Source organism: Curtobacterium sp. MCBD17_003, from assembly GCF_003234885.2.
GTDB lineage: Bacteria > Actinomycetota > Actinomycetes > Actinomycetales > Microbacteriaceae > Curtobacterium.
In genome coordinates this window covers 2335011-2446648 of the sequence record NZ_CP126275.1, presented here as the reverse complement: position 1 = coordinate 2446648, position 111638 = coordinate 2335011, and the positions used below count along the sequence as shown (strand labels likewise).

Here is a 111638-nt window from a genome sequence, read left to right as displayed (position 1 = left end):
CCGCGCGGCGCGCGCGTCGTGTTCGTCGCATCAGGCCATCCTGGACCGGTCGGCTGTGCTGCATCGGAATCCGAATCGGCCCGTGCGAGCGGGGCGGCCCGAGCGAGCGGGGCGGCCCGAGCGACCGGGGCGGCCCGAGCGACCGGGGCGGCCGGAGCCGCCGCGGCGCCCGGAAGGCACGGATTCCGCTGCGCAGGTCACGTCAGCGCTGTCGCCACGAGGTCGAGCACCACATGGGCGATCTCGGCCTTCGATCCCGACGCCTCGCGCACCACGTCGCCTCCGGCAGCCAGGACCTCGACGGCGTTGTGGCCACGCTCGAACCCGTGGTCCCAGCCGACCCGGTTCACCACGAGCAGATCGGCGGGCTTGCGGGCCAGCTTGTCGCGGGCCAGGTCCAGGCGAGCGGCGCGGTCGGGCTCGGTCTCGGCCGCGAACCCGACGACGAGCTGGCCCGCACGGCGCGCCGCCACGAGGTCGGCGAGGACGTCGGGGTTCCGGACGAGTTCGAGCGTCAGGTGGTCGCCCGCGTCCTCTTTCTTGAGCTTCGATGGTCGGACCTCGGCCGGACGGAAGTCTGCGACGGCCGCCGTCATCACGACGACGTCAGCGGCCACCGCGGCGGCGTGGACGGCATCGGCGAGCTCGAGGGCGGTGCCCACCCGGATGACCTCGACCGGGAGTGCATCGGGCGCGTCGTCCATGGCCGCGAGCACCGCGTCCTCGATGTTCGCCGCCACGAGGGTCACGACGGCTCCCCGGCGCGCTGCCTCGGCCGCGATCGCGACTCCCTGCCGCCCGCTCGAGCGGTTGCCGATGTACCGCACGGGGTCAACCGGCTCACGGGTGCCGCCCGCACTCACCACGACGTGGTTGCCCGACAGGTCCCCGCGTCGGGCGTCGGGGTGCACCGCGGTCTCGGGCGCGGTGGGCGACTCGTCGACATGGGGGACGGGAGCGGTCGGTGTCCACCCGTGGCGGGCCTCCCGGCTGTCGGCCGCGGTGGTGACCGTCGTCGCAGCGGACGGCTCGTCGCGTCCACGCGTTCCGCTCGCGGGCAGGACGGCGAGCGCTGCCGCGACGATGTCGTCGGGCTCGCTCATGCGCCCGATCCCCGAGTCCTCGCCGGTGAGCGGCCCGTCCTCCGGACCGACGACGTGGACGCCCCGCTCCCGCAGGGTGGCGACGGACGCGCGGGTTGCGGGGTGGTCCCACATCTGCGGGTGCATCGCTGGCGCCACGACGACCGGTGCTGTCGTCGCGAGCAGGGTCGTTCCGAGCAGGTCTCCGGCCAGTCCCGCCGCGGTCCGTGCCAGGAAGTTGGCCGTGGCCGGTGCGACGACGACGAGGTCCGCGCGGCGGCCGAGCGCGACGTGGCGGACCTCCGCGACCTCCTCGAACACGCTCGTCGACACGGGGTTACGGCTGATGGCCTCGAGTGTGGGCAGTCCGACGAAGCGCAGTGCTCCTTCGGTCGGGACCACGTGGACGTCGTGTCCGAGCCGTACGAACGCCCGCACGACTCCGACGGCCTTGTACGCCGCGATGCCGCCGGTGATGCCCACGACGATCGTCCGGCGCTGCTCGGACTGTGACACGGTCGACCTCCGCTCTGGCGGGGCCGATCCCCGCCCGGCCGACGGTACCAGCGGGCAGGGAGCGGCAGGCCGTCCTCCACAACGCATCGCTCTCTCCACAGTGGGCGCTGCGTCACGCGTCCGCTGAGCCTGGGCAGGGGCGTTCGGGCGCCATCGCGTCCACATGCTGTTCGACGTCGAGGCGAGTCCACAGGTGGCCAGGCGAGCCCGGGACGTCGTGGGGCGGGTGCGATGATCGACGCGTGTGCACCGTCGTCGTCCGGGTCGAACCCGACACCGCGTGGCCGGTCACCCTGCTCGCACTGCGGGACGAGGACCCGTCCCGTCCCTGGGACCCCCCACGCGCCTGGTGGCAGGACCGCGGCGACGACGTGGTCGGTGTCCGGGATCGGACGGCAGGGGGCGCGTGGCTCGCAGCGTCCGCTCCTCGCCGAGCCCTCGCGGTCGTCCTCAACCGCGCCGAGCCCGTGCCCGCGACGGACGGCGGTTGGGCGACGCGGGGGTGGCTTCCGCTCGACGCCGTCACGGGGGCCACCCGGGCGGGCGAGCGGCCGACCGAGCGCTCCTACAACCTGGTCCACGCCACGCCGCAGGGGGTGCGCGTGACGTCGTGGGATGGTGCACGCGTCCTCACGCGAGGACTCGGACCGGGCGTCCACGTCGTGACGGAAGGCGCTCCGGACGACGTCGCGCTCCCACGGATCGCTCGGTGGCTCGATCCCTTCCGCGACGCATCGGCTCCGGTCGGCCCGCCACCGTCGATCGAGCCACTCCTCGCGGCGGAGGCGCCGACGACGGGGCTCGGGGCCGATTGGGAGGACTGGTTCGCAGTGCTCCGTTCGGGTGCCGACGTCGCGCCGGACCGACCGGACGCGATCCTCCGTGACGATCTCCGCGCCGACGGCCGATTCGCGACCCTGTCGGTCGTCGCCGCGGCCGTCGGACCGTCCGGCGTGGTCCTCGAGCACGCGCGGTTGGCGACGCCCGGGAGGCTCGGCACGCGTTCCTGATGCTCCCGCGCCTTCCCGTCGCATCGCGGAATTCTGGCGTACCGAACCGGTTGTAGGATCATGCAAACGCATTGATCCGTCTGGAGGACTTCATGGGTGGCAGCGCATTCGGCAACATCAGCGGTGGTGGCGCGGGACCCGGGCGTCCGGTCGACGTCCCGCCCGCGGCGCCGGACCGGGTCGGAGCGGTCCAGCTCGGGCTCGACACGTTCGGAGACGTGACCGAGACGACCGCGGGTGTCCGTCTGACCCAGGCCCAGAGCATCCGCAACGTGGTTGAGCAGGCGGTCCTCGCCGACCAGGTGGGCGTCGACTTCATCGGGGTCGGTGAACACCACCGCGTCGACTTCGCCGTCAGCGCACCCGAGGTCGTCCTGGCGGCCATCGCCGCGCGCACCGAACGGATCCACATGGGCTCCGCGGTCACGGTGCTGAGCTCCGACGACCCGGTGCGGGTCTACGAGCGGTTCGCGACCGTCGACGCGCTGTCCAACGGGCGCGCCGAGGTCGTGCTCGGCCGCGGGTCCTTCACCGAGTCGTTCCCGCTCTTCGGATTCGACCTCGCAGACTACGAGACCCTCTTCGAGGAGAAGCTCGAGCTCTTCGCCGAGGTCCTCAAAGAGGGACCGGTCAGCTGGTCCGGCACGAAGCGCGCCCCGCTCCACGAGCAAGAGGTCTGGCCGAAGACCGAACACGGCCGCATCCCGACGTGGATCGGAGTCGGGGGTTCGCCGCAGTCCGTGATCCGGGCGGCGAGCTACGGGTTCCCGCTGTTCCTCGCGATCATCGGCGGTCAGCCCGCTCAGTTCGCACCGTTCTCGCGCCTCTACCGACAGGCGCTCGACCAGTTCGAGCTCCCGCAGCAGCCGATCGCCATGCACTCGCCAGGGTTCGTCGCAGCGACGGACGACGAGGCGGCCGAGCTGTTCTACCCGTACCACAAGGACGTCACGGATCGGCTCGGACGTGAGCGCGGGTGGCCGCCCTTCGACGAGTCGCAGTACCGCGCTGGCCTGTCGGCGGGCGGTTCCCTCTACGTGGGATCGCCCGAGACGGTCGCGAAGAAGATCGCGCGAAACATGCGCATCCTCGGGGTCTCGCGCTTCGATCTCCGTTACAGCACCGGTCGACTCCCGCACGAACACATGATGCGGTCGATCGAGCTGTACGGCACGAAGGTCAAGCCGCTCGTCGAGGAGATGCTCGCTGAGGAGGTCCCCGCGGTCTGACCGAGGCGCCACGGGCCTCCCTGGAATGGTGATCAGTGACCAAACCCGGAGGCGGAGGGCACCGAACACAAACCAGGGGCGAGCCGCGTCGAGCTGTGTCATGCAGACGGCCGTCCGCTCGTGCCCGCGTGCACCGGATCCGATGACCCGAACTCGGGTCCGGTGCGCCTCCTCCCGTACGGCGGATGTGACAACGCGGCGGCGGTGACCCTCGTGCGTCCGTCCGGCCGCGCCCCGCGGCGCCCCGGTAGCATCCAGCGATGGCCCGCACGTCCAGCCGACGAGACCGCTCAGCGCGCGAGGAGCGGTTCCGCGGACGGATCCTCGGCGTCGGGACCACGTCCGGGCACCGCATCGTCGTCGGGATGTGGCAGGACTCCCCGTTCCGGCACTTCACCGACGTGTTCGTCGAGTTGCCCGACGGCAGCAGCCTGCTCCTGGCGCCGGACGAACTCGTCGAGCGGTACGTGTCGAGCACCTACCGGTTCGACGCGACCCGGGTCGTCGATGTGCACCTCGTTCGAACCACACGTGGCCTGGAGCTCGACGCCGGACCGCTCCACCTCGAGGTCACCGTCGGCGCGATCACACTCCTCGGCCGGTTGCTCCGGCTCGTTCCGCGGAGGATCGCCACCGATCCCCGATGGCTGGCGATCGTCGATCCGGTCGCGCGCCTGCTGGTGCGCGGGGCGGGGACCGCGGGTTCTGCCGGGGGAGGCCGGCGTGAGTACTACGGCGTGACCGGCGCTCATGCGGTGACCGCGGTGACGGGCACGTGGGACGGCGCTGACCTCGGCACCCTGACGCCGCTCGACCCGCCGGTCCGGTTCGGCTTCGCCTCCATGCCCGCCACGCCCCAGGTCGTCGACGTCGAGACCGTGATCCGCGGGCCGGGCGTGGGGACCGACTGACTCGCCGCACGCCCGGGAGGTCCGGGGGAACTCCGCCGGTGACACCCCCGACCGAGCAGACCGGATTCAGGAGGATCGGTGCCGGGCTGGTGTCGAGCCTCCCGGCTGACGCGGTTTTCCTGAGTTGTCGGCGCTGCCGAGGAGGCGGGGCGACGGGGTCAGGCGCGGCCCTGCCGGCCGTTCCGTGGCGTCACGTGGGTTGGTCTCGACGCGCCGCCTCGGCTGATCTGCCGCCTGTGGTCGACGGTTCAGGAGGATCGGTGCTGGGCGGGTGCTGGGCCTCCCGGCTGGCGTGGTTTTCCTGAGTTGTTGGTTGATCTGCCGCCTGCGGTCGAGGGTTCAGGAGGATCGGTGCTGGGCGGGTGCTGGGCCTCCCGGCTGGCGTGGTTTTCCTGAGTTGTTGGTTGATCTGCCGCCTGCGGTCGACGGTTCAGGAGGATCGGTGCCGGGCGGGTGCCGAGCCTCCCGGCTGGCGCGGTTTTCCTGAGTTGTCGGCGCTGCCGAGGGAGGGGGCCCAGATCAGCACAGACGACAGCCGCGCCTCCAGGAACCGCGGTCCCCGGCGCCGCACCCCGCGAGCCGCACCCCGCGAGCCGCGAGCCGCGGAGCCGCGCCGGCGGGGATCCGGGCAGCCACCCCGTCAACCGACCGCGCGCGCCTGCCCGACGAGCACGACCAACACCACCACGAGGCCGACGAGGACCATCGCGCCCTCGAGAGCCGCGAGCGTCGCGAGCCGGTGCCGCACGTGCCGGACGGCGAACCGCACGACGAGCATGGCGACGAACAGCGCGAGCACGAGCACGAGGCCGGTCCATCCCACGGCGGGCACGAGCAGCCCCATGAGCCACATCACGAGCCCGACGACGATCGCGGTGATGGCGCCGACCACGACCCAGATCGTGCCGTCCGAGGTCGTCAGGGCCGGCTGGTTCCGGACCAGGGTCGGGTCGTCATCGTGCGGACCGGTCATGGCCGGGACCGTACTCCCGACGCCGTCGACCGGGCACAGATCCCCGAGTCGGTGGACCACCGCCAGCGGGCCGGTCCGCGTCCGCCTCGGCCTACGGCGGCCCCATCAGCCACAGCACCGCGATGAGCACCGGCTGCCCGACGAGCGCCCCGCTGACCATGATCCATCGTGCCCACGGCCGCGCGACGAGTTCGGGCGACCCCGTCAGCGGCGCGAGCGGCATGAGGAGCCGCGGGGTCGAGGCCATGGGGATCGACACGGCGAACACGTACAGCGCGTACGCGGCCGCGAACACGACGGTGACGAGCCCGAGCTCGCGCGTGGACCGCCGGGACAACCACACGCCGTACGCGACGGCCATGGCGATGACGAGCAGCACCCCGCCGACACCGACCCAGCGGGCCGCGGTGAGGAACCAGGGCGAGAGCGGCACGAAGTGCACCCGACCGATGAAGTTGACCCACCACGACATCTCGGTGTCGAGGTACGCGTTCGGCCGGCCGGTGGCATGCGACGCGATGACCGGCCACGCCACACCTGCGGCGGCGGTGACGAGTCCGGTCCCGATGACGGTCAGTCGCTCGCGCACGGGGAACGACCCGCGGTCGCGGACGTACCGGACGAGGGCGACCACCCCGAGTGTGAGGGGGATCGCCAGCTCGCCGGGACGGGTGAACGCCGCCACCACCGAGAGCAGGGTGAGTGGCAGGTACCGCCGCCGCTGCATGGCGAGGAGGGCACCGAACACGAGCGCCAGGAACATGCTCTCGGCGTACCCGACCTCGAGCAGGAACGAGAGCGGCCCGAGGCAGAAGAAGAACACGGCCCACAACGCGGCGGTGCCGCCGGCGCGCTCGCGGACGAGCGCGTGCAGCAGGTATGCGGCGACGAGGCCGGCGATGGTGGCGATGAGCGGCGCGCCGATCCGGAACGGGAGGCCCGTGGAGGCCGTCAACATCCGGATCGTGAACGGGAACGCCGGCAGGAACGCCCAGTTGTTCTGCATGACGTGCCCGAGGGCGTCCGTCGGGAGCACGGACGGGTACCCGTGCAGGGAGATGTCTTCGTAGTACTGGCCGTCCCAGCTCGTCAGGAACGTCAGGAACCCGTGGTCGTTCCCGCGGATGGCGTTCGCTGGCTGCGCCCGCACGATGAGCGGGTACACCAGGGCGAGCCACGTGGTCGACAGCATCCGCGACGCCGCGAACAGGACGAGGATCGCCGCCCATCCGGGTGTGCTGACGGCGAGGTCGGCGAGGCGGTTCCGGGAGGGACGGGCGACGACCGAGACGGCGGCGGGCCGAGCGGGGCGCTCGAGTTCGTCGGGGCCCCTCATGCAGCCACCTCACCGCGGGCGGGTGGCACCCTCCGAGCAGACCTCACGCCGCCACGATAGACGGCGTTCCTGGGGGGACCGCCGGGGCACGCGCGTCGGACTACGCTCGGACGGAGATGAGCGAGGCGACGACGCAGGCGCAGACCGGACGACGGCGACGGAGCGCGACGGCCCTGGCCGTCCTCGTCGCGGGCACGTACTTCATGGAGCTGCTCGACGGCACGATCGTCAGCACGGCGGCGCCGGCGATCGGGCGGGACCTCGGCGTCGACTCGGCGGCGGTCGGCATCGCGATCACGGCGTACCTCGTGACCCTGGCGGTCCTCATCCCCGTGAGCGGATGGGTGACGGACCGGGTGGGGTCGCGCACGGTGTTCCTCGGCGCGATCGTCGTATTCACCGCCGCGTCGGGGTTGTGCGCCGCGGCGGACTCGCTCGCGACCCTGACGGCATGGCGGGTCGTGCAGGGTCTCGGTGGCGCGCTCATGGTGCCGGTCGGGAGGCTCGTGGTGCTCCGGAGCGCGGGCCGCGACCGCCTCGTGACCGCCATCGCGATCCTGACGTGGCCGGCGTTGGCCGCACCGATCGTCGCGCCGTTCCTCGGCGGGGTGCTCGTGGACGCGCTGTCCTGGCACTGGATCTTCCTCGTGAACCTGCCGATCGGCGCGGTCGCACTCGTCGCCGCGGCCGTCCTCGTGCCGCAGGAGCGTGGCGCCGAGCGGGTGCCCTTCGACTGGGTGGGCGCGGTGCTCGCGTGTCTCGGGCTGGGCGGCCTCGTGGTGATGGCGTCGCTGCTGTCCCTCACACACGTGCCGGTGGTCGCCGCGACGGTCGCGGGCGTCGTCGGGGCGGTCTGCTGCTGGCTCGCGGTGCGACACCTCCGCCGAGCGGACCACCCGATCCTCGGGCTCGACGCACTGCGGCTCGAGACCTTCCGGGTGTCGCATGCCGGGGGCTCGCTGTTCCGGCTCGGTGTGTCGGCGGTGCCGTTCGTCCTGCCGCTGTTGTTCCAGGACGCCTGGGGCTGGTCCGCGGTCGCGGCGGGTTCCGCGGTGTTGTTCGTGTTCGTCGGCAACCTCGGGATCAAGCCGACGACGACGCCGCTCCTCCGCGCGTTCGGGTACCGGCCGGTCGTCATCGGCTCGACGGCGACGGCCGCGGTGTCCGTCGTGCTCATGACGTTCCTGACGCCGACGACGCCGTTCTGGGTGCTCGCGGTCCTGCTCGTGGTGAGCGGTGCCGCACGTTCTGTGGGGTTCACGGCGTACAACACGATCGCGTTCGCGGACGTCGAGCCCACGGCGATGACCCCGGCGAACACCCTCTCGTCGACGTTGCAGCAGGTGGCCGCCGGGTTCGGCGTGGCCGTGGCCGCGGTGGTGCTCCGCGCTGCGGCACCGCTCGGCGGCCCGGGGTCCTCCGTGCCCTACGACGCGGCGTTCGTCGTCATCACGGTGCTGCTCGCGGCAGCGTGCCTCGAGGGCGTGCTCATGAGCCGCGACGCCGGGTCAGCGGTGCGTCCGGCTCGCCGCGCGGCCGCCCGCTGAGCGGAGGCACGACGAGTGGCGCGCCGCCGAGTGGTGCGCGCCGCGGGAGGATCCGCACCACCGGGCGATGCGCGGAGGACCCGCCACGCGAGCCGGTCCTCCACGGTCTCACTGCTCGGGGCTGCCCGACTCGACGTCGTCGCCGAGGTCGGCGTGGTCGTTCGTCCCGTGCAGGCCGTCGGGCAGGTCCTCGGCGGACTGCTGGCGCTCGTCGGGGGCGTCGGTGTCCGGCTGCTCGGGCGCCTCGGGCGTGGTGGACTCTTCGGCAGGGTCAGGCTGGCTGTAGCTCATGACCCGAACGGTAGGGCCGGGCCGCTCCGCCGTCCGTCATTCACGGCCGGGGTCCAGGTGCCCCGTACCCTCGGGCGCCTCGCGGCGATACAGTCACAGCGAGCGCTTGCGTACCGGGGGTACGGTCCGAAGGCGGCGCCGGGCCCTGCCCTGGCGCGCGACCACCAGGTCGGACGAACGACGAACGGCAGGATGCGAGGCGACATGCAGGGCGGAGAGCAGCGAGCCATCCGAGTGGTGAGCTACAACCTGCGCGAGCACACCGCGAACGGGGAGCTGGCCGCACTGGCGGAGGCGTCCCAGGCCGACGTGCTCTGCGTGCAGGAGTGCGACAGCAACGATCTGGCGCCCGAGGTCGGGGGGCTCACCCTCGCGGCGTCGACGAGCGCGAATCGGCTCGGGCTCGCGATCTACAAGCGCGACGACCGGTTCGACGTGCGCGACTTCACGATCCACTCGCTGCAGAAGTCCCTGCACGACCGCGTCCTGGCGCCCGCGCACGAGCGGCTCATCGCGATGCACCTCGAGGACCACGAGGCGGACGCGGAGGTCATCGTGGCGTCCTTCCACGCCTCGCCCCTGACGGCGACCAACAGCCTGCGGCGCAAGCAGATCGAGGCCGCGCACCAGTTCGTCCGTGACCTGTCGAGCGAGGCACCGGCGATCATGGTGGGGGACTTCAACTACCCCTGGTTCCAGACGAACCTCCGCAAGAAGATCGAGGAGCACGGCTTCGCCCTCTCGTTGAGCGACCAGCCGACCTACCTGCGGTACCGCCGGTTCACGGGCCACTTCGACTTCGCGACGAGCGTCGGTCTGCACATCGCGGGCGTCGAGACGCTCCCCGCGGGCATCTCGGACCACCGTCCGATCCTCGTCACCGCCCACTACGAGGCCCCTGCGATCAGCGGCGCTCCGTCGTCGGTCGCCGAGCCGGCGGCCTGACCCGCGCCACCCGCCGGGCCGGGAGGCGCGGTGCGGGCCGCTCCCGGCCCTCCCGTCCGTCGCGCCGGACGGGAGGCGTGGTGCGGGCCGGTCCCGGACCTCCCGTCCGTCGACGCCGGGTCGGGAGGCGTGGTGCGGGCCGGTCCCGGCCCTCCCGTCCGGCGTCAGCGCCGGAGCGTCGCCCGCGCCAACCGGTTCCCGACGAACTGGCCGAGCTGCACGATGACGACGATCGTCGCGACCGAGATGTACACGATCCACCAGTCGTAGCGCTGCGACCCGTAGGTGATCGCGTACTCGCCGAGGCCGCCCCCGCCGACCAGGGCGCCCTGCGCGGTCATGTCGACGATGCCGACGAAGATGAAGGTGTAGCCGAGCACGAGCGGCCCGAGTCCCTCGGGGATGAGCACCGTCAGCACGATCGCCAGCGGGTGCGCGCCGGCCGACCGCGCGGCCTCGACGACGCCCGGGTCGAGGGACACGAGGCTCTGCTCGACGATCCGGGCCACGGCGAACGCCGCCGCGAGGGAGATCGCGAACGTCACCGCGGGCACCCCGATCGTGGTGTCGACGACGCCTCGGGACAACGGTGCGACGGCGGCCAGGAAGATCACGAACGGGATCGGCCGGACGATGTTCACGACGACGTTGAGGACCGTGAAGACGCCGCGGTGTCCGAGCAGGTTGCCCGGTCGAGTGGCGTACAGGGCCAGGCCGAGCGCGAGCCCGATGACGCCCGCGACGACCAACGAGACGAGCGACATGACCAGGGTGTCCCGGATCGAGGACAGGTACACGTCGATCGTCGTCAGGAACCCCTGCAGTCCGGTGGTCATGAGCGGGCCTCCTCCGTTGTCGGGCCGTCGGCGATGTCCGGTGTCGGGGCGGTCGGTCGTTCCTCGTCCGCGGTGACCCCTGCCTGCCGGAGTGCCGCGAGTGCGCGGTCGACCGCGGCGTCCGCGCCGGAGAGCTCGTAGGTGAGCGCGCCGATGCGGCGCTCGCGGATCTCGCTGACACCGCCGTACACGAGCTCCGCTCCGACGCCGGCCGCGGCGAACACCGCGTCGATCCGCGCCTGGAGGCCGTGCTCGTCCGTGATCCGCACGGTCACGAGCCGGCCGGGGTGGCGGTCGCGGAGCCGGGTGAGGGTCGCCGCGGAGGGCCGGTCGTGCAGCGCCGATCGGACGAATCGACGCGCGGCCTCGGTGCGCGGCGCCGAGAAGACGTCGTACACGTCGCCGACCTCGACGACGCGGCCGCGCTCCATGACGGCGACGCGATCGGCGATCTGCCGGACTGCGTCCATCTCGTGGGTGATGACCATGATCGTCACCCCGAGCTCGCGGTTCACGCGGCGGAGCAACGACAGGACCTCGGTGGTGGTCTCGGGGTCGAGCGCGCTCGTGGCCTCGTCGGCGAGGAGCAGCGGTGGGTTCGTGGCGAGGGCCCGGGCGATGCCGACCCGCTGCTTCTGCCCGCCCGACAGCTGTTCGGGGTAGGCGTGCGCGCGGTCGAGCAGACCGACGAAGTCGAGGAGCTCCGCCACCCGGCGGTCCCGTTCCTCGCGGGGGACCCCGGCGACGCGCAGGGGGTAGGCGACGTTGCCCGCGACCGTGCGCGAGCGGAACAGGTTGAACTGCTGGAAGATCATGCCGATGCGGCGTCGGGCCTGACGCCGGTCGCGTTCCGGCAGGCTCGTGAGCTCCTGACCGGCGACGGTGACCCGTCCCGACGTCGGTAGCTCGAGCGCGTTGACGAGCCGCACGAGCGTGGACTTGCCCGCACCGGAGTAGCCGATGATGCCGAGGACCTCGCCCTCCTCCACGTCGAGGGTGACGTCGTCGACCGCGACCACGGGGTCGTCGTGGTCGCGGCGGGCGTAGCGTTTCGAGACGGCCTCGAGGCGGACGAGCGCGGGCATGGGTCCTTCCGGTGGGGACGGGCGGACGCGCACGGCTCGTGACCGTGCGCGTCCGGGGTGGGTCGGGCCTCCCGGCTGGTGGGCCGGAGGGGCGACGGGTCAGCCCTGTGCGGCCTTCGCGTCCTGCTCGACGGACCGCAGCTCGTGCTGCAGGTCGGCCGCCGACGTGGAGCGCACGACCGCGTCCGGGTAGTCCTTCAGGAACACCTTCTGCACGGCGCTGTCGTGGAACAGCTTGGCCAACGCGAGGTACGTCGCGTCGTGGACGTCCGCCTTGCGCGCCGCGAACACGTTCACGTACGGGGCCGCCGAGGTGCTCGACGGGTCGTCCTGGTAGATCGCGTCGTGCTTCGACAGGCCAGCAGCGGTCGCGTAGTTGTTGTTCACGACGGCACCGTCCACCGAGCCGTTCTGCAGCGCGTTCGCCGTCTGCGAGGCGTCGACCGTCGTGACGTCGACCTTGTGCGACGTGATGTCGGCCGTCGTCGAGAACGCGCTCCCGCCGTCCCGGAGCTCCAACAGGTGGGCGGACTGCAGCACGAGCAGCGCCCGGGCCTCGTTGATGGCGTCGTTCGGGATCGCGATCTTCGCGCCGTCACGGAACCCGGACGGCTTGCTGACCGTCGTCGAGTAGAGCGGCAGCGGGTACACGGCGGTCGCGCCGATCGGCTGCAGCGTGTCGTGCGCCGTCACGTCGTAGTTCGCCAGGTACTGGATGTGCTGGAACTGGTTGAGGTCGACCTGCCCCTGCTTGAGCGCCGGGTTCGGGAGGCTGTAGTCCGAGAAGTTGACGAGCTTGACCGTCACGTCGAGTCGCGACTTCGCGAGCTTCGTGTACGTCGCCCAGTAGGGCAGGAACTTGTCGGCCACGCCGATCGTGACGGTCCTCGGCGCCGCGGAGGACGAGCCCGACGACGCGGTCTCGTCCCCGCCCCGGGTGGCGGCGACGACGATCGCGACGATGATCGCGACGACGACGACGATCGCGGCGATGATCCAGCCGAGGGGGCGTCGGCGGCGGGGGCGGTCGGGAAGGGTCGGTGCGGCGGACATCGGTGCTCCTGGTGCTCGGTGTGCGGTGGTGCGTCGTGCTGCTGCGTTCCGGCCGGTGCTGCGGCAGAACGTGGCTCCACTGTGCAGGCGCCCGTGGGGAGGGTCCACTCGCGTTCCGTCGTGTTACGGCGGAGTCCCTCGGGCGAGCGCGGGTTGGGTGGTGTCCCTCGGGCGAGCGCGGGGTGGGCGGTGTCCCTCGGGTGAGCGCTCCACGAACGGGGGACTTGGCCGGCCCGCGAGGGCGGTGCACGATGATCCAGCCCACCGCCCCGCCCGTCCCTCGGGCCCACACCGGAGAAGACCGATGCCGTTCGTCCCCACCCTCACGGAACCGTTCCGCACCCAGCTCGTCGCTGCCGCTTCCGCGCGCGCCGCTGACCCGACGACCACCACCGCCTTCGTCGACTTCGTGCGACGCGAGTACCACGCGACGCAGGACTTCGAGCGCACCGCCGACGTCGCTGCGATCTGGGCGGCGTTCACGCACGTCCGCCCCGCGCGGTCCGTCCCGTCCGTGGCCACCGCGTCCGCCGCCTGACCGCAGCGGGCCGCCTGACCGCAGCGGGCAGCTGCGGTGCCGCGGGCCGCGGCGTGTTCCGTCCGCGCCCGCCGGCATCGGTCGGCAACTCAGGACCGGGCCTCCCGGTCGGGAGGCGCGGCGCGGGTTCCGCACGATCCTCCTGATTCGTCGACCGAGGAGGGCCGGGCCGGGGTCGGCGCGGGCCGGTGCCGTCGCGGCGAGGGCCCTCCAGCGCCGGTCCGAGCGGCTGCGCACGAATGCGCGCCTGCACGCCGGTGCCTGTCGACGATTCAGGACCGGGCCTCCGGTCGGGAGGCCCGGTGCCGGTTCCGCACGATCCTCCTGATTCGTCGACGGAGGAGGCGCGGGCCGGGGTCGGCGCGGGCCGGTGCCGCCGCGGCGAGCACCGGCCAGCGCCGGTCCGGGGTGGGTGCGCGCTGGTGCGCGCCTGCACACCGGTGCCTGTCGACGATTCAGGACCGCGCCTCCGGGCCGGGAGGCGCGGCGCGGGTTCCGCACGATCCTCCTGATTCGTCGACCAGCGACGGGGGCTGGCCACGCTTCGCCCGCCCACGCCGCGGGCGCGCGCCCCGCGCGCCCCGCGCGCCCACGCCGCGCGCGGCCGCACCACGGGCGGGCCCGCATCCCGGGTAACGAGCATGTGAACGGACCCAGGGAGACGACCCCAGAACGGGGCACGCGGCGGGGAGGCCCGGGCCGGCTCGAGCGCGTCCCCCGGCTCCCGGAGAACGCACGTCCTCCGGACGCTGCCGAGGGGTGCAGGACGAGCTCGGAAGCGCCCCGAACGGGGTACAAAGCCGAAGGGGTCGGAGGTCAGGGTCCGTCGATCGCGACCACGATGACGCCCGTGCCACGGAACCGGCCACAGGTCGCCGCGCCGCACAGCGCGCAGTCGGTCCCGCGCCGGTAGTGCTCGTGGGCCTGCCGCTCGTGTCCGCAGACGCACCGCTCGCGGGGGTCGACGTCGCGACGTGCCATCGGGTCCTCCGGGCGTGGATGGAACTGGGCGGGGCGGATGGTTCGACCAGGTCGGCCGTTGTCGATCCTATCCGCCGGACTCGCCCCTCATCGGGGGGCGATCGGGGGACAACTCGGGTGCTCATGGGGGTTCCCGGAGAACGGTCGCTCCCCGTCCGTGAGGAGCCCGGACCGCGCCCGTCCTCCAGGAGTCCGGCCCGGTGCCGCAGACGCCGACCCGCGTGTACCCCGACCGCGCAGGGTGGACAGAGGGCTCTTGTCCCTCGGGGGCGGGGAGCGTATGTTCCTGCTCACCACCACCCTTACCCGAGGGTGGCGAGGATCAGCTCCGGCCGGTCGGTTGCTCACCCGAGAACCCGAACCCGAACCCGAACCGCCGACCGTGTCGACGTTGATCCACGCTGCACCACGAGGGCAGAAGGCTGCCCTCGCCGACCCTTCCCTGGCCGGCCGTACCGACCCGTCGGTGCGGGTCGATCGCGGAGGGGTCCAGACCGGCTCCCGAGGCCGGTCGTCACCCGAACCCGAAAAGTGGACACAGCATGAACCCGAACTTGCCTGCGCCCCTCAACGCCCCGATCCCGGCGGAACCGACGATCAGCATCGTCATCCCGGCACGGAACGAGGCGAAGAACCTGGCGCTCGTCCTGCCCACCCTGCCGCCGGTGCACGAGGTCATCCTCGTGGACGGCGACTCGATCGACGGCACCGCCGCGACCGCGAAGGCCGTCATGCCCGACATCCGCGTCGTGTCCCAGACCCGGCGCGGCAAGGGCAACGCCCTCGCCTGTGGTTTCGCCGTGGCGACGGGTGACGTCATCGTCATGTTCGACGCCGACGGTTCCGCCGACCCCACCGAGATCCCGCGCTTCGTCGAGGCGCTGGTGGCCGGGGCCGACGTCGCCAAGGGCTCGCGCTTCCGCCTCGGCGGTGGCAGCGAGGACATCACCGGCGTCCGTCGCGTGGGGAACGCCGGGCTCAACGTCCTGACGAACCTGCTGCTCGGCACCGACTACACCGACCTGTGCTACGGCTTCAACGCGTTCCGGCGGTCCGTGCTCCCGCACCTCGACCTGCCCGCCGTCGACGCCGCGCCCGCGGCCGACGGTCGGATGCTCTGGGGTGACGGGTTCGAGATCGAGACGATCATCAACTGCCGGATCGCGTTCGCCGACCTGGCCGTCGTCGAGGTCCCGAGCGTCGAACGACTGCGGATCCACGGCGAGAGCAACCTCAACGCCGTGTCGGACGGCTTCCGCGTGCTCAAGACGATCCTCGACGAGCGCACGCGCGGCCTGGCCGCTCGCCGCGTCGCCCGGACCGCCGCGAGGACCAGATCGGTGCACCCCGCCGGGGGCGCGATCGCGGTGCCGGCGCGTCAGCGTCGGGACGTCGCGTGACGGTGTGGAACCCCGCCGTCAGCGTCGTCGTCTGCGCGTACACGCAGCGACGGTGGGGTGACCTCCAGGACGCCGTCGACTCCGCGCTCCTCCAGCCGGAGGCCACCGAGGTCGTCGTCGTCATCGACCACGAGCCGGAGCTCCTCCGGATGGCGCAGACGCGCTGGCCGCACCTCACGGTCGTGGCGAACCGTGGTCCCCAGGGTCTGTCCGGTGCTCGGAACACCGGCATGCACGTCGCGTACGGAGACGTCGTCGCGTTCCTCGACGACGATGCCACCGCGGCCGAGGACTGGCTCCGTCATCTCGTCGCCCCGTTCACCGACCCGAAGGTGATCGCGGTCGGCGGGCGGGCGGAGCCGGTCTGGCCCGCGGGTGCCCGTTCGGCGATGTACCCCGACGAACTCCTCTGGATCGTCGGCTGCAGCCACCGCGGCCTCCCCGAGGAGCTCGCCGAGGTCCGCAACGTCCTCGGCTGCTCGATGGCGTTCCGGCGTCGTCCGGCGTTGGCCGCGGGCGGCTTCGACACCGACACCGGTCGCGTCGGCGCGGTCCCGCTCGGCGGCGAGGAGACGGAGCTCTGCATCCGCCTCCGGCAGCAGGACCCGGAGGCGCGCATCCTGCTCGACCCCCGAGCCGTCGTGCACCACCGGGTGAGCGCCGACCGCGCCACGTGGTCGTACGTCCGCAGTCGGAGCTACCACGAGGGCATCTCGAAGGCGATCCTGGGCCGCAAGCTCGGCCGCGAGGACGCCCTGTCCAGCGAGACCGCCTACGCCGCGCACGTGCTGCCCGCCGCCCTCGTCCGCGAACTCGGCCAGGTGGGGCGCGGTGGTGCCCGCCGCATCGTTGCGATCGCCCTCATGGCGGCGGCGACGATCGCGGGGTACCTGCGCGCGGCACGGGCGACGCCGACGCTCGGTGCCGCCACGGTCCTCCCGTCCGTCCCCATGGGAACCGGACCCGCGTCATCCGTTCCGGCCCTCCCGTCCGTCGGTCTGGAGGCGCGACACCCGTCCGCCCCGCAGCTCCGCGGCGAGGTGGTGTCCGGGTGAGCGACCAGGTCCTCACCCCCGCCGTGTCGACGCCGGCACGCACGACCATCGGTCGTCGCGTGACGCTCGACTCGATCTGGATCCTCGCCGGCTACGCCGTGACGAGCGCCTCCGGGTTCGTGTTCTGGGTGGTCGCGGCGCGGATCATCCCGCCGGGGAGGCTCGGCGTCGACACCGCGATCTTCTCGATCTTCACGGCCGCGGCGCAGGTCGCGGCGTCCGGGATCGGTGACGCCCTGCTCGTCATGTTGCCGGGGCTGCGTCGCTGGCGCCGACCGCTCTACCGCGTCGGCGTCCTGACCGCGGTGCTCGTCGCGACGGCCGCCGGGGTCGTCGCGGGCGTGCTCGTCGTCCGGTTCGTCGACCCCGCCGCCCCCGCGTGGTCGGTCGTGCTCGGCGTCACGCTCTCGAGCGTCGTGTGGACGCTGTTCGTCCTCAAGGACCCGGTGCTCACCTCGCTCGGTGGGGCCCGGCTCAACCTGACGATGAACGGTCCGGTCAACCTCGCCAAGCTCGCGCTCATCCCGGTGCTCGTCGCACTGGTCGGCGCGGTCGGCAACCCCGTGCTCGTCGCCGCGGTCCTCCCGGCGGCCGGGGCGCTCGTCGTCGCCTACGGGATCCTGATCCCCCGGAGGATGCGCACGTTCGTCCCGGTCGTCGGGAACGCCGCGGAACCGGGCCCGGAGGTCGCTCCCGCGTCCACCGACGAGGAGCGGCCGTTCCGCCGGTTCGCGGCCTTCGCGGGCCGGGTCGGCGTCGCGAACGGCCTGTACCTCGGTGGGGTGCTCATCATGCCGTTCCTCGTGACGACCGTCGCGGGCAGCGCGCAGGGCGCCCTGTTCGCGCTGTGCTTCCAGATCGGGCAGGTGCTCGACCTCGTCGTCATCGCGATCGGCACCTCCATGGCGACCCACGCGTCCACGAACCGCAGCGAGGCGGGCGCGCTCGCGTTCCGCACCTGGCTCGCCGTGGTGACCATCGTCGGGCTCGGGGTGGTCGCCCTCGTCGCGCTCGCGCCGTTCGTCCTCGGCCTCCTCGGGCACTACTACGTCGCCGCCGGTGGCGTGGCGGTGCTCAGCACGCTCGCGATCGGCTCCGTGCTGCGGACGGCGTACGAGGTGTGGGGGTCCATGCAGCGATCGCTGCACCGCACCACCGCGGTCCTCGTCGTGAGCGCGTCGTCGACCGTCGTCCTCGTGCCCGTCGCGATCCTGTGCATCGGCGCCTGGGGTGCGCTCGGCGGGGCCATCGCGATGGTCGTCACCACGGTCGGCCTCGCCGCGGTGGGGTTCGTCGGGCTCCTCCGCGCCCGACGCGCGCCGGGCACGGGCCGACACAGCGCCGTCGCCTCGCCCGCCCCGATCGCGGGAGGCGCCGCGTGACCATCGGAACCGACCGCGTGCTGCACCGTCCCATGACGAGCCCCGTTCCTCCCGTGTGGGCCGGCGCACTCTGGGTCGGCGACCTCGACGTCCGCGAGCTCGACGACGCCGTCGCCCGGGACACCGAGGTGCTGCGGCTCGACGGCGCCGAGGGCTACCGGGGTGCCCGGCTCCTCGTCCGTCGCGGCGACACGGTGCTCGGCTTCGTCGAGGTCCCGGTCGTGGCCGGGGGCCTCGCGATCCCGGTGCTCGTCGACGCGGCCGCGCGGTTCGACCGGGGTGCCGCGGAACGCGCCGAGTCCTCGGCGCCGGACACCACCGCGGCGACCGTGACCGTCGTGATCTGCACCCGCGACCGGGCCGACCAGCTCCGGGACGCCCTGCGGAGCGTGCTCGCGGTCGACCATCCGGCGTTCGACGTCGTCGTGGTGGACAACGCGAGCGCGACGACGGCCACCGCGGACCTCATCGCGAACGAGTTCACGGACCCGCGTGTGCGCCTCGTGCACGAGGCGGTCCCGGGGCTGTCGAGCGCACGGAACACGGGCCTCCGACACGCGACGGGCGACGTCGTCGCGTTCACGGACGACGACGTCGTGGTCGATGCGGGTTGGTTGACGGCGATCACCCGCGCCTTCGCGAGCGCGCCGGACGTCGAGTGCGTGTCGGGACTCGTGCCGAGCGGCGAACTCAGGACGCCGGTGCAGCGGTACTTCGACGACCGCGTGTCCTGGTCCCGGAACCTGCGTCGCCGCGAGTTCCGGCTCGCCGAGCAGCCCGCCGACCTGCCGATGTTCCCGTTCTCGGTCGGCGAGTTCGGCACGGGCGCGAACTTCGCCCTCCGTCGGCGCACCGCTCTGGAGCTCGGCGGGTTCGACACGGCGTTCGGCGCCGGGACCCGCACGGGCGGCGGCGAGGACCTCGACGTGTTCACCCGGGTGCTGTTCGCCGGCGGGGCGCTCGTCGTCGACCCGTCCGCGCTCGTGTGGCACCGCCACCGCTCCGACCTGGCGGCGCTCCGATCGCAGGCGAAGGGCTACGGCGTCGGGCTCGGCGCGTGGCTCACGAAGGTGGCCCTCGAGCCCCGCATGGCGGTCCGCGCTGCCCGTCGTGCGCCCCAGGCCTTCGTCCGGCTCGTCGGCAAAGGCGCCGGCGGGCTGGCGGAGGGACCCGAACACGCCGTCGGCGGCACGGACGCGAGTCCGCCGCCGACGGTGGGGTCCGCTCCCGCCGGCAGTGTGACCGCGATGTTGATGGGCTCGACCGCCGCGACCGTTCCGACCACCGCCGGTTCGGCCGCCGCGACGGCCCTGACCGAGCCCACGGCGCTCGCCGCGACCCCGACGCACGAGGAGCTCGCCCGCGAGGTCCGCCGCGTCGGCCGGCTCGAACTGGCGAGCGTCCTGCTCGGTCCCGCCCGGTTCCTCCGGCAGCGGTGGGACGGAGCGACCGTCCTCGACCCCGCGTCGCGCACCGCGGTGACCGACGCTGGCGCGCCGGCCACGGCCTCCACCATGCCGATCCGACGCCCCACCCCCTGGGGCATCGTCGCGGCGCTCGTCGCCCTCGTCGGGCTGACCGCACTCGTGCCCGACACCGCGGAATGGTGGCGCGGCATCGCCGTCGGCGCCCTCGTGCTCGTCGGACCGGGCGCGGCCCTGCGGACCTGGATCGACATGCGACCCTCGACGACCGTCGTGGTGGTGCCCGCGACGGGCATCGCGGTCACGATCCTCCTCACCGCTGCCATGGCGGTCACGGGCATCTGGGGCGTGGACGGGGCGCTCGTCGTGATCGCACTCCTGACCGCCGCCGGCGGCCTCGACCGGTGGGTCCTCGCGGGACGGCGACCCGAACGCCGCACCGCCCATCGGTCGAGGGTCCCGCGGTTCGAACGCTGGCTCACCGAACGGGCCACCGTCGTCCGTGGCCGCCTGCGTCCCGTGCGCCGCCGCGGACGCGCCGAGGAGGGAGCCTCGTCGTGACGACACCGACCCTCCTCCTCGCGGGCCTGCGGGCCACCGGGTTCCGGTCCGCCAGCGTCACCGTTCCGCGGTCGCGCGCGCACGTCGTCGTGGCGACCCGGCTCGTCGTCGTGGCGGCAATCGTGGTGGCGGTGGTGTCGATCCCCGCGATCCCGTCCGCGACGCACACCACCCTCGGGCTGCTGTTCGCCGGCGTGCCCGGCGTGCCGATCGCGATCGGCCTGTCCGGCCTCGGGTTCGTGCTCGCGGTCCGGTCGGGCTCCGTCGTGGACGCGTGGGTGGCGACCGTCGTGTCGGTGCTGTGCATGCGCCTCCCGATCGCCCTCGGGGCCGGTGCGCCGATCTACAGCTGGACCTACAAGCACCTCGGGGTCGTCGACTGGATCCAGCACCACGGGCACGTCGCCACAGGGGTCGACATCTACGCGGGGTGGCCCGGTGTGTTCGCGGCGATCGCGTGGTTCTCGACCGCCACGGGGATCTCGCCGGTGTCGATCGCGCAGTGGTTCGAGGTCGGCGCGGACATCGCCCTCGTCGGCGCCGTCGGCGCCCTCGCACGGTCCCTCGGGACGTCGCGACTGAGCGCCGTCACCGCCGCGTTCATCGTCGGCGTCGCGAACTGGGTCGGCCAGGACTACCTGTCTCCGCAGGCCGTGTCGTTCCTCCTCGGGATCGTCATCGTCACACTCCTGGTCCGCAGCCGCACGCGTCCGGTGCTCGGGTGGCTGACCCTGCCCCTGTTCGCCGCGATCGCGGTGTCCCACCAGTTGACGCCGTACTGGCTGCTCGTCGTCGCGGCCGCGTTCGGCGTGCTCGGCACGGTCCGGCCGCGGACGATCGTCGTCCCGTTCGGGATCCTCGCCGGCCTCATGGTGCTGCTCAACTGGCACCTCGTGCAGGAGTACACGACGGGGCAGGCGTTCGACCCGCTCGCGAACGCGCAGACCGTGTCGACCGGTGCCGGCAGCATCGGCATGACGGTGACGGCACTCGCGGCGCGGGCGGTGTCCCTCGGCGTCTGGGGATCGGCCGGGTTGCTGGTCCTGGCCGGGCTCCGTCCCGACCGCTTCGGCGGCACACGGCTCCGCCGCTGGAGCACCCTCCGGCTGGCGGTGGTCGCCTTCGCGCCGTTCGCGCTCCTCGCCGGGCAGAGCTACGGCGGCGAGGCCATCTACCGCGTGTTCCTGTACTCCGTCCCCGGCTGCGCCGTCCTCATCGCGCCGGTGCTCGTCCGGTGCATCCGCGCGGGCGTCCGGGGCCGCGTCGACATCCGGACGGGAGGCGCGGTCCACGCCCGTCGATCGAGGAGCGTCGTGCTCGCCGGTCGCCTCGCCCTGACGGGGACGGCGGTCGTCGTCGTCGTGGCGTCGCTCGCATCCGGGCAGGCGGTCTACGGTGCCTGGTTCTCCAACCTCGTGACGCCGGCCGAACTCAGCGTCAGTACGCAGCTGCTCGAGACCGCGCCCGTGCCGTCCCAGCTCCTCGCGCCGGCCGCCGCCGGACCCGGGCGGATGACGGAGCAGTACGTCGACCAGGCGCGCGTGGACCCGCAGTTCGACGCGAGCATGACGACCTGGGCGGGGTGGGCCGGACAGTCCTTCCGGGACCCGGCCGTCGAGCAGAAGCTCACCACGGCCCTCCGGGGCGGCGGGCGCCCGGTCTACATGCTCATCACGGACCAGATGGTCGACTGGGCCGAGTACAACGGCACGTACCCCCACGGCGCGCTGCAGCGGCTCAGCGGACAGATCGCTGCGGACCCGCGCTGGACCACGGTCGTGTCGGCGCCCGGCGTGGTGCTGTACCGGCTGACGGGGACGACCTCGTGACCGCGATCGCGCGTCGTCCGGACCCCGCGCTGCCGACACCGACGGCCGTCCGCGTGGGAGCTCCCGCCGCCGAGCGGCGGTGGGAGGACACTCGTGCCGACCCCGACACCTGACGCGTTCCCCGTCGCCCGGGTCGTCGAGCACGGCGGCGTGCCCCTCCACGACCGCACCACGCGACACGGCGGGACGGCTCGGCACGGGGGTTCGGCGCTCGCGCGTGCCTCGGACGGCGGGCGCACGATCCCGGTCCCACGGCGGCGTCGCCCCCTGCTGTGGATCGTCGTGCTCGCCGGGGTGGTCGTCGTGGCGCTCGTCGTCGCCTGGGCCGTCCGGCCGCGAGGAGGAGACCCGGTGACCCAGCCCGCGCCGACCCCGAACGGGACACCGTCCTCGACCCCGAGCCCGTCCGGCGTCGTGCGCGACGACTTCGACGGCACCGCGGGGTCTCCGCCCGACCCGTCCGTCTGGACCGCACAGACCGGGGCCGGTGGCTGGGGCAACGGCGAACTGCAGACCTACCAGGCGGCGAACGGCGTGCTCGACGGCAGCGGGCACCTCGTGCTCACCGCGCACGTCGGGGGCACCCCCGCCACGCCGACCTACACCTCGGCCCGGCTGACCACCGCGGGCAAGTTCTCGTTCACGACCGGCACGCTGTCCGCCCGGATCGAGCTGCCCGACGGCCAGGGGCTCCTGCCCGCGTTCTGGTTGCTCGGCTCGGACGTCGACCACGTCGGATGGCCCGCGGCCGGTGAGGTGGACATCGTCGAGACGCCGAACACCACCGCGGACTCGGTGCACACGGTCCACGCGCCGAGCACCACCTCGGACACCCAGGACGTCGCGTCGAGCACGACCGTCCACCACAGCACACCGCTGAGCGACGGCTTCCACGTGTACTCGGTGTCGCGCACCGCCGACAGCATCACGACCGCCATCGACGGTCACACTGCGATGCGCATCACCCGCTCCACCGCGCCGCCGACCATGCGCTGGGTGTTCGACCAGCCGATGGACGTCCTGTTCAGCCTCGCCGTCGGCGGGAACTGGCCCGGTCCGCCGGACGCGTCCACCCCCACGACGTCACGGATGGTCATCGACTGGATCCAGGTGGATCCCCGAGCCTGACGATCGTGGTTGGCTCGGGGCATGCCCATCGTGTCGACCCCCGTCGCCGACCTCGAGTACCACGACGACGGACCGGCCGACGGCACCCCGGTCCTGCTGCTCCACGGGTTCCCCGACACGCCCGCGACCTGGGACGGTGTGCTCGCGCTCCTGCCCGACGACGTCCGGGCGATCCGGCCGATGCTCCGCGGGGTGGGTGCGAGCCGGGTCCGTGACGACGCCGCCGACGCCCGGTCCGGTCAGGTCGCCGCGCTCGCCGCCGACGTCCTCGACCTGGCCGACGCGCTCCGACTCGATCGGTTCCTGCTCGCCGGGCACGACTGGGGCGCCAGGGCCGCGCACGCCGTCGCCGTGCTCGCTCCCGAGCGACTCACCGGACTCGTCACGATCGCGACGCCGTACGGGGACCGGGGACACCTGAGCGCCGCGGAACGACTCGACGACGCCGCGGTCGCCTGGTACCGGTACTGGCTCTGCACCGAGGCCGGCGCGCGGGCCTTCCGCACCGACCCCACCGCGCTCGTCCGATGGGCCTGGGCCAACTGGTCCCCCTCGCTCCGGCTCGACCCCACCGAGGAGCAGGCCATGCTCGGGGCGTTCGACACGGACGAGTTCGCCGCCGACGTCGTGCACTACTACCGACACGGTGCGGGCGAGGCGCCCGGCTCGCCCCGGTACGCCTCGACCCAGGCGCTCCTCGACACGTGGCCGGCGATCACGGTGCCGACGACCTTCCTCATCGGCACGGCCGACGGGTGCGAGACCCTGCCCGCAGCCCGGGGCAACGAGGCGTCCTTCGCGAGCGGACGCGACCTCGTCGAGCTCCCCGGCGTGGGCCACTTCGTCCAGCGTGAGGACCCCGTCGCCGTCGCCGCCGCCGTCCGCGCACACCTCGACCGCGTGCGCCTCGCCACCGACGCCTGAGGGGCCCCCGCACCGTGCGCAGCATCGAGCTCGTCTTCGACGACGCCACCGACGGCGCCCTCCGTGCCGGATGGCGGGCACTGGTCGACGCGGGGCTCCCGAGCCTCGCGCTCCACGACAGCCCGTCGAACCGGCCGCACGTGACCCTGGTTGCCGGGCCGACGCTGGAACCGGTGCCGTCCCTCCCGGCCGTCGCCGCCACCCACCCTGCCGAGGTGCGGTTCGGCGGCCTCACCCTGTTCCCGGCCGCCCGCGGGCGGTTCGTGCTCGTGCGCGCCGTCGTCGTGTCCGAGGCACTCGGCGCGTTCCACCGCCGCGTCCACGAGGTCGTACCCGGGGGTCTCCCGACGAGCCTGCCGGACGCCTGGTCGCCACACGTCACCATCGCGCGACGCCTGCCGCCCGAGGCGCTCCCCGCCGCGGTCTCCGCGCTCGCGGCGGCCCCCGTGCCCGAGTTCGGCGCGGTCGCCGGCGTCCGGTTCTGGGACGGGGACGAGCGGGTGGTGACGCCCCTCACCGGTGTGTGAGGCGCGGCCACGTGACCGCGCTGCCGCGTGACCGTGCGACCGCGTGACCGCGTGACCGCGTGACCGCGTGACCGCGTGACCGAGTGACCGAGTGACCGCGTGACCGCGTGGACTCCCGGCCGTGTGACCGCGTGTGTCGACAACGCAGGAAGAGGCCGTCTCCGGCGGCGCCGGGCCTCCGCTCCGGACCTGCGTTCCTGCGTTGTCGACGGGGCGCTGGGATTCGAGGCAGCTGCTGTTGCTCCGGTCCGTTCCGTCCGCCCACCCCGTCCGTTGGCTTCTCCCGTTCGCTCCTCCCGTTCGCTCCGCTGCCACGTGGACAACGCAGGAAGACCGCGTTCACTCGGGGGTCGGGTCCCGGCAGCGGCACCATTTTCCTGCGTTGTCGACGGGTCGCTGCCGCCCCGAGGCGGGTGCCGTTCCTCCGGGTCGTTTCCACCGTTCGCTGTGACCGCTCGCTGCGATCGTGCGCTGCGCACGGTTCGCTCCGCTGTCGTGTCGAGAACGCAGGAAGACGGCGTCGCTGGTGGGGCGAGGGCTCTGCTCCGGGCTTGGGTTCCTGCGTTGTCGACGGGTCGCTGCGGCCCTCAGGCGGGTGCCGTTCCTCCCGGGCGCTTCCATCGTCCGCTGCGACCGTGCGCTGCGCACGGTTCGCTCCGCTGTCGTGTCGAGAACGCAGGAAGACGGCGTCGCCGTTGAGGGGGCGCTTCGCCATTCGCGCCGATTTCCTGATTCATCGACGGTCGGGATGTGACGGGATGGGACGGGACGGGACTGGGCAGGGCGGGAGGCGCGGCGCCTCCGGACGGGAGGCGCGGTGCCGGCAGGGCGGGAGGCGCGACCGGACGGGAGGCGCGGCGCGACCGGACCGGAGGCGCGGCGCGACCGGACCGGAGGCGCGGCGGGACGGGACAGGAGGCGCGGCGCGACCGGACCGGAGGCGCGGTGCCGACGAGCGGCACGTGACGCCGGGACAACGGGTGCGGCCCGGCCACCGAGGCCGGGCCGGGAGGCGCGTCAGACCCCGAGGACGCGCTCGCCGAACGCGGACGCGAACCGCCGTTCCGGGTCGATCCGGGCGACGAGGGACCGGAACGCGGGGAGCCGTGGGTAGATCGCCGCGATGGCATCCGGCCCGAGGGACGACATCTTGCCCCAGTGGGGCCGTGCGTCGAACGGGACGAGCGCGGCCTCGATGTCCGGCAGCAGCGCGGCGACCTCGTCGACGTGACGACGCCAGGTGAACGCGATGCACAGCGTCGCGGACCCCTGACCGGGGCTGAGCCACAGGTCGTCAGGAGCGGTGGTCCGGAGCTCCGCGACGTGGAGGTGCGGGCGGATGCGGTCGCCGAGCGCGTGGACGGCGTCGAGTGCCTCGGCGGCCCGGTCGAGCGGCACGAAGTGCTCGCTCTGGATCTCGGACCCGACCGACGGCACCGTGCCCACGGTGAAGTGGGGGAGGCGGTCCCACCATGGTCCGGGCGTGCCGTCGCGGGCCGTGCGGTGGTCGTCACCCGGTAGCGGCGGCAGGCGATGTGCGCCGACGATGGCCTCGGGCACGGCGACGTCGTCGGCGCCGTCGGGGATCCGCGTCTTCACGAGGACCTCGCGCACCGTGCCGTCCCAGTTCGTGAAGCAGCACACGCTCGTCCCGGCGGCGAAGACCTCGCGCACGGACCCGAGGAACGCCGTCCAGGGGATCGCGCCGTATGCGTCCTGGCGCATCCGGTAGGTGGGCTCGACGTCCAGTGTGATCCGGGTGACCACCCCGAGGAGGCCCAGGTGGAGCACCGCGCCCGCGTGCTCCGGGTCGCCTCGGACGATCCGGTGCAGCGTGCCGTCCCCGCCGACGAACTCGAGACCGGCGACCGCTGACGACAACGACCCCAGGCGGGTGCCGGAGCCGTGCGTTCCGGTGGCGGTGGCGCCTCCGACCGAGATGTGCGGCAGCGAGCCCATGTTGTGGAGCGCGAGACCCGCGGCGTCGAGCGCGGGAGCGACGTCGCCGTACCGCGTGCCGGCGCCGAGCGTCACCGTCCGGCGGTCCGGCGCGATCTCCAGGTCGGCGGGGATCGCTGTGACGTCCACGAGCACGCCCGGTCCGTCGGCGACGTCGTTGAACGAGTGGCGGGTGCCGATGCCGCGCACCCGTTCGGCTCCCGACACGAGTTCCTGCACGGCCTCGATCGAGGTGGGGCGTTCGATGCGCTCGGCGGTGTACGTGTAGGTGCCCGCCCAGTTCAGCTCGCTCGTCATCGCGCCCATGGGGGTCACCCTCTCATGCGACGGGAGGCGTCGGTCCGTCCGACCCGTCGCACCCGTCGGTCAGACGGACAGACGGGTCGTGTCGGTCGCGTGTCGGTCGCAGCGCAGCGCGTCGGTCGGTCGGTCGGTCGGTCGGTCGCGCCGAGGGTCAGTGCGTGGGCGACGGCACGAGGCCCGGCGCGAGCTCCGGCTTGCGGACCATCGCGGAGGCGGCGATGCCGAACAGCGAGATGATCGCGCCGACGAGGAACGCCGTCCGGACGCCGGCTGCGGTCGCATCGACCGAGACCGCCGAGCTCGCGCCCCCACCCGCGGCAGCGGTGCCGATCGCCATGAGGGTGACGAAGAGGGCGGTCCCCGCAGCTCCTGCCAGCTGCTGAGCCGTTCCGAGCAGCGCCGACCCGTGCGAGTACAGGTCGGGCGTGAGTCCACCGAGTCCCGCGGTGAACAACGGCGTGAAGGTGAGCGCGAGCCCGATGCTGAGGAGCACGTGCGCCGCGAGCACGAACCACACGCTCGTGGTCGGACTGAGCATCGTGAACATCCACAGCACGACGCTCACGAGGACTGCGCCCGGCACCGCGAGCACCTGCGCGCCGTGCTGGTCGTACAGCCGCCCGACCACCGGCGAGAGCAGACCCATGACGAGCCCGCCGGGCAGGAGCAGCAGACCGACCTGCAGGACGGGCAGCCCGAGCACGGTCTCGAGGTAGATCGGCAGCAGGATCAGCGTGCCGAACATGGCGATCATCGCGATGCACATGGCGATGATCGCGATGGTGAACGTCCGCACCCGGAACGTCCGCAGGTCGAGCAGCGCGCGGTCCCGTCGCTGCAGGGACCGTTGCCGCGCGATGAACCCCACGAGCGCGACGAGTCCGACCGTGAGCGCGACGACGGGAGCCCAGATGCCCCCGCTGCCGATCGTCGCGATGCTGGACAGGCCGTACACGATCCCGCCGAAGGCGAACGCGGACACGATGACGGACCCGACGTCGAGTGGGACGCGTCGTGGCGTGGAGACGTTCCGCACCTTGAGGAGCCCGATGACCAGGGCCGCGAGCGCGATCGGGAGGACGAAACCGAACATGGACCGCCATGTGAACGACTGCAGGATGAGCCCCGAGATCGTGGGCCCGATCGCCGGCGCCACCGAGATCACGATCGAGATGTTGCCCATCACGCGGCCACGGCGCTGCGGCTCGACGAGAGTCAGCACGGTCGTCATGAGCAGGGGCATCATGATCGCCGTTCCGCTCGCCTGCACGACCCGGCCGACGAGCAACACCGGGAACCCCGGCGCGAGCAGGGCGATCACGGTGCCCGCCGAGAACAGGCTCATCGCCCATGTGAACACGGGCCGCGTCGGGAACCGCTCGAGCAGGAACCCGGTGATCGGGATCACGACCGCCATGGTCAACATGAACCCGGTGGTGAGCCATTGCCCCGTCGTCGCGCTGATGTCCAGGTCCGTCATGAGCCGCGGGAGGGCCACGCCCATGATCGTCTCGTTCAGGATGACGACGAACGCGGAGACGAGCAGGAGTCCGATGACCAGGCGCGCGGTCGCCGGGGACGTCGACGACGGCCCGGCTGGCTCGGAACGAGCGCTGGTGATCAGGGTGGCGGCGTCGGGATCGGCCATGGACCGAGGCTAGCGGCCTCCTGTGACATCGGACAGGGTCAGCTGGACGTCCAGGGAGCCCGGGGCCAGCGTGGCGACGCTCAGCGCGCGACCGCGTCGAACGACCGCAGCCGGAACAGCCCGAGCAGCGTCCCGACGACGACCGCGGCGGCGAACACCACGCCCGTCGCGGTCAGTCCGACGGCATGGCTGAGCAGCCCCGCCGCGACGGCGGGGACGGAGATCGCCAGGTACGCCACCACGAAGTACGTGGTCGTCGTCGCGGTGCGGTCCGCTGCCGCCGTGGCGCCCGTGACGGTCCGGAGGCCCGCCATGAACAGGAGGCCCTGCCCGGCCCCGGCGAGCACTGCGGACGCGATGAGGGTGGGCAGCGACGCGGCGAGCAGAGCGACGACGAGCACCGCCATGCCGACGACGAGGCCGACGGTCCCGACGAGGACGAGTGCCCGGTTCGAGAGGGGACGGAGCGACACCTGCGCCGCCGCGGAGGCGCCGAACAGCAGGAACGTCACGGTCCCGACGACCGCGGGCGAGTGCACCCCGATGACCGTGCCGACGAAGTTCGGCGCGATCGACGAGAACAGCCCGCACACCGCGAACCCCGTGACCGCCCCGATGGCGGCCGCGCCGAAGACCGACCGGGTCTCCGACGGGACGCGCGGCGGTTGCAGCCGGAATGGCGTCCGCTCGCCGGCGGTCTCGCGCATCGCGAGCAGGGCGAACCCCGCGATGACGAGCAGTCCGGCGTGCACCACGTACGGCGCGCGGAGGGGCCACGGGGTGACGGTCGCGACCACGCCGGCCATGAGCATGCCGAGTCCGAGCCCGCCGATGTTCCCCGCGGTGGCGAGCGCCCCGGCGAGCTTCTCGCGGCCCCGGGGGGCGGCCTCGAGCACCGCGACCGTGGCGGTGGACGTGAAGATGCCCGCGGAGAACCCCGAGAGCACGCGCCCCGCGTACAGGAGCCACTCGGGGGTGCCGACCGTGAACAGCCCCGCCGAGAGCAGGGACAGCACGATGCCGACGAGGAGCGCCGGTCGTCGGCCGATCGTGTCCGACAGGCGGCCGACGAGCACGAGCGCGAGGATCACGCCACCGGCGTAGACCGCGAACAGCACGGTCGTCGCGGCGCTGCCGAACCCGAAGTGCGCCTCGTAGGTCGGGTACAGCGGCGTCGGGATGGTCGTCCCCATCATGACGGCGGTGAAGACGTAGACGGCGGCGACGAGTCCGGGCACCCGTCCGACCGTACTCGGCGGCGTCAGTGCAGGATGTCGAACGACCCGCCGTCGGCGTGGGGCGCGACCGAGCGCACCGCGACGTCGGTGACGGTGGCCGACGGCGGCCCGACGTGGAGGAGCTCCATGAGCGTGTCGACCGCGGCCTCCGGTCCCTCGGCCTCCACCTCGACCGTCCCGTCGAACAGGTTGCGTGCGTACCCGGCGAGCTCGAGCCCGTCCGCCTTCCGTGCGGTCCAGTAGCGGAATCCGACCCCCTGGACCGATCCGGACACGACGGCGTGCATCCTCGTGATCGGTGTCATGCCGCCCACTGTAGGAGCGGCGCGTTTCATGGCCGTCACGGCTCGTTTTCGTCGCGGTGACGATCCGGCCGCACCTCTGCCGATTCGCGTCGGCGGAGGGATCAGGTCATACTGACCTCATCAGTTCGGGTCACTCCGACCAGAACCCGATGGACCAGGATCGTGATGACCACACCGGACCACGGCATCCGCGTCGCCGTGTCGACGGTCATCGTGGCGCTCCGACGGCACCCCGAGACGGGCGAACTCGCGCTGGCGATGCCCCTGGTCCGCCGGGTGACCGAGCCGTTCGAGGGGTCCTGGGCGCTGCCCGGTGGATGGGTCGGCGTCGACGAGGGCCTCGAGGAGTCCGCGGCCACCCGGCTGTTCGAGACCACCCGCGTGCAGCCCCGGTACCTCGAGCAGCTGTACGCCTTCGGCGACGTCGACCGATCGCCGGACCGGGTGGTCTCGATCGTCTACTGGGCGCTCGTCCGCGGCGACGAGACGCCCGGTGTGCCCGACGACTGGAACGTCCGCTGGTTCTTCGCCGAGCACCTGCCACGACTCGCCTTCGACCACGACCGCATCGTCGACTACGCGCTGTGGCGCCTCCGGAACAAGGTCGGCTACTCGCGGATCGCCCAGGCGTTCCTCGGCGACCGGTTCACGCTCGCCGAGCTCCGCAGCGTCCACGAGGCGATCCTCGGCCGCCGCCTGGACCCGGCGAACTTCCGCCGGCAGGTGGCCCAGTCGGACGCGATCGTCGCGACCGACGAGCTGTCCTCGGGAGGCCGTCACCGGCCGGCGCGCCTGTACCGCTCCAACCCCCTCCTCGCCTTCGCCGACAACGGGCCCCTCGGATCCGACCGGCCCCCAGCACCACCGACGGGAACCTGATGTCCATCGCAACCACCATCGACCTCATCTCGAACGGTCGCGCGGCCGGCAGCACCTGCACGCCCGACCTCGCCGCTCCCACCTGGACCTTCGATGCCCGGCCCGGCTACGGTCCCGGGTCCTCGATGTCCGACCTCATCCCCACTTCGGCGCCGCGCCAGGGCGTGATCCCGGAGGAGTACCGGACCGCGTCGGAGGCCGAGCTGCACGCCCGGATCGAGGCCGCCAAGGCCACCCTCGGCGATCGGGTCGTCGTGCTCGGGCACTTCTACCAGCGCGACGAGGTCGTGCGGCACGCGGACTTCCTCGGCGACTCCTTCCAGCTCGCGAACGCCGCGCTCACCCGTCCCGACGCCGAGGCGATCGTGTTCTGCGGCGTGCACTTCATGGCCGAGACCGCGGACGTCCTCGCCCGCCCCGAGCAGCACGTCATCCTGCCGAACCTCGCCGCCGGGTGCTCGATGGCGGACATGGCCGACATCGACAGCGTCGAGGCGGCCTGGGAGCAGCTCGAACTCCTGTACGGCACCGAGCCCGACGCCGACGGCCGCGTGCCGGTGATCCCGGTCACCTACATGAACTCGGCGGCGGACCTCAAGGCGTTCTGCGGTCGTCACGGCGGCATCGTCTGCACGTCCTCGAACGCCGCGACCGTCCTCGAGTGGGCGTTCGAGCGCGGCCAGCGCGTCCTGTTCTTCCCGGACCAGCACCTCGGGCGGAACACCGCGAAGGCGATGGGGGTCACCACCGACCGCATGCCGATGTGGAACCCCCGGAAGCCGCTCGGCGGCAACGACGCCGCGACGCTCCAGGCGGCCCAGGTCGTCCTGTGGCACGGGTTCTGTTCCGTGCACCGCCGGTTCACCGTCGAGCAGATCGAGCAGGCGCGCGCCGCCGATCCCGACGTCGTCGTGGTCGTGCACCCCGAGTGCCCGATGGAGGTCGTCGACGCCGCGGACGTCGCCGGCAGCACCGACCTCATCCGCAAGGTCGTCGCCGCGGCCGAGGAGCCCACGACCTTCGCGATCGGCACCGAGATCAACATGGTGAACCGGCTGGCGGCCGAGTTCCCGCAGCACGACATCTCCTGCCTCGACCCCGTGGTTTGCCCGTGCTCGACGATGTACCGGATCCACCCGGGCTACCTCGCATGGGTGCTCGAGGCGCTGGTCCGCGGCGAGGTCCTCAACGAGGTCCGGGTCCCGGACGACATCGCGGCCGACGCGCGGGTCGCGCTCGAGCGCATGCTCGCCGCACGCCCCCGCCCCCTCGCGCCCAGTCGTCCCCTCGCCCCCGCCCGTCCCCTCGACGCAGGCCGGGAGGCCTGATGCACGTCGTCGTCGTCGGCTCCGGCATCGCGGGCCTCACCACCGCCGTCCGTGCCAGCGGACGACACGACGTCACCCTCGTGACGAAGGGCGCCCTCACCGACGCGGCGACCACGTACGCACAGGGCGGCATCGCGGTCGCGCTCGGCGCGGACGACTCGGTCGGCGCCCACGTCGCGGACACCGTCGCCGCCGGTGCGGGAGCCGGGGACCAGCACGCGATCGAGGTCCTCTGCGCCGACGGACCGGCTCGCGTCCGGGACCTCCTCGCGATCGGCATCGCGTTCGACCGGACCCGCGACCCGGCGAGCCAGGAGGTGCACGGCGACGACCTGACGCGCGGTGTCGAGGCCGCCCACGGCCGCCGTCGCATCCTGCACGCGGACGGCGACGCGACCGGTGCGGCGATCGAACGAGGGCTCGTCCGTGCGTTGCTCGACCGCCACGTCACGATCCTCGAGCGGACGTTCCTCGTCGACCTGGTCGTGCACGAGGGCGCCGTCCGCGGCGTGGACGTCCTCGACCTCCTCGGCGAACCGCTGCGCATCGCCGCCGACGCGGTCGTCCTCGCGACGGGTGGGGCCGGGCACCTCTACCGACACACCACGAACCCGCTCGTGGCGACGGGGGACGGCGTGGCGGCCGCGTGGCGTGCCGGTGCCGTCCTCGCGGACCTCGAGTTCGTGCAGTTCCACCCGACCCGGCTCGCAGTCCCCGGCGGCGGCCTGGTCTCCGAGGCAGTGCGCGGGGAGGGCGCGGTCCTCCGCGACCAGGCGGGGCGCCGCTTCATGACGGCCGTGCACCCCGACGCGGAGCTCGCACCCCGTGACGTCGTCGCTCGCGGCATCGCGGCCGCGATGCGCGCGCAGGGCGGGGATCCCGTGATGCTCGACGCCACCGCGCTCGGTGCCACGCTCCCGATCCGGTTCCCGGGGCTCACCCGGGCCACGCGCGCGGCGGGGTTCGACTGGACGCGCGAACCCGTGCCCGTGGCGCCGGCGGCGCACTACGCGATGGGCGGGATCGCGACCGACGTCGAGGGCCGTGCGAGCCTCCCGGGCCTGTCCGCGGTCGGCGAGGCGGCCTGCACCGGCGTCCACGGCGCGAACCGCCTGGCGTCGAACTCCCTGCTCGAGGGGCTCGTCTTCGGCGTGCGCGCCGCCGACGCCCTCGACGTCCCGCGGCCGGCACGGCCGCGCCTTCGGGGTCCGCACGCACTCGCGGTCACGTCCGTGGCGGACCCGGACCGGGCCTCCCGGCCGGGAGGCCCGGCACCGGTCGACGAGGCCCGCGTGCGTCCGGCGCTCCAAGCCGTCATGGAGGACCGGGTCGGGTTGCTCCGCGACGCCGACGGACTGGCCGGCGCCGCGCGGGACCTCGCGGCGCTCGAGGTCGCGGCCCAGACGCCGAGCGTCGGCGCCCTCGAGGACCGCAACCTCCTGACCCTCGCCCGCCTCGTCACCCACGCGGCGGCGGCCCGCACCGAGTCCCGCGGCGCCCACGCTCGCACCGACCACCCCGGCACCGACCCCGCGCAGGCGCGGCCCCTCGCCTGGGTGTCGACGACGCAGGGGACCGTGTCCCGCACGGTCCCCGCCACCGCACCACGACAGGGAGTTCCTGCATGACCGACATCACGACCGGTGCCACTGCCGCCGCGCCCACGACCTCCACCGCCGTCGGGGCGATCCCGCCGCATGCGCTGCGTCGCGTCATCGAGACCGCCCTCGAGGAGGACGCCCCCTGGGGCGACGTGACGAGCGAGGCGTTCGTGCCCGCCGACGCCACGGCCACCGCCACCCTGGCCGCGCGCGAGCCGGGCGTGCTCAGCGGCGGTGCCGTGTTCGCCGCCGTCATGGCCGCGGTCGACCCCGGCATCGTCGTCACACTCGAGCGTGCGGACGGCGCCACGTTCGCGGCCGGCGACACGCTCGCGATCGTTTCCGGTGCCGCGCGGTCGGTGCTCCGCGCGGAACGCGTCGCCCTCAACCTCGTGCAGCGGATGTCCGGCATCGCCACGGTCACCGCGCGCTACGTCGCGGCGGTGGCCGGCACCCGTGCTCGCATCGTCGACACCCGCAAGACGACGCCCGGCCTCCGCGCGCTGGAGCGACACGCGGTCCGCTGCGGGGGCGGACACAACCACCGGACGTCGCTGTCCGACGCGGTGCTCGCCAAGGACAACCACCTGGCGGTGCTCGCAGCCCGGGGCGTCCCGATCGAGGAGGCCATCCGCGCAGCGCGAGAGCGGCTCGGACACACCGTCCACCTCGAGGTCGAGGTCGACCGCATCGACCAGATCGAACCCGTGGTCGGCGCCGGCGTCGACACGATCATGCTCGACAACTTCACGCCGGACATGCTCCGTGCGGGCGTGGCGCTCGTCGGCGGTCGCGCCCTCGTCGAGGCGTCGGGTGGCGTGACGCTCGAGTCCGTCGCGGCCATCGCGGCGACCGGCGTGGACATCGTGTCCGTCGGAGCGCTCACGCACTCGGCCCGGGCGCTCGACCTCGGGCTCGACGTCGTCGTCGAGCCCGACGTCGCCACGGCCCCGCGCGATCGGTAGGACGGCCGTGTACCTCGACCACGCCGCGACCGCGCCCGTCCGCCGCGAGGTCCTCGAGGCGATGTGGCCCTGGCTCACGGGCGACTTCGGCAACCCCTCGTCCACCCACGAGGTCGGTGCCCGGGCCGCGCAGGGCCTCGCCGCGGCGCGGGCGGTGGTCGCCGGCGCGCTCGGCTGCCGACCGGCCGAGGTCGTGTTCACGAGCGGCGGTACCGAGTCCGACAACACCGCGGTCAAGGGCATCGCGCTCGCCGCGCCGCGCGGTCGCCGGGTGCTCACCCTCCCGACCGAGCACGACGCCGTCCTCGCGAGCTGCGACCACCTGGTACGGCACCACGGCTTCACCGTCGACCTCCTGCCGGTGGGGTCGGACGGGAGGCTCGACCCGACCGACCTGGCCGCCGCGCTCACGCCGGACACCACGCTGGTCAGCGTTGCGCACGCGAACAACGAGATCGGCACGGTGCAGGACATCCCGGCGCTGGCCGCGGTCGCCCACGCCGTCGGCGTACCCCTGCACAGCGATGCCGTGCAGTCCGCCCCGTGGCTGCCCGTCGGGCTCGACGTGCTCGGCGCGGACGCGGTCAGCGTGTCCGGACACAAGCTCGGCACCCCGAAGGGGATCGGCGCGCTCGCGGTGCGTCGGGGCGTCCCGATCGAGCCGCTCCTGCACGGCGGTGGGCAGGAACGTGGCGTCCGCTCGGGCACCGAGGACGTCGCCGGTGCCGTCGGTCTGGCCCGGGCGTTCGAACTCGCGCTCGAGCGACGTGCGCACGCTGCCGCGGTCGCCGAGTCGGCGCGGGACGTCCTCGTCGCGGATGTCCTGGACCGCGTACCGGATGCGGTGCTGACCGGGTCGCGCGAGCACCGCCTCCCGGGCCACGCGTCGTTCTGCCTGCCAGGCACGAACGGCGAGACGGTCCTGCTCGAGCTGGAGCAGCAGGGGATCCTGGCGTCGGCGGGCAGCGCGTGCGCGGCCGGCAGCACGGAGACGTCGCACGTGCTCGCGGCGCTCGGGCTGCCGGAGGAGGTCGCTCGCACCGCCGTGCGGTTCACGTTCGACGAGCACCTCGGGCCGGACGGCGGCGCCGCCGTGGTGGACGCCATCGCGGCAGCCGTCCACACGGTCCGCGCCCTCGCCGTCCGACCCGGAGGGGTGTACTAGACGGTCTACTCCATCTCGGGGGGCGTGTCCCCCCTTCCGCGGACAGCCCGGGGTCCGCACAATGGAGGACATGACGGACACGAGCGAGCAGCGACTGGCGAGTCCGGCGCTGCGCCCCGCGACCCGGACCTCCCGGTTCCACGCGGTGCAGCTCCTGCCGGCCCCCGCGACGATCCTCGCGCTCGGCTTCGGTGCGGCGCACGGGCTGACACTCGTGCCGCTCGCGGTCGTCGCGGTCGCCGGGATCCTGGCGACGGTCGGCAGCGCCGTCCTCCCGATGTCCGCCGAACCGGCCCGCCACCCCCTCGGAGGCGATCGCCGCACTTCCTGACACCTCGGACCCGCGCCGGTGACCACCCCCTGATCGGTCATCGACGCGTTCCGCCGGACGCACCCTGAGCGCCCGGCGGGGAGCACGGCCCTCGTGGTCGCGCTCAGGCAGCCGGCTCCGCCACGGCGTCGTCGTACGAACCCCTGACCCTACGACGACACCCCCCCTGAACCGTGGCGGGGCCGGCTCTGCCGTTCCCGGGCGTCGGACCGCGCGTACTCCGCCCGCGGAGCGGCGTCAGTCGAGGTCGGCCTCGGGCGTGTGCGCCGCCTCCGCGCGGACCGTCTCGCCCGGCCACGTGTACGGCAGGTCGTCCGGCACGTCCGGGAACCGCTCCCGGTAGAACTCCGGCGCCTTCTGCACGAGCTTCGAGCGGTGCGATCGGTGGACGGCCTCGTCCCCGAACCACGGCGGCATGGTCACGTCCCCGTGCTCGTACGCCTCGAGGTCCTCCTCGACCCGGCCGAGGTCGATCAGCGTCTTGCCGAGGCACGTGTCGGCGTAGCCCCGTTCGAGCCAGACCGTGCACGTCGCGTCCTGGTAGGCCATGAGCGCTGGTCGGAAGCCCCGCCACATCGCGACCACCGGGTGGTGCTGCCAGCCGTACCCGGGCAACGTCAACGCCCGCATCACCTGCAGGGTCTCCACGCGCTGCTTCCCGAGGCGCTTGTCGTCGAGCGACTCCGCCGAGGCACGGAAGTCCGGATAGGGCAGGAAGGTCTGCATGCCGCGGTCGTGCCTCCCGGTCGTCGGTGCGGTCCGGGGCGCGCCGAACCGCGACCGACGCTACGCGCGAGCGGTCGGTGGGGACCGGGAGTGGGGCCGGACCGCCTGTCGCGATCGGGCTGGCGGCGGTCCGATCCGGCGCTGTGCCGGTCACCGTTCCTCGACACATGTCGTCACATCGCGGCTCGTCCATGGCCGAGCGTGTGAGCATCGGCGCATGACGAGCAGCAGCCCCCGGATCGTCGGCGTGAGCGGGAGTCCCTCGGACCCGTCCCGCACGTCGACGCTCGTGCGCGCGACGGTGGACCGGTTCGCCGCCGAGTTCGAGGACGCCCGCACCACGGTCGTCGAGATCGGACCCGTGCTCGCCGACCTCGGCGCCGCGCCCACCCGCGACAGCATGGCAGCGGCGACACGAGCTGCGTTGGAGGCGGTCGAGACCGCCGACGTCCTCGTCGTCGGGAGCCCGGCCTTCCGAGCGGCGTACTCGGGCGCGTTCAAACTGTTCTTCGACTGGGTCGGGCAGTACGAGCTCGTCGACACCCCGGTGCTGCTCACGGCCACCGGCGGCAGCGATCGGCACGCGCTGCTCGTGGAGCACCAGATGCGGCCGTTGTTCGGGTTCTTCCAGTCGACGACGCTGCCGATCGGGGTGTTCGGGAACGAGCGGGACTTCGTCAAGCACGAGGGGTCGTACGAGCTGCGCAGCGTCGAGCTCGAGTTGCGCATCGACCAGGCTGTGCAGCGGGCGCTCCCGATCGTCCGCAGCGGGCGCCTCGGTGCGCTCGCCGGAGCGGATGTGCGGCGGCCCACCGAGTTCTGACGCGCCGCGTTCCGCTGGGCGGCGTTCTGCTGCGCAGCCTTCCGACGCGTCGCGTCGACCCAGCCCGCCGGGCCCGCTGGCGGCGGCGCGGTCCCTGCCGGCCGCGGCCACCGGGCCCGGTGTGTCGGTGATTCAGGAACGGGAGGTGCGGTGCGGGCGGGCGCGGTCCCTCCCGGCGGCGGTTTCCTGCGTTGTCGACGTGGGCCGGTCCTGCGGCTGGTGTGTCGGTGATTCAGGACGGGAGGTGCGGTGCGGGCGGGTGCGGTCCCTCCCGGCGGCGGTTTCCTGCGTTGTCGACGTGGGCCGGTCCTGCGGCTGGTGCGTCGGTGATTCAGGACGGGAGGTGCGGTGCGGGCCGGGGCGGTCCCTCCCGGCGGCGGTTTCCTGCGTTGTCGACGTGGGCCGGTCCTGCGGCCGGTGTCGGTGATTCAGGAACAGGAGGCGCGGTGCGGGCGGGTGCGGTCCCTCCCGGCGGCGGTTCCCTGCGTTGTCGACGTGGGCCGGTCCTGCGGCTGGTGCGGTCGGTGATTCAGGACGGGAGGCGCGGTGCGGGCCGGTGCGGTCCCTCCCGGCGGCGGTTTCCTGCGTTGTCGACGCGGGTCGGTCCTGTGGCCGGTGCGGTCGGTGATTCAGGAACGGGAGGTGCGGTGCGGGCCGGTGCGGTGCCTCCCGGCGGCGGTTTCCTGCGTTGTCGACGTGGGCCGTTCCTGCGGCCGGTGCGTGTCGGTAGTTCAGGACGGGAGGTGCGGTGCGGGCGGGTGCGGTGCCGCCCGGCGGCGGTTTCCTGCGTTGTCGACGCGGGTCGGTCCTGTGGCCGGTGCGGTCGGTGATTCAGGACGGGAGGTGCGGTGCGGGCCGGTGCGGTCCCTCCCGGCGGCGGGTTCCTGCGTTGTCGACGCGCCTGCGGGTGACCTCCCTCGAGGCATGGGGTGACGTCGGTGGTGGAACGGGGGTCCCGAAGTGCCGCCAGGATGGTTGGCGAGCCTATGGTCCGGTCGTCGGGTCGGTCGCGGCCCGCAGGAGGGACGCCACGGTGGGACAGGGCAGCACGGACGATGACGGCACCGGACGGGAGGCGGTGGTTCCGCCGTCCTCGTTACCGCGGCGGGCGGTGGTCGCGGCGGCTGCATGGAGCGTCCCTGCACTCGGCGTGGTGGTGTCGACCCCGGCGGCTGCCGCGAGTGCGGAAGCGACTGCGACCCTCGCCTTCACCGGCGCATCGGTGCGCCCCGCGGGCGGCGCGCTGTCCGACGCGACGTTGACGGTGCTCTCCGGGAGCGGAACCCCGTCGCCAGGGGAGACCGTCGTCTTCAGCGTGTCCGGACCGGCGTTCTTCGGCACGCCGGGGACCACCACGGCGACGGCGGTGACGGACGCGGCGGGACAGGCCACCGCGACCGGCCTCGTCGCATCGCTCGATCCCGGGGTCATCGTGCTCACCGCGTCGGTCGCGGGACTGCCGCCCGCGGTGGCGCAGGTGACGACCACGCCGGTCCTGGACCTCGCGGTGACCGACGTGGGGAACGCTGCCGGGAGCGGCTGGCAGCCGTTCGTCGAGCGGCCGCTCGAGTACCTGGACGAGCACCAGCAGTGGCTCTGGCAGAGCGGGAGGACGTACTCCGTGACGACGGCCTTCAGCAACACGGGACCGGACGCGCCCGCCGGCGCGGTCGTCCGGGTGGTCGTGCCGGACGTGCTGCCCGCCGGTGGCGCCTTGGTCTCCGCGGCTCGCATCGTCGCCTTCAGCGTGACGGCCACCGCGCTGGGGATGAGCGCCGCGACCGTCACCCCACGTCCCGCGGCCCCGGAGGAGGGACTCGCGGAGGACTTCGTCGTGGCCGTCCCGATCCCCGCCGGGGCCGCGTTCGGGTTCACCGTCGCCCTCGACGTCCGGCCGGTCGGTGTCGAGCGGTTCGCGTACAACAGCGTCGTGGTGTCGATCGCGACCGGCGTCTCCGACGACGCCGACCGCGACACGGCCGACGACACGATGACGAGCGCCCCCTTCGCCATGGACCCCGCGACGTAGGTCGGCGGCCGACCGCGGGGAGGCGCGGTACGGGCGTGCCCCGCCCCTCCTGGCTGCGGGTTCCTGCGGTGTCGACGCGATTGGGTCCGGCCTGCTGCTGGAGCGGACAACTCAGGACGGGAGGCGCGGTGCGGCCGCGCCCCGCCCCTCCTGGCTGCGGGTTCCTGCGGTGTCGACGCGAGTCGGTCCTGCCGCCTGCCGCCTGCCGCCTGCCGGGGCTGGGCTGAGAACGCAGGACGGGAGGCGCGGTGCGGGCTCGCGCCGTCCCTCCCGGCGGCGGTTTCCTGCGTTGTCGACCGGCAGCGCGCGCGGTCCCGACGTGATCAGCCGAGCAGCGTCGCCAGGTGGAGCACCGCCAGCCGGTAGCCGTCGGCCCCGGCGCCCTCGATGACGGCGGTGGCCGCGGTCGCGACGTGGTCGACGTGGCGGAACGGCTCGCGCTTGAAGACGTTCGACAGGTGGACCTCGACGACGGGCACCGTCAGGGCCTCGACCGCGTCGTGCAACGCGACCGACGTGTGGGCGTAGGCAGCGGGGTTGATGACGACGCCGGCGTGGTCGTCGAGCGCCTCGTGGAGCCACGTGACGAGCTCGCCCTCGTGGTTGCTCTGTCGGAAGGCGACCTCGAGTCCGAGCGGCTCCGCGGTCGTCCGCACCAGGTCCTCGAGCTCCTGCAGCGTGACCGTGCCGTACTGCGCGGGATCACGGCGTCCCAGGATGTCGAGGTTCGGACCGTTGAGGACCAGGATGCGGGGCGCGGGCATCCTCCGAGGATAACGACCGAGCCCACCCTGTGCGCCTCACCGGATGTGAACGGTCACACGCGACGAAACCGAGAATCGGCGCAGAGGTTCCACCTGGTTCCCTGAGGTGTAACGTTCCGGGTCGGATCGGCTCCGAGCCGCTCCCGCCCCCACACGGAGGCGCGCCGACACGATCGAGTGCGTCTCCGGAGCCCGTCCCCGGGCCCCGCCCCGCAAGCACTTCGACGTGGAGTTGACATGGTTCTCGCTGCAGGACAGAACGGGATCCAACTCGATCTGAGTTGGGTCGACTACGTGATGATCATCGTGTACTTCGCGGTGGTCATCGGCATCGGTTTCACGGCCCGTCGCCGGGTCCGGACGAGCATGGACTTCTTCCTGTCGGGCCGGTCGATGCCCGCCTGGATCACCGGTCTGGCGTTCGTCTCCGCGAACCTCGGTGCCACCGAGATCCTCGGCATGGCCGCGAACGGCGCGCAGATCGGCATGGCGACCCTGCACTACTACCTCATCGGCGCGGTGCCGGCGATGGTGTTCCTCGGCCTCGTGATGATGCCCTTCTACTACGGCTCGAAGGTGCGATCGGTGCCGGAGTTCATGCTCCGCCGGTTCGGCAAGGCCCCGCACCTCGTCAACGCCCTGGCGTTCGCGGTGTCGAACGTCCTCATCGCGGGCATCAACCTCTACGCGATGGCGATCGTCATCGAGGCGATGCTCGGCTGGCCCGAGTGGCTCGCGATCATCGTCAGCGCGGGCTTCGTGCTCGTGTACATCACCCTCGGCGGGCTCTCGAGCGCGATCTACAACGAGGTCATGCAGTTCTTCGTGATCATCGCCGGGCTCATCCCGCTGACGATCGTGGGCCTGCACCGTGTCGGTGGCTGGTCCGGGCTCACCAAGGCGGTCGAGCACACCGACGGTGCGCGGCACCTGTCCACCTGGGCGGGCACGGCGATCGGGCACACGACGAACCCGATCGGGGCGAACTGGCTCGCCATCGTGCTCGGCCTCGGCTTCGTGCTGAGCTTCGGGTACTGGACCACGAACTTCACCGAGGTGCAGCGCGCGTTCTCGGCGAAGAACATGTCGGCCGCCCGTCGGACCCCGCTCATCGCGGCGTTCCCGAAGCTGTTCATCCCGTTCATCGTCGTCATCCCGGGTCTGATCGCCGCGGCGACGCTCGGGAACCAGCTCGCCGGTGCGCACCACTCCGGGCTGAGCTACAACGACGCGATCCCGAAGCTCATCCAGATGTACCTGCCGACGGGCGTGCTCGGCGTCGCGGTGACCGGGCTGCTCGCGAGCTTCATGGCCGGCATGGCGGCGAACGTGTCGAGCTTCAACACGGTCTTCACCTACGACATCTGGCAGCGCTACATCAAGCCGAACATGCCGGACGTGCACTACCTCAAGACCGGGCGCTGGGTGACGATCGTCGGTGTGCTCATCGGCATCGCGACGGCGTTCCTGGCCGCGCAGGCGCAGAACATCATGACGTACATGCAGACGCTGTTCTCGTTCTTCAACGCGCCGCTGTTCGCCGTGTTCATCCTCGGCCTGCTGTGGAAGCGCATGACGACCTCGGCGGCGCTGTGGTCGTACATCGCGGGCATCATCGCGCCGACCGTCACGTGGATCGCCTACCTCGTCAACCCGAAGCTCTTCGCGACGGGCACCGCCGAGACCCTCTACGGCGCGATCATCTCGTTCGTCACGGTGCTCGTGTTCGGGTTCCTCATCAGCATGTTCACGAAGCCGCGGGACGAGCGTGAGCTCGGTGGGCTGGTGTACGGCATCGGCAAGATCGACCTGCACGGCGACTCGGTCGCGACGGACACCGCCTGGTACCGGTCTCCGGCACTGCTCGGGACGGCTGCGCTCGTCCTGTGCGTGCTCCTGTACCTGCCGTTCCTGTAGACCGTCCTGATTCGACAAGGAGATCACCATGAGTGAGACCAACAAGCCGGGCACCGCTCCCGGTGGCGAGGGCGCTCCGATGACGGACGCCGAGAAGCGCGAGTACGTCACGTCCACCCGTCGGTTCGACCTGCGCCGCATCCTCGGGGGCCTGTTCGTCCTGTACGGGATCATCGTCACGCTGACGGGCATCGCGCACCACGCGACCGACGGTCAGAAGACCGGCGGCATCCAGATCAACCTGTGGACGGGCATCTCGATGCTCGTCCTCGGGCTGCTCTTCTTCCTGTGGGACCGGCTGGCGCCGGTGCCCGAGGAGGACATCGTCGGCAACCTCGAGCGCGAGGACGTCGAGAAGGCCGCGGGCGAGGGCCACGAGCTGGCCTGACGCGCGCACACGCCCGACGGGAGGGTCGTACCGGCACCGGTACGGCCCTCCCGGCCGTACCGGCACCGGTACGGCCCTCCCGTCCGTCGTGTCCCGGCCGGGAGGCGCGGCGCGGAACCGCCACGCGCCGCACCCGACCCGCTCCTCGCGTCCTCCGCTGCCCAGGGCCAGCCCCGGCCGGCGCCGGGCACCTGTCGGTGGGGGCCGGGAGGATCGGCACATGACCGACCCGACGCCCGCCGTGCCCGTGCCCGTGCCCGTGCCCGCCGATCCGACGCCCGCCGATCCGGTGCCTGCTCATCCGGCGCCCGATGCGCGGAGCGCCGTTCTCGACCTCGTCCGCGGCCAGGACGGCCTGGCACGCCCCCGATGGGCGGCGACCGATCCGCTGCTCCGCGAGTACTACGACACCGAGTGGGGGATGCCCGTCCGGGACGAGCGCGGCCTCTACGAACGGTTGAGCCTCGAGGCGTTCCAGTCCGGCCTGAGCTGGCGCACGGTCCTGGCGAAGCGACCGGCGTTCCGACGTGCATTCGCGGATTTCGACCCGGACGTGGTGGCGTCCTTCGGCGAGGCCGATGTCGCCCGGTGCATGGCCGACGTGGGCATCGTCCGGAACCGCGCGAAGGTGCTCGCGACGATCACGAACGCGAACGCGACGATCGCCCTCCGCGACGAGGGTGGTCTGGCCGAGTTCGTGTGGTCCTTCCGGCCCGAGACGACACCCGCGCCCCGGAGCGTCGCCGAGGTCCCGACCACGAGCCCGGAGTCGGTCGCGCTCGCGAAGGCCCTGCGGAAGCGGGGCTTCGCGTTCGTCGGTCCCACGACGATGTTCGCGCTCATGGAGGCCGTCGGGATCGTCGACACCCACCTCGTGGGCAGCCACCGTCGCGGCAGCTCCGGTGTCTGGCCGGCCTGACCGTTCAGCGCCCTCGTCTCGGACGTCCGCGTGTCGGGCGGGCGGTCCGACCGCGGCCGCCGGCCGTGCCGGGGCGGCCGTTGGACTCGTTGCCGGAGCCGCGCCGCGCCTCCCGGCCGTCGGCACCGGGGCGACCGCGGGCCTCCCGGCCGTCGCTGCTGACGCGACCGCGGGTCTGCCGGCCGTCCGTGCCGTCCGCGTCACGCACGTCCGCGGCGTCCCGCCCGCGGGAGCTGTTCGCGGTGCGCCCTCGGACTATGCCGATGAACTCGTCCGTCACCGGGGAGGCGTCCGCGTCGCGCCAGACGAGCGCGACGCGCGTGCCCTCGACGTCGACGAGCGGACGGGCGACGAGGTCGCGGCGGCTCGCCGCACGGAACAGGGACTGGGGCAGCACAGCGAGTCCGACGCCGGCGGCGACGAGATCGAGCGTGCCGTCGAGGTCGTCGGGAACCGGACCGCCGCCGAGCAGGGTCATCCCGACGAGGTCGCGCTCGGTGACGCTGTCGACCTCGGCGAACTCGGAGTCCTTCGGAGCGGCGACGACCGGCGTCTCCGTCCACAGCGGGATCGCGCGCAGACCCTCGGTCACGGGGAGCCGGGCGAAGCACATGTCGGCGTCGCCGTCGAGCGCCCGGTCGACCTCGTCGGCGCCGACCGCGCGGAGCACGAGTTCGACGTCCGGCATCCGCTCCCGCCACACCCGTGCCCACCGTGCGGGGGAGACGCCCGGGACGAACGCGACGGTGAGGGTTCCGGGCATGCGTCGAGCATAGGACCGGGGCGGGTCCCGTACCCTGGTGGGCATGGCGCAGGAACAGACGATGAAGCCGGAGACGGCCGCGAAGAAGCTCGGCATCCTGGTGTCCGCGGCGCCCGAGTCGTTCCGCTCGGCGCCGGTGTCGCGCTCCACGTTCGAGGCGCTGCAGGCCGAGCCGCCGGAGTGGCTCGCGGAGCTCCGGCGCGAGGGTCCGCACCCCCGGCCGGTCGTCGCCGCGAAGCTCGGCGTGTCGGTCTCGGGACTCGCGCGCGCCGGTGTCGACGACGCGCTGACGACGGCCGAGATCAAGGCGCTCCTGCAGGAGATGCCCGAGTGGCTCGTCCGCGAGCGTGCGACGCAGGCCGCGGTGCGTGCCGAGAACACCCGCGTCAAGGAGCAGCGAGCCGCACGGGCCGCGACGCGCTGACCCCGCACCCCCGACTGCCGAGCCGCTGAGGCCTCCCGGTGCACGACCCGATCGCGACCGCCATGCTCGTGGTGCCGCAGTTCGCGTCGGTCTGCTGCGTCGTCGGCGACCGGTACCGGCCCCGGCCAGCGGTGGTCGTACCGGCGTTGGTGATGCTCGTGGCCATGCTGCTCCCGGCGTTCGGCGTGGGGACCGGCTGGTCCCTCGTGGCCGGGGCGGCGTTGTTGCTCGTGGCGCCCCTCCCGGTCATCGGGTCGCGCGCTTGGGCGGCCGGCGCACCAGGACGGGCCGAGGACGGCCGGGAGGCCCGGCGCGCGGACCCGATGGACGTGCACCGGGCGCTCTCCGCGGTCGTCATGGCGGGGATGCTGCTGCTCGGTGCGATGAGTGGAGCGATGGGCGGTGCGATGAGCGGTGCCGGATCGAGCGGCGCGAGCGGCGTCACGACGAGCGGGGCCGGGCACGGCTCGACCGCGTCGGCGGTGCTGGGTGCCGCGTCGGCCGATCCGATGGCGCACACGCTCGTCCTCACGGCGGTGCTCGGTGCGGGGGTCGTGGGGTACTGCGCGTTCAGCGGGTGGCTGCTGCGGTACGAGTGGGGCCGGGAGGACCGCCGTGCGGTGCGGAGCGGCGAGGTCTTCGCGATGACGGTCGCGGTCGTCGGCATGACGCTCATGATGTGACGGGTGGTGCCGGCTGCCCCGTCGTGCGACGATCAAGGACACCATCGACGGATGGTTCGACCAGGAGGCCCGCCCGTGCTCGATCGTTCGACTCCGGCCACCCGCGCCGACAGCTGGTCCGTCCGCCTCGACGAGGTCGACGAGCGCATCCTGTGGGTCCTGGCATCCGACGCTCGGATCCCCAACAACCGGTTGGCGGCCGAGGTCGGCGTCGCTCCGTCCACCTGCCTGACCCGGGTCCGGGCCCTGGAGCAGGCGGGCATCATCCGCGGGTACCGCGCCGACGTCGACATCGCACGCCTCGGGTTCGCGATCGAGGCGATGGTCTCCGTGCGGGTCCACGCCGCGGCACGTCGAGAACTCCGGGAGTTCGCCAAACGACTGCTCGCGATCCCGGTCGTGCTCGACGTGTCGTTCCTCGCCGGCGACAAGGACTTCCTCGTGCACATCGCGTGCACCTCGACCGAGCAGCTGCGGGACTTCGTGGCCGACGAGCTGAGCGGCGACCCGTCCGTCGCGACGACGCAGACGAACATCGTGTTCGAGCGGCTCGTCGCCGAGCGACCCCGGCAGGCGCGCTCGTTCGGGGAACTCCGGCGCTGGCAGGCGTAGCGACGCGTCAGCGCGTCAGCGTCATCGGGACGTGCGGGATGCCGTCCTCGATGAACTCGTCACCGGTCTGCACGAAGCCGAACCGGGCGTACCAGTCGCGCAGGTGGGACTGGGCGTCGATGGCGATGCTGCCGCTGCGGCACGAGTCGATCGCGGCGCGGATGAGCTCCGACGCGAGCCCCGTGCCCCGCGCCCCGCGGGCGGTGGCGACCCGGCCGATGCGCTCGGTGCCGTCCGGCTGGTGGAGCACCCGGAGCGTGGCGTCGACGGATCCGTTGCCGCTCCACCACTGCACGGTCCCCGGCTCGAGGTCCCGGCCGTCGATGTCCGGGTAGGCGCACTCCTGCTCGACGACGAACACGTCCTGCCGTAGCCGCAGGATCTCGTGGAGCGTGACGACGTCGAGGTTGCGGGTCGGGGCGCTGAAGATCGAGGCCACGGTGTCCTTCCTGCCGCCCGTCGTGGGGCGATGCGAACCGGCCGCTCCGGGTGGCGGCCGTCGTCCACTCTACGGGCGGGGCCGGTGCGGTAATGTTCCGTCCACGTACAGCGCTCCGGGGTCGGTGCAATTCCGAACCGGTGGTGACAGTCCACGAGCTGCGGGCGGACCGATGTCCGACCGTGGTCGACCCGGTGGAACTCCGGGACCGACGGTGAGAGTCCGGACGGGAGGAAGCGCTGGGCGGTCCACCGTCGTGGGCCGTCCGTGGCGTCCTCCCGTGGAACCCTCCGGAGTCCCGACAGACAGGACACCAGTGTTCACGGGCATCATCGAGGAACTCGGCCACGTCGACCGCGTGGAGGACCGCGGGGACTCCATCGCGCTCACCGTCACCGGGCCCGTCGCGGTCGAGGGCGTCCGGCACGGCGACTCGATCGCGGTGAGCGGCGTCTGCCTGACCGTCGTGGAACACGACGCGTCGTCGTTCACGGCGTTCGTCATGCGGCAGACGCTCGACATGAGCGTGCACGGCGGCCTGCGGGCCGGTGACCGCGTGAACCTGGAGCGGGCGGCGCGCGTCGGCGACCGACTCGGCGGTCACATCGTGCAGGGGCACGTCGACGGGACGGCCACCGTGCTCGCCACCGAGGACGGCGACGGCTGGCGACGGGTCCGCTTCGCCCTGACCCCGGGACTGGCGCCCCTCGTCGTCGACAAGGGGTCCGTCGCCCTCGACGGCGTCAGCCTGACCGTCAGCGCCGTTTCGGACGAGGCCGTCGCCCCGGACGCAGCGTGGTTCGAGGTCTCGCTCATCCCGGAGACCCTCGCCGCCACGACGCTCGGCGCCCTGCGCACCGGCGACCGTGTGAACGTCGAGACGGACGTGCTCGCCCGGCACGTCCGCCGCATGCTCCGCCTGGAGGCACGATGACCGCCACCGGCGCCGACGCACCGCCGGCGGGGCTCGCGTCGGTCGAGGAGGCCCTCCGGTCGCTCATCGCCGGCCGCCCGGTCATCGTGGCGGACGACGAGCAGCGTGAGAACGAGGGCGACGTCGTCCTCGCCGCGGAACTCGCGACACCGGAGTGGATCGCGTGGACGGTGCGGCACTCGTCCGGGTTCATCTGCGCGCCAGTGAGCGCCGCGATCGCCGACGCCCTCGACCTGCCGCCGATGGTCGAGCGGAGCGAGGACGTCCGCGGCACCGCCTACACGGTGACGGTCGACGCCGCCGCGGGGATCACGACCGGCATCTCGGCGTCCGACCGTGCACGGACCCTCCGCGTGCTCGCCGATCCGCGATCGCAGCGCGGGGACCTCCACCGACCGGGTCACGTCGTCCCGCTCCGGGCACGTCCCGGCGGCGTCCGCGAGCGCCCGGGGCACACCGAGGCGGCGATCGACCTCGTGACGGCGGCCGGCCTCCGCGCTGCCGCAGCGATCTGCGAGATCGTCGGCGACGACGGCGCGATGATGCGCCTGCCGGCGCTGCTGGAACTCGGGGCGCGCGAAGGCGTCCCGGTCATCACGATCGCCGAGCTCAGCGCGTGGCTGACGGCGCGGGACGGGGCCGGACGGTCCCGGAGAGGACAGGACGGATGAGCGGAGCAGGAGCGGCCGAGCGTGACGAGGTCGACGGAACGGGTGTCCACGTGGCGATCGTCGCCGGGCGCTGGCACGAGACGATCGCCGGGGGGCTCCTCCAGGGCGCCCTGCGTGAGGCCGAGCGGCTCGGGGCGAGCACCGAGGTGATCCACGTCCCCGGCAGTTTCGAGCTGCCGGTCGTGGCGAAGGCCGCGCTCGTGGCCGGGGCGGACGCGGCGGTCGCCCTCGGCGTCGTGATCCGCGGCGGCACACCGCACTTCGAGTACGTGTCGGACGCCGCGACGAGCGGCCTGGTCCGGGTCGCGCTCGACACGGGCAAGCCCGTCGGCTTCGGGGTGCTCACCCTCGACGACGAGCAGCAGGGGCTGGACCGTGCCGGGCTGCCCGGCTCGAAGGAGGACAAGGGTGCCGAGGCGCTGCACGCGGCGGTCTCGACGGCCGTGGCGCTGCGCGGTCTCCACCGTCGCGCCTGACCGACCCACGACCGGCCGCTGTCGCCGGGACGGCGAACGGCCCTGCACGCGCTCGACACTGCCGCCGGGACGGCGAACGGCCCCGCACGCGCTCGACACTGCCGCCGGGACGGCGAACGGCCCCGCATCCGATGGGATGCGGGGCCGTTCCGTTCCGTCGAGGAACGCTAGCGCTTGGAGAAGGCGTGGATCGGCAGTCCGAACGACAGGCACATCAGGAGGATGCCGCCGAAGAAGATGAAGCCCTGCCCACTGGAGACCTGGAACGCGACACCGAACAGGTAGATCGCGACGACCAACAGTGCGATCGAGAACAGGGCGAGGAAGACGCGGCCCACGAGGTACCTCCGGTGACGAGCGGTTGAACGACGCCCAGTCTAGTCCCCGGTGGCGGCCGCGGTCGTTCAGGCGTCGGGGCGGGTGGCGACGAGTCGGTCGACGACGCCGAGGATGTCCTCCATCACGACGCCCTCGGCACGGGAGCGCCCGCCCGCGACCGCGCCGAGCGCCGCGGCGTGGTACAGGCCGTCGCCCATGAGCTTGATCGCCTGCGCCGTGGGGACGTCGCCGAGGTGGTCGACGAGCGCCGCGAGCCAGGCACCTTCGACCTCGTCGAGGGTGCGACCGGCCTCCTCGTAGCCGGCCTGCTGCAGCCGTGACGCGGCGAGGAGTGCGAGGTCGAGCTCGCTGCCGACGAACTCGCAGTTGCGGACGAAGTACCGCGCCGGGCCGTCCGTCGCCGCCCGCATCCGCTCGACGTCGGCGACCCCGAGGTCCGAGAGCCGCTCGCACAGGCCCGCGACGAGCGCCGCCTTGGACCCGAAGTGGTAGAGCAATCCGCCCTTCGACACCCCAGCGCGGGCCGCGACGGCATCGAGCGTGGCGACGCGCTCGCCGTCGTCGCACACGATGCCGACGAAGCTGTCGAGGATGCGGTCCCGCGCGCTGGTCATCTCCTCAGTCTAGGGAGCGCGGTGCGGGAGCCAGCGTTTGCAGCATGTACCGTCCGGTCGGTACAGTAGATCGGTCAACCTCGCCGCGACGCGTGCCGTCGCCTGCGCAGCACCACCGCCGTCCCGGAAGCACCACCGATGTCCCTGCTCCTCGCCCCCGTCCGCCGTCCGTCCGCGTCGACACGCACCCGACGGTTCGCCGCCCTCGCGGTCCTCATGCTCCCCGTGCTCCTCATCGCGGTCGACAACACCGTGCTGAGCTTCGCGCTCCCGGCGATCTCCGCCGACCTCCACCCCGCCGCCACCACGCTGCTCTGGGTGGTCGACGCGTACCCCCTCGTCCTGGCTGGGCTCCTCGTCGTCATGGGCAGCCTCGGCGATCGGTGGGGGCGCCGCCGCCTGCTCTTCGTCGGCGCGACGGGCTTCGCCGCGTTCTCGGTCGCCGCCGCGTTCGCGACCGATGCCTGGATGCTCGTCGCCGCCCGGGTCGCGATGGGCGTCTTCGGCGCGATGCTCATGCCGTCGACGCTGTCGCTCATCCGCAACGTGTTCGAGGACCGTGCAGAGCGACGCCTCGCGCTGGCGGTGTGGTCCTGCACGTTCTCCGCAGGCGGCGCGCTCGGGCCCCTGGTCGGTGGCGTCCTCCTCGCGCACTTCGCCTGGGGGAGCGTGTTCCTCCTCGCCGTGCCGATCCTCGTCCTGCTGCTCCTCACCGCGCCGTTCCTCGTGCCCGAGTCCCGTGATCCCGCTCCGGGTCCCGTGGACTTCGTGAGCATGGCGTTGTCGCTCGCGGCGCTCGCCCCGACGGCGTGGGCGATCAAGTCGCTGGCCGATCCGGACACCCGGGGTGCCGCGCTCGCCGCACTCGCGGTCGGGGTCGTCTGCGGCGTCGCCTTCGTCCGGCGCCAGCTCACCGCGCGTGTGCCGATGCTCGACGTCCGGCTGTTCCGCAGCGTGCCGTTCACGGGCAGCATCGTCACGAACATGACGGCGATGTTCTCGCTCACGGGGTTCCTGTACTTCATCTCGCAGCACCTGCAGCTCGTCGCCGGGCTCGACCCGTTCACCGCCGGACTCGTCCTGCTGCCGGGCACGGTGTTGTCGGTCGTCGCCGGGCTCGTGGTCGTCCCGGTCGTCGCCCGGATCGCTCCGCGATGGGTGGTCGCGGTGTCGCTGCTGTCCTCGGCCGCCGCGTACGCCCTGGTCGCCGCGCTCGGACACGGTGCGGACATCCGGGCGCTCGCCGTGGCGTACGTGCTCCTGGGCGTCGGGATCGGCGCGTCCGAGACCGTGACCAACGACCTCATCGTGTCGACGGTGCCCGCCGCGAAGTCGGGTGCGGCGTCCGCGCTGTCGGAGACGGCTTACGAGATCGGCGCCGTGCTCGGCACGGCCGTGCTCGGGACCGTGCTCGCCGCCGCGTACCGCGCGCACGTCGTCGTGCCGGCGGGGCTGTCATCGACCGAGCACGTCGCCGCCGGCCAGACGCTCGGCGGGGCGGTCGCCGCCGCGCGGTCCCTCGGCGGCCACGCGGGCGCCGAACTGCTCGCATCGGCGCGCGCCGCGTTCGACTCGGGCGTCACGACGACCGCCGGCGTCGCCGCGGTGCTCATGGTCGCAGCTGCGGTCGGCGCGTGGTTCACGCTCCGGCGCGTCCGCTGACCCTCGCGCCCACCGCGTCGGTCGCGCCCGCCGCGCAGGTGGACGCCTCGGCCGCCCGTGCCACGCCCGACCGCACGCGATTGCTGTGGATCTTGACCTCAACGGCGCTCGAAGTCCTACGTTGGGACGTGGCCCTGACGGGTCGCGCCCGAAGAGGAAGAGAACGAGCCCGACTGATGCCCCAGGTCGACACCCCCCAGTCCGTGCCCGGCACCCCCGGTGACCTGACCGACGCCTACAAGGCGGCGTTCCGCGGACACCCTGCGGGGGTCGCGGTCATCACGGCGGACACACCGGACGGTCCGACCGGGCTCACGGCCTCGTCGGTGGCGTCGGTGGCGGTCGACCCGCCCGTCCTCGTGTTCTCGCTGTCGACGAACTCCGGGTCGGCCGGTGCGGTGCTCGGTGCGCCGCTGTTCGTGGTCCACCTGATGCACGCGGGCGGCGTGGAGCTCGCCCGGCGCTTCGCCTCCACGGGGAGTCCGTCCGTCGACGAGCCGGGCATCTGGGAGCGCCTGCCCTCCGGCGACTGGTACCTGCCCGCGGCGGCATCGGTCCTGCGGTGCCGTCCGCTCTCGACGACGCCGATCGGCAGCTCGACGGTGGTCGTCGCCGAGGTGCTCGACATCGTGCTCGGCCTCGGGCAGGGTGAGCCGCTCGTCTACCACAACCGGGAGTTCCACTCCCTCACCGATCGTTCCCGGCTGGTCCATCCGGCCGCGGGACCCGCACGTCCAACCCAACACGAAAGGACATCCGATGGCTGAGTACACCCTTCCGGAACTGCCGTACGACTACGCCGCGCTCGAGCCGCACATCAGCGGCAAGATCATGCAGCTCCACCACGACAAGCACCACGCGACCTACGTGGCGGGGGCGAACACCGCCCTGCAGCAGCTCGGTGAGGCCCGTGAGTCGGGCAACCTCGCGAACGTCAACAAGCTCGAGAAGGACCTCGCGTTCAACCTCGGTGGCCACGTGAACCACTCGATCTTCTGGACGAACCTCGGCCCGGACACGAAGGTGCCCGAGGGTGAGCTCGCCGCGGCGATCGACGAGTTCTTCGGCTCGTTCGACCAGTTCAAGGCCCAGTTCTCCGCGGTCGCCACGGGCATCCAGGGCTCGGGCTGGTCGGTGCTCGCCTGGGACATCGTGGGGCAGCAGCTCACGACGTTCCAGCTGTTCGACCAGCAGGGCAACATCCCGTTCGGGCTCGTCCCGATCTTCATGCTCGACATGTGGGAGCACGCGTTCTACCTCGACTACCTCAACGTCAAGGCGGACTACGTCAAGGCCGTGTGGAACATCGTCGACTGGGAGAACGTCGCCGCGCGCTTCGCCAACGCCAAGGCGCAGTCGTTCGTCACGCTCTGACCTGACCGTCGCGGTCCGGCACGACGCTGCGATCGCGCGCAGGTTCGACACGGAGGCCGCCCCGTTCGGGGCGGCCTTCGTCGTGCTCGGCGTCCGGCCCCGTGGTGTCGATCGGCCCCACCGCCGCATCGGCACGTCCGGCGGCGAGGGCCAACGTGCGTGCGATCCGGTGCAGCGCCTGGTCCGCCGCCTGCTGGTCGCCGTCGAGCACACCGCCCCACTGCACGCCCCGCGCGTACAGGACGGCCTCGCGCCCCCGTCGCTCGGGATCAGTGACGTCGTGATGCCGGCACCACGCGACGACGGACGCGACCTGGCGGTCGTGCCGCGGGCGGTGCCGACATCCGCCGCGGAGCGGCTCGGTCGCGCCGAGCTCGAACGTCAACCGCGCGGCCAAGTACCGATCGGGATCGCCGAGGTTGCCGAACTGCTCCCGGAACCAGCTGCGGAGGTCCGTCGGCGTCGCGGAGGAATCGAGCTCCACGTGGTCGCACGTCCGCTCGAGGTGCTCCACCACGGCGTCCACCAAGGCGTCCCGGGATCCGAAGTGGTACACGAGCGGGTACGCGCTGGTGCCGAGGGCCCGACCCACGCCGCGCAGCGTGACGGCCTCGATCGGTGTGGCCCGGAGATGCGCGGCGACGCGTTCGACGATCGCGGGCTTGATGCTGGGATCGGGTCTGCGTGGCACGGCGGTCCTGTCCTCCGGTGTCGTCGAGGTCGACTGGCATGTGGAATGCTACCGGAGGTGGTCGTGTGCCCGTGCACGTTCCACAGGCGTCCGCAGCCGGTCAGACCGGAGGTGCGTCCTCCACCCGGACCGTGAGCGTCTGCACGAGTCCGGCCGCGATCGGAGCGAGACGGATCTCGACCCGCAGCAGACCGGTGCTCCCCGGGTGCCACCACACCAGGTGCGTGGGTGACCGCGTCTCCTCGCGCACGGGGCGGGCCGTGAGGTCCGCGCCGGACGCGGACAGGGCCTCCCGGACGGCTGCACGGCGGCGTTCGTAGGGCACGTCCATCGCGACGTTCGGGGTGCACACCGCGTCGGCGAGGTCGTCGGGGAACCCGTCGGCCAGGAGGCGCGTCACGGCGGCCTGCGCGCGCCGCGTCACGTCGAGGACCGGGACCGCAAGGGGTGCGGGTCGTGCGGACAGCAGGAGGTCGTGCGCCTCCGTCGCGGCCACCGGCACCCGAGCCCCGGTCGCGTTCTCGAACGCGACCACGCCGACGCCGTCGGCCGTGCTCCATCGCATGTGTGCGGAGAAGCCCGGGTAGCCGCCCGAGTGCGACACGATCGTCCCGACGACCGGGTCCTGTTCGACGAACAGCCCGAAGCCGTACCCGGCAGGGCGATCCCGCAGACCCGGGAGGCCCGTCCCGCCCGGGATGGTCCGTGACGCCTGCTGCATGGCACGACGGTCGGCTGCCGACAGTGGCGCCGACCCGGACCACGCCGCCGCCGCCCCGGTCGTCCCGACGCCGATGCCGTCGAACGCGGCGGCCAGGAACCGCGCCCACGCCGCGAGGTCCGTGACCGTCGAGAACAGACCGCCGATGCTCGAGAACGCACCCGGGCCGGTGAACGGCAGCCGTTCCCAGCCGTCCGGGCCCGATCGGTACCCGGACGCGAGCGCGGCCCCGTCGGGCGCGGTGAACGCCGTCCGGGTGAGCCCGAGCGGGTCGAGCAGCTCCTCGGTCGCGAAGCGCTGGTACGGCAGACCGCTCACCCGCGCCACGACACGGCCGAGCAGTGCGTAACCGAGGTTCGAGTAGGCGAAGCCCGTTCCCGGCACCCGGTCGAAGAGCAGGCCGCCGCGGAGCACGCCGTCGAACGCGTCGTCGGACAGGGACTCCTGCCGGTCGGCCCAGGGGTCGTCGGTCGGGAACCCGGCGGACATCGTCAGCAGCATCCGCAGCGTCGGGACGGGGGCGTCCGGGCGGGGCAGTGCGACCGACGCGAACGCGGGCACGAACGCGGTCACCGGGTCGTCGAGGTCGAGCAGGCCCCGTTCGGCGAGGAGCAGCAGGGCCGCGGCGGTGACGCTCTTCGTGCACGAGGCGATCCGGTACGCCGTGTCCTGGTCGGGAGCTCGTCCGTCACCGCGGTCCCCGTGCCCGCCACTGGCGACGAGGCCCTGGCGGTCGAACACGCCCCACGCGCTACTCGGAGCGACACCGCGCTCCACACGCTGCCGGAACAGGTCGTCGATGCGGCTCAGGACGTCCGCGGGGATTCGGTCCGCGGGTCGTGGAGCCCTGGCGGAGGCGGCGTTGTCGGGAGCGGCGTCCGACGAGGGTGCGCTGGTCACACGGCCCGCATCTGCTGGTAGGCGTCGAGGGCTCGGGCGCGGCTCGACTTGAGGTCGACCATCGGTTCCGGCCGGACCTCGTCCGCCGGGATCCACTGCCGGATGTAGCTCCGGTGGGGATCGAACTTGTCCGCCTGGAGCTGCGGGTTGAAGACGCGGAAGAAGGGGGCGGCGTCGAACCCGGAACCGGCCACCCACTGCCAGTTGCCGGCGTTGTTCGCGGAGTCGGCGTCGACGAGGGTGTCCCAGAACCACTGCTCGCCGACGCGCCAGTCGACGAGCAGGTTCTTGACGAGGAAACTCCCGACGACCAGGCGGACGCGGTTGTGCATCGCGCCGGTGTGCCAGAGCTCCCGCATGCCGGCGTCCACGAGGTCGATGCCGGTGCGGCCGTACCGCCAGCGGTCGAGCTCGTCCGACGACGCGGAGCGCCACGGGAAGGCGTCGAACTCGGGGCGGACGTTCACGGTCGCCATGTCCGGCTCGTGGTACAGCTCGTGCCAGTTGAACTCGCGCCAGGCCAGCTGTCGGAGGAACGACGGCGCCTGCCGACGCTGCGCGGGCGTGAGCTCGCCGTGCAGACGGTGCCAGAGCTGGTACGGGCTGATCTCGCCCCAGCGGATGTGCGGGCTCAGTCCGCTCGCGGCGTCGGCCGACGGCTGGTCACGCTGGTCGTAGTCCTCGAGACCGTGCTCGAGGAAGTGGCGGAACCGGGCCGCGGCTCCGGCCTCGCCGGGGGTCCAGGTCGCGCGCAGGCCGCCGGCCCAGTCCGGTCGGGTCGGCAGCAGACCCCAGTCGTCGAGGGCTTCGCTCGCCACCGACGGCCCGGCCGGCACCGTCACGGGCCGCGGGAGCGGTTCGCGGGGTGTCGGCATCGCCTGCGCCGCGCGCCAGAACGGCGAGAACACCCGGTAGGGCTGGCCCTGGCCGGTGGCGAGCGTCCACGGCTCCCAGAGCAGCGCCGCCGCCGCGCTGTGCACGACGTGACCGCGGTCGGTGAGCGACTGCTTGATCCCCGTGTCGATCGCGCGTTCCGCGGCGCCGTACCGACGGTTCCAGAGGACCGTGTCCGCCGCGGTGTCGCGCACGAGCTCGTCGATCACGGTGGCCGCGGCACCCCGGCGCAGGACGAGGCGGTTCCCGCGGGCCCGGAGGTCGGCGTCGAGCGCGGCGAGCGACCCGTGCAGCCACCAGCGCGCGGCGCCACCGAACGGACGGAGGCCCTCCGACTGGTCGTCGAGGACGTACGCCACGGTGACCGGGCCGCCGGCCGTGACGGCGGCGTGCAGGGCGGGGTTGTCGTGGAGGCGCAGGTCGTCCCGCAGCCAGACGAGCGCGCCGCTCACACGCTCGGCACGGTGTCGGAGGCCAGATCGGAGGCCGACGAGTCCGGGTTCGCGCGGAGCGCCGGGTGCGCCGTGGTGCCGTCGGTGGCGGCAGCGGCGGCCGTGCGCAGCTTCGTGCACAGGTGTTCGAGCTCGCCCAGCTCGTCGTCGTCGAGTCCGGCGCCGACCTGCTCGGCGATCGTGGCGGCGTGTTGCTTCGCCACGGTGCGGTAGAGGTCGAAGCCGTGTGTCGTCAACGCGACGATCACACCGCGGGCGTCCGTCGGATCGGGGAGTTTCTCGACGACGCCGCGGGCCGCCAGCCGTTCGACGAGGCGGCTGATGCTCGGCTGGGTCAGCAGGAGCTGGCCGGTCAGGTCCCGCATCCGGAGGCGCCGTCCGGGCTGCTTGGACAGGTTGTAGCAGACGTCGTACTCGTTGAACGAGATGTCGGACGACGGGAACGCGGTGTTGAGGTTGCGCATCACGGTGACCTGCGCGCGGAACAGGGCCTCCCACGCGGCGACGGCCTTCGATGTGTCACTCACTGCGGCTCCTTCCGACCTCCGCCAACTGTATCGACGGGGTCGGACGCCCGACCGGCTCGGACACGACGAAGGGCGGCCACCAGAGGCGTGGTGGCCGCCCTCCTCCCTTGCACCCAAGAGTGTCCTGCAATCACATTCCGCAACCGCTGCCACAGCAAACAGCGACTGCTCCGTCAGAATATAACGAGGTGGTAACGAGCGGTAGGTACCGGATCGTTGTTTCACTGCGAGTTCACCCAGAGCGCCCGATGCCGATGCCGGGAGCCCCCGCGGCCGTCAGAAGAGGTCGGGGGACGGCGTGGAGGCGTACCGGACGGCGACGTCCGCGTGCCGGTCGAACCGGTAGCCGACACCCCGGACCGTCCGCACGATCTCCTCGAAGGCACCGAGCTTCGAGCGGAGGCGTCGGACGTGCACGTCGATGGTCCGCTCGTTCGGCGTCTCGTCCTCGCCGTCCGCCCAGAGTCCCTCGATGATCGCCTGGCGGTCGACCGTCCGGCCCTCGCGGAGCACCAGGAACTGGAGGAGCTCGAATTCCTTGTAGGTCAGCGGTGCGGTCTCGCCGTCGAGCACGACCCGCTTGCGCGAGATGTCGATCACGACGCCGGTCTCCTCGGGCTCCGCGGGCGAGGTCTGCTTCCGCGCCGCGACCGCGGATCGGTCCTGCAGCGCGAGGCGCACGACCTCGACGTCGCGGCCCCCGGAGCCCTCGGCCGCCACCGCGACCGCCGCGTAGGTCTCGGCGGCGGGGGCGAGTTGGGCCGTCAGGGCCTTGAGCTGCTCGACGATGGCCGCGAGCGAGGTGCCGGCCGCAGCCGCCTTCGCCTCGTCGATCCCGACGTAGAGGGCGAATCCGCGTGCCTCCGTGCCCTCGGGCAGGGCGCGGCTCCGGGCGGGAGCGACGACGGGACTCGTCGGGACGTCCTCGGCAGCGGGCGCAGGCCGTGCGGCACGGGCGGGCAGGGCGGTGCCGGCAGCGGGGGTACGCACGGGCGCAGCAGTGCGGGGGTGCTGGGCCGCGGGGAGAGCCGGCCCGGCGTGGGTCGGCGAGGCAGCGCCGGCGAGCGCGGTGTCGGCGGTGGTGTGTCGCGGGCGATCGATGGTGAGTGACATGGGAGTCCTCCTGGCTGTGGCGCTCGGAGCGCCGGTGCGTCGAATGCGTCCTCGGTCGCGGCGGCCGCGCTGCCCGGACCCCGGCGAGGGGGTTCGAGGGCGGGACGGACCGAGGGGAGCGGGTGCCTCCGCGTCGACGATCACGATGGTCGTCGGCGCCGGATCCCGGGGACCGCACACAGGACGGGGTCGCCGTCGGGGTGGGTCCGGCTGGAACGGGTGCCGGTCAGGCACACATTCGACAACACATGACCGCCATGCCCGGCATCATCATGCCGGCAGTCCCCTGGACCTCGATGAGGACGCGGGTGGACGAGGAAACAGTCATGGGGCGAGTATCCGCGGTATACCAGGGGGCTGTCAACTGTCCCGGCGGACGTGCGGACGTGCGCCCGCGCGACGCCAGCGCCGACCGAGCCTGCGAGGGCGGTGGAAGGGGCTACTCAGCGAGTCCGCGCGCTGGAGCTGAGGCGGCGCGCCCGCGCCGCGCGACGCCAGCGCCGACCGAGCCTGCGAGGGCGGTGGAAGGGGCTACTCGGCGAGTCCGCGCGCTGGAGCTGAGGCGGCGCGCCAGCGCCGCGCGACGCCAGCGCCGACCGAGCCTGCGAGGGCGGTGGAAGGGGCTACTCAGCGAGTCCGCGCGCTGGAGCTGAGGCGGCGCGCCAGCGCCGCGCGACGCCAGCGCCGACCGAGCCTGCGAGGGCGGTGGAAAGGGCTACTCAGCGAGTCCGTACAACCGGTCGCCCGCGTCGCCGAGTCCGGGCACGATGTACCCGCGGTCGTCGAGTCGCTCGTCGAGGGCACCGAGGACGATCGTGACGTCCTTGCCCGCGGTGGCCTCTTCGACCGCGGCGAGCCCTTCGGGCGCGGCGAGGATGCAGACGGCGGTGACGTCCACGGCGCCCCGGTCGAACAGGAACTCGATCGCGGCCGTCAGGGAGCCACCGGTCGCGAGCATCGGGTCGAGGACGAAGCACTGCCGGTTCGACAGGTCCTCGGGCAAGCGCTCGGCGTACGTCTGGGGCTCGAGGGTCTCCTCGTTGCGCGCCATGCCGAGGAACCCGACCTCGGCCGTCGGCACGAGCTTGACCATGCCCTCGAGCATCCCGAGGCCCGCTCGGAGGATCGGCACGACGAGCGGACGCGGCTTGGCGATGGCGACGCCGACGGTGTTCGCGACGGGGGTCTCGATCGCGGTCGCGGTCACTCGCACGTTGCGCGTCGCCTCGTACGCGAGGAGCGTCACGAGCTCCTCGGTCAGAGCGCGGAACGTCGGTGCGGGCGTCGTGCGGTCGCGGAGCACCGACAACTTGTGCGTGATGAGCGGGTGGTCGGCGACGTGGACTCGCATACGCTCAAGGGTACCGGCCACGGAGGCGCCACCGCGGCGGACGAGGAGGGCGAGTGGAGCACCGGCAGCACGGACCCGGGCCGGTCGGCCCCGGACCCTCGGGCATCGACGGCGGAGCGGACCGAGGCGAGCACCCGGCGGCCCGGCCGTGGGTGGCCGCGATGGAACGGGCGCTCGACGAGGCCCGCGCGTGTCTCGCGACGGGGGACGTCCCGGTCGGCGCGGTCGTGCTCGACGCGACCGGTGCGGTGGTCGCCACGGGGCGCAACGAACGGGAGACCCGACAGGATCCGACCGCGCACGCCGAGGTGCTCGCACTCCGCGCCGCCGCGGCACGCACGGGGGACTGGCACCTCGAGCAGCACACCCTCGTCGTCACGCTCGAGCCGTGCCCGATGTGCGCCGGCGCCGTGCTCGCCGCTCGGGTACCCCGGATCGTGTTCGGCGCGTGGGATCCGAAGGCGGGTGCGTCGGGCAGCGTCTACGACATCGCGCGCGATCGACGACTCCCGCACCGGGCCGAGGTCGTCGGCGGCGTGCTCGAACAGCCCTGTGCCGCGATGCTCGACACGTTCTTCGCCGCGAGACGCTGAGGCCGCTCGGCGACCGGACGCGCCTCAGTGCCAGAACACGGCGATGAGCACGTTGACGATCGCCAGCGCTCCGGTCGTGTGGAAGAACGGCAGCGCCGCCTTCGGTCCGGCCGTCCCCGCGTCGGCCCGGCGCTGCCGCGACCGCGCCACGAACGCCGTCGTGAGGGCGATCAGCGCGATGACGAGCTTGACCCCGAGCTTGACGTGATTCGCCCCGCCGTGGGTGGTCGCGTCGATGATGCCCATGAGTGCCAGACCCGTCACGAGCTGCGTCACGAGGCCGATGACGAGCCACTGGGTCTCGAAGTGCTCCTTGCGCCGGACCTGCGCGAGGAAGGCGCCGATCACGGCGGCGAGACCGATGAAGTGGAGGGCCAGGAACACGTTCTGCAACACGGACATGCTCCGATCGTGGCGGAGGCCCGGCCGGCTCCGCCACGAAGGCGTGCCTTCCCTGTGGACGCTCGCTCGGCCTCCCGACCGGGGGAGGACGCGTCAGTCGGCCGCGCGGATGATGATCGTCTCGGTCGGCGGCCGCGGGGCGTCGTGCCGGACGTCGGGCTCGATGTAGATGACCCGGGCGACGGGCACGACGGACCGGACCCGGGCCTCCAGGGCGTCGATGCCCGCCGCGACGTCCCCCAGGCGACGGTCCCCGTCCACCGCGACCTTCGCCGCCACCATGAGCTCGTCCGGGCCGAGGTACAGGGTCTTCATGTGGATGATCGAGTCGACCTCCGGACCGTCGAGGATCGCCCGCTTGATCGCCTGCAGGTCCGCGGGCGTCGCCCCCTCGCCGAGCAGGAGGCTCTTCGTCTCGACACCGAGCACGACCGCGACGGCGACGAGCAGGAGGGCGATGAGGATCGTGCCGATCGCGTCGAAGACGCCGTTGCCGGTGAGCGCCGTCAGACCGACGCCGAGGAACGCGAACACGAGCCCGGTGAGCGCCGCCGTGTCCTCGAGCATGACGACCGGGAGTTCGGGTGCCTTGGCCCGACGGATGTACTGCACCAGGGACTGGTCCCCGCGGTCGGACCGGGCCTCCCGCAACGCCGTCCGGAGCGAGAAGCCCTCGAGCAGGATGGAGATCGCGAGCACCGCCAGCGGGAGCCACCAGGTCTCCAGGGGGTGCGGGTGCTCGAGCTTCTCGATGCCCTCGTACAGCGAGAACACGCCGCCGATCGAGAACAGGATGATCGACACGACGAAGGCGTACACGTACCGTTCGCGGCCGTAGCCGAACGGGTGTTCCTCGTCCGCCGCCCGCTTCGACCGTCGGCCGCCGATGATGAGCAGGACCTGGTTGACCGAGTCGGCGAGGGAGTGGACGCCCTCGGCGAGCATCGACGCCGATCCGCTGATCGCGGCCGCGATGAACTTGACCACGGCGATGCCGACGTTCGCGCCGAGGGCCGCGACGATCGCCCTGTTGCCTCCGGATGCGCTCATGGTGCCCAGCCCTGCTCTCGTTCCTGTGCGGTCGGTCAGATCCTAGGATGGCCGGATGGTCCTCGATCTGCCACGTACCGCGATGCTCGGCGTCGGATCCATGTCGGGAGCGGTCCTGGACGGCCTGGTCGCCGCAGGCGTCCCCGCGGATCGCTTCGCCGTCACGAACCGGTCGGAGCCGTCCGCCGAGGCGCTCCGCGTCCGGGGCCTCGACGCCGTCGCCGTGGAGACCGACCCGGAGGCGAACCGGCGCGCCGTGCGCGGGGCGGGGCTCGTCGTCGTCGGGGTCAAGCCGTTCCTCGTCGCCGACCTGCTGCGCGAGGTGCGGGCCGACCTCGAGCCGGACGCGGTGGTGGTGAGTGTCGCCGTCGGGGTGACGAGTGTGACGATGGAGTCCCTGGTGCCGGAGGGCGTGCGGGTCGTCCGGGCGCTGCCGAACACCCCCGTGCGCGTCGGCCGCGGTGTCACCGGGGTCAGCGGGGGCAGTCGCGCCGACGCGGCGGCGGTCGCGCTCGCTTCGTCCCTCTTCGCGGTCTCGGGCGATGTGCTCGAGGTCCCCGAGGCCCAGCTCGACGCCCTCAGCGCGGTGTCCGGGTCCGGGCCCGCCTACGTGTTCCTGCTCGTCGAACAGTGGCGGCGTGCGGCCGAGTCGCTCGGGTTCGACCGCGAGCAGGCGCGGGTCATGGTCGAGGGCACGCTCCGCGGCGCGGTCGAGCTCCTCGCCACGTCGGACGACGGCCCCGAGGCCCTCCGGCGCGCGGTGACGAGTCCGAAGGGCACGACCGAGCGGGCGATCGCGGTCCTCGAGGACGCGGACCTCGAGGGGACCCTCCGCCGTGCCGCCGATGCCGCCATCGCCCGAGCCGCGGAGCTCGCCGCGCTCTGACGCACGCGACCTGGGCACCCGAGGGCGTCCGGATGGCCCTCGCCGCGCGCGCCCCGTTACCCTGAGCGCATGCCCGACATCTTCGGCGTGATCGCGGACCCCACGCGGCGCCGACTGCTCGCAACCCTGCTCGAGGAGTACGGCGCGGCCGGGTCCGTCGGCGAACTCAGCGTGGGTGCGCTCGTCACGCGCCTCGGGATCAGCCAACCGACGGTGTCGAAACACCTCCGGGTGCTCCGCGACGCCGGCCTGGTGCGCACGCGCGACGAGGGCCAGCACCGCTACTACCGCCTCGACCCGGAGCCCCTCGTCGGCGTCGAGGAATGGCTCGCACCGTTCACCGGTGTCGTCGCTGCCGAGGAGGTCCCGGCGACCACGGCGTGGACCCCCGACGGTCGCCCCGTGTCGGTGCGCCGCGGCGCCGCGGGACGGTCTCGGGTGGACGTCGGCACCGAACTCGGACGGGTGATGGCCGAGGCGTCCTTCCGCGCCACGACGGCGATCTCGGGGGCGCAGACGGGCTGGGAGCGCGTGGTCGACCCGGTGCGGCGTCGGCTCCAGCGGCGTGCAGGCGAGGACGACGACTGACCCCCGTTCCCGGGGCAGCGGGCGGGCTGGACACCGCGCCACGGCCGCCCCTATGGTTGCCAGAGACCACGCAGGTCACACCATGGTCCGGAGGCGCCGGGCCCCTCCTGAAGGCAGAGCATGGCCGGCAACTTCGACGACGTGCGGTTCCTCACGGTCGCTGAGGTCGCCGAGATGATGCGCGTCTCGAAGATGACGGTCTACCGCATGGTGCACGCGGGGGAGCTCCCCGCCATCCGCTTCGGCCGGTCGTTCCGGGTCCCGGAGTCCGCCGTCGCGGAGATGCTCCGCGGTGGTGTCGCCGACGTCGGTTGAGCGCGCCACGCCCACGCCGTTCGACAACGCCGGTCGGCTCCGGTAATGTCGCACGAGGTATTTTTCCGCGGTCTCCGACCCGGTGTCCACATCAGCCGTAGGAGGGCCGTATGGGTTCTGTCATCAAGAAGCGCCGCAAGCGCATGGCGAAGAAGAAGCACCGCAAGCTGCTGCGCAAGACGCGCCACCAGCGTCGCAACAAGAAGTAGGTCCTACCGGACCTGCTCACCACGAGAGCCCCGACCGATCACCGGCCGGGGCTTCGTCGTCTCCGCACTACGCTGGACGGGTGCCCACCGTGACGCTCCTGACCAAGCCCGGATGCCACCTGTGCGACGACGCCCGTTCGATCGTCCGCTCCGTGCTCGACGCCCACCCCGACGTCGTGTTCGAGGAGCGGGACATCCTCCAGGACGACGCCCTGCGCGAGGAGTACGCGGAGGACATCCCCGTGGTCATCGTCGACGGCCGGGTCCACAGCACCTGGCGCGTCGACGCGGAGCGGTTCGAGCGTGCGCTCGCCGCGGCCGAGGCCCGCGCGTGATCCACCACGTCGTCGCCTGGCGCTTGCGCGACGACGTCGTCCGTCACGAGGCGATCGCCCACATCCGCGCCGTGCTCGAAGCCCTCGACGGCGTCGTGCCGTCGATCCGCTCCATCCGCGTGGTCGACAACGTGGCGTACCCCGGAAGCAACGCGGACGTCGCGGTGGTCGCCACGTTCGACGACCTCGCCGGGCTCGAGGCCTACCAGGTCCACCCCGAGCACCAGGCCGCCGCCGACACCGTCCGCGGAATGGTCACGGGGCGGACCGCCATCGACTGGGAGGCCTGAGCCGCGCCTCCCGGCCGTCGCTGCCGCACACGCGGGAGGCGCTGCCCCGGTGGGGAGCAGCGCCTCCTGTCGTGCGGTCGGGAACCGCTACGGGAGCAGACGGGTGGGACCGCGGAACAGGTACGTGACCTCGCGGATCGACGACTGGCCGAGCATGAGCATGAGCACCCGGGCCAGGCCCATGCCGAAGCCACCGTGCGGGGGGACGCCGTAGCGGAAGAAGTCGAGGTACCACTCGAGCTCGGCGGGGTCCAGGCCCTTCTCGACCGCCTGCTGCGTCAGGACGTCGACGCGGTGCTCGCGCTGGGCGCCCGTGGAGATCTCGGTGCCGTTGTAGATGAGGTCGTAGCTCTTCGTGAGCGTCGGGTCGTCCTCGTGACGCATGTGGTAGTACGGCCGGATCGTGGCGTCGTAGTCGGTGACGAACACGAAGTCCGAGCCGAACTGCTCCTTGGCGTACGCCGAGATCCGGCGCTCGCCCTCGGGGTCGAGGTCGCCGTCGGCGCGGGGGATCTCGTAGCCGCCCTCCGCGACGATCCGGCGGGCCTCGGCGAGCGGGATGCGCGGGAACGGCGCGGTGGGGACCTGGAGCTCGAAGCCGAAGACCTCGCTGATCTCCACGCCGTACTTGGCCTGCACGGCGGTGATGCCGGCGACGAGGAGCTCCTCGTGCATGGCCATGACGTCCTCGTGGGACTCGACCCAACTCATCTCGGCGTCGACGCTGGTGAACTCCGTCGCGTGCCGGGAGGTGAACGACGGGTCGGCCCGGAACGCGTCCGCGATCTCGAACACCGCGCCGAATCCGGCTGGCTGCGCCATCTGCTTGAAGTTCTGCGGGCTCTGCGCCAGGTACGCCGTCGTGTCGAAGTACGGCAGCTCGAACAGCTCGGCGCGGGACTCGGACGCGGACGCCATGAGCTTCGGCGTGTGGATCTCGATGAAGTCGCGCTCGACCCAGTAGGTCCGGAACGCGTGCTCGAGGGTCGTCTGGACCCGGAACACGAGGTTCTGTTTGCGGTTCCGGAGGTCGAGGAACCGCCAGTCGAGGCGCTTGTCGAGCGAGGAGTCATCGGCGATCGGCGTCTCGGGGAGCGCGGCGGTCACGACGTCGAGGCGGTCGATCTTGACCTCGATGCCACCGAGCTTGACGCGCTCGTCGTGCTTGAGCGTGCCCTGGGCCACCAGGAAGGTCCCGTGCGCGAGCCCGGAGATCGTCTCGGTCGTGGTCAGCGCCGCACGTGCGCTGTCGTCGGCGTCGTCGTCGACGGCACGGACGGCGGGGTTGACGAGCTGGACGGCGCCCGTCTCGTCGCGCAGTACGACGAACTGCACCTTCTTCTGGTCACGGACGGTCTCGACCCATCCGCCAACGGTCACGGGACCGTCGGGGAGTGCGGCGAGGTCGGCGATGCGGGTGCGTTCGATCACGGGGGTCGAGTCTAGCGGGCGGCCCCCGTCCCGCGTCGGACGCCGTGGTGAGCGCTCACGCCCGCCCGTAAGGTGGTCGCCGATGACCTCCGCAGCTGTCCAGTCCGGTCCGTCGGCACCCGTCGCCCACTCCGTGCTGCAGGCGCTGCGGTCGCCGCGCTTGCTCACGCGCGAGGTGCTCGCCGGCGTCGTGACGGCGCTCGCCCTGATCCCCGAGGCGATCTCGTTCTCGATCGTCGCCGGGGTCGACCCGGCGGTCGGCCTGTTCTCGTCGTTCGTCATCGCGGTCGTGATCGCGTTCGTCGGCGGTCGTCCTGCCATGGTCTCCGCGGCGGCCGGATCCGTGGCGCTGGTCGTCGCGCCGCTCATCCGGGACCACGGCATCGCGTACCTCGTGCCGACGATCGTCCTCGGCGGTGTGTTCCAGCTCGTGCTCGGCTTCCTCGGCGTCGCTCGTCTCATGCGGTTCATCCCGCGGAGCGTCAACGTCGCGTTCGTCAACGCGCTCGCGATCCTCATCCTCACCGCACAGCTGCCGAACCTGTTCGGTCGTGGCGTGCCGTTCGTCGTCTGGCCGCTCACGGCGCTCGGCATCGCGATCATCATCGCGTTCCCGCTCCTGACGAAGGCGGTGCCCGCCCCGCTCATCGCGGTGATCGTGGTCACCGCGCTCACGTTGCTGTTCCACGTCGACGTCCCGACGGTCGGGGACAAGGGCGCGCTGCCGTCGTCGCTGCCGACCTTCGCCGGGATCCGTGTGCCGCTCGACCTCGAGACGCTGCGGATCATCGCCCCGACGGCCTTCGGCATGGCGGTCGTGGGGCTCATCGAGACCCTGCTCACCGCACAGCTCGTCGACGCGCTCACGGACACCCGGTCGAGCGGGTGGCGCGAGTCGTGGGGGCAGGGCATCGCCAACGTCGTCAGTGCGTTCTTCGGCGGCACGGGCGGCTGCGCGATGATCGGCCAGACGGTCATCAACGTGAAGACGGCCGGGGCCCGGACCCGCGTCTCGACCTTCGTCGCCGGCGTCTCGGTGCTCGTGCTGACGGTGACCCTGCGCGGGGTGGTCGCCGAGATCCCGATGGCGGCGCTCACCGCCGTCATGGTCATGGTGTGCGTCGCGACGTTCGACTGGCACAGCGTCCGTCCGCGGACCCTCCGCCGGATGCCGCTCGGGGAGACGGGCGTCATGGTGATCACGGTCGTGGTCGTCGTGTTCACCGACAACCTCGCCACCGGCGTGCTCATCGGCGTCGTCGTGTCCGCGCTCGTGTTCGCCCGGAGGGTCGCCCACGTCGTGTCCGTCGAGCGGGAGGTCCGTGGCGACCTCGTCCGCTACCGCGTGCACGGCGCGCTCTTCTTCGCCTCGTCGAGCGATCTGCCCACGCGGTTCTCGTACGCCGAGGACCCGGCGCGGGTGGAGATCGACCTCGCCGGCGCCCAGGTGTGGGACGCGTCGACGGTCGCCGCGCTGGACGCCATCGAGCAGCGGTACGCGATGCACGGTGCGACCGTCGAGGTGGTGGGGCTCGACACCCGCTCGCTGCGGATCCACACGCGGTTGTCGGGCCACCTGTCCTGACAGGCCCGCCCGGGCCTCCCGGACGCCGCTGCTGAGCGGTTCCGCATACCCGTGCGGGAACTGGGTGGGAGGTGGACGCGCCGCCCGACCTACACTGGAGGCCATGCCCGCGACCCGCTTGCACCTCGTTCGTCACGGCGAGGTCCACAACCCCGATGGCGTCCTGTACGGACGCCTGCCGGGGTTCCGGCTGAGCGATCTCGGCCGACGCATGGCCGAGGCCGCCGCACGGTCGTTCGTCGACGCCGGTGTGGACGTCCGTGCGGTCGTCGCATCGCCCCTGCAGCGGACGCAGGAGTCAGCCGCGCCGTGGGCGGAGGCGTACGACCTCGACGTCCGGCTCGACGAGCGGCTCATCGAGCCGACGAACCGGTACGAGGGCCAGCCGCCGGGCTTCACACGGCGGTCGGTCGCCCGGCCGACGGAGTGGCCGTGGATCGCGAACCCGTTGCGGCCGAGTTGGGGCGAGGCCTACGCGTCCATCGCGAACCGCATGACGGCCGCGCTCGAGACCGCGTGGGGGAGCATCGACGGGGGTGACGTCGTCCTCGTGAGCCACCAGCTCCCGATCTGGACGGTGCACCGCCGGCTGGCCGGCGAGCACCTCTGGCACGACCCGCGTGCCCGTCGGTGCGCGCTGTCGAGCATCACGAGCGTGGAACGCCGTGGCGGACGCTTCGTCGAGGTCGGCTACGCCGATCCCGCGGGTCCGCTCCGGGCCGGAGCCGTCGACATGGGAGCAGTGTGATCACCACCAGCACGACCGTCCAACCGCGGCGCCGATCGACCCGCGCCCGCCTCGCCGTCGCGATCACCGGTGCCGTCGTCGCGGCCCTCGCGCTCGCCGGCTGCTCGTCGAGCTCGAACGACCAGTTGACGAACCAGTACGGCAAGGGCACCACGCAGAACTACATCTCCGGCGACGGTGCGGTGACCGAGGTCGCCGCCGACAAGCGGAGCGCGCCCGTGACCTTCTCGGCCACCACCGACGACGGCGACCACGTGTCGAGTGCCGCGCTCAAGGGCAAGGTCGTCGTCCTCAACTTCTGGTACGCCGGGTGCCCGCCCTGTCGCGCCGAGGCGAAGTACCTCAACCAGTCGTACGGGACGTTCCAGGGCAAGGACGTCGCGTTCGTCGGGGTCAACGTGCGCGACCGGAAGCCGACCGCCCAGGCGTTCGAGCGCACCTTCCGGACGGCGTACGGCTCGGTCCTCGACGCCGACCACGGCACCATGCAGCTCGCCCTCTCGGGCACGATCGCCCCGAACTCCGTCCCCACCACGATCGTGCTCGACAAGCAGGGACGCGTCGCCGCGCGCGTCCTCGGTGCGGTCGACTCGTCGAGCATCATCGACACCCTCGTGAGCGACGAGCTCAACGGGAACGCCTGACCCGTGACCGGCGGCAACCCCTTCTCCGACGCGATCCTCAGCGGTCAGATGGCCGTCGCACTGCCCGTCGCGGCGCTCGCCGGGTTGGTGTCGTTCCTGTCGCCCTGCGTGCTGCCGCTCGTGCCCGGGTACCTCGGGTACGTCGGCGGCGTCACCGAGGTCGGGCGACGTCGTGGCCGCGTCCTGCTCGGCGTCCTGTTCTTCGTGCTCGGGTTCACGGTCGTCTTCGTCGCGTACACGACCGTGTTCGGCGCGCTCGGCTTCTGGCTCGTGCGCTGGCGCGACCTCATCACCCAGGTGCTCGGGGTCGTCGTCATCGCCATGGGGTTGGTGTTCGTCGGCCGGTTCACGTTCCTGCAGCGCACCGTCAAGCCGTCCTGGTCGCCCGCCACGGGCCTCGTCGGGGCGCCGCTGCTCGGCGTCGTGTTCGGCCTCGGCTGGACCCCGTGCCTCGGCCCGACGCTCGCCGCGATCAACCTGCTCAGCGTGCAGGCCGGCAGCGCGTGGCAGGGCATGTGGCTCGGCGTCGCCTACTGCATCGGACTCGGCATCCCGTTCCTGCTCGTCGCGCTCGGCGCCGGGTGGGCGTCGAGCGCCCTCCGCACGGTCCGGCGCCACATCCGCCTCGTCAACGTCATCGGAGGAGCGATCCTGATCGTCATCGGTCTGCTCATGGTCACCGGACTCTGGTCGGCCATCATGTCGAGCGTCGGGGCGGTGATCCAGAGCTATGTCCCGCTCGTCTGACACCCGGGAGGCCCGGATCGCCGCAGCGGTTCCGGTCACGGACCGCACGTCCACGGCTGCCTCCGCCGGCATGGACGAGGCCGACGGCACGACGATCGTCGGCGATCCGATGCGCCCGTCCGACCACGTCGACGCCGCCCCCACGTCGGGCGGCACCGGTGGTGGCGGTGCCGGCGGCGGTGGCGGTGGGGGCGGCGACGACGGCGGGGTGAACCAGCCCGCGCTGTCGTTCCTCGGCTACGTCCGGTTCTTCTGGCGCCAGCTGACGAGCATGCGCACGGCGCTGTTCCTGCTCATGCTGCTCGCGCTCGCCGCGATCCCCGGGTCGCTCGTGCCGCAGCGCACGGCCGACCCGAACGGCGTGACGCAGTACCAGGTCGACCACCCGACGTTGTACCCGGTCCTCGACAAGCTGCAGGTGTTCGACACCTACACCTCGGTGTGGTTCTCAGCGATCTACCTCCTGCTGTTCGTGTCCCTGATCGGCTGCATCATCCCGCGGACACGCCACCACTGGCAGGCCCTCCGGACCCGCCCGCCCCGCACGCCGGTCCGCCTCGGGCGCCTCGCCGGGTACCAGCGCATCGCGGTCGACCCGACCACGGTCACGGGTGGGGGGTCCGCGACGGGCCCGGCTCCGGCCCTCCCGACCGCCGAGACCGCCGTGACGAGCGCGATGACGCTCCTCAAGCGGTCCGGCTACCGGGTGGAGCGCTTCGGTGACTCGGTGAGCGCCGAGCGCGGCTACCTGCGCGAGACCGGGAACCTCGTGTTCCACACCGCGCTCGTCGGTGTCCTGCTCGCGGTCGGCATCGGTGGTGGGTTCAGCTACACGGGGCAGCGGCTCCTCGTCGAGGGCCAGACGTTCTCGAACGTGCTCGGCTCGTACGACTCGTTCAACCCGGGGCGCTGGTTCAGCCAGTCGCAGCTGCACGGCTACAACCTGACGCTCGACGACTTCACGACGACGTACGAGCAGAAGAACCTCAACGCGCTCGGTCAGGCGACGGACTACAAGGCCGTCGTGACCGCCCGGACCAAGGGCGGTGCGGCGACCAAGCGCACCATCAAGGTGAACGACCCGTTGTCGATCGGCGGGACGAACGTGTACCTGCTCGGCAACGGGTACGCGATGGACGTCACCGTGCGCGACGGCGACGGGCACGTGGCGTTCGAGGACGTGGTCCCGTTCCTGCCGCAGGACACGAACTACACCTCGCTCGGCGTGGTCAAGGTCCCGGACGCGCAGCCGGACCAGCTCGGCATGGTCGGGTTCTTCTACCCCACTGCGGTCAAGCAGGCGACGGGTGCCTACACGTCGAACTACCCGGACACCGAGAACCCGCTGCTGAGCCTGCAGGTCTACACGGGCGACCTCGGCCTCGACGACGGCGTCCCGCGCTCCGTGTACCAGCTCTCGACGAAGGGGCTGCGGCAGATCGCGGGGACGACGGCGGCGCACGGCGCGATCGAGCTCGAGCCGGGCCAGACGAAGCGACTGCCCGACGGCACCGGCTCGATCACCTTCAACGGCGTCAAGCGGTACGTCTCGCTCGACGTCCACCACGACGCCTCGCAGCTGTGGGTCGCCGGGTTCGCGATCCTCGCGGTCGCCGGACTCCTCACCTCGCTGTTCGTGCCGCGTCGGCGGGTGTGGGTCAAGGCCGTCGCCCGCCCCGGCGAGGACGGCTTCGACCTCGAGTACGCCGGTCTGGCGCGCGGCGAGGACCCGAACCTCGAGCGCGCGGTCGACGAGATCGCCGAGCGGCACACGGCCGGGCTCGGGGTGGTGCCGACGGCGGGGGCCTCGCTGACCTGACGCGCGCTGGCGTCCCGATCGGGACGCCGGCGGCGCGGGTCGTGCTCCGCCCGTACCGGCACACGGGCGGGTCCTGGTTGCATCGACCGGGAGGAGGCCCGATGCGTTCGATCGACTACAGCGACGCCCACGTGCTGACGGGGGACGCCATCGCCGATGCCGTCGTGGACTACGCGGCCGAGCTGGCGCACCAGGCCACGGCCGAGCCCGTGCGGATCCCGGCCCGAGCCGCCGACGGGTCGGTGGTGCACGTGTCGCTCCTCGTCGGGCCGGCGAGCGAGATCGTGCTCTCGGACGTCCCGGACGCGGACGGCGAGGAACTCGTCGACGACGAGACGGTGACGGAGATCCGCCGGCGGATCATGCTCCTGCGCGAGCCGCAGCCCATCACGACACGACTCGAGGACATCGTCGCCCCGGGCGACGAGGAGGTCTGAGCGATGGGACATCTGACGTACGGCGCGATGCGCCTCGGGATGGAGATCGAGGACCGCACGCTCGCGCACCTGCAGGTCGTGATCGTGAACCGGCTGCGACGCGGGGACAGCTTCGCGTTCTCGTGGAAGGACGACGTCCGCGTCGGCGACGGCCGCACCACGATCTGGTTGCACCCGTACTGCGAGCTGCACTTCAAGTTCATCGGGGGCCGACCTCCGCGCCTCAACCGGGCGTGGATCGCGGCACTCGACGACGCGGCGGGCAGCGGGACGGGCCTGTACCTGCTCGCGGAACCCCCGGAGGGCGAGGCGCAGACGCGGCGGCCCGAGCTGTCGACCGGAGCGGTGTGAACCGGGGGACGCCCGCGGTGCGGATCCGCTCAGACTGCGGCCGCTCGACCGCCCCGGCCCCGGCAGGGTCAGGGGCGCGCGGTACCATCAGGGCGTGAACGACATGACCTCGGACCTCGCGCAGTACTCGGTCGTCCTCGTGTACTCGGCGATGGCCGTGTACCTCATCGCGTTCATCTCGTTCATCCTCGACGTCGCCAAGCGGTCCGGGGACGTGCAGCTCGAGCGCTCGGCGCGGCAGGAACAGCGGGCCGAGGCGCGGACGGTCGCGACGGTCCAGGGCGGCACGGTCGTGCTCGAGCGGGTCGAGGCGCCGGTCGACCGGCCCCGGTCGGGCAGCCGCTTCGAGCGCGTCGGCATGGCGATGATGGTGCTCGGGCTCGTGATCCACGTCGGGTCGATCGTGCTCCGCGGTGTCGCCGCGCACCGCGTGCCGTGGGCGAACATGTTCGAGTTCTCGCTCACCGGCACCGGGATCATCGTCGCGATCTTCCTCGCCGTGCAGTTCTGGCAGAACCTGAAGTTCCTCGGCGTGTTCGTCAGCGGACTCGTCCTGATCCTGCTCGGCATCGCGACCGTCAACTTCTACGTCGACGTCGTGCCGCTCCCGCCGGCGCTGCAGTCGTACTGGCTCGTCCTCCACGTGTTCGTGGCGATCTGCGGCACCGGCTTCTTCGCCCTCGGCGCCGGGCTCGCGGTGTCGCAGCTCGTGCAGACCTACCGGCAGGGCCGTGGCGGCGACGTCAAGCAGCTCCGCTTCATGGAGACCCTCCCCGACGCCGACCGGCTCGAGGTCATGACCTACCGCGTGCTGCTCGTCGGGTTCGTGCTCTGGACCTTCACCCTCATCGCGGGCGCGATCTGGGCCGAGCGTGCCTGGGGCCGCTACTGGGGGTGGGACACCAAGGAGGTCTGGACCTTCATCATCTGGGTGATCTACGCCGGGTACATCCACGCGCGTGCGACCCGTGGTTGGCGGGGCGCGCGGTCGTCCTGGCTGGCCCTCATCGGCTTCGCGGCCGTGATGTTCAACTTCTCGGTCGTCAACCTGTTCTTCAAGGGGCTGCACAGCTACTCCGGACTGTGAGGCAGCGCGGGACGCCTGCCCGTCCCGTCACGCGGTGAGGACTGCGTGCGTCCGACGCAGCCGCTCGATCCACCAGGAGCGGCGGTCGGGCGCGGCTGCGTGGCGCTCCAGCAGGTCCGGCGCGACGTCGACGCGACGGACCGCGATCCTCCCGTCCTGCGGCAGGATCGGCCGGGCCGTGACGTCGCCCCGGAACATCGCGGCGGTGCCGAGTCCCGAGGCGAACCCGTCAGCCGCCACCGCTGCGGCGAGGTGCGCGCCCATGCTGATCCCGACGGACGTGTCGAGCGCGCTCGAGACGACGCACGGCAGCCCGGCCTCGGCGACGACGCGCCCCGCCGCGGTGATCCCTCCGAGGGGCTGCGCCTTGACGACGAGGACGTCCGCGGCACCCGCGCGCGCGACGGCGAGCGGGTCCTCTGCCTTGCGCACGCTCTCGTCGGCCGCGATCGCGACGCCGAGCCCCTGGAGACGCCGTCGCAGCGCCGCGAGTTCCGGCACGGTCGCGCACGGCTGCTCGGCGTACTGCAGGCCGAACGGCGCGAGGGCCTCGAGCGCCCGCGCGGCGTCGTCGACCGACCACAGTCCGTTCGCGTCGACGCGCACGTCGGCGTCGTCGCCCATCACGGCCCGGACCGCACGGACCCGGGCGACGTCGTCGGCGAGGCCGGTGCCCGGCTCCGCGACCTTGACCTTGGCCGTCCGGCACCCGGGGTAGCGGGCGAGCACGTCGGGGACCGCGTCCGCGGGCACGGCGGGCACGGTCGCGTTGACGGGCACGGTGTCGGCGTCCGCCCGATGCGGTCGCCAGCCGAAGTCGACGGCGGCGCGGAGCCATGCGGCCGCCTCGACGTCGTCGTACTCGACGAACGGCGAGAACTCGGTCCAGCCCTCGGGGCCACGCAGCAGCATGGCCTCGCGCACCGTGATCCCGCGGAACCGGACACGCATGGGCAGCGCCACGACGTGCGCGGCGGCCAGGAGCTCGTCGATCGACGGGATCGGAGCGCTGGGTGGGGGAGTCACGGTCGTCACCGCCCGATCCTCCCAGGCGCGCTCAGGTGCCGCGCCGTGTGCTCGGAGGCGACCGCCAGTTCCGGCCGTTAGCATCCTCAGGTCGAGCGGCCGCCGGGTCGCGCGAACCAGGGACGGGAACGACCGGGAACGGTCGGAGATGACGCGGGGAGAGCCGGTGACGCCGAAGTCGCAGCAGCGCACCGGAGGCCGTCGACCCGCCTCGTCCACGCGTCGTGTCGCTCCCGACGGCGGCCGTGGGGTGCGGGCCGTCGACCGGTCCGACGAGTTCGCGCAGCTGCTGCGGACGAACACGGTCGACGTCGACCGACCGCCCAGTCGTGCCCGCCGGAGCCCGGTCGTCGGCAAGGTCGGGCTGGCCCTGGCCGTGGCGAGTGTGGCGGTGGACGCGAGTGCGTTCGCCGTCTTCATGGGCGGCGAGGTCGACTTCGCGGGCGGGATCTGCTTCGTGGTGGTGTTCCTCACCGTGATCGCCGCGGTGCTCGGGTTCGTCGCCGCGGTGGGCGGTCTCGGCCGCTGGTACGGCGTCGTGGCGGTGTTCATCGCGTTCGCCGCGAACCCCGTCGTCATCGTGGTCGTCCTCGTCGTGGCGGCGCCCGAGGTGCTCACGCAGTTCGGCAGCTGACCGAGGCCGAGGCTGAAGCCGGTCGGGCCGCCGGATAGGCTCGGAGCATGGCTGCACCCGTCTCCGACACCTTCGATCCCGACGTCTGGGACGCGGCGCCGATCGCCGCGTCGTTCACGGACATCACGTACCACAAGCACGTGTCGGGCGGGATCGTCCGCATCGCCTTCGACCGTCCCGAGGTCCGGAACGCGTTCCGACCGCGCACGGTCGACGAGCTGTACCGCGCGCTCGACGACGCCCGGCAGGACCCCCGCGTCGGCTGCGTGCTCCTGACCGGCAACGGACCGAGCCCGAAGGACGGGGGCTGGGCGTTCTGTTCGGGCGGCGATCAGCGCATCCGCGGCCGCAGCGGCTACGAGTACGTCGGCGACGAGGGCGCCCCGCCCGAGGGCGTGGACCCGGCGGCGGCCCAGGCGTCGATGGGCCGCCTGCACATCCTCGAGGTCCAGCGCCTCATCCGGATGATGCCGAAGGTCGTCATCGCGGTCGTGTCCGGTTGGGCGGCCGGCGGCGGGCACTCCCTGCACGCGGTGTGCGACCTGACCATCGCGAGCGCGGAGCACGGCCGGTTCAAGCAGACGGACGCCGACGTCGGCTCGTTCGACGGCGGGTACGGCAGCGCCTACTACGCCCGGCAGATCGGCCAGAAGGCCGCGCGCGAGGTCTTCTTCCTCGCCCGGGAGTACAGCGCCCAGCGTGCCTACGAGATGGGCGCGGTGAACCTCGTGGTCCCGCACGCGGACCTCGAGCGGACCGCGATCGAGTGGGGCGAGACCATCCTCGGCAAGTCACCCACCGCGATCCGGATGCTCAAGTACGCGTTCAACGCGGTCGACGACGGCCTGGTCGGGCAGCAGGTGTTCGCCGGCGAGGCCACGCGGCTCGCGTACGCCTCGGACGAGGCCGTGGAGGGGCGTGACGCGTTCCTCGAGAAGCGCACGCCGGAGTGGACCGCGTACCCGTGGCACTACTGATGCATCGGTGGGGCGTGACGGCGGTGAGCCGACACCGATGACGCGGCCGCTCCTCCCGGTCCCCACCGACGACCCGTTCGACGTGCTGCGGGCGCTCGAGTCCGCGCTGTCGGGCGGGCCGGCGATCCTGCCGCGGACGCCGTCGCCCCGGTCGGTGTCGGTGCCGTCGTCGTCGGACCCGACGTCCTCCACACCGCCCGCCGTCGTGCCGCGTCGGGTCGCCCTCGTGGTCGAGACGAGCGGATCGACCGGCGCCGCGAAGCGGGTCGCGCTGTCGTCCGAGGCGCTGTTGGCCGGCGCCGCGGCGGCGGACGCGGCGCTCGGCGGCCCGGGCGGCTGGGTGCTGGCGCTGCCGACGCACTACATCGCCGGTCTCAACGTCCTCACCCGCTCCGTCGCCGCGGGCACCAGCCCCGTCGTCGTGCCGCCCGGGCATTTCGACCCGACGGCGTTCGCCGACGCGGTCGACCGCCTGCACGCCGACCGCCGGTACACGTCGCTCGTCCCGGCGCAGCTGGCACGCGTGCTCGACGATGCCCGTGCGACCGCCGCGCTGGCCGGGCTCGACGCGGTGCTCGTCGGGGGACAGGCGACCCCGATCGCGCTGCGCGACCGCGCGCGTGCCGCCGGTGCCCGGATCGTCACCACCTACGGCGCGAGCGAGACGAGCGGCGGCTGCGTGTACGACGGTGTCCCGCTCGGCCCGGTCCGCACGCGGCTCGTCGACGGCGGCCTCGAACTGTCCGGTCCGATGCTCGCCGAGGGGTACCTGGACGACCCGGAGCGCACCGCCGCCGCGTTCGTCGAGGGCGACGGGCTCCGCTGGTACCGCACCGCGGACGCCGCCGAGATCGCGGCCGACGGCACGGTGCGTGTGGTCGGCCGCCTCGACGACGTCGTCATCTCCGGCGGCGAGAAGGTCGCGCTCGGCGCGGTCGAACGGGTCGTCCGGGAGGCCCCGGGCCAGTCCGGCGCGGTCGTCACCCGCGGCGCCTCCGACCGCTGGGGCGAGGTGCCCGTCGTCGTGACCGACGTCGCGGTGGAGGTCGCGGTGCTCCGGGAGCGCGTCGGCGCCGTGCTCGGTCGTGCCGCCCGGCCGGCCGCCGTCGTGGTGGTCGACGCCGTGCCCATGCTCCCGACGGGCAAGCCGGACCGACGCGCGGTGCAGCGGCTCGCCGCCGACGCCGCTCCCAGCGGCTCGATGGACACCTGACGATACGATCGGTGGCCGTGGCACAACGAGGCAAGGGACCCCGACCGACGTCGAAGCGCCGATCCGGACGGCCCGGTGGCCGACCGGTCGGGCGCCCCCAGAAGGCGACCGCACGCGACTGGATCGGCGGCGCCCGGCTCCGCACCCTCACGCTCGGCGTCGTCCCGGTCGTGCTCGGGACCGCCGTCGCGTACGTCGACGGTGGGTACGACCTCGGCATCGCGCTGCTGTGCCTCGCGGTCGCCCTGTTCCTGCAGATCGGGGTGAACTACAGCAACGACTACTCCGACGGCGTCCGCGGCACCGACCGCTACCGCGTCGGCCCGGCGCGGCTCACGGGCTCCGGCAGAGCGCGTCCGCGGACGGTGCTCACCGTCGCGCTGACGTTCTTCGGGCTCGCGGCGGTCGCGGGTGTCGTGATCGTCGTGCTCACCGGGCTCTGGTGGCTCCTGGCGGTCGGCGCCGCGGCGATCCTGGCCGCGTGGTTCTACACGGGCGGCAAGCGGCCGTACGGGTACAACGCGCTCGGCGAGGTCTTCGTGTTCGTGTTCTTCGGCCTCGTCGCGGTGCTCGGGACCGAGTTCGTCCAGATCCACCACCTGACCCTGAACGCCTGGGCCGCGGCGGTCGCCGCCGGGCTGTTCGCATGCGCCGTGCTCATGGTCAACAACATCCGGGACATCGACGAGGACCGTCTGGCGGGCAAGCGCACCCTGGCGGTCGTGCTCGGCAGCCGCGCTGCGCGGACCCTGTACGTCCTGTTCCTCGTCCTGCCGTACGTCGTGCTCGTGTGGTTCGTCGTGCTGTACTTCCGCACGGGCTACACGTACTTCACGCTGCTCCTGGCGCTGCCGGCCGCGATCATCGGCGCGACGTCGAGCCGCCCGCGAGAGCTCATCACGGCGCTGCAGCTGTCGTCGTTCTCGGCGCTCGCGTACGGCATCGTGCTCGGCATCACGCTCGCGCTGCAGCCCTAGGGCGGACAGCGATCGCGACGTCGCTGCCAGGGCGGCGGCCTCCGCCAGGAGGTCTGCGGCAGCGGGGGCCGGGCTCCAGCGGGATCAGGCCCCGGCGGGATCAGGGGTCAGCGGGATCAGGCGTCAGCGGGATCAGGCGCCAGCGGATCAAGCGTCGGCGCGGGGCGACGCGGGACGCTCGACGACGCCCGGCTCAGCGCTCCGGGCCGGGTCGACCGACGGAGCAGCGGAGTCCTCGGCGTCGACGAAGTCGTCCTCGAAGTCGGTGTCCTCGTCGTGGTCGGGCCCGCGTCGCCGCTCGGCGAAGCTGGTCGCCACCTGCCACCGCAGCTTCGGCAGCGCGATGTACGAGATGAGCAGCCCGACGAGCGCGGCGCCGATCGTCGCCACGGGCCACGGCAGCCGGATGACGAGGAAGACCGCGAGCAGGACCGCGAAGATCCCGATCCTCGCCAGGGAGTACACCAGCCACGACTTCACCCGATGATTCTACGGTCGGGCGACGACGCGGGAGCTGAGCGTCCGGCGACCGGTGTGCACGTCCCGGCGCGTCCCAGCCGGAGCGACCTACACTCCGTCCATGGTGAAGTTCCTCATCGGCGCCGTCGTCGCCGCCGTTGCGTTCACCGTGTACGCCGTCATCGACTGTGCATGGGTGCCGCGCGATCGGGTCCGTGCCCTCAACAAGCCCCTGTGGATCGTCCTCGTCGTCGTCCTGCCGATCATCGGCGCCGTGCTCTGGTACCTGCTCGGGCGGGCCCCGGCACGGGCGGTGCCCCGGCAGCGGTACCGTGGGCCGGACGACGACCCGGACTTCCTCGGCGCCACCGCGCGCGCCGGGATGACCCGCAGCGAGAAAGAGCAGAGCGACGCAACCCTCCGGCACCTCGAACAACAGCTCGCCGACCTCGACGACGACCCCGGCGCCAGCGGCGGCCCCGGCGGCGACCGCCCTGACCGGTAGTCCCGGCAGCGATTCCCCGATCCGGCCCGCAGGGTCCGGGAGCCCGGCGACCGACTTCGCGGTGGCGTTCCTGCTCGAGCTGGCCCGCGCCGGCGTCACGGACGTCGTCGTGAGCCCGGGGTCGCGGTCGCAGGCCCTCGCCCTGGCCGCGGCCGCCGTCGAGCGCGCCGGTGCCCTCCGGGTCCACGTCCGGCTCGACGAGCGGACCGCCGCGTTCTTCGCGCTCGGACTCGCGGTCGAGACGCAACGGCCGGCCGCGGTCGTCACGACGTCCGGGACGGCCGTGGCGAACCTCCACCCGGCCGTGCTCGAGGCCCACCACTCGGGCGTCCCGATGATCGTGGTGAGCGCCGACCGACCCGACGAGCTCCGTGGCATCGGCAGCAACCAGACCACGCACCAGCCGGGGGTCTTCGGCGCCGCCACGCGGTTCGTCCGGGACGTCGAGGCGCCGACCACCCACGGAGTGGACGACTCCACCCGGGCCACGCTCCGGGCACTCGCCCGCCAGGCCGTCGCGGCGGCGGCCGGCCACGACGGGCCTCCCGGGCCGGTGCAGGTGAACCTCGCCTTCCGCGAGCCGCTCTCGGCCGCGGTCGGGGCCGTGACGGCCCCCGAGCCGCACGAGGTCGACGCCGACTTCGCCACCCGTCGCACCGGACCCGCACCCGAGCGCGACCACGACCTGGTCGTCGACGCCGACCCCGCCACGGTGGTGGTCGCGGGCCACGACGCCGGCGCGGACGCCGAGCGCATCGCGTGGGAGCTCGGCGCGCCCCTCCTGGCCGAGGTCTCGAGCGGCGCCCACTTCGGTCGCAACCTCGTCGTGGCCCACCGTCAGCTGCTCCGGGACCCCGCCTTCGGCGGTCGCGTCCGCCGCGTGGTGGTCCTCGGGCACCCGACGCTCAGTCGTGAGGTCCCGGCGCTCCTCCAGCGCGCGGACGTCGAGGTCGTCGTGGTGCGGGGCGCAGCGGCCGAGGCGTACGACCCCGGCAGCGCCGCCCGTCCTCCGCACCCGGCCGTCGTCGTCCCGGGCATCCGCGTCGACGGGCGCCCGGGGCCGGAGCACCGCGCATGGGTGGGCACCTGGGTGGGTGCGAGCCGTGCCCTCCTCGGCGACGGGGACACCGCCCCCGATCTCGACGCCAAGCGGTCCGCCGACCGTGCGGAACGGGCGCAGTTCTTCCGCGACGAGCTCGCGGTGCGGCGGCGTCCCGTGGACCGGGCGATGCTCGTCGACGCGGTCTGGGGTGCCACCTGGCCGCACGACCGTCTCGTGTTCGGTGCGTCGCTGCTCATCCGGGTGGCGGACGGCCGCGTCCCGGGCAAGAAGGTGCGGGTGCACGCGAACCGCGGGCTGGCGGGCATCGACGGCACGATCTCGACCGCGCTCGGCATCGCCGCCGGAGTCGAGGCCTCGGGCGCGACGGGGGGCACGACCCGCGTCCTCGTCGGCGACCTGACGTTCCTGCACGACCTCGGCGGGCTGGTGACGGGCGTCGAGGAGCGGCGCCAGCGCCTCCAGATCGTGGTCGGCAACGACGGCGGGGGTGCGATCTTCGGCGGGCTCGAGGTCGCCGCGACGACCGACCCGGCGGACATGCGCCGGATGATGGCGACACCGCAGGTGGTCGAGATCGAGCCCGTCGTCCGTGGCCTCGGGTGGGAGTACCGTCGCGCCGCCACCTGGGCCGAGCTCGAGCAGGTCCTCACGGATCCGGCCGACCGACTCGTCATCGAGGTGCCGCTCCAGGTCTGACCGCCTCCTGGGGCGGCCGGGAGGTCCGGCTCAGGCGAGCGCGTCGGTGACGGGCCGGAGCTTCAACGCCGTCTCCGCGACCTCGCGGTCCGGTACGGACCCGGCGACGATCCCGGCACCGGCCCACGCGGTCACGGTGCCGTCGTCGTCGATCTGCGCGCTCCGCAGCGCGAGCATCCACTCGCCGTCGCCGGAGGCACCCATCCATCCCACGGGCCCGGCGTACCGGCCGCGGTCGGTGCCCTCCAGTCGGGCGATGAGGTCGAGCGCAGCTGCTCGCGGCGTCCCGGCCACCGCCGCGGTGGGGTGGAGGACGTCGGCGACGTCGAGGGCGGTCGTGCCCTCGGGCAGCGTGGCCGACACGTCGCTGGCGAGGTGCCAGAGGTTCGGGAGCTGCAGGCGGAACGGTGCGGGATCGGCCCGCACGTCCGTGGCGACCGTGCCGAGCGCCTCGACGAGGCTCGCCCGCGCGAAGGCGTGTTCCTCGAGGTCCTTCGGGTCGGCGGCCAGGGACTCCGCGGCGAGGCGGTCCGATTCGGCGTCCGCACCGCGCGCGGCACTGCCCGCGAGCACCCGCGCGGTGAGCGTCCGCCCGTCGGTACGGGCGAGTGTCTCCGGCGTCGCGCCGACGAGGCCGTCGACCGCGAACGTCACGCAGTCCGGGTACGCCGCGGCGAGGTCGACGAGGACCCCCCGGCGGTCGGCGTCGGCCGGGAGGCGCGCCACGCGGTCACGGGCGAGCACCACCTTCTCGACCCCGCCGGCGCGGATCACGCGGACGGCCTCGGCGACCGCGGCCGCGTAGGCGTCCTCGTCGATGCGACCGGGACCGAACGCGGCCGAGAGGTGGGCGGGCGCCGGGGTGGGCAGGGTGATCGACGCGGTCGCGGTGGTCGGGACGACGTCCGCCACGACCGCGGGGAACGCGTCGCCGTCGAGAGGCTCGGGGTCGATCGTCGTCATCCACGCCCGCCCGTGACGGCGACCGATGACGATCCGCGGCACGACGAGCACGCTCGGGGCGGCGGACTCGTCGGCGAAGGCGAAGGCCCCGAACGCGACGAGTCCGGTCCCGCGGACCCGGAGGCCGTCCTCGACGGTGGCGCGCTCCACGAGGCGGCGCCAGGTGGCGGAGGCGTCGCGCATCCGGGCCGGGCCGGTGAACACGAACCGCACGGCCTCGCCGATGCCGACGATGCCGTCACCGCGCCGGACGAAGGCGAGGGGACGGTCGGGGAGCGTCGCGGCCAGCACGTCCCCCGGGTCGTCCAGCATGCGGGTCGCGACGGTCAGACGGGGGGTCTCGACGGCGGTCAGGGGCACCCCACGATGGTACGCGTCCGGCCTCCGCGGGCCCGCCGTCGTACGGCTGCCGTCCGGCGTCGACCAACTAGGATGGCTCCTCGTGAGCAGGGCGGACATGGAGAAGCGGCCGGACGAGGTGGCGGCGATGTTCGACGACGTCGCGGCACGGTACGACCTGACGAACGACATCCTCTCGGCGGGCAACGCGGCGCTCTGGCGCGTGGCGACGACCCGCGCGGTGGACCCCCGGCCCGGCGAACGTGTGCTCGACCTCGCCGCCGGCACCGGGACGAGCTCGGTCGCGTTCGCCAAGCGCGGCGCCGAGGTCACGGCGCTCGACCTGTCCGCGGGCATGATCGAGGTCGGCCGACAGCGTCACCCCGAGATCACCTTCGTCCACGGTGACGCCGAGCAGCTCCCCTTCGAGGACGATTCGTTCGACGCCGTCAGCATCTCCTTCGGGCTCCGCAACGTCAACGAGCCGTCCGTGGCGCTCGCCGAGATGTACCGGGTGCTCAAGCCCGGGGGCCGCGTCGTCATCTGCGAGTTCTCGACCCCGCCGCTCGCCGTCCTGCGCCTGTCGTACACGGCCTACCTCAAGCGGGTCCTGCCGGGCATCGCGCGGCTGTCGAGCAGCAACCCGGCGGCGTACCGGTACCTCGCCGAGTCGATCTCCGCGTGGCCCGACCAGCAGGTGCTGAGCCAGTGGCTGCGCGGTGTGGGGTTCACGATGGTGGCGTACCGGAACCTCACCGCCGGTATCGTGGCACTCCACCGCGGTCGCAAGCCGGTCGCGGGTGCCGTGCGCGAGTCCGCCGCACGCCGGGCGAAGGCACGGCGTGCCCACCAGCCGACGGGGGAGCAGCCCCGCGTCGGGACGGAGCCGGACGCGCCCGCAACGGAACGACCGGGAGCGTGACCGCCGGGGCCAGCCCCGCGGCCGAGCCCACCGATCCGGTCCACGACGAACGGTCGGCGTCGGACCCAGTCCCCAGTACGGAGCAGCAGTGAACCCGAGTGTCCCCGTCGCCCGACGCGCGCCCAGCCTGCGTGCGTCGCTCGGCGTCGGTGAGCGGATGTTCGCGACCCCCGCGGAGCGCCGGTTCGTCGGCCGGATCGACGACGGGCTCGAACTCGTCGAACAGCAGCTCGACGAGGCCATGCGGTCGGCCGACACCCTCGCCGACACGACGAGCCGCTACCTGCTGTCGGCTGGTGGCAAGCGCATCCGCCCCACCCTGACCCTGCTCATCGCGCAGCTCGGCGAGGGCGTGACCGACGCCGTGGTCCGTGCCGCCGTGAGCGTCGAGATGACCCACCTCGCCTCGCTGTACCACGACGATGTCATGGACGAGGCGCCGGTCCGACGGGGTGTGCCGAGCGCCCACGTGACCTACGGCAACAACGTCGCGATCCTGACGGGTGACCTGCTCTTCGCCCGCGCGAGCCTCATCACGGCCGAGCTCGGCGTCGAGGGCATCCGCATGCAGGCCGAGACCTTCGCCCGCCTGTGCCTCGGGCAGCTCCACGAGACGACCGGCCCCGGCCCGGACGACGACCCGGTCGCGCACTACATCCAGGTGCTGAGCGACAAGACGGGGTCCCTCATCGCCACCGCTGCCCGCGCCGGGATCATGTTCTCCGGAGCCGACCGGACGTACCTGCCGGCCGTCGCGGAGTTCGGCGAGAAGGTCGGGGTCGCCTTCCAGCTCGTCGACGACGTCATCGACCTCGCCCCCGCCGGTGACCGCACGGGCAAGATCACGGGCAACGACCTCCGCGCCGGTGTCGTCACGCTGCCGCTCCTGCACCTGCGGCGCGCCGCGGCGACGGACGCCGCGGCGGCGGACCTCGTCCGGCGCATCGAACGCGACGTCACCGGTGCCGCGGACGACGCGGTGACGAGCGCGCCGTACCTGTCGGCGGTCACGGACCTCCGCGAGCACGAGGCCACCGCGGCCACCCGCGCCGTCGCGCACCGCTGGGCGGACGAGGCCGTCGCGGCCATCGCACCGCTGCCGTCCGGGCCGGTCAAGCGCGCCCTCACCCGCTTCGCGGAGTCGGTCGTCGACCGCACCCGCTGACCCGCGACGCTCGTCGCACGCCGAACAAGAACTGGAGCACACGGTGACCACTCTCCGACTCGCGATCGTCGGTGCAGGCCCCGCCGGCATCTACGCCGCCGACATCCTCAAGCGCGAGGCACGCGGGTTCGACGTCTCGATCGACCTGTTCGAGCAGCTCCCCGCGCCGTACGGCCTCGTCCGGTACGGCGTCGCACCGGACCATCCCCGGATCAAGGGCATCATCAACGCACTCCGCGACGTCCTCGACGGCGGTGCCGTCCGCGTGTTCGGCAACGTCCGGTTCGGCCAGGACATCACCCTCGACGACCTCAAGCGGCACTACAACGCGGTCGTGTTCTCCACCGGGGCGATCAAGGACGCCGAGCTCGACGTGCCGGGCGTCGACCTCGAGGGCTCGTTCGGCGCCGCGGACTTCGTGAGCTGGTTCGACGGCCACCCCGACGTCCCGCGCACCTGGCCGCTGGAGGCCGAGAGCGTCGCGGTCATCGGCAACGGCAACGTGGCGCTCGACGTCGCGCGGATCCTCGCCAAGCACGCGGACGACCTGCTCCCGACGGAGATTCCGGACAACGTGTACGAGGGCCTCAAGGCGTCGCCCGTCACCGACGTGCACGTCTTCGGGCGCCGCGGCCCCGCGCAGGTCAAGTTCACGCCGCTCGAGCTCCGCGAGCTCGGCGAGGTGCCGGACGTCGACATGGTCGTGTACGACGAGGACTTCGACTACGACGAGGCGTCCAAGGCCGCCGTGGCGACGAACAAGCAGGTCATGGTGATCGACCGCGTCCTGCAGCAGTGGCGCAAGCGCGAGCCCGGCACGGCGTCACGCCGGCTGCACCTGCACTTCCACGCGCGGCCGGTCGAGATCGTCGGTGCCGACGGCAAGGTGACCGCCTTGCGGTACGAGCGCACCCGGCCCGACGGTCAGGGCGGCGTCGAGGGCACCGGCGAGTTCCGCGAGGTCCCGGTGCAGGCCGTGTACCGCGCGGTGGGCTACTTCGGGTCGCCGGTGCCCGGTGTCCCGTTCGACGAGCGCCACGGCGTCATCCCGAACCACGAGGGTCAGGTGCTCGACGACGACAACCAGCAGATGCCGGGTGTCTACGCGACGGGGTGGATCAAGCGCGGACCGGTCGGACTGATCGGGCACACGAAGTCCGACGCGATGGAGACCGTCCAGCACCTCGTCACCGACCAGGCGAGCTGGTGGAGTCCGGAGGACCCGTCGGAGGAGGCCGTCCCGGCCCTGCTCCGCGAGCGCGGCGTCGAGTACACGGACCTCGACGGCTGGCACGCCCTCGACGCGCACGAGATCGCGCTCGGCGAGCTGGCGGGGCGTGCGCGCGTCAAGGTGGTCCCGCGCGAGGACATGGTGGACGTCTCGCTCCGCCGGGGCGCCACACAGCGGGTCTGACCGACCGGTGGCGCCGTCCGGCGGCCGCCTCGTGGGGGTCGACCTCGCGCGGGCACTCGCGCTCGCCGGCATGGTCGTGGCGCACGTCGGGGCCGTGCCCCAGACCGTGGCGTGGTCGGACCCGTCCACCTGGTCCGCCGTCGTGAACGGGCGCTCCTCCGCACTCTTCGCGCTGCTCGCGGGAGTGTCGGTCGCGCTCGTCACGGGTCGGACTCGCCCGTTCGCTCCGCCCGCGATGGCCGCCGCCCGGATCCGGCTGGTGGTCCGGGCGGTCCTCCTGGTCGCGCTCGGGGTGCTGCTCGTGGCACTCGGCACGTCCGTGGCCGTGATCCTGCCGACGTACGGGGCGCTGTTCCTGCTGGTCGTCCCGGTACTGCGGTGTCCCCGGTCGGTCCTGCTGTCGTTCGCCGCGGGGGCGGTCGCGCTGTCGGTCCCGGTCGCGCTCGCGACCGCCGCGCTGTTCGCCCACGCGGACGCCGCGACGGCGCAGTTCGGCCGGACGTACCCAGTCCTCACGTTCCTCGGGTTCCTGTTCGTCGGACTCGCGGTGGGGCGGAGCGACCTCCCCGCTCGCCGGACGCAGATGCTGCTCGTCGTCACGGGGACGGCGCTCGCCGTCGCCGCGTACACGGTCGGTGCGGTCGTCGCGCCGGTCGACCCCGCGGTGGCCGTCGTCACCGGGGTGCCCTCGGCCGGCGGCGCGACGGGACCGTCAGCGGTCGTGCAGGAGTGGCTGTCGCCGCGGGCCCACTCGTCGTCGGTCGTCGACGTCCTCGGCTCGACCGGGGTGGCCGTCGCGGTCCTCGGCGCCTGTCTGCTCCTGACCGAACGCCGAGCCCGGCTGGCGCGGATCGTGTGGCCCGCGGTGGCGGTCGGCAGCATGCCGTTGTCCGTCTACGCGCTGCACATCGTCGCGATCGCCGTGCTCGCGCACACCCTCGGGCCGACCGAGGGGCCCGCCGTGGCGGCCTCGTTCCTGCTCGGCGCCGTGCTCGTCGCCGTGCTCTGGCGGCACCGGTTCCGGCGCGGTCCGCTCGAGATGCTCCTCGCCGCGGCTACTGCAGGGCCGCGGTGAGCCGCGCGACGTTGTCGAGCACCTGCGAACGGGTGGGCCGCTCGAGCCACTCGTCGAGCGTGATCTCGAACGCGTCACGGCGGTAGGCGTCCTGGACCTCGCGGAGCGCGTCGACGAAGCGGTGTCCTCGGACCATGACCGATATCTCGAGGTTGAGGCTGAACGACCGCATGTCCATGTTGCTCGATCCGATGACCGAGACGGCGTCGTCGATCGTGAAGTGCTTGGCGTGCAGGATCGTCGGCTTGTTGTACAGGTAGATCCGGACGCCCGCGCGCAGCAGCCCCTCGTAGTAGGAGCGCTGGGCGTGCCAGGTCAGGGCGTGGTCACCGATCTCGCCGACGAAGAGCTCGACCGCAACGCCGCGTTGCGCCGTCGTCGTGATCGCGTAGAGCATCGACTCGTCCGGCACGAAGTACGGGCTCGTGATCACGACGCGCTCCTGCGCCGCGTAGAGCAGCGCGTTGAAGAGGCGGAGGTTGTTCTCGCCGTCGTACCCGGGGCCCGAGGGGACCACCTGGCAGTCGAGGGCGTCCTGCCGGTCGGCGCGGTGGACCGGGTCGCTCTCGCGCACGAGGAGCTCGTCCGTCTCCGAGTACCAGTCGGTCACGAACAGCGCGTTGATCCCCGCGACCACCGGACCCTCGAACCGGACCATGAGGTCCTTCCAATGCAGACCCCGTCGGCGGTTGATTCCCGTGTCGTAGCTCGAGTCGATGAGGTTCTGCGAGCCCGTGAACCCGAGCCCGCCGTCGACGACGAGGAGCTTGCGGTGGTTCCGGAGGTCCGGACGCTGGTACTTCCCGCGCAGGGGCTGCACGGGGAGCATGAGATGCCATTGCGCCCCGATCTCGTCGAGGCGCGCGAGCGTCGCCCGGTACCCCGGGTAGCCGCGGCTCGCGATGTGGTCGAGCAGGAACCGGACCGTCACACCGCGCTGCACCGCTCGCCCGAGGGCGTCGAAGAACGGGGAGGTCGTCTCGTCGAGCGTCGCGATGTAGAACTCGACGTGCACGAAGCGCCGCGCGGTGTCGACCGCACGGGTCATCTCGGCGATCGACTCCTCGTAGTCCGGGTAGAGCTCCGCGGAGTTGCCGCCGACGAGCGGCATCGACCCGAGGTTGCGGTTCAGCTCACTGACGCCGTGCAGCCAGGACGGCCAGCTCGGTTCCCGCCGCACCCGGTCCATGCCCTCGGTCTGGTCGAGGATGTACTGGTTGATCTCGGCCTGCTTCTCGCGGCGTGCCTTCGGCAGCTTCGTCGAGCCGATGAGCAGGAAGACGATGAACCCGAGGTACGGGATCAGGAAGATCGCGAGCAGCCACCCCGTCGCCGTCTGTGGCTTGCGGTTGATCGGCACGTAGATGATCGAGAACGCGCGGATCGCGAGGTCGAGCAGGACGAGCAGGACGATGACGGCGACGTCGAGCCAGTGCTCCACAGCGGGCCTCCGGTCTCGGCGGTCGGGGGATGCCGGCTAGCGGAAGTTGACGAACTGGAGCGGCACGTCGAAGTCGGCCCCCCGCAGCAGGGCCATCGTGGCCTGGAGGTCGTCCCGGCTCTTCGACGAGACCCGGATCTCGTCGCCCTGGATCTGGCTCTTGACGCTCTTCGGGGCCTCACCGCGGATGAGCGCGCCGACCTTCTTGGCGACGTCCTGCTCGATGCCGTTCTTGAGCGCGGCCTCGATGCGGAACTCCTTGCCCGACGCGTACGGCTCGCCGGCGTCGAGGCTCTTCAGGCTGATGCCGCGCTTGATGAGCTTCGACTCGAAGACGTCGAGCACGGCCTTGGCGCGCTCCTCGGAGTTGGCCTTGATGAGGACGTCCTCGCCGCTCCACGCGATCGACGCGCCCACGCCCTTGAAGTCGTAGCGCTGCTCGATCTCCTTGGCGGCCTGGTTGAGGGCGTTCTCCGCCTCCATCTTGTCGACCTTGCTGACCACGTCGAAGGAGCTGTCTGCCATGCCCGACAGCCTAACGAATGCGGCACCACGCGGCGGGGCCCCGGATGGTCCCGAGCGGCACCGCCGACACGGTATGCTCGTACGGCGCCTCCGGTCGGTGATCACACGGGTCGGGTGCGCACATGGCGAGTTACCCAAGCGGCCAAAGGGATCTGACTGTAAATCAGCCGGCGTAGCCTTCGGGGGTTCGAATCCCTCACTCGCCACCCACGCGACGAGGGTCCGTCCGCATCGGACGGACCCTTCGTCGTCCCGACGGGTCCGTCCGTCCCGGGCCCCGTCCGTCCCGAGGAGGCCCCCGTGCCCGGAGCCAGCGCCACCGTCAGCGTCCCGGAACTCGCCGACATCGCCGAGTCGATCGGGCGCGACGCCGCAGCCCTCGCGCATCGACGGCGGACCGAGGGGGTCGAGGTCACCGACCGCAAGTCGAGCCTCGTCGACGTCGTGACCGCGGCCGACCGTGAGGTCGAGGCGATGATCCGACGGCGGATCGCCGAGGTGCGACCGGACGACGGGTTCCTCGGCGAGGAGACCGGCACGAGCGTGGGGTCGAGTGGGCTGACCTGGGTGGTCGATCCGATCGACGGAACCGTCAACTACCTGTACGGCAGCCCGTCGTACGGCGTCAGCATCGCGGTGGTCGAGGGCGAGCCGCACCCCGCGCGGTGGTCGGCGCTCGCCGGGGTCGTCGTGGCGCCGGCCACGGGCGACGTCCACCGGGCCGAACGCGGTCGCGGAGCGTGGCTGAACGGGCGCCCGCTGCACGTCGGCGCACCGGCGTCGCTCGCCGAGTCCCTCGTCGCGACCGGGTTCGGGTACACCGCCGAGCGCCGCCGCGACCAGGTCCGCGTGCTCGCGGGACTCATCACCGAGGTCCGGGACATCCGACGTGGGGGAGCGGCGTCACTCGACCTCTGCGCGGTGGCCACGGGGACCGTCGACGCCTACTACGAGCGGGGGATCAACCCGTGGGACATGGCGGCGGGCGCCCTCGTCGCGGCGGAGGCCGGCGCGACCGTCGAGAGCTGGGATTCGGGTGACGCCCGGGGGTACGTCGTCGCGGCGCCGGTGATCGCCGGCGCACTCGTGGAGCTCGTGCGGGGCCTCGAGGGCACGGACTGACGGCGCCATCCGCCTCGGACTGGCCGTCCCCAGGTCGGGGGTGCGCGACTGGCAGGCGCACCGTGGACGCTGGTACCGTGCCAGTTCCGTCACTGCTCGCCCCGCGAGCGCGTTCCGCCCCGTCCTGAGGATCTCGTCCACGCCACCATGCCCTTCGACGCCAGTGCAACCGCCCCGTCCGTCACCGGTCCCGACGCTCCGGTCGCACCGACCACCCGGCGTCAGCGCATCGACGCAGAACGCCGGGAGGCCCGGAGCGGTGGACGCAGGTCGGCTCGCGTCCGATCCGCGTCGCGTCCAGCGGCTTCCGCTCCGCACACGGAGGCCGCCGACGGTCCCGCGGTCACGCCGGCCCACCGGCCGCTCGTCGTCCCGCCCGTCCGCGGTGCGGGTGTCCCGCTCGCCGCGGCCACGTCGGCCCGGGTGCGGGGGAGCAGGACGGGCTCGATCCCGGTCGTGGCGCAGCGTCGCGCGGCCGTGGTGGCTCCCCGGCGTGCCGGGCGGGGCCGCGGGGCCGGGGTCGCCACGGACGGCGCGCTGCGGCGCGCGGCCGAGCGGGTCACCGGTGCGGTGGCGCTGCTCTTCGTGGCAGGACTCGTCGTGTCGACCTCCCTGCCGGCGCAGGCGTCCTGGTCCCCGATGCCCCTCCCGGGACACGCGGCCGCCGGCACGACCGCGCAGTCCCTGACCGTCGGCGACGGCGCCTCGGATGCCGAGACCGGTCGGGACGGCTACACGGTCTCCCAACCCGCGGCCGCGTCCGCGAACACGAGCGACACGTTCACGAACGACCCGAACGGGACCATCCAGTGGCCGTTCACGACCGGCGTGCCGATCACGAGCGGATTCGGCGCCCGCAACGTCGAGGGCTGCTCGTTCTGTTCCACGTTCCACGAGGGCGCGGACTTCGCGCCGGGCGCGGGCACGCCGATCCGGGTGATCGCCGCGGGCACCGTGACCAAGGTGCAGGCGGACGACGGCGGGTACGGCAACGACGTGTGGGTCGAGCACGACGTCGACGGCAAGCGGTTCGTGAGCGTCTACGGTCACATGGAGGACGACTCGTTCGAGGTGGTCGAGGGGCAGCACGTCGCGGTCGGGGACGAACTCGGCCTGGTCGGGAGCACGGGCAACTCCACCGGTCCGCACCTGCACCTCGAGGTCCACGTCGACGGCGTCGCGGTGGACCCGATCGCCTGGCTCCGGGCCAACGCGGACTGACGCTCGGCACGCCCGGGGGGCGTGACCGGTGCACGCACGGCGCGCCGGCTCTGCTATCCTCGTACGGTGCCGCGCGCCGGGTTCCCGTCCGCGGCCACGCCCCGATAGCTCAGTGGTAGAGCACTTCCATGGTAAGGAAGGGGTCGTCAGTTCAATCCTGACTCGGGGCTCCGACCCGCAGCGCTCCCGGCGCCGCGGTGTCCGCGGCGGGGTAGCTCAGTTGGTTAGAGCACACGGCTCATAATCGTGGTGTCGCGGGTTCAAGTCCCGCCCTCGCTACCGTTCTCCGGCTCGGTCGACGCCGCTGGCGTCGGTCCGGCCGGTCCTGGCCGCGGCCGCTCCATCCCCTGCAGTCGCGGTGCGACCGACAGGCAGGATGGATCATGGCCCTCATCCACGCGCGTTTCGACACGAGCGATCCGGACGAGGCCTTGGCGGCGCTCCGCACGGTCTACCCGACGGTGCGGGTGCAGGACGTGCCCGCCGGAGGTGGCTTCCGGTTCACCCAACACGTCGACGGAGACCAGGACGTCACCTTCGCCCGGATCCGCTTCGGATCGATCATGGACCTCGCCAGCGATCTGACGGACGGCTTCAGCATCGTCCACACGCTCGAGGGCCGCTACGACAACGTCGACACCGGACCCACCGCCGGCCCGTCCCTGTGGCACGGCGCCGTCCGCAGCCACGCGGAGGACTCGCGACTCCTCGTCGTGAACGTCACCACGGCCGCGGTCGAGCGGCTCGCCGCGGAGCACCTCGGCGCCGAGACGGCGGTCGTCCGGTTCCACGGCACGGCGCCCGTGTCGGCCGCGGCGGCGGCGCTCTGGTCCAGCGTGGTCGACTTCGCTGCGAGCGGAGTCATGGACGATGGCGAGGACGAGTTGTCGGGCGGCTTCGACCTGGTCCGGCAGCAGGCGTTCCGCGCGCTCATCGGTGCCGCGCTCCACACGTTCCCGATCGAGGTCGTGTCGGGCACGGTCCGCGGGACGGGTTCGCTCCCGTCGTCCGTGCGGCGCGCCGTCCGGTTCATCGAGGACGACCCCGGCCGTCCGATGAGCGTGGCCGACATCGCCGCGGAGGCCCGGATGTCGGTGCGCGGACTGCAGCTCGCGTTCCGTCGGCACCTCGACACGACGCCGCTCGACCATCTCCGGCGGGCTCGGCTCGCCGCCGCTCACGAGGAACTGGAGGCAGCGGATCCGGGGACCGGCGCGACCGTCACCGAGATCGCGGGGCACTGGGGGTTCGGCAACGCCGGCCGGTTCAGTCGTGCCTACCGCGAGGAGTACGGCCGGTCGCCGGGCGAGACCCTGCGGCACTGACGAGGCGTGGTGCGGGCACCACGGTCCCGAACGTGCTGGTTCAGCGGTGCAACGTCGTCATCGGCGACTCGCCGAAGCGCTCGCGGTAGCGCTGCGAGAACCGCCCGGCGTGCATGAGGCCCCACCGCGTCGCGATCGCCGCCACCGAGTCGCCGCGGGACGGATCCCCGGCCACAAGGTCGGCGTGCGCGCTCCGGAGGCGGTAGGACCGCAGGTACTCGAGCGGGGTCGACCCGAGCGCGCGGCGGAAGGCGCTCTGGAGTCCGCGGACGCTCATGTGCGCGGCCGCGGCGACGTCCGTGATCGTGATCGGTGCGCCGGCGTGCTCCTCCATGAACGCCACCGCGCGCCGGACAGCCAAGGGGGCCTCGGTCAGCCCGGCGTCGACCGGCGCGAGCTCGAAGGCCGCGATGGTGGCCGCCGCCAGGGACTCCTCGGCCGTCGTCCGGACGATGCTGCCGGCCTCCACGCCGGGCAGCGCTGCCGCGGCACGGGCGTGTGCTGCGGCACTGGCCCAGTAGCGAGCCAGGGCGGTGCCGACGGGGCGCGCGGGCTGACGGGGGAGCCGGAGTCGTTCGTTGCCCGTGGTCGTCCGTGCCACGCGGTGCAGGACGGCGAGTTGGATCGAGACCGCCTCGAGCACGTCGAGCGTCGCGGGGAGATCGTGATCGCCGGGCGGGAGGAGCAGGAGGTGGTGATCGCTCCCGTGGTCCTCGGGGCTGACCACGTGGCGGAGACGGAGCACGCGCACGTGATCGGACCCCACGTGGTCCGTGCCCGCCTGCCGGCCGGTGGGGACACCGTCCTCTTCCGTCGACCGGGGCTGCCCCGACACTTGCGTCACTCGCCCTCGCTTTCCTGCCCCGGAATCCTAGGAGCGGGCGGACGTCGGGACCGCCGGGGAGCGCGCACGCGGAGAAGCCGTGCGCGCACGGGACAACTGTCTTCGTTCACTGGCTCCGAGCCGGGCAGGGTGCCGCGCACGCGGTCCTCGGTAGACTGCCCGGGTGTCAGTGAACCCCGAGCTCGTCGGCAGGACGTTCCCGCCGGCAGCGCCGTACCTCGTGGGTCGCGAGAAGGTCCGTGAGTTCTCTCGCGCCGTCTTCGCGACCGCCCCCGTCCACCTCGACGCCGCGGCCGCCCGCGCCGCCGGGTACCCCGACGTCGTCGCGCCGGCCACGTTCGCGGTCGTCGTGCAGGAGGCCACGCTCGCGCAGCTCCTCGCCGAGCCGGACGCGGGGATCGACTTCGCGCGGGTCGTGCACGGCGAGCAGCGCTTCCGCTACGAGCGACCCATCGTCGCCGGCGACGAACTCACGGCCACCCTGACGGTGACGGGGGTCAAGACCCTCGGCGGCAACGCGATGGTCACGGCGGAGTCCGCCGTGGTCGACGCTTCGGGAGCCCACGTCGTGACCGCCACGTCGACCCTGGTCGTGCGGGGGGACGACGCATGAGCGCGGTCGACACCACCGGCGCGAGCGAGGTCGGTGCCGTCGTGGCCGAGCGCACGGTGCACCTGACGCGCGATGCCCTCGTGCGGTACGCGGGGGCCTCCGGCGACTTCAACCCGATCCACTACCGCGACGACGTCGCCGCGGCGGTCGGGCTCCCCGGTGTGCTCGCGCACGGCATGCTCACGATGGGGCTCGCCGTGCAGCCGGTCGCCGAGTGGCTCGGTGACCGCGGGTGGGTCCGCGAGTACGGGGTGCGCTTCACCCGTCCCGTGGTCGTCGACGCCGAGGGCGGCGCCGACGTCACGGTCGTCGCGACGATCGGGCTGCTCGACGACGACGGCCGCCCGGAGCGCATCGACCTCACGGTCACCGCGGCGGGCGTCACCGTGCTCGGCAAGGCCCAGGTGTGGGTGGTGTTCCGCTGACCGAGTCGGTGACCGCACTCGCGGAGCTCACGACCCTGCGCGTCGGCGGCCGTCCGACCCGGCTCGTCGTGTGTGCGACGACGGACGAGCTGGTCGAGGCGGCCCGACGGACCTGGGCCGCCGGCGACGACTGGCTCGTGGTGGGCGGCGGGAGCAACCTGCTCGCCGCCGACGCCGGGTTCCCCGGAACGGTCCTGCTGGTCCGGACCCGCGGGGTCGAGGTCGTCCCGGACGGTTCGGACGCCGTCCGGCTCCGCGTCGCGGCGGGCGAACCCTGGGACGACCTGGTCGCCCGGACCGTCGAACGCGGCTGGACCGGACTCGAGGCGCTCTCCGGGATCCCCGGGACGACGGGTGCCAGTCCCGTGCAGAACGTCGGCGCGTACGGCGTCGAGGTCGGCGACGTCCTCGCCGCGGTGGAGTTCCTCGACGCCGACACCCGAGAGCGGGCCTGGCTCCCCGTCGACGAACTGGGCCTGGGATACCGCACGAGCGTGTTCAAGCGCGGACGCCGGGGGGTCGTGCTCACCGTCGAGTTCCGCCTCGGTCTCGCCGACGACCGTGGCGTCCCCGTGCAGTACCCGCAGCTCGCGACCGCGCTCGCCGTGGAGCTCGGCGCGGCCGTCGCCCCGACCGCGGTCCGGTCAGCGGTCCTCGGCCTCCGCGCCGCGAAGGGCATGGTGCTCGACCCGACGGACGCGGACACCGCGAGCGCGGGGTCGTTCTTCACGAACCCGATCGTGTCGCCCACGTTCGCCGCGACCCTGCCGCTCGACGCACCGCGCTGGCCGGTCGCACCGGACGCCGCTCCGGCGGTCGTCCCGCTCGGGTCTGCTCCGGCGGCGCCCTCGACGGTCGCCGACGAGCGGGTGAAGCTCAGCGCGGCCTGGCTCATCGAGCACGCCGGCGTGCACCGCGGGTTCGCCCTGCCCGGGTCGCGGGCCGCCGTGTCGTCGAAGCACACGCTCGCGCTGACGAACCGTGGTGGCGCCAGCGCGAGCGAGGTCGCCGAGCTCGCGCGCTACGTCCAGACGATGGTCATGACCCGGTTCGGCGTCGCCCTCGTGCCGGAACCCGTCGTCGTCGGTGACCTGCTCGACTCGGTGCCGGACTGACCGCTCGCCGGGACGCACGTTCCGGGCACGTGTCGGGCCTCCCGGCCGGCGACCCGTTCGTCGGGGCGCGGGCCGCGGGGGATCAGGAGAACAGGCGCGTCAGACGTGCGACGCCCTCGCGGATGTCGTCGTCGCCGAGTGCGTAGGACAGGCGCAGGTACCCGCTCGGTCCGAACGCCTCCCCGGGCACGACAGCGACCTCGGCCTCGTCCAGGATCATGTCCGCGAGCTCGAGGGACGTGGTCGGCGTCACGCCCCGCCAGGTGCGGCCCAGCAGCGCCGTGACGTCCGGGTAGACGTAGAAGGCGCCCTGCGGCGTGGGCGTGGTGAACCCGGGGATGGCGTTGAGACCGTCGACGATGAGTCGGCGCCGACGGGCGAAGGCCTCGCGCATGGCGATGACCGGCTCCTGCGGCCCGGTGAGCGCCGCGATCGCCGCACGCTGCGAGACGTTCGAGACGTTCGATGAGAGGTGCGACTGCAGGTTGCCGGCGGCGCGGACGACGTCCGCCGGGCCGATCATCCACCCGACGCGCCAGCCGGTCATCGCGTAGGTCTTCGCGACGCCGTTGACGAGCACCGTCTGGTCCGCGAGCGCGGGCACGGCGGCGAGGATCCCCGTCGCGACCGTGCCGTCGTAGACGAGGTCCTGGTAGATCTCGTCGCTGATCACCCAGATGCCGTGCTCGAGCGCCCACTCGCCGATCGCGCGGGTCTGCTCGGGGGAGTACACGGCGCCCGTGGGGTTGGACGGCGAGCAGAACAGGAGCACCTTCGTGCGGTCGGTGCGGGCGGCCTCGAGCTGCTCGACCGTGACGAGGTAGTCCTGGTCGCTCCCGGCGAAGACCTCGACCGGCACGCCGCCCGCGAGACGGATCGCCTCGGGGTAGGTGGTCCAGTAGGGGGCGGGCAGGAGGACCTCGTCGCCGACGTCGACGAGGGTCGCGAACGCCTGGTAGACCGCCTGCTTGCCACCGTTCGTGACGATCACCTGTCCGGCGGTGACGTCCGCGCCGGACACAGTCCGGGTCTTCGCCACGATCGCCTCCCGCAGCTCGAGCAGCCCGGCGGCCGGTGTGTAGTGGTGGTTGCGGGGGTCGCGGGCGGCGTCAACGGCGGCGTCGACCACGTGCTGCGGCGTCGCGAAGTCGGGCTCGCCCGCCGCGAACGACACGATCGGGCGCCCCTCGGCCTTGAGTGCCTTCGCCTTGGCGTCGACCTTGAGCGTCGCCGACTCGGCGATGGCGGCGACACGGGAGGCGATGCGGGGCGCGGAACGGGGGGCTTCGGTGCTCACGCGGTCAGCCTACCGGGGCGCCCCGCCCGGCTGGAGGCACCCGAGTGGACACCGCCTCCGCCGCTCCCGTAGACTGGTGCGCGGTGGTCGGAATCCGCCACGCTCTCGCGCGCCTCTTCGCCGTGTGATCGCCCCTCGGTCGGGCACCCGGTAGGGTGACACGGTCGAGCGGATGGATTCCCTCACCGACGGAAGGGCGAGCCCTTCCGAAGGGCGGTGGCTCAATTGGTAGAGCAGCGGTCTCCAAAACCGCAGGTTGCAGGTTCGAGTCCTGTCCGCCCTGCAGCTCGGTCCGCACGATCCGGTGCGGACCGGACGACGGGTCAGCAGGCGCACCGTCTGCGATCTGGCCTCCGAAGGGTGTGAAGTGGCGAGAAGAGACCTGGAGACGACGACGACCGACGACGTCGTCACCAAGGCGAAGCGTGACCGCGAGAAGCGTCGCGGTCCCGTCGCCGCCGTCGCGCTGTTCATCCGCCAGGTGATCGCTGAACTCCGCAAGGTCGTCACGCCGACGCGTCGTGAGCTGTTCAGCTACACCGGTGTCGTGCTCGTCTTCGTCGTCGTGATGATGGTGCTCGTGTCCGTGCTCGACTTCGTGTTCGGGTGGGGCGTCGGCTACGTCTTCGGGAACGGCGCGACCTCCTGACGACCACCACGGGCTCCGGACCGGAGTCCTGATCCGCGTCGGCTCCCCGGGGCCGCGCCGCACCGCCGGACCGGACCGAACGAACACCCGATCCGCCAACCGAACGGAAAGAACCGACAGTGTCTGACAACTCTCGCGCTCGCGACGACATCGACCTCTCGACCGCCGCCGAGCAGGGCTCCGAGGTCGAGGAGAACCAGGAAGGCAACGTCGAGACCTCCGAAGGTCGCTCGATCGAGTCCGCCGAGGAGCGCGCCATGTCCGTCGAGGACGAGGACGAGGTCCTCGCCACCGGCGCGACCGACGGCGACGCGTTCGACGAGGCGCTCGCCGCCCTCGCCGAGTCGCGCGACCCCGAGGCCGACGCGATCGTCGACGACGCGCTCGAGATCGACACGCCGGAAGAGGCCGAGGCCGCCGTCGAGGCGGTGGAGGACGAGGAAGAGCTCGAGCTCGAGGCCGAGGAGGCCGAGGGTGACCTCGTCGCCGCCAACGCGGACCTGGCCGCCGAGGAGGCCGCCGACGCGCTGGGCGACGAGGACGAGGACGAGGTCGAGGTCGACCCGTACGAGGCGTTCAAGACCGAGCTCCGGATGAAGCCGGGCAAGTGGTACGTCATCCACTCCTACGCGGGCTTCGAGCGTCGTGTGAAGTCCAACATCGAGAACCGCATGGTGTCGATGTCCATGGAGGACGCGATCTACCAGGTCGAGGTCCCGATGGAGGACGTCGTCGAGATCAAGAACGGCCAGCGCAAGCTCGTCACGCGTGTCCGGATCCCGGGTTACGTGCTCGTCCGCATGGACCTCGACGAGGACAGCTGGTCGGTCGTGCGTCACACGCCGGGCGTCACGGGCTTCGTCGGCAACGCGCACAACCCCACGCCGCTCCGCTTCGACGAGGCCTTCGGCATGCTGAAGAGCCTGGTGCAGGTGGCCGAGGTGGCCCCGGCCAAGGGCGGCGCGAAGGGTGGTGCCGCGGCACAGCGCGTCACCCCCGCCGAGGTCGACTTCGAGATCGGCGAGACGATCACCATCAAGGAGGGCTCGTTCGCGGGTCTGCCGGGGTCGATCTCCGAGATCAAGCCGGAGAGCGGCAAGCTCACGGTCCTCGTCTCGCTGTTCGAGCGCGAGACGCCGGTCGAACTCAGCTTCGACCAGGTGACGAAGCTCTAGTAGACTGTTCGAGTTTGGGCTCGGATCCGTATCGCGGACCGAGCTCGCCACCGCGGTCCGGAACGGCCGGACGAGCGGGAGAGTGCACGGGTCCCCGTGCGTTCGAACCCAGGAGAAGGAAGAGACATGGCTCCGAAGAAGAAGGTCACGGGCCTGATCAAGCTGCAGATCAACGCCGGCGCGGCCAACCCCGCCCCGCCGATCGGTCCCGCGCTCGGTCAGCACGGCGTGAACATCATGGAGTTCTGCAAGGCCTACAACGCGGCGACCGAGTCCCAGCGCGGCAACGTCGTCCCGGTCGAGATCACCGTGTACGAGGACCGCTCGTTCACGTTCGTCCTCAAGACCCCGCCGGCCGCCGAGCTCATCAAGAAGGCCGCCGGGATCCAGAAGGGGTCCGCGACCCCGCACACGGTCAAGGTCGCGCGCATCTCGATGGACCAGGTCCGTCAGATCGCCGAGACGAAGCAGGCCGACCTCAACGCCAACGACGTCGACGCCGCGGCGAAGATCATCGCCGGCACCGCCCGCTCCATGGGCATCACCGTCGAGGCCTGAGGCCCCGCACCCCTTCCGACACCCCCGTGGGAGAGCCTCGCCAGGCTCGTCAACCACACTCTCGACTAGGAGAACCACCATGGCGAAGAATTCCAAGGCCTACCGGGCCGCGGCCGCGAAGATCGAGGCCGACCGGTACTACACCCCGTCCGAGGCCGTCGACATCGCGCGCGAGACCGGCTCGAGCAAGTTCGACTCGACCGTCGAGGTCGCGCTCAAGCTCGGCGTCGACCCCCGCAAGGCGGACCAGATGGTGCGCGGCACCGTCATCCTCCCGCACGGCACCGGCAAGACCGCCCGGGTCATCGTATTCGCGACGGGTGCGGCGGCCGAGGCCGCCATCGCCGCGGGTGCCGACGAGGTCGGTGGCGACGAGCTCATCGAGAAGGTGGCCGGCGGCTACACCTCGTTCGACGCCGCCGTCGCGACGCCGGAACTCATGGGCAAGGTCGGTCGTCTCGGCCGCGTCCTCGGCCCGCGTGGTCTCATGCCGAACCCCCGCACGGGCACCGTCACCCCGAACGTCGCGGGTGCGGTGAACGACATCAAGGGCGGCAAGATCGAGTTCCGCGTCGACAAGCACGCCAACGTGCACTTCGTCGTCGGCAAGGCCTCGTTCACGCCGGAGCAGCTGAACGAGAACCTTACCGCCGCACTCGACGAGGTCGTCCGCCTCAAGCCGAGCGCCTCGAAGGGCCGCTACATCACGAAGGGCGCCATCTCGACGACGTTCGGCCCGGGCATCCCGCTCGACGTCAACGCGATCGGCTGAGTCCCGGAGGACCCGAACGGCCCACACCGCTGCACGCGGTGTGGGCCGTTCCGCGTTCCTGCGCCGTCCGAGCCGCCGGGGACCATCGCCGCCCGAGCCGCCGGGGACCATCCGCCGACAGGGACCGTCCGCCCACAGCACCGCCCGCGCTCCGCAGACGTCCACAGGCACCTGTCGGGAGGCCCGGTGCAGCAGTCGGGGCCACTACTGTGAGCCACGTGCGCACCAGCCTCACCGTCGTGTCCGCCGTCCGGCTCGTCGTCGCGATCGCGATCGTGACCGCGGTGGTGGGACAGCTCGTGGTGCTCGTGCGCGGGAACGTGTTCCGACCGTGGGACTTCTTCGGGTACTTCACCATCCAGTCGAACTGCGTGGCCGCGGTGGTGCTCGTCGCGGTCGTGGTGCTCGCCGCGCGTGGACGGTCGACGAGCCGGTTGACGTTCGTGCGCGCCGCTGCCACGACGTACATGGCCACGACGGGCGTCGTGTACAACACCCTCCTCGTGCACGTCCCGCTCGGCGCGTTCGGGCTCGCCTGGTCGAACGACGTCCTGCACCGCTGGGTGCCGCTCTACCTGGCACTCGACTGGCTCTTCGTCGACGACCGACGTCCGATCTCGCTGCGGCGCGTTCCGTGGTTCCTCGTCTACCCCGCGGTCTGGCTCGGCGTGGTCCTCGTCCGGGGCGGCACCGACGGCTGGGTGCCGTACCCGTTCCTCGATCCGCGGCAGGGCTACGGCGTCGTGGCGATCGCATGTGTGGCGATCGGGGTGTTCATCACCCTCATCGGCATCGTCGTCGCGCGGGTGGCGCGGGTGCGGCTCCTCCGCGTCGAGCGGCGGTAGCCCCGGCGTCAGCTCCGGGCGACGCGGAGGCGGTCGAGCACGAGGTCGGCGAGTTCGACGAGCCCGCGGATCTGGTCGTCGTCGCGATCCACCCAGCGGCACTCGGGCTCGTCGGCGACGGGCACGAAGTCGTCGTGTCGTTCCCACACGAACAGCGTGCGCTCAGCGCCGAGCACGTACTGCTGCCACCAGATCTGCCGCAGGTAGTGGCGGGGGATCCGACGCCAGCCCGTCGACGTCGTCTTGATCTCGGCGAGCACCAGACGACCCTGGTGATCGTGTCCGACGCCGTCCGGTGTGGCGAGGTGGGCTCGGTTCGTGCGGGCGTGGAACAGGGCGCTCGACGGTTCGATGCCGTGCGTGGCGGCGACCCAGGCGGCGATCACCGGTTCGCGTTCGCGACCGTGGTCCGTGAACGCGTTGCCCGAGAACCGTGAGCCGTAGCGCTTGTCGGCGACCACGGCCTCCACGGCGTGGAGGGACGCGAGCCGGGCGACGTCGGTCGCGGTGATCCCGGCCGCGCGGGCACGGAGCCAGCCGACGCGGTCGGTCGCGTCGGCCAGGATGCGCGCGGTGTGGTCGCGGAGGACCGTGAACCGGTCGTACGCGTCGTCGTCGTCCCAGAGGGAGAGCGTCGGCTGCACGATGGTCACGCGACCATTGTCCCTCGCGCCGGGACGGTCAGGAGGACACGAGGCGGCGATCCTCTCCCACGGCCACCATCTCGTCGATCCCTGCCGGGGAGAGCGCGTAGTCGATCGCCAGGGCGGACGCGCCGTGCAACGCGGCGGCGGAGCCCGCGCGGGACTGCGCGATGACCAGGTGCGAGGTCGCGAGCGGCATGGAACGGGAGTAGACGACCTCGCGCACGCCGGCCAGGAGGTGTTCCCCCGCCTGCGCCATCGACCCGCCGAGCGCGATGACGGCCGGGTTCATGAGCGAGACGCACGTGGCGAGGACCTCGCCGATGTCGCGGCCGGCCTGCCGGACGGCGCCGATCGCGTCGATGTCCGCGCGGGCGACGAGCGCGAGGATGTCCTCGCTCGACGTGACGTCGTGGCCCTTCGCGCGCAGCGCGCGGGCGATCGCCGGACCGGAGGCGACGGCCTCCAGGCAGCCCGTGTTGCCGCAGTGGCAGGGGACCTCGCCCGCGCGGGCGACGCGGACGTGCCCGATGTCGCCGGCGGTGCCCTGTGCGCCACGCTGGAGGCGGCCCTCGGACACGATGCCGGAGCCGATACCGGTGGCGACCTTGACGAACATCATGTGGTCGACGTCCGGCCACGCGTGCTCCCGTTCGCCGAGCGCCGCGATGTTGACGTCGTTGTCGACGAGCACGTGGGTGTCGATGTGCTGGCGCACCCATCCGGGGACGTCGAAGCCGTCCCAGCCGCGCATGATCGGCGGATTGGCGGGGCGTCCGGTGGAGAACTCGACCGGGCCCGGCAGACCGATCCCGATGGCGACGACGTCCTCGCGGCGGCGACCGATCCGGTCGAGCAGCAGGTCCAGGCGCCCGACGAGCCACTCGAGGATCGGGACGGGCCCCTCGGCGATGTCGATGCGGGCCTCGTCCATCGCGAGGCGGTTGCCCATGAGGTCAGTCAGCGCGACACGCCCGTGGGAGGCACCGAGGTCGGCGGCGGCGACGACCCGCGCGGTCGGTCGGAGTGCGATCTGCGCGGGTGGCCGTCCGCCCGTCGAGACAGCGGTGTCGAGCGGGCCGACGAGGCCGACCTCGACGAGCGCGTCGAGGCGCACGCTGACGGTCGAGCGGGACAGCCCGGTGCGGGCGGCGAGTTCGGCGCGGGTACGGGGGACGCCGTCCCGCAGGATCTGGAACAGCTCACTCGCCCCGACGGTGGGCGGCGCTGCCGCACGCGTCAGATCGACCATGGTCGGAGTGAACCACACTAACGACGGCGGCAGCAAGCAAGATCGCCGAGCGACATGGGACTTCTGCTTGACGCTCGGCAGAAGTGCTCGTAGTGTGACCTGCGGCCAGCGCCGGCGCCCCTCGCGGAGGAGGACCGACACCGGCCGGTACCGCACCACTCGACGAGGAGAACCAGGTGACCCCACCGCTTTCGGTCCAGCTCTACACCGTCCGGGACGCCATCGCGACCGATCTACCCGGAACCCTGCGGCGCATCGCCGACATCGGGTTCACGAACGTCGAGCTCGCCGGCTACGTCGACCGCGCGGACGAGTACGCCGAGGCGCTGCAGGCCACGGGCCTCACCGCGCCGAGCGGTCACGCACGCCTCCTCGGCGACGCCGGCCTCGACCTCGATCGCATCCTCAGCGCGAGCGTCACCGTCGGCCTCACCACGCTCATCGACCCGCACATCGACGAGGCGCGCTGGACCACCCGCGAGGACGTCGAGGCGATCGCCCGCGAGCTCGGAGCCGTCGCCGCACGGGCAGCGGACCACGGGTTGGCCCTCGGATACCACAACCACGCGTTCGAGTTCGAGCACCGCATCGACGGCGTCTCCGCCTACGAGGTGTTCGCGAACGCCCTGCACGACGACGTCGTGCTCGAGCTCGACACGTACTGGTGCCAGGTCGGGGGTGACTCCGCGGTCGAGATCCTCGGCAAGCTCGGTGACAAGGTCCGGTTCCTGCACGTCAAGGACGGTGACGGGACGAAGAACGACAAGGCCCAGGTCGCGGTCGGCAACGGCATCATGCCCGTCCGCGAGATCATCGCTGCGGCGCCGCAGGCCCAGCAGGTCATCGAACTCGACGACCACGAGGGCGACGTGTTCCAGGCCGTCGCCGACAGCCACGCCTTCCTCACGGGGGTCCAGGCATGAGCGCCGCACGCACCGGCCGGGTCGGCGTCGGCGTCATCGGCGCCGGCGTGATCAGCGACCAGTACCTCTCCAACCTCACCGTCTTCCCCGACCTCGAGGTCCTGTTCATCGCGGACATCGACCTGCCGCGCGCGGCGGCACAGGCCGAGAAGTGGAACGTCCCCGGCTCCGGCACGGTCGATGAACTCCTCGCCATCGACGACATCGAGATCGTCGTGAACCTGACCATCCCCGCCGCCCACGTCGAGGTCGCCACCAAGGCACTCGAGGCCGGCAAGCACGTCTGGGGCGAGAAGCCGTACGCCCTCGACCGCGAGAGCGGCCGCGCCCTCGTCGAGGCGGCCCACGCCGCGGGCAAGCGCGTGTGCGTCGCGCCGGACACGTTCCTCGGCGCCGGGCTCCAGACGTCCCTCCGCACCATCGCCGGTGGCGCGATCGGCACGCCCCTCAACGCGTTGACGATCATGCAGAGCCCCGGGCCCGAGTCCTGGCACCCGAGCCCCGAGTTCCTGTTCGCGTTCGGCGGTGGCCCGCTGTTCGACATCGGCCCGTACTACCTGACGACGCTCGTCCAGGTGTTCGGCCCGGTCGCGCAGGTGAGCGCAACCGCGTCGAAGGCCCGTGCCACACGGGTGATCGGCTCGGGACCGAAGGCCGGCACCGAGTTCCCGGTCGAGGTCCCGACGCACTACTCCGCACTCATCGAGTTCGAGAACGGTGGCAGCGCGCAGAGCATCTTCAGCTTCGAGTCGGCCCAGCCGCGTGCCGGGTTCGTCGAGGTCTCGGGCGAGACGGGCACCGTGGTGTTCCCCGACCCGAACATGTTCGACGGGGACACGAAGCTCTGGACCGCCGGCTCCGAGGAGCCCGAGGTCATCCCGGCCACGGGGTCGACCTACACGCGGGGGACCGGCGTCGTCGAGCTCGCTCGCGCGATCCGCGCCGACGTGCCGGAACGCGTCCCCGGTGCGCTGGCGTTCCACGTGCTCGACGTCATGGTCTCGATCGCCGAGGCCGCCGAGCAGCACGGCCCCGTCCGCGTCGAGAGCACGGTGTCCTCGAGTCCCGTCCTCCCCGAGGACTTCGACCCCGCGGCGTCGACGCTCGCCTGACCCCGACCCGCGCGGCCGACACCAACGGCCGCGCGGGTCCCCGAACTTCCGTTTCCCTTCCTTTCCCTTCCCGATAGCACCTCCCACTCAACGACGAGAAAGCAGAGAGTCATGCGCACCACATTCCGCGCACTGGCCGTCGCCGCCGCAGGCGCACTGATGGTCACGGGCCTCGCGGCCTGTTCCTCCTCCGGTTCATCCGGATCCTCCAGCAGCGACGGCAAGACGCTCACCTACTGGGCGAGCAACCAGGGCACGAGCCTCCAGAACGACAAGGAGGTGCTCACGCCGGAGCTGGCCAAGTTCACCAAGCAGACCGGGATCAAGGTGAACCTCCAGGTCATCGGGTGGAACGACCTGCAGAACAAGATCCAGACCGCGGTCACGAGTGGCCAGGGCCCGGACGTGGTCAACATCGGCAACACCTGGGCGACCTCGCTCCAGGCCACCGGCGCGTTCATGCCGTTCGACAGCTCGGCGATGAAGGCGATCGGCGGCTCGGACAAGTTCGGCAAGGTGCCGCTGTCCACCGGTGGTGCCCCCGGCAAGACCGTGACGAGCGTCCCGCTCTACGGCCTCGCCTACGGCCTCTTCTACAACAAGGCCATGTTCGCCGCCGCCGGTCTCAAGCCGCCGACAACGTGGGAGGAACTGACGAGCGACGCGCAGAAGCTCACCGACCCGGCCAAGGGTCAGTACGGGTTCTCCCTCGCCGCGGGTTCCTACACCGAGAACGCGCACTTCGCGTTCATCAACTCGGCGCAGAACGGTGGCCAGTGGTTCAACAGCAAGGGTGACCCGACGTTCACCTCGACCGCGAACGTCAACGGCATCAAGCGGTACCTCGACCTGATGCAGACCCAGAAGGCCGTGAACACCTCGAACGCCCAGTACGACAACGCGACGCAGTCGACGTCGGACTTCGCCAAGGGCAAGGCGGCGATGATCCTCAACCAGAACAACGCCGACGCCACCATCCAGTCGAACGGCATGTCCGCCGACAAGTACGGTGTGGTGCCCTTCCCGGCGCCGACGGGTGCGAAGCAGATCGCGAGCTTCCCGGCCGGTATCAACCTGTCCATCTTCAAGAACACGAAGAACAAGGACGGCGCGCTCAAGTTCGTCAAGTTCATGACGAGCGAGAGCACCCAGGCGACCCTCGACAAGCCGTACGCGGCCCTGCCGGTGCTCAAGAGCGCCGCGAACGCGACAGACCTGTCCGCCGAGACGAAGACGTTCCTCAACATCTACAACACGATGGCGAAGCCGCTGCCGCTGGTGCCGGCCGAGGACCAGTTCGAGTCCACCGTGGGCAAGTCGATGAACGACATGTTCGCCAAGATCGCCACCGGCAGCACGGTGTCGACGAGCCAGATCAAGTCGGCGCTGCAGACCGCGCAGGACCAGGTGTCCCAGGCCAACGGCTGATCCCGACGGCGCCCCGGGTGATGGTGCCATCGCCCGGGGCGCCGCCCCTTCCCATCCCTGCACCCGCCGGAAGGTGATCCACATGTCAACGACGGTCCTCCCCGAGTCGTCCCGAGCTGCGGAGCTGACGACCGACTCACGGTCCACGCTCGCGAACAAGCCGCCCAAGCGGCGCCGTCACGGGCAGTGGCTGCCGTACGTGCTCCTGGCTCCCGCGATCCTGTTCGAGCTGCTCATCCACATCGTCCCGATGCTCACGGGCATCTGGATCAGCCTCGTCCAGCTCACCAAGTACTTCATCGCCAACTGGTCGAGCGCACCGTGGGCGGGCCTGCACAACTACAGCGTCGCGCTCGACTTCAACCAGGCGATCGGCAAGAGCCTGCTCAACTCGTTCCTGGTCACGTGCGGGTTCACCGTCCTGGTGGTCGGGTTCGCGTGGGTCCTCGGCATGGCCGCGGCGGTCGCCCTGCAGCGCGAGTTCCGCGGACGCTCCCTGTTCCGCACGCTGTTCCTGGTGCCCTACGCGCTGCCCCTCTACGCCGGCATCATCGCCTGGAAGTTCATGTTCCAGCGCGACACCGGCGCGATCAACCACATCCTCGTCGACCAGCTGCACCTCATGGCGCACGGTCCGTTCTGGCTCATCGGCAACAACGCGTTCGTCGCGATCGTGATCGTCGCCATCTGGCGGCTGTGGCCGTTCGCGTTCCTCATGCTCATGGCAGGCCTGCAGTCGATCCCGCAGGACGTCTACGAGGCGAGCTCGGTGGACGGCGCCAAGCCGTTCCGGCAGTGGCGCAGCATCACCCTGCCGATGGTGCGGTCGGTCAACGTCACCCTGGTCCTCGTGATGTTCCTCTGGACGTTCAACGACTTCAACACGCCCTACGTGCTGTTCGGCTCGACCGCGCAGCCGCCGGCCGCGGACCTCATCTCGTTCCACATCTACAACGCCTCGTTCATCACGTGGAACTTCGGCTCCGGTGCCGCGATGAGCGTGCTGCTGTTGCTGTTCCTGCTCATCGTCACGAGCGCCTACCTGCTCTTCACCAACCGGAGGTCCCAGCGTGCGTGAGACAACTGGCTCCAAGACGTTCCGCGTCATCGTCATCGTCCTGCTGTCGATCTTCACGATCGTGCCCCTGTACGTCATGATCACCTCGGCCCTCAAGCCGCTCGGTGACGTGCAGGGCGCGTTCACGTGGATCCCGACACACCTCACCTTCCAGCCGTTCATCGACATCTGGACCACGGTGCCGCTGGCGACCTACTTCGTGAACAGCCTGGTCGTCTGCTCGATCGCGACGCTGTTCTCGCTCGCCATCGCGATCTTCGCCGCCTACGCGGTGTCGCGGTGGACGTTCCGCGGTCGCAGCACGTTCACCACCTCGATCCTGGCGACCCAGATGTTCCCCGGCGTGCTGTTCCTGCTGCCGCTGTACCTCATCTTCGTCAACCTGGACCAGCTGCTCGGCATCCAGCTCGTCGGCACCCAGCTCGGCCTGATCATCACGTACCTGACGTTCGTGCTGCCGTTCTCGATCTGGATGCTCGCCGGCTACTTCGAGACCATCCCGCGCGATCTCGACGAGGCCGCCATGGTGGACGGGTCGGGTCCGCTCGGGGCGTTGTTCCGGGTGATCCTGCCGGCCGCGCGACCGGGCATCGTGGCCGTCGCGATCTACTCGTTCATGACGAGCTGGGGTGAGGTGCTGTTCGCGTCCGTCCTGACGAACGGGAACTCGCAGACCCTCGCCGTGGGCCTGCAGCAGTACTCGACCCAGACGAACGTGTACTGGAACCAGATCATGGCCGCCTCGCTCGTGGTCAGCATCCCGGTCGTCGTCGCGTTCCTCATCGTCCAGCGGCAGTTCGTCGCCGGTCTGACCGCAGGCGCCGTCAAGTAGGGACGAGCCACTCGCGGAGGGACGGTGCGGGTCGGACCCGCACCGTCCCTCCCGGCACGGTCGCCCCGTCGCTGGCGCGACGGTCCGGAGCCGGCGGGACAGACCGACCTGTCTCCGCACGGCGCGTCCGAGCAACCGACGGACGGCGGCGGACCAGGAGAGGATGGAGACCATGAGCGACGACAGCACGAGTGAGCCGCGCGGGCGGCAGCTGCGGCCCGGACAGACGAGCCGGGTGCACGTGGTCGACGTGACGACCGGCGAGGACCGCGTCGTGTTCGTGAGTGACCGCGTGCTCGTCGAGGCGCCGAACGTGTGGATCGACCGGGCGGGGACCTCGGACGAACGGCTCGTGCTCAACGGCGACGGCGACCTCTTCACGCTCCCCGTGCCGCGGACCGGCGTGGTCCTCGACGAGAACGACCTGGTGCGGGTGCCGATGGACGGTGTCCCCGAGATCAACAACGACCACGTGCTCGATCCGTCCGGCACCTCGATCGTGGTCTCCGCCCGCGACGGCGACCTCTACCGCGTCGCACTGCCCGAGGGCACCGCGGCCGAGCCTGCCGAGCGCATCACCGACGCCGCCGCCGCGCCGGTCCGCCGCAAGTTCTACCTGCACGGCATCGCGCCCGACGGGTCCTCGCTCGCGGCGATCGTCGGCGAGCTGTCGGACGACGGCGTGTGGTCGACGGACGTCGCGCTCGTGGACCCGGCGACCGGCGAGCCGACGTTCGTGACGCGCGACGAGCACGCCGACGACGGCGTGGTGTTCGCCCCGGACGGGTCCGCCCTGCTCTGGAACTCCGAACGATGGGAGCCCGAGCCCGGGCACGCGCAGCTGACACGGTTGCGACTCGACGGGGTGCCGGACAGCACCGCGGAGCACCCCGCGCTGACGGAACGAGCGGAGCAACTGACGCACGACGAGCGCGTGAACTGGTTCCCCCACCCGTCCCCGGACGGCCGGCACCTGCTGTACCTGGCGTACCCGACGGGCACCCAGGGGCACCCGGCCGACCGCGACGTCGAACTCCGGATGCTCCCCGGCGACGCCGTGCTCGGGACCACGACCGAGGCTCCGCGGACCGTCGCGGTGATGCAGGGTGGCCAGGGGACGGTGAACGTGCCGCCGTGGGCGCCGAGCTCGACGTGGTTCGCCTACTGCGACTACCCAGTCGACTGACCCGCGTCGAGATCGCACGACACGCCGCCTCCCGTCGTGGGGAAGCGGCGTGTCGTGCAATTTCGGCGCAGATGCCGTGCGTGCGGGACGGTCAGATGTCGCGCACCTGGCCGTTCTTGATGTGCAGACGGCGCTCGGCGCGGCGGGCGACCCACGAGTCGTGCGTCACGATGACGACCGTCAGGCCGCGGTCCTTCCACTGACCCTCGATGATCGACATGATCTCGTCACGGGTGCCCTCGTCGAGTGCCCCCGTCGGTTCGTCCGCCAGGAGCACCTTCGGGTTCTTGACCAGCGCCCGGGCGATCGCGACACGCTGCTGCTGGCCGCCGGACAGCTCGGCGGGCAGGTGCTCGAGGCGCTCGCCCAGTCCGACCGACTCGAGCGCCGCGGTCGCGCTCCGGGTGATCTCGTCACGTGACGACCGGGCGAGCGACCCCGCGAACGCCGTCTCGACGTTCTCGCGGGCGGTCAGCGTCGGGATGAGGTTGAAGGACTGGAACACGAACCCGATCTCGGATGCCCGGATCTCGGTGAGGGCGCCGTCGCCGAGCTTGGCGATGTCCCGGTCGCCGAGCACGACGGACCCGGACGTGGGTCGGTCGAGCGCGCCGAGCATCTGCAGCAGCGTCGACTTGCCGCCGCCGGTCGGACCCTGGATCGCGACGAGCTGGCCGGTCGGGATCTCGAGGTCGACCCCGGCCAGGGCGGTGACCTTCTTGTTCTTCTGGGCGTAGGTCTTGCCGACGCCGCTCAGCTGGTACATCGGGCGGTTCCCGCTGGCCGGTGCTGCGGCGGGTGCGATGGTCGAGACGCGGTCCGTGGTGGACATCGGTGCTCCTGACTGGTCGGTGGCGCTCGGGATCCGAGAGGGGTTCGAGGACGTGTCGGTGGGCATCAGGCGACGCTCCGGAGTGCTTCTGCCGGGCGGAGCCGGGAGGCCCGCCAGCCGCCGAGGACACCGGCGAGCAGCCCGCCGAGGATCGCCAGACCGATCGCGACGAGGATGATCTCGACGGTGACGGGGGCGTGCAGCACGACGTCGGTGGTCGAGGCCGTCTGTCCGCCGCCGAAGCCCCCCGCCCCGCCGAACCCACCCGAGGTCGCACCGGATCCGCTCGTGCCGGCGTTCGGCGCGCCGGTTGCGGCGGCCCCGGGGAACCCGCCGCCGGTGCCGGGGCCGCCACGGGCCCCGTTCGTGCCGGTGCTGGAGGCGCTGGCGGAGATGGTGGGGGCGATGACGTTGATGACGAGGATGCCGACCAGGCCCGCGACGGCTCCGACGACGCCGCCGATGATGCCCTGGACGAACGACTCCCCGGCGACCTGCCGGGTGATGCGGCCGTTGGACCAGCCGATGGCCTTCAGGGTGCCGAACTCGCGGGTGCGGCGGCTGACGCCGGAGATCGTGAACAGGATGGCGATGAGGAACGCGGCGGCGAGGACCACGATCGACAGCCAGGTGCCGAGGTTCGACACGAGGCTCGACGCGGTCGAGAGGGACCCGGACACGCTCGATGCGAGGTCGGCCTCGGTGGAGACGGTCGCCTTGGTGAGCTTCTTCTCGAGCGCGGTCTTGATGCTGCTGACGTTCGAGGACGAGGCCGCGGAGACGTAGATCGTGGTGACCTTGCCGGTCTCGCTCGAGAGCTTCTGTGCGGTGTCGAGCGGGATGTACGAATCCGACGCGGTCGCGGAGTCGGACGACGTGGACGCCACGATGCCGACCACGGTGAACGTCGTGTCGCCGATCGAGATGGTGTCGCCGACGGTCTTCGACTGGCTCTTGGCGTACGTCTTGTCGAGCACGACGACGTCCTTGCCCGCGTCCGAGGACCGGAGCGCCCGCCCCTTCGTGAGCTTCGCGCTCGTCAGCGGGCCGACCGTGCTGCTGCTCGTCGGGATGCCCGTGACCGTGAACTCGTCGATGCTGAAGTTCCCGCCGCCGAACCCGCCGCCCTGACCGCCCGTCGGCGCCTGACGCGTGCCGGACGAGCCCGACGTGCCGGAGGACGAGTCCTGTCGCTGGGCGATGGAACCCGAGAACGTGCTGTTCGTGAGGTTCAGCACCCCGGACGCGGCGGACACGCCGGCCGTGGAGGTGACCGTCGTCACGGTGCTGTCCGACATGGCGGTGGTGCCGCGGGTGACCGACAGCCGCGACTTCGACAGCTTCGTGGTGCCGTCGCTGCCGGTGGCACCGCCGCTCTGGCCGAAGCCGAAGCTCGGGCGGCCGCCGTCCGTGGTGGCGCTCGCGGTCTGGGTGACCGTGATGTCGGTGCCGACGCCGTACACGGACTGCAACACAGTGGACTGCGCTGCCTTCACGCCGCTCGAGATCGACGACACGATGATCACGAGCGCGATGGCCAACGCCATCCCGATCGCGATGATCACGGTCTGCTTCTTGCGGTTCGTGAGCTCGCGCCTGAGGTAGGTCAGGAACATGGTTCTCCTCGCAGGGGCCGGCGGGGAACACCGTCATGCTGTCGCAGGACGGGGCCGACGAGGAGACCGTAGGGAGGGGTGCTGTGCGCGGAGTTGCCCGCTCCTATGGGATTCCCCAGTGCGGTCGACCTCGGCTCAGCACCTCACCGGACGAGACCGGACGCCTGCGCGACCGAGGGGACGGCCGGGCCGGGGAACACGTCGAGGACGAAGTCGTCCTCCTCGTGGTGCACGAGCGGTGACCGGGGCCAGCGCGCGCGGAGGCGGGCGTGCACGGCGTCGCCGTCGAGCGCAGCGTCGCCGATCGGGTGGCGCCAGTGGCATGCGACGAGGACCCCGTCTGGGTCGAGGGACCGGAACACCCGCTCGACC

At 72.3% G+C, this 111638-nt stretch carries 116 protein-coding genes, 4 tRNA genes and 1 riboswitch (2 of these 121 cut by a window edge); of the genes, 80 read left to right on the top strand and 40 right to left on the bottom strand.

The genetic code is table 11. The annotated features are described in order from the left end of the window. Together DEI88_RS11565 and DEI88_RS11560 are read right to left on the bottom strand one after the other, a co-directional pair. Nucleotides 1-31 carry the start of a DoxX-related protein gene (locus tag DEI88_RS11565; protein ID WP_111011614.1) on the bottom strand. The gene continues 365 nt to the left of window position 1, outside the view, so the window shows 31 of its 396 coding nt (coding positions 1-31); its start codon is at nucleotides 29-31; its stop codon lies off the left edge, out of view. Between the two features lie 166 nt (nucleotides 32-197). Further along, a complete protein-coding gene (locus DEI88_RS11560; RefSeq protein WP_258374917.1) occupies nucleotides 198-1598 on the bottom strand; it encodes a bifunctional phosphopantothenoylcysteine decarboxylase/phosphopantothenate synthase in 1401 nt (466 codons plus the stop codon). A gap of 242 nt (nucleotides 1599-1840) precedes the next feature. Between DEI88_RS11560 and DEI88_RS11555 the strand changes: the two genes are divergently transcribed. The 3 genes from DEI88_RS11555 (at nucleotide 1841) to DEI88_RS11545 (ending at nucleotide 4748) form a co-directional block, all read left to right on the top strand. Then, nucleotides 1841-2608 carry an NRDE family protein gene (locus tag DEI88_RS11555; RefSeq protein ID WP_111014096.1) on the top strand — a complete coding sequence of 256 codons (768 nt, stop codon included), beginning with the start codon at nucleotides 1841-1843 and terminating at the stop codon, nucleotides 2606-2608. Nucleotides 2609-2679: 71 nt separating this feature from the next. Beyond that, entirely contained in the window at nucleotides 2680-3837 is a 1158-nt protein-coding gene (locus DEI88_RS11550) for an LLM class flavin-dependent oxidoreductase (RefSeq protein WP_258370230.1), read from the top strand. 260 nt (nucleotides 3838-4097) lie between these two features. Beyond that, entirely contained in the window at nucleotides 4098-4748 is a 651-nt protein-coding gene (locus DEI88_RS11545) for a hypothetical protein (protein WP_111071292.1), read from the top strand. Between the two features lie 640 nt (nucleotides 4749-5388). Here the strand turns inward: DEI88_RS11545 and DEI88_RS11540 are convergent. Together DEI88_RS11540 and DEI88_RS11535 are read right to left on the bottom strand one after the other, a co-directional pair. Next, a complete protein-coding gene (locus tag DEI88_RS11540) occupies nucleotides 5389-5721 on the bottom strand; it encodes a hypothetical protein (RefSeq protein WP_146244130.1) in 333 nt (110 codons plus the stop codon). A gap of 91 nt (nucleotides 5722-5812) precedes the next feature. After that, a complete protein-coding gene (locus DEI88_RS11535) occupies nucleotides 5813-7057 on the bottom strand; it encodes a mannosyltransferase family protein (RefSeq protein ID WP_111071294.1) in 1245 nt (414 codons plus the stop codon). Between the two features lie 116 nt (nucleotides 7058-7173). Here DEI88_RS11535 and DEI88_RS11530 point away from each other — a divergent pair, with 116 nt between their 5' ends. Further along, a complete protein-coding gene (locus tag DEI88_RS11530) occupies nucleotides 7174-8604 on the top strand; it encodes an MFS transporter (protein ID WP_111011607.1) in 1431 nt (476 codons plus the stop codon). Nucleotides 8605-8712: 108 nt separating this feature from the next. On the opposite strand, the gene DEI88_RS11525 is transcribed toward DEI88_RS11530, so the two are convergent. After that, on the bottom strand, nucleotides 8713-8895 hold the full coding sequence (locus DEI88_RS11525) for a hypothetical protein (protein ID WP_111050124.1): 183 nt from the start codon (nucleotides 8893-8895) through the stop codon (nucleotides 8713-8715). Nucleotides 8896-9099: 204 nt separating this feature from the next. On the opposite strand from DEI88_RS11525, the gene DEI88_RS11520 reads away from it, so the two are divergent. After that, nucleotides 9100-9840: an endonuclease/exonuclease/phosphatase family protein gene (locus DEI88_RS11520; RefSeq protein ID WP_258368790.1), complete on the top strand. Its 741-nt coding sequence runs from the start codon at nucleotides 9100-9102 to the stop codon at nucleotides 9838-9840. Between the two features lie 164 nt (nucleotides 9841-10004). On the opposite strand, the gene DEI88_RS11515 is transcribed toward DEI88_RS11520, so the two are convergent. The 3 genes from DEI88_RS11515 to DEI88_RS11505 all read right to left on the bottom strand — a co-directional run bounded on the left by DEI88_RS11515 (nucleotide 10005) and on the right by DEI88_RS11505 (nucleotide 12814). Then, nucleotides 10005-10676, bottom strand: a complete 672-nt coding sequence (locus DEI88_RS11515) for a methionine ABC transporter permease (RefSeq protein ID WP_111011605.1) — start codon at nucleotides 10674-10676, stop codon at nucleotides 10005-10007. Next, nucleotides 10673-11761, bottom strand: coding sequence for a methionine ABC transporter ATP-binding protein (locus tag DEI88_RS11510; protein ID WP_111071295.1), 1089 nt, complete (start codon nucleotides 11759-11761; stop codon nucleotides 10673-10675). The genes DEI88_RS11515 and DEI88_RS11510 overlap by 4 nt, the downstream gene beginning before the upstream one ends. Before the next feature lie 99 nt (nucleotides 11762-11860). Next, on the bottom strand, nucleotides 11861-12814 hold the full coding sequence (locus DEI88_RS11505) for a MetQ/NlpA family ABC transporter substrate-binding protein (RefSeq protein ID WP_111071296.1): 954 nt from the start codon (nucleotides 12812-12814) through the stop codon (nucleotides 11861-11863). Nucleotides 12815-13118: 304 nt separating this feature from the next. Here DEI88_RS11505 and DEI88_RS11500 point away from each other — a divergent pair, with 304 nt between their 5' ends. Further along, nucleotides 13119-13352 (top strand): hypothetical protein, encoded by a 234-nt coding sequence (locus DEI88_RS11500; RefSeq protein WP_111011648.1) that lies wholly within the window; start codon nucleotides 13119-13121, stop codon nucleotides 13350-13352. 816 nt (nucleotides 13353-14168) lie between these two features. On the opposite strand, the gene DEI88_RS11495 is transcribed toward DEI88_RS11500, so the two are convergent. Then, nucleotides 14169-14333, bottom strand: a complete 165-nt coding sequence (locus tag DEI88_RS11495; protein ID WP_181434970.1) for a hypothetical protein — start codon at nucleotides 14331-14333, stop codon at nucleotides 14169-14171. A gap of 542 nt (nucleotides 14334-14875) precedes the next feature. Between DEI88_RS11495 and DEI88_RS11490 the strand changes: the two genes are divergently transcribed. From DEI88_RS11490 to DEI88_RS11455, 8 genes are all read left to right on the top strand, one after another. Next, complete coding sequence (locus DEI88_RS11490) at nucleotides 14876-15733, top strand: glycosyltransferase family 2 protein (protein WP_111011649.1); 858 nt, start codon at nucleotides 14876-14878, stop codon at nucleotides 15731-15733. Further along, on the top strand, nucleotides 15730-16788 hold the full coding sequence (locus DEI88_RS11485) for a glycosyltransferase family 2 protein (protein WP_181441165.1): 1059 nt from the start codon (nucleotides 15730-15732) through the stop codon (nucleotides 16786-16788). The genes DEI88_RS11490 and DEI88_RS11485 overlap by 4 nt, the downstream gene beginning before the upstream one ends. Next, nucleotides 16785-18170, top strand: a complete 1386-nt coding sequence (locus DEI88_RS11480; protein ID WP_111071298.1) for a lipopolysaccharide biosynthesis protein — start codon at nucleotides 16785-16787, stop codon at nucleotides 18168-18170. Before DEI88_RS11485 ends, DEI88_RS11480 begins: the two co-directional genes overlap by 4 nt. Continuing rightward, the gene (locus DEI88_RS11475) at nucleotides 18167-20155 is read left to right on the top strand and encodes a glycosyltransferase family 2 protein (RefSeq protein WP_111071299.1); all 1989 of its coding nucleotides are present in this window, start codon (nucleotides 18167-18169) and stop codon (nucleotides 20153-20155) included. Before DEI88_RS11480 ends, DEI88_RS11475 begins: the two co-directional genes overlap by 4 nt. Continuing rightward, nucleotides 20152-21984: a hypothetical protein gene (locus DEI88_RS11470; protein ID WP_111071300.1), complete on the top strand. Its 1833-nt coding sequence runs from the start codon at nucleotides 20152-20154 to the stop codon at nucleotides 21982-21984. The genes DEI88_RS11475 and DEI88_RS11470 overlap by 4 nt, the downstream gene beginning before the upstream one ends. Nucleotides 21985-22077: 93 nt before the next feature. Beyond that, a complete protein-coding gene (locus DEI88_RS11465; protein WP_111071301.1) occupies nucleotides 22078-23112 on the top strand; it encodes a glycoside hydrolase family 16 protein in 1035 nt (344 codons plus the stop codon). Between the two features lie 21 nt (nucleotides 23113-23133). After that, on the top strand, nucleotides 23134-24036 hold the full coding sequence (locus tag DEI88_RS11460; protein ID WP_111071302.1) for an alpha/beta fold hydrolase: 903 nt from the start codon (nucleotides 23134-23136) through the stop codon (nucleotides 24034-24036). A gap of 14 nt (nucleotides 24037-24050) precedes the next feature. Further along, nucleotides 24051-24563, top strand: a complete 513-nt coding sequence (locus DEI88_RS11455; protein ID WP_111014083.1) for a 2'-5' RNA ligase family protein — start codon at nucleotides 24051-24053, stop codon at nucleotides 24561-24563. Between the two features lie 1017 nt (nucleotides 24564-25580). Here the strand turns inward: DEI88_RS11455 and DEI88_RS11450 are convergent. From DEI88_RS11450 to DEI88_RS11435, 4 genes are all read right to left on the bottom strand, one after another. Continuing rightward, on the bottom strand, nucleotides 25581-26828 hold the full coding sequence (locus DEI88_RS11450) for an FAD-binding protein (protein WP_111071303.1): 1248 nt from the start codon (nucleotides 26826-26828) through the stop codon (nucleotides 25581-25583). A 148-nt stretch (nucleotides 26829-26976) separates the two neighbouring features. Then, entirely contained in the window at nucleotides 26977-28473 is a 1497-nt protein-coding gene (locus DEI88_RS11445) for a DHA2 family efflux MFS transporter permease subunit (protein WP_111014081.1), read from the bottom strand. A gap of 80 nt (nucleotides 28474-28553) precedes the next feature. Continuing rightward, a complete protein-coding gene (locus DEI88_RS11440; protein WP_220038110.1) occupies nucleotides 28554-29711 on the bottom strand; it encodes an MFS transporter in 1158 nt (385 codons plus the stop codon). A gap of 23 nt (nucleotides 29712-29734) precedes the next feature. Continuing rightward, on the bottom strand, nucleotides 29735-30016 hold the full coding sequence (locus DEI88_RS11435; protein WP_258374919.1) for an acylphosphatase: 282 nt from the start codon (nucleotides 30014-30016) through the stop codon (nucleotides 29735-29737). A 165-nt stretch (nucleotides 30017-30181) separates the two neighbouring features. On the opposite strand from DEI88_RS11435, the gene DEI88_RS11430 reads away from it, so the two are divergent. The 6 genes from DEI88_RS11430 to DEI88_RS11405 all read left to right on the top strand — a co-directional run bounded on the left by DEI88_RS11430 (nucleotide 30182) and on the right by DEI88_RS11405 (nucleotide 36285). Further along, complete coding sequence (locus DEI88_RS11430; RefSeq protein WP_111037558.1) at nucleotides 30182-30895, top strand: NUDIX hydrolase; 714 nt, start codon at nucleotides 30182-30184, stop codon at nucleotides 30893-30895. Continuing rightward, nucleotides 30895-32223 (top strand): quinolinate synthase NadA, encoded by a 1329-nt coding sequence (gene nadA, locus DEI88_RS11425; RefSeq protein WP_111071304.1) that lies wholly within the window; start codon nucleotides 30895-30897, stop codon nucleotides 32221-32223. The genes DEI88_RS11430 and nadA overlap by 1 nt, the downstream gene beginning before the upstream one ends. Further along, nucleotides 32223-33851 carry an L-aspartate oxidase gene (nadB, locus tag DEI88_RS11420; protein WP_111071305.1) on the top strand — a complete coding sequence of 543 codons (1629 nt, stop codon included), beginning with the start codon at nucleotides 32223-32225 and terminating at the stop codon, nucleotides 33849-33851. The genes nadA and nadB overlap by 1 nt, the downstream gene beginning before the upstream one ends. Beyond that, on the top strand, nucleotides 33848-34789 hold the full coding sequence (gene nadC / locus DEI88_RS11415) for a carboxylating nicotinate-nucleotide diphosphorylase (protein WP_111071306.1): 942 nt from the start codon (nucleotides 33848-33850) through the stop codon (nucleotides 34787-34789). Before nadB ends, nadC begins: the two co-directional genes overlap by 4 nt. Before the next feature lie 7 nt (nucleotides 34790-34796). Further along, entirely contained in the window at nucleotides 34797-35954 is a 1158-nt protein-coding gene (locus DEI88_RS11410; protein WP_111071307.1) for a cysteine desulfurase family protein, read from the top strand. Nucleotides 35955-36024: 70 nt separating this feature from the next. Further along, entirely contained in the window at nucleotides 36025-36285 is a 261-nt protein-coding gene (locus DEI88_RS11405; protein WP_146244014.1) for a hypothetical protein, read from the top strand. A gap of 237 nt (nucleotides 36286-36522) precedes the next feature. Here DEI88_RS11405 and DEI88_RS11400 read toward each other — a convergent pair whose 3' ends face one another. Further along, nucleotides 36523-37011: an MSMEG_6728 family protein gene (locus tag DEI88_RS11400; RefSeq protein ID WP_111013572.1), complete on the bottom strand. Its 489-nt coding sequence runs from the start codon at nucleotides 37009-37011 to the stop codon at nucleotides 36523-36525. A 217-nt stretch (nucleotides 37012-37228) separates the two neighbouring features. On the opposite strand from DEI88_RS11400, the gene DEI88_RS11395 reads away from it, so the two are divergent. Further along, nucleotides 37229-37834, top strand: coding sequence for an NAD(P)H-dependent oxidoreductase (locus DEI88_RS11395; RefSeq protein ID WP_111013571.1), 606 nt, complete (start codon nucleotides 37229-37231; stop codon nucleotides 37832-37834). A gap of 1153 nt (nucleotides 37835-38987) precedes the next feature. Continuing rightward, nucleotides 38988-39863, top strand: coding sequence for a hypothetical protein (locus DEI88_RS11390; protein WP_146246005.1), 876 nt, complete (start codon nucleotides 38988-38990; stop codon nucleotides 39861-39863). 323 nt (nucleotides 39864-40186) lie between these two features. Here the strand turns inward: DEI88_RS11390 and aroQ are convergent, their stop codons facing one another. Next, nucleotides 40187-40627 (bottom strand): type II 3-dehydroquinate dehydratase, encoded by a 441-nt coding sequence (gene aroQ / locus DEI88_RS11385; RefSeq protein ID WP_111009390.1) that lies wholly within the window; start codon nucleotides 40625-40627, stop codon nucleotides 40187-40189. 237 nt (nucleotides 40628-40864) lie between these two features. Here aroQ and DEI88_RS11380 point away from each other — a divergent pair, with 237 nt between their 5' ends. The 3 genes from DEI88_RS11380 to DEI88_RS11370 all read left to right on the top strand — a co-directional run bounded on the left by DEI88_RS11380 (nucleotide 40865) and on the right by DEI88_RS11370 (nucleotide 43851). Continuing rightward, the gene (locus tag DEI88_RS11380) at nucleotides 40865-42544 is read left to right on the top strand and encodes a sodium:solute symporter family protein (RefSeq protein WP_111027053.1); all 1680 of its coding nucleotides are present in this window, start codon (nucleotides 40865-40867) and stop codon (nucleotides 42542-42544) included. 28 nt (nucleotides 42545-42572) lie between these two features. Continuing rightward, entirely contained in the window at nucleotides 42573-42932 is a 360-nt protein-coding gene (locus DEI88_RS11375; protein ID WP_220035630.1) for a hypothetical protein, read from the top strand. A 220-nt stretch (nucleotides 42933-43152) separates the two neighbouring features. Beyond that, on the top strand, nucleotides 43153-43851 hold the full coding sequence (locus DEI88_RS11370) for a DNA-3-methyladenine glycosylase I (protein WP_111049324.1): 699 nt from the start codon (nucleotides 43153-43155) through the stop codon (nucleotides 43849-43851). 4 nt (nucleotides 43852-43855) lie between these two features. Here DEI88_RS11370 and DEI88_RS11365 read toward each other — a convergent pair whose 3' ends face one another. After that, nucleotides 43856-44614 carry a LysR family transcriptional regulator substrate-binding protein gene (locus DEI88_RS11365; RefSeq protein ID WP_181435324.1) on the bottom strand — a complete coding sequence of 253 codons (759 nt, stop codon included), beginning with the start codon at nucleotides 44612-44614 and terminating at the stop codon, nucleotides 43856-43858. Nucleotides 44615-44657: 43 nt separating this feature from the next. Between DEI88_RS11365 and DEI88_RS11360 the strand changes: the two genes are divergently transcribed. The 3 genes from DEI88_RS11360 (at nucleotide 44658) to DEI88_RS11350 (ending at nucleotide 46333) form a co-directional block, all read left to right on the top strand. After that, nucleotides 44658-45038, top strand: a complete 381-nt coding sequence (locus tag DEI88_RS11360) for a DUF5997 family protein (protein WP_111009393.1) — start codon at nucleotides 44658-44660, stop codon at nucleotides 45036-45038. Between the two features lie 38 nt (nucleotides 45039-45076). Next, nucleotides 45077-45721, top strand: coding sequence for a hypothetical protein (locus tag DEI88_RS11355; protein WP_111071309.1), 645 nt, complete (start codon nucleotides 45077-45079; stop codon nucleotides 45719-45721). Between the two features lie 75 nt (nucleotides 45722-45796). After that, on the top strand, nucleotides 45797-46333 hold the full coding sequence (locus tag DEI88_RS11350; protein WP_111009395.1) for an Lrp/AsnC family transcriptional regulator: 537 nt from the start codon (nucleotides 45797-45799) through the stop codon (nucleotides 46331-46333). Nucleotides 46334-46340: 7 nt separating this feature from the next. Here the strand turns inward: DEI88_RS11350 and DEI88_RS11345 are convergent, their stop codons facing one another. Beyond that, nucleotides 46341-46772 (bottom strand): GNAT family N-acetyltransferase, encoded by a 432-nt coding sequence (locus DEI88_RS11345; RefSeq protein WP_111009396.1) that lies wholly within the window; start codon nucleotides 46770-46772, stop codon nucleotides 46341-46343. Between the two features lie 106 nt (nucleotides 46773-46878). Next, nucleotides 46879-47016: riboswitch (FMN riboswitch) on the top strand. Between the two features lie 72 nt (nucleotides 47017-47088). Here DEI88_RS11345 and DEI88_RS11340 point away from each other — a divergent pair. The 3 genes from DEI88_RS11340 to ribH are packed head-to-tail and all read left to right on the top strand — an operon-like array spanning nucleotide 47089 to nucleotide 48853. Then, complete coding sequence (locus tag DEI88_RS11340) at nucleotides 47089-47706, top strand: riboflavin synthase (protein WP_111009397.1); 618 nt, start codon at nucleotides 47089-47091, stop codon at nucleotides 47704-47706. Further along, a complete protein-coding gene (gene ribB / locus DEI88_RS11335; protein ID WP_111009398.1) occupies nucleotides 47703-48377 on the top strand; it encodes a 3,4-dihydroxy-2-butanone-4-phosphate synthase in 675 nt (224 codons plus the stop codon). Before DEI88_RS11340 ends, ribB begins: the two co-directional genes overlap by 4 nt. Continuing rightward, nucleotides 48374-48853, top strand: coding sequence for a 6,7-dimethyl-8-ribityllumazine synthase (ribH, locus tag DEI88_RS11330; RefSeq protein WP_111009399.1), 480 nt, complete (start codon nucleotides 48374-48376; stop codon nucleotides 48851-48853). Before ribB ends, ribH begins: the two co-directional genes overlap by 4 nt. Nucleotides 48854-49020: 167 nt before the next feature. Here the strand turns inward: ribH and DEI88_RS11325 are convergent, their stop codons facing one another. Then, nucleotides 49021-49191 carry a hypothetical protein gene (locus DEI88_RS11325; RefSeq protein WP_181434856.1) on the bottom strand — a complete coding sequence of 57 codons (171 nt, stop codon included), beginning with the start codon at nucleotides 49189-49191 and terminating at the stop codon, nucleotides 49021-49023. A gap of 66 nt (nucleotides 49192-49257) precedes the next feature. Continuing rightward, entirely contained in the window at nucleotides 49258-49806 is a 549-nt protein-coding gene (locus tag DEI88_RS11320) for a TetR/AcrR family transcriptional regulator (RefSeq protein ID WP_111013563.1), read from the bottom strand. A 138-nt stretch (nucleotides 49807-49944) separates the two neighbouring features. Between DEI88_RS11320 and DEI88_RS11315 the strand changes: the two genes are divergently transcribed. The 3 genes from DEI88_RS11315 (at nucleotide 49945) to DEI88_RS11305 (ending at nucleotide 52842) form a co-directional block, all read left to right on the top strand. After that, nucleotides 49945-51468, top strand: a complete 1524-nt coding sequence (locus DEI88_RS11315; RefSeq protein WP_111013562.1) for an MFS transporter — start codon at nucleotides 49945-49947, stop codon at nucleotides 51466-51468. A gap of 176 nt (nucleotides 51469-51644) precedes the next feature. Continuing rightward, nucleotides 51645-52235: a flavin reductase family protein gene (locus DEI88_RS11310; RefSeq protein ID WP_111071310.1), complete on the top strand. Its 591-nt coding sequence runs from the start codon at nucleotides 51645-51647 to the stop codon at nucleotides 52233-52235. Beyond that, on the top strand, nucleotides 52228-52842 hold the full coding sequence (locus tag DEI88_RS11305) for a superoxide dismutase (RefSeq protein WP_111009403.1): 615 nt from the start codon (nucleotides 52228-52230) through the stop codon (nucleotides 52840-52842). Before DEI88_RS11310 ends, DEI88_RS11305 begins: the two co-directional genes overlap by 8 nt. Here DEI88_RS11305 and DEI88_RS11300 read toward each other — a convergent pair. The 6 genes from DEI88_RS11300 to upp all read right to left on the bottom strand — a co-directional run bounded on the left by DEI88_RS11300 (nucleotide 52832) and on the right by upp (nucleotide 59491). After that, nucleotides 52832-53533, bottom strand: coding sequence for a TetR/AcrR family transcriptional regulator (locus DEI88_RS11300; protein WP_111071311.1), 702 nt, complete (start codon nucleotides 53531-53533; stop codon nucleotides 52832-52834). The two genes, DEI88_RS11305 and DEI88_RS11300, sit on opposite strands and share 11 nt — an antisense overlap. Nucleotides 53534-53633: 100 nt before the next feature. Beyond that, nucleotides 53634-55154: a serine hydrolase domain-containing protein gene (locus DEI88_RS11295; RefSeq protein ID WP_181441166.1), complete on the bottom strand. Its 1521-nt coding sequence runs from the start codon at nucleotides 55152-55154 to the stop codon at nucleotides 53634-53636. Then, complete coding sequence (locus tag DEI88_RS11290) at nucleotides 55151-56500, bottom strand: cryptochrome/photolyase family protein (protein ID WP_111071313.1); 1350 nt, start codon at nucleotides 56498-56500, stop codon at nucleotides 55151-55153. The genes DEI88_RS11295 and DEI88_RS11290 overlap by 4 nt, the downstream gene beginning before the upstream one ends. Beyond that, a complete protein-coding gene (locus tag DEI88_RS11285; RefSeq protein WP_349775197.1) occupies nucleotides 56497-57027 on the bottom strand; it encodes a MarR family winged helix-turn-helix transcriptional regulator in 531 nt (176 codons plus the stop codon). Before DEI88_RS11285 ends, DEI88_RS11290 begins: the two co-directional genes overlap by 4 nt. 276 nt (nucleotides 57028-57303) lie before the next feature. Next, nucleotides 57304-58140, bottom strand: a complete 837-nt coding sequence (locus DEI88_RS11280) for a winged helix-turn-helix domain-containing protein (RefSeq protein WP_111071314.1) — start codon at nucleotides 58138-58140, stop codon at nucleotides 57304-57306. A 715-nt stretch (nucleotides 58141-58855) separates the two neighbouring features. Further along, a complete protein-coding gene (upp, locus tag DEI88_RS11275) occupies nucleotides 58856-59491 on the bottom strand; it encodes a uracil phosphoribosyltransferase (protein ID WP_111009408.1) in 636 nt (211 codons plus the stop codon). Between the two features lie 161 nt (nucleotides 59492-59652). Between upp and DEI88_RS11270 the strand changes: the two genes are divergently transcribed. Then, nucleotides 59653-60084, top strand: a complete 432-nt coding sequence (locus DEI88_RS11270; RefSeq protein ID WP_111071424.1) for a nucleoside deaminase — start codon at nucleotides 59653-59655, stop codon at nucleotides 60082-60084. Between the two features lie 24 nt (nucleotides 60085-60108). Here the strand turns inward: DEI88_RS11270 and DEI88_RS11265 are convergent, their stop codons facing one another. After that, complete coding sequence (locus tag DEI88_RS11265) at nucleotides 60109-60486, bottom strand: hypothetical protein (RefSeq protein ID WP_111071315.1); 378 nt, start codon at nucleotides 60484-60486, stop codon at nucleotides 60109-60111. A 93-nt stretch (nucleotides 60487-60579) separates the two neighbouring features. After that, nucleotides 60580-61536: a cation diffusion facilitator family transporter gene (locus tag DEI88_RS11260; protein WP_111071316.1), complete on the bottom strand. Its 957-nt coding sequence runs from the start codon at nucleotides 61534-61536 to the stop codon at nucleotides 60580-60582. Nucleotides 61537-61591: 55 nt separating this feature from the next. On the opposite strand from DEI88_RS11260, the gene proC reads away from it, so the two are divergent. The 6 genes from proC to DEI88_RS11230 all read left to right on the top strand — a co-directional run bounded on the left by proC (nucleotide 61592) and on the right by DEI88_RS11230 (nucleotide 64159). Next, complete coding sequence (proC, locus tag DEI88_RS11255; RefSeq protein WP_111013556.1) at nucleotides 61592-62422, top strand: pyrroline-5-carboxylate reductase; 831 nt, start codon at nucleotides 61592-61594, stop codon at nucleotides 62420-62422. 69 nt (nucleotides 62423-62491) lie between these two features. Then, nucleotides 62492-63010, top strand: coding sequence for an ArsR/SmtB family transcription factor (locus DEI88_RS16385; RefSeq protein ID WP_111009412.1), 519 nt, complete (start codon nucleotides 62492-62494; stop codon nucleotides 63008-63010). A gap of 120 nt (nucleotides 63011-63130) precedes the next feature. Further along, nucleotides 63131-63325, top strand: coding sequence for a helix-turn-helix domain-containing protein (locus DEI88_RS11245; protein ID WP_111009413.1), 195 nt, complete (start codon nucleotides 63131-63133; stop codon nucleotides 63323-63325). Nucleotides 63326-63435: 110 nt separating this feature from the next. Beyond that, nucleotides 63436-63534, top strand: a complete 99-nt coding sequence (locus DEI88_RS11240; protein WP_003792170.1) for a 30S ribosomal protein bS22 — start codon at nucleotides 63436-63438, stop codon at nucleotides 63532-63534. 80 nt (nucleotides 63535-63614) lie between these two features. Next, nucleotides 63615-63869, top strand: a complete 255-nt coding sequence (locus tag DEI88_RS11235) for a glutaredoxin family protein (RefSeq protein WP_111071317.1) — start codon at nucleotides 63615-63617, stop codon at nucleotides 63867-63869. After that, complete coding sequence (locus DEI88_RS11230) at nucleotides 63866-64159, top strand: Dabb family protein (protein WP_181435326.1); 294 nt, start codon at nucleotides 63866-63868, stop codon at nucleotides 64157-64159. Before DEI88_RS11235 ends, DEI88_RS11230 begins: the two co-directional genes overlap by 4 nt. Before the next feature lie 87 nt (nucleotides 64160-64246). On the opposite strand, the gene aspS is transcribed toward DEI88_RS11230, so the two are convergent. Continuing rightward, entirely contained in the window at nucleotides 64247-65590 is a 1344-nt protein-coding gene (gene aspS / locus DEI88_RS11225) for an aspartate--tRNA(Asn) ligase (protein WP_111071318.1), read from the bottom strand. Nucleotides 65591-65672: 82 nt separating this feature from the next. Between aspS and DEI88_RS11220 the strand changes: the two genes are divergently transcribed. The 8 genes from DEI88_RS11220 (at nucleotide 65673) to ccsB (ending at nucleotide 73008) form a co-directional block, all read left to right on the top strand. Then, nucleotides 65673-67175 carry a SulP family inorganic anion transporter gene (locus DEI88_RS11220; protein WP_111036823.1) on the top strand — a complete coding sequence of 501 codons (1503 nt, stop codon included), beginning with the start codon at nucleotides 65673-65675 and terminating at the stop codon, nucleotides 67173-67175. Nucleotides 67176-67278: 103 nt separating this feature from the next. After that, nucleotides 67279-67923, top strand: a complete 645-nt coding sequence (locus DEI88_RS11215; protein ID WP_111071319.1) for a histidine phosphatase family protein — start codon at nucleotides 67279-67281, stop codon at nucleotides 67921-67923. Then, nucleotides 67920-68567 carry a TlpA family protein disulfide reductase gene (locus DEI88_RS11210; RefSeq protein WP_258368505.1) on the top strand — a complete coding sequence of 216 codons (648 nt, stop codon included), beginning with the start codon at nucleotides 67920-67922 and terminating at the stop codon, nucleotides 68565-68567. The genes DEI88_RS11215 and DEI88_RS11210 overlap by 4 nt, the downstream gene beginning before the upstream one ends. Before the next feature lie 48 nt (nucleotides 68568-68615). Next, complete coding sequence (locus DEI88_RS11205) at nucleotides 68616-69314, top strand: cytochrome c biogenesis CcdA family protein (protein ID WP_111009609.1); 699 nt, start codon at nucleotides 68616-68618, stop codon at nucleotides 69312-69314. A gap of 109 nt (nucleotides 69315-69423) precedes the next feature. Next, nucleotides 69424-71133, top strand: a complete 1710-nt coding sequence (resB, locus tag DEI88_RS11200; protein ID WP_111071426.1) for a cytochrome c biogenesis protein ResB — start codon at nucleotides 69424-69426, stop codon at nucleotides 71131-71133. Nucleotides 71134-71234: 101 nt separating this feature from the next. Beyond that, complete coding sequence (locus DEI88_RS11195; protein ID WP_111009418.1) at nucleotides 71235-71570, top strand: hypothetical protein; 336 nt, start codon at nucleotides 71235-71237, stop codon at nucleotides 71568-71570. A 3-nt stretch (nucleotides 71571-71573) separates the two neighbouring features. Next, nucleotides 71574-71921: a DUF7882 family protein gene (locus tag DEI88_RS11190; protein ID WP_111009419.1), complete on the top strand. Its 348-nt coding sequence runs from the start codon at nucleotides 71574-71576 to the stop codon at nucleotides 71919-71921. Nucleotides 71922-72024: 103 nt separating this feature from the next. Beyond that, nucleotides 72025-73008 carry a c-type cytochrome biogenesis protein CcsB gene (ccsB, locus tag DEI88_RS11185; protein WP_111027036.1) on the top strand — a complete coding sequence of 328 codons (984 nt, stop codon included), beginning with the start codon at nucleotides 72025-72027 and terminating at the stop codon, nucleotides 73006-73008. A gap of 27 nt (nucleotides 73009-73035) precedes the next feature. Here ccsB and DEI88_RS11180 read toward each other — a convergent pair whose 3' ends face one another. After that, on the bottom strand, nucleotides 73036-74043 hold the full coding sequence (locus tag DEI88_RS11180) for an o-succinylbenzoate synthase (RefSeq protein WP_258374921.1): 1008 nt from the start codon (nucleotides 74041-74043) through the stop codon (nucleotides 73036-73038). Between the two features lie 139 nt (nucleotides 74044-74182). Here DEI88_RS11180 and DEI88_RS11175 point away from each other — a divergent pair, with 139 nt between their 5' ends. From DEI88_RS11175 to DEI88_RS11160, 4 genes are read left to right on the top strand one after another with little or no spacing between them, the layout of a single operon-like run. Continuing rightward, nucleotides 74183-74668, top strand: a complete 486-nt coding sequence (locus tag DEI88_RS11175; RefSeq protein WP_146244352.1) for a hypothetical protein — start codon at nucleotides 74183-74185, stop codon at nucleotides 74666-74668. Between the two features lie 47 nt (nucleotides 74669-74715). Further along, on the top strand, nucleotides 74716-75645 hold the full coding sequence (locus tag DEI88_RS11170) for a 1,4-dihydroxy-2-naphthoyl-CoA synthase (RefSeq protein ID WP_111027033.1): 930 nt from the start codon (nucleotides 74716-74718) through the stop codon (nucleotides 75643-75645). 37 nt (nucleotides 75646-75682) lie between these two features. After that, on the top strand, nucleotides 75683-76858 hold the full coding sequence (locus tag DEI88_RS11165) for an AMP-binding protein (RefSeq protein WP_111071321.1): 1176 nt from the start codon (nucleotides 75683-75685) through the stop codon (nucleotides 76856-76858). A gap of 17 nt (nucleotides 76859-76875) precedes the next feature. Next, complete coding sequence (locus DEI88_RS11160; protein WP_181441167.1) at nucleotides 76876-77835, top strand: 1,4-dihydroxy-2-naphthoate polyprenyltransferase; 960 nt, start codon at nucleotides 76876-76878, stop codon at nucleotides 77833-77835. Between the two features lie 147 nt (nucleotides 77836-77982). Here the strand turns inward: DEI88_RS11160 and DEI88_RS11155 are convergent, their stop codons facing one another. Next, complete coding sequence (locus DEI88_RS11155) at nucleotides 77983-78315, bottom strand: DUF4229 domain-containing protein (RefSeq protein ID WP_111013548.1); 333 nt, start codon at nucleotides 78313-78315, stop codon at nucleotides 77983-77985. Between the two features lie 100 nt (nucleotides 78316-78415). On the opposite strand from DEI88_RS11155, the gene DEI88_RS11150 reads away from it, so the two are divergent. Together DEI88_RS11150 and menD are read left to right on the top strand one after the other, a co-directional pair. Then, nucleotides 78416-78799, top strand: coding sequence for a PLD nuclease N-terminal domain-containing protein (locus DEI88_RS11150; RefSeq protein ID WP_111009424.1), 384 nt, complete (start codon nucleotides 78416-78418; stop codon nucleotides 78797-78799). Between the two features lie 61 nt (nucleotides 78800-78860). Beyond that, nucleotides 78861-80558 (top strand): 2-succinyl-5-enolpyruvyl-6-hydroxy-3-cyclohexene-1-carboxylic-acid synthase, encoded by a 1698-nt coding sequence (gene menD, locus DEI88_RS11145; protein WP_258374923.1) that lies wholly within the window; start codon nucleotides 78861-78863, stop codon nucleotides 80556-80558. A 30-nt stretch (nucleotides 80559-80588) separates the two neighbouring features. On the opposite strand, the gene DEI88_RS11140 is transcribed toward menD, so the two are convergent. Further along, nucleotides 80589-81875, bottom strand: coding sequence for an isochorismate synthase (locus DEI88_RS11140; RefSeq protein ID WP_502866983.1), 1287 nt, complete (start codon nucleotides 81873-81875; stop codon nucleotides 80589-80591). Between the two features lie 88 nt (nucleotides 81876-81963). Between DEI88_RS11140 and DEI88_RS11135 the strand changes: the two genes are divergently transcribed. The 4 genes from DEI88_RS11135 to DEI88_RS11120 all read left to right on the top strand — a co-directional run bounded on the left by DEI88_RS11135 (nucleotide 81964) and on the right by DEI88_RS11120 (nucleotide 86436). After that, nucleotides 81964-82782, top strand: coding sequence for a demethylmenaquinone methyltransferase (locus DEI88_RS11135; protein ID WP_111071428.1), 819 nt, complete (start codon nucleotides 81964-81966; stop codon nucleotides 82780-82782). 88 nt (nucleotides 82783-82870) lie between these two features. Beyond that, the gene (locus tag DEI88_RS11130) at nucleotides 82871-83947 is read left to right on the top strand and encodes a polyprenyl synthetase family protein (RefSeq protein ID WP_111036815.1); all 1077 of its coding nucleotides are present in this window, start codon (nucleotides 82871-82873) and stop codon (nucleotides 83945-83947) included. A 43-nt stretch (nucleotides 83948-83990) separates the two neighbouring features. Further along, entirely contained in the window at nucleotides 83991-85361 is a 1371-nt protein-coding gene (locus tag DEI88_RS11125) for an FAD-dependent oxidoreductase (protein ID WP_111071324.1), read from the top strand. Between the two features lie 7 nt (nucleotides 85362-85368). Next, nucleotides 85369-86436 carry a DUF418 domain-containing protein gene (locus DEI88_RS11120; RefSeq protein ID WP_111071325.1) on the top strand — a complete coding sequence of 356 codons (1068 nt, stop codon included), beginning with the start codon at nucleotides 85369-85371 and terminating at the stop codon, nucleotides 86434-86436. Here the strand turns inward: DEI88_RS11120 and cls are convergent. Continuing rightward, nucleotides 86417-87877: a cardiolipin synthase gene (cls, locus tag DEI88_RS11115; protein WP_111013543.1), complete on the bottom strand. Its 1461-nt coding sequence runs from the start codon at nucleotides 87875-87877 to the stop codon at nucleotides 86417-86419. The genes DEI88_RS11120 and cls overlap by 20 nt on opposite strands. A 36-nt stretch (nucleotides 87878-87913) precedes the next feature. Further along, complete coding sequence (locus DEI88_RS11110) at nucleotides 87914-88402, bottom strand: YajQ family cyclic di-GMP-binding protein (RefSeq protein WP_111013542.1); 489 nt, start codon at nucleotides 88400-88402, stop codon at nucleotides 87914-87916. A 124-nt stretch (nucleotides 88403-88526) separates the two neighbouring features. Here DEI88_RS11110 and DEI88_RS11105 point away from each other — a divergent pair. The 6 genes from DEI88_RS11105 to DEI88_RS11080 all read left to right on the top strand — a co-directional run bounded on the left by DEI88_RS11105 (nucleotide 88527) and on the right by DEI88_RS11080 (nucleotide 92070). Next, nucleotides 88527-88608 (top strand) — tRNA-Tyr (locus DEI88_RS11105). A 94-nt stretch (nucleotides 88609-88702) separates the two neighbouring features. Then, nucleotides 88703-89524 carry an inositol monophosphatase family protein gene (locus DEI88_RS11100; protein WP_111071326.1) on the top strand — a complete coding sequence of 274 codons (822 nt, stop codon included), beginning with the start codon at nucleotides 88703-88705 and terminating at the stop codon, nucleotides 89522-89524. A 456-nt stretch (nucleotides 89525-89980) separates the two neighbouring features. Then, nucleotides 89981-90745 carry a M23 family metallopeptidase gene (locus tag DEI88_RS11095; protein ID WP_181441168.1) on the top strand — a complete coding sequence of 255 codons (765 nt, stop codon included), beginning with the start codon at nucleotides 89981-89983 and terminating at the stop codon, nucleotides 90743-90745. Nucleotides 90746-90843: 98 nt separating this feature from the next. Continuing rightward, nucleotides 90844-90915 (top strand) — tRNA-Thr (locus tag DEI88_RS11090). A 35-nt stretch (nucleotides 90916-90950) separates the two neighbouring features. Further along, nucleotides 90951-91024: transfer RNA gene (locus DEI88_RS11085), tRNA-Met, on the top strand. 104 nt (nucleotides 91025-91128) lie between these two features. Then, nucleotides 91129-92070 (top strand): AraC family transcriptional regulator, encoded by a 942-nt coding sequence (locus tag DEI88_RS11080; protein WP_111013539.1) that lies wholly within the window; start codon nucleotides 91129-91131, stop codon nucleotides 92068-92070. Between the two features lie 40 nt (nucleotides 92071-92110). Here DEI88_RS11080 and DEI88_RS11075 read toward each other — a convergent pair whose 3' ends face one another. Further along, complete coding sequence (locus DEI88_RS11075) at nucleotides 92111-92914, bottom strand: helix-turn-helix transcriptional regulator (RefSeq protein WP_146246007.1); 804 nt, start codon at nucleotides 92912-92914, stop codon at nucleotides 92111-92113. Between the two features lie 163 nt (nucleotides 92915-93077). Between DEI88_RS11075 and DEI88_RS11070 the strand changes: the two genes are divergently transcribed. From DEI88_RS11070 to DEI88_RS11060, 3 genes are read left to right on the top strand one after another with little or no spacing between them, the layout of a single operon-like run. Beyond that, the gene (locus DEI88_RS11070) at nucleotides 93078-93527 is read left to right on the top strand and encodes an FAS1-like dehydratase domain-containing protein (RefSeq protein ID WP_111013537.1); all 450 of its coding nucleotides are present in this window, start codon (nucleotides 93078-93080) and stop codon (nucleotides 93525-93527) included. Continuing rightward, the gene (locus DEI88_RS11065) at nucleotides 93524-93952 is read left to right on the top strand and encodes a MaoC/PaaZ C-terminal domain-containing protein (RefSeq protein WP_111071328.1); all 429 of its coding nucleotides are present in this window, start codon (nucleotides 93524-93526) and stop codon (nucleotides 93950-93952) included. The genes DEI88_RS11070 and DEI88_RS11065 overlap by 4 nt, the downstream gene beginning before the upstream one ends. Nucleotides 93953-93960: 8 nt before the next feature. After that, complete coding sequence (locus DEI88_RS11060) at nucleotides 93961-95067, top strand: UDP-N-acetylmuramate dehydrogenase (RefSeq protein ID WP_258374925.1); 1107 nt, start codon at nucleotides 93961-93963, stop codon at nucleotides 95065-95067. Between the two features lie 82 nt (nucleotides 95068-95149). Here the strand turns inward: DEI88_RS11060 and DEI88_RS11055 are convergent, their stop codons facing one another. After that, nucleotides 95150-96364, bottom strand: a complete 1215-nt coding sequence (locus DEI88_RS11055; RefSeq protein WP_111071329.1) for a pyridoxal phosphate-dependent aminotransferase — start codon at nucleotides 96362-96364, stop codon at nucleotides 95150-95152. Between the two features lie 210 nt (nucleotides 96365-96574). On the opposite strand from DEI88_RS11055, the gene DEI88_RS11050 reads away from it, so the two are divergent. The 6 genes from DEI88_RS11050 to DEI88_RS11025 all read left to right on the top strand — a co-directional run bounded on the left by DEI88_RS11050 (nucleotide 96575) and on the right by DEI88_RS11025 (nucleotide 100363). Further along, nucleotides 96575-96647 (top strand) — tRNA-Trp (locus tag DEI88_RS11050). A gap of 84 nt (nucleotides 96648-96731) precedes the next feature. Further along, a complete protein-coding gene (secE, locus tag DEI88_RS11045) occupies nucleotides 96732-97013 on the top strand; it encodes a preprotein translocase subunit SecE (protein WP_111009440.1) in 282 nt (93 codons plus the stop codon). Nucleotides 97014-97132: 119 nt separating this feature from the next. After that, on the top strand, nucleotides 97133-98188 hold the full coding sequence (nusG, locus tag DEI88_RS11040) for a transcription termination/antitermination protein NusG (protein WP_111071330.1): 1056 nt from the start codon (nucleotides 97133-97135) through the stop codon (nucleotides 98186-98188). Between the two features lie 126 nt (nucleotides 98189-98314). Beyond that, complete coding sequence (gene rplK / locus DEI88_RS11035) at nucleotides 98315-98746, top strand: 50S ribosomal protein L11 (protein WP_111009442.1); 432 nt, start codon at nucleotides 98315-98317, stop codon at nucleotides 98744-98746. 79 nt (nucleotides 98747-98825) lie between these two features. Next, a complete protein-coding gene (rplA, locus tag DEI88_RS11030) occupies nucleotides 98826-99518 on the top strand; it encodes a 50S ribosomal protein L1 (RefSeq protein WP_111013533.1) in 693 nt (230 codons plus the stop codon). Between the two features lie 218 nt (nucleotides 99519-99736). Next, on the top strand, nucleotides 99737-100363 hold the full coding sequence (locus tag DEI88_RS11025; protein ID WP_111071331.1) for a Pr6Pr family membrane protein: 627 nt from the start codon (nucleotides 99737-99739) through the stop codon (nucleotides 100361-100363). 8 nt (nucleotides 100364-100371) lie between these two features. On the opposite strand, the gene DEI88_RS11020 is transcribed toward DEI88_RS11025, so the two are convergent. Together DEI88_RS11020 and DEI88_RS11015 are read right to left on the bottom strand one after the other, a co-directional pair. Beyond that, nucleotides 100372-101016, bottom strand: a complete 645-nt coding sequence (locus DEI88_RS11020) for a YqaJ viral recombinase family protein (RefSeq protein WP_111013531.1) — start codon at nucleotides 101014-101016, stop codon at nucleotides 100372-100374. Nucleotides 101017-101044: 28 nt separating this feature from the next. Next, nucleotides 101045-102259 (bottom strand): ROK family transcriptional regulator, encoded by a 1215-nt coding sequence (locus DEI88_RS11015; protein WP_111009446.1) that lies wholly within the window; start codon nucleotides 102257-102259, stop codon nucleotides 101045-101047. Between the two features lie 176 nt (nucleotides 102260-102435). Here DEI88_RS11015 and DEI88_RS11010 point away from each other — a divergent pair, with 176 nt between their 5' ends. From DEI88_RS11010 to DEI88_RS10985, 6 genes are all read left to right on the top strand, one after another. Beyond that, nucleotides 102436-103182, top strand: a complete 747-nt coding sequence (locus tag DEI88_RS11010) for a sugar phosphate isomerase/epimerase family protein (protein ID WP_111009447.1) — start codon at nucleotides 102436-102438, stop codon at nucleotides 103180-103182. Further along, nucleotides 103179-104294 carry a Gfo/Idh/MocA family protein gene (locus tag DEI88_RS11005; RefSeq protein WP_111009448.1) on the top strand — a complete coding sequence of 372 codons (1116 nt, stop codon included), beginning with the start codon at nucleotides 103179-103181 and terminating at the stop codon, nucleotides 104292-104294. The genes DEI88_RS11010 and DEI88_RS11005 overlap by 4 nt, the downstream gene beginning before the upstream one ends. 111 nt (nucleotides 104295-104405) lie before the next feature. Next, nucleotides 104406-105722, top strand: coding sequence for an ABC transporter substrate-binding protein (locus DEI88_RS11000; RefSeq protein WP_111009449.1), 1317 nt, complete (start codon nucleotides 104406-104408; stop codon nucleotides 105720-105722). Between the two features lie 82 nt (nucleotides 105723-105804). Then, on the top strand, nucleotides 105805-106800 hold the full coding sequence (locus tag DEI88_RS10995) for a carbohydrate ABC transporter permease (protein ID WP_111009450.1): 996 nt from the start codon (nucleotides 105805-105807) through the stop codon (nucleotides 106798-106800). Beyond that, on the top strand, nucleotides 106793-107632 hold the full coding sequence (locus DEI88_RS10990) for a carbohydrate ABC transporter permease (protein ID WP_111013529.1): 840 nt from the start codon (nucleotides 106793-106795) through the stop codon (nucleotides 107630-107632). Before DEI88_RS10995 ends, DEI88_RS10990 begins: the two co-directional genes overlap by 8 nt. Before the next feature lie 172 nt (nucleotides 107633-107804). Then, entirely contained in the window at nucleotides 107805-108818 is a 1014-nt protein-coding gene (locus tag DEI88_RS10985; protein ID WP_111071431.1) for a TolB family protein, read from the top strand. 91 nt (nucleotides 108819-108909) lie between these two features. Here the strand turns inward: DEI88_RS10985 and DEI88_RS10980 are convergent, their stop codons facing one another. The 3 genes from DEI88_RS10980 to DEI88_RS10970 form a co-directional block, all read right to left on the bottom strand. Beyond that, nucleotides 108910-109584 (bottom strand): ABC transporter ATP-binding protein, encoded by a 675-nt coding sequence (locus DEI88_RS10980; RefSeq protein ID WP_111013594.1) that lies wholly within the window; start codon nucleotides 109582-109584, stop codon nucleotides 108910-108912. Between the two features lie 131 nt (nucleotides 109585-109715). Continuing rightward, nucleotides 109716-111266 (bottom strand): ABC transporter permease, encoded by a 1551-nt coding sequence (locus DEI88_RS10975; RefSeq protein ID WP_111071332.1) that lies wholly within the window; start codon nucleotides 111264-111266, stop codon nucleotides 109716-109718. Nucleotides 111267-111409: 143 nt separating this feature from the next. Then, nucleotides 111410-111638: the end of a bifunctional PIG-L family deacetylase/class I SAM-dependent methyltransferase gene (locus DEI88_RS10970; protein ID WP_181441169.1), read on the bottom strand. The gene runs 1319 nt beyond the window's last position; only the last 229 of its 1548 coding nucleotides appear in the window; its start codon lies beyond the right edge, outside the window; its stop codon occupies nucleotides 111410-111412.

Coding starts and splice junctions, on each gene's coding strand:
- DEI88_RS11320 (WP_111013563.1), bottom strand. CDS start 49,806: ATGACCAGCGCGCGGGACCGCATCCTCGACAGCTTCGTCGGCATCGTG.
- DEI88_RS11510 (WP_111071295.1), bottom strand. CDS start 11,761: ATGCCCGCGCTCGTCCGCCTCGAGGCCGTCTCGAAACGCTACGCCCGC.
- DEI88_RS11280 (WP_111071314.1), bottom strand. CDS start 58,140: ATGTCACTCACCATCGATCGCCCGCGACACACCACCGCCGACACCGCG.
- rplA (WP_111013533.1), top strand. CDS start 98,826: ATGGCGAAGAATTCCAAGGCCTACCGGGCCGCGGCCGCGAAGATCGAG.
- DEI88_RS11065 (WP_111071328.1), top strand. CDS start 93,524: ATGAGCGCGGTCGACACCACCGGCGCGAGCGAGGTCGGTGCCGTCGTG.
- DEI88_RS11360 (WP_111009393.1), top strand. CDS start 44,658: ATGGCGCAGGAACAGACGATGAAGCCGGAGACGGCCGCGAAGAAGCTC.
- DEI88_RS11260 (WP_111071316.1), bottom strand. CDS start 61,536: ATGAGCGCATCCGGAGGCAACAGGGCGATCGTCGCGGCCCTCGGCGCG.
- DEI88_RS11500 (WP_111011648.1), top strand. CDS start 13,119: ATGCCGTTCGTCCCCACCCTCACGGAACCGTTCCGCACCCAGCTCGTC.
- DEI88_RS11170 (WP_111027033.1), top strand. CDS start 74,716: ATGGCTGCACCCGTCTCCGACACCTTCGATCCCGACGTCTGGGACGCG.
- nadA (WP_111071304.1), top strand. CDS start 30,895: ATGTCCATCGCAACCACCATCGACCTCATCTCGAACGGTCGCGCGGCC.
- DEI88_RS11365 (WP_181435324.1), bottom strand. CDS start 44,614: ATGCCCGGAACCCTCACCGTCGCGTTCGTCCCGGGCGTCTCCCCCGCA.
- DEI88_RS11265 (WP_111071315.1), bottom strand. CDS start 60,486: ATGTCCGTGTTGCAGAACGTGTTCCTGGCCCTCCACTTCATCGGTCTC.
- ribB (WP_111009398.1), top strand. CDS start 47,703: ATGACCGCCACCGGCGCCGACGCACCGCCGGCGGGGCTCGCGTCGGTC.
- DEI88_RS11215 (WP_111071319.1), top strand. CDS start 67,279: ATGCCCGCGACCCGCTTGCACCTCGTTCGTCACGGCGAGGTCCACAAC.
- ribH (WP_111009399.1), top strand. CDS start 48,374: ATGAGCGGAGCAGGAGCGGCCGAGCGTGACGAGGTCGACGGAACGGGT.
- DEI88_RS10995 (WP_111009450.1), top strand. CDS start 105,805: ATGTCAACGACGGTCCTCCCCGAGTCGTCCCGAGCTGCGGAGCTGACG.
- DEI88_RS11370 (WP_111049324.1), top strand. CDS start 43,153: ATGACCGACCCGACGCCCGCCGTGCCCGTGCCCGTGCCCGTGCCCGCC.
- DEI88_RS16385 (WP_111009412.1), top strand. CDS start 62,492: ATGCCCGACATCTTCGGCGTGATCGCGGACCCCACGCGGCGCCGACTG.
- DEI88_RS11205 (WP_111009609.1), top strand. CDS start 68,616: ATGGCCGTCGCACTGCCCGTCGCGGCGCTCGCCGGGTTGGTGTCGTTC.
- DEI88_RS11430 (WP_111037558.1), top strand. CDS start 30,182: ATGACCACACCGGACCACGGCATCCGCGTCGCCGTGTCGACGGTCATC.
- DEI88_RS11505 (WP_111071296.1), bottom strand. CDS start 12,814: ATGTCCGCCGCACCGACCCTTCCCGACCGCCCCCGCCGCCGACGCCCC.
- upp (WP_111009408.1), bottom strand. CDS start 59,491: ATGCGAGTCCACGTCGCCGACCACCCGCTCATCACGCACAAGTTGTCG.
- DEI88_RS11405 (WP_146244014.1), top strand. CDS start 36,025: ATGACGGACACGAGCGAGCAGCGACTGGCGAGTCCGGCGCTGCGCCCC.
- aroQ (WP_111009390.1), bottom strand. CDS start 40,627: ATGCCCGCGCCCCGCATCCTGGTCCTCAACGGTCCGAACCTCGACATC.
- nadC (WP_111071306.1), top strand. CDS start 33,848: ATGACCGACATCACGACCGGTGCCACTGCCGCCGCGCCCACGACCTCC.
- DEI88_RS10980 (WP_111013594.1), bottom strand. CDS start 109,584: ATGTACCAGCTGAGCGGCGTCGGCAAGACCTACGCCCAGAAGAACAAG.
- DEI88_RS10985 (WP_111071431.1), top strand. CDS start 107,805: ATGAGCGACGACAGCACGAGTGAGCCGCGCGGGCGGCAGCTGCGGCCC.
- DEI88_RS11015 (WP_111009446.1), bottom strand. CDS start 102,259: ATGGTCGATCTGACGCGTGCGGCAGCGCCGCCCACCGTCGGGGCGAGT.
- DEI88_RS11310 (WP_111071310.1), top strand. CDS start 51,645: ATGCCCCAGGTCGACACCCCCCAGTCCGTGCCCGGCACCCCCGGTGAC.
- DEI88_RS11305 (WP_111009403.1), top strand. CDS start 52,228: ATGGCTGAGTACACCCTTCCGGAACTGCCGTACGACTACGCCGCGCTC.
- DEI88_RS11195 (WP_111009418.1), top strand. CDS start 71,235: ATGCGTTCGATCGACTACAGCGACGCCCACGTGCTGACGGGGGACGCC.
- resB (WP_111071426.1), top strand. CDS start 69,424: ATGCGCCCGTCCGACCACGTCGACGCCGCCCCCACGTCGGGCGGCACC.
- DEI88_RS11380 (WP_111027053.1), top strand. CDS start 40,865: ATGGTTCTCGCTGCAGGACAGAACGGGATCCAACTCGATCTGAGTTGG.
- DEI88_RS11240 (WP_003792170.1), top strand. CDS start 63,436: ATGGGTTCTGTCATCAAGAAGCGCCGCAAGCGCATGGCGAAGAAGAAG.
- DEI88_RS11515 (WP_111011605.1), bottom strand. CDS start 10,676: ATGACCACCGGACTGCAGGGGTTCCTGACGACGATCGACGTGTACCTG.
- DEI88_RS11450 (WP_111071303.1), bottom strand. CDS start 26,828: ATGGGCGCGATGACGAGCGAGCTGAACTGGGCGGGCACCTACACGTAC.
- proC (WP_111013556.1), top strand. CDS start 61,592: ATGGTCCTCGATCTGCCACGTACCGCGATGCTCGGCGTCGGATCCATG.
- DEI88_RS11530 (WP_111011607.1), top strand. CDS start 7,174: ATGAGCGAGGCGACGACGCAGGCGCAGACCGGACGACGGCGACGGAGC.
- ccsB (WP_111027036.1), top strand. CDS start 72,025: ATGACCTCGGACCTCGCGCAGTACTCGGTCGTCCTCGTGTACTCGGCG.
- DEI88_RS11110 (WP_111013542.1), bottom strand. CDS start 88,402: ATGGCAGACAGCTCCTTCGACGTGGTCAGCAAGGTCGACAAGATGGAG.
- DEI88_RS11150 (WP_111009424.1), top strand. CDS start 78,416: ATGGTGAAGTTCCTCATCGGCGCCGTCGTCGCCGCCGTTGCGTTCACC.
- DEI88_RS11535 (WP_111071294.1), bottom strand. CDS start 7,057: ATGAGGGGCCCCGACGAACTCGAGCGCCCCGCTCGGCCCGCCGCCGTC.
- DEI88_RS11245 (WP_111009413.1), top strand. CDS start 63,131: ATGGCCGGCAACTTCGACGACGTGCGGTTCCTCACGGTCGCTGAGGTC.
- DEI88_RS11005 (WP_111009448.1), top strand. CDS start 103,179: ATGAGCGCCGCACGCACCGGCCGGGTCGGCGTCGGCGTCATCGGCGCC.
- DEI88_RS11540 (WP_146244130.1), bottom strand. CDS start 5,721: ATGACCGGTCCGCACGATGACGACCCGACCCTGGTCCGGAACCAGCCG.
- DEI88_RS10975 (WP_111071332.1), bottom strand. CDS start 111,266: ATGTTCCTGACCTACCTCAGGCGCGAGCTCACGAACCGCAAGAAGCAG.
- DEI88_RS11400 (WP_111013572.1), bottom strand. CDS start 37,011: ATGCAGACCTTCCTGCCCTATCCGGACTTCCGTGCCTCGGCGGAGTCG.
- DEI88_RS11495 (WP_181434970.1), bottom strand. CDS start 14,333: ATGGCACGTCGCGACGTCGACCCCCGCGAGCGGTGCGTCTGCGGACAC.
- DEI88_RS11190 (WP_111009419.1), top strand. CDS start 71,574: ATGGGACATCTGACGTACGGCGCGATGCGCCTCGGGATGGAGATCGAG.
- rplK (WP_111009442.1), top strand. CDS start 98,315: ATGGCTCCGAAGAAGAAGGTCACGGGCCTGATCAAGCTGCAGATCAAC.
- DEI88_RS11175 (WP_146244352.1), top strand. CDS start 74,183: ATGACGCGGGGAGAGCCGGTGACGCCGAAGTCGCAGCAGCGCACCGGA.
- DEI88_RS11395 (WP_111013571.1), top strand. CDS start 37,229: ATGACGAGCAGCAGCCCCCGGATCGTCGGCGTGAGCGGGAGTCCCTCG.
- DEI88_RS11315 (WP_111013562.1), top strand. CDS start 49,945: ATGTCCCTGCTCCTCGCCCCCGTCCGCCGTCCGTCCGCGTCGACACGC.
- DEI88_RS11080 (WP_111013539.1), top strand. CDS start 91,129: ATGGCCCTCATCCACGCGCGTTTCGACACGAGCGATCCGGACGAGGCC.
- DEI88_RS11435 (WP_258374919.1), bottom strand. CDS start 30,016: ATGACACCGATCACGAGGATGCACGCCGTCGTGTCCGGATCGGTCCAG.
- DEI88_RS11545 (WP_111071292.1), top strand. CDS start 4,098: ATGGCCCGCACGTCCAGCCGACGAGACCGCTCAGCGCGCGAGGAGCGG.
- nadB (WP_111071305.1), top strand. CDS start 32,223: ATGCACGTCGTCGTCGTCGGCTCCGGCATCGCGGGCCTCACCACCGCC.
- DEI88_RS11375 (WP_220035630.1), top strand. CDS start 42,573: ATGAGTGAGACCAACAAGCCGGGCACCGCTCCCGGTGGCGAGGGCGCT.
- DEI88_RS11000 (WP_111009449.1), top strand. CDS start 104,406: ATGCGCACCACATTCCGCGCACTGGCCGTCGCCGCCGCAGGCGCACTG.
- DEI88_RS11220 (WP_111036823.1), top strand. CDS start 65,673: ATGACCTCCGCAGCTGTCCAGTCCGGTCCGTCGGCACCCGTCGCCCAC.
- DEI88_RS11270 (WP_111071424.1), top strand. CDS start 59,653: ATGGAACGGGCGCTCGACGAGGCCCGCGCGTGTCTCGCGACGGGGGAC.
- DEI88_RS11525 (WP_111050124.1), bottom strand. CDS start 8,895: ATGAGCTACAGCCAGCCTGACCCTGCCGAAGAGTCCACCACGCCCGAG.
- DEI88_RS11490 (WP_111011649.1), top strand. CDS start 14,876: ATGAACCCGAACTTGCCTGCGCCCCTCAACGCCCCGATCCCGGCGGAA.
- DEI88_RS11165 (WP_111071321.1), top strand. CDS start 75,683: ATGACGCGGCCGCTCCTCCCGGTCCCCACCGACGACCCGTTCGACGTG.
- DEI88_RS11520 (WP_258368790.1), top strand. CDS start 9,100: ATGCAGGGCGGAGAGCAGCGAGCCATCCGAGTGGTGAGCTACAACCTG.
- DEI88_RS11445 (WP_111014081.1), bottom strand. CDS start 28,473: ATGGCCGATCCCGACGCCGCCACCCTGATCACCAGCGCTCGTTCCGAG.
- DEI88_RS11460 (WP_111071302.1), top strand. CDS start 23,134: ATGCCCATCGTGTCGACCCCCGTCGCCGACCTCGAGTACCACGACGAC.